This window comes from Paenibacillus tianjinensis (assembly GCF_017086365.1).
Classification (GTDB): Bacteria; Bacillota; Bacilli; order Paenibacillales; family Paenibacillaceae; genus Paenibacillus_AQ; species Paenibacillus_AQ tianjinensis.
In genome coordinates this window covers 3053905-3169247 of sequence record NZ_CP070969.1, presented here as the reverse complement: position 1 = coordinate 3169247, position 115343 = coordinate 3053905, and the positions used below count along the sequence as shown (strand labels likewise).

Below are 115343 nucleotides of genomic sequence, written 5' to 3'. Positions count from 1 at the left end.
AATTTCAACGTAAATAGACTCAAATAAAATGGGCACGGCATACGTTACATTATACTAACGATCTGGAGGAAATGCTGATGTATCAGATGGGTTATCAAGATGGATTTAGAGCTATGGGGGGACAAATGGGGCAAGGAGGTATGGGCGGAGAAATGGGCATGCATGGAGGAATGGCTTTTAGAAATACAATTCTTATTCCTGATATCTCCAAAGCCATTATCGGGGAGGCACATGCCTATTGGTTTTATGAAAAGCTGGCCGAATTAGCACCGAATGAACAGACCAAACAGACCATTCTGCATATTCAAAGGGACGAAGCTAAGCATTATCGTTGGTTCACCATGATACTGAGCTGACTGGGAGGACAACCGCCGCAAATCCCCGCCGGTAAAATGCCAAGGACGTTCCAAGAAGGTGTCAGAACTGCAATTCAGGATGAATTAGAAGCGGCCGCGTTCTACCAAGACATTGCCTACAGAGCTACCGATCGCCCGATTCAAATGCATTTTATGCATGCCATGCATGACGAGCAGCCTCACGCTTCAATGTTTCAGTTGATGCTTAGCAATTTATGAACTGTCAGCATCATGCTATGAGTAAGGACATGAATTGAACCAGGAATGGTACTTCGTCCTACCACCTAGCATAATAGGCGGAGCATTTATATATGTATAATGTCCGTTTCGTAAGAAGAACTTTTTCAAAGATGAAATATTTAAACTTTGGACCTGACCCGCTTCAAGTTGGTCCATCGCTTTTTTTGTTTTCATGATTGGCATTGGACATGCCAGTCCTTTGCAATCCAGTGATTGATCTGCTTTAATCATTGGCAATTTTAGTACTTCCTTGAAGTAATTCAACTATTAAATATACCCGTATGGGTATTGGTGTGGACTTATCATAAATGTGATAAACTCGTTTGTCAATAGTGTTTGTAAGCAACTGATTTTTTATTAATTTGGATAATGCAGAATAGAAACACGAATAATCTTGCTCATAGATGAAGCAATGGATTAGAAAATTAACTACTTTGACCCATGCACACAACCTGCCATATATTCGACACAATGGATGGATTGTATTTTATATCTCTATATCATAATATTACGATATAACGTTTTAATGAATCGAGGTGATCTCTCAGTCAATGGAAAAACAATTTGAAGCCTATGCTCAGGCGGCTGAATTATTAAAGGCCCTAGCCCATCCGGTTAGATTATGTATTGTAAAAGGAATCATCGATAATGGAAGTTGCAATGTGACCTACATGCAGGAATGTTTGGAACTTCCACAATCAACAGTTTCCCAACATCTCCAGAAGCTTAGATCTTTAGGTATTGTGGAGACAGAGAAAAATGGACTGAAGATCATTTATTCCGTTAAAGACGAAAGAATAAAACATCTGATACAAATATTAGGAGGAGAATAAACATGAATAAAAAAGTATTGATCGTAGGCGGAGTAGCAGGAGGCGCTTCAGCGGCAGCTCGTTTGCGCAGATTGGATGAAGAAGCACATATTGTAATGTTTGAACGGGACCCGTATATTTCTTTTGCCAACTGCGGTCTTCCCTACTATATTGGAGGTTCTATACAGGATCGTTCCAAATTGCTAGTACAAACGCCTGAAGCCATGCATAAGCGCTTCAATATTGATGTTCGCATCCAGAGTGAAGTGATCTCTATTGACCCTGTTGGTAAGAAAGTTATTGTACAAAGTAAAGAACGAGGCTCTTACGAGGAGAACTATGATGCTCTGATTCTGTCACCAGGTGCAAAACCAATCCGACCTTCTCTGCCCGGGATAGAGAGTTCCAAAATTCACACATTACGGAACATTCCCGATACAGACAAAATCAAAACTAAGGTTAGTGAAGAAGGAACACGTTCAGCAGTGGTAATCGGCGGCGGATTTATCGGAGTAGAAATGGCGGAAAATCTGAAGGAAGCCGGGTTAGAAGTAACACTAATCGAGGCTGGCCCTCAACTGTTGGCTCCCTTCGATTCCGAAATGTCAGCCATATTGTCCAAAGAGCTGGAAGATCATGGAGTAAATCTAATTTTCTCCGACATGGTGCAGAGCTTCGAGGAGTCTGGAGAGCAAATACAGGTCCATCTTGCAAGCGGTACGGTTCTACGAAGCGAGATAGTCCTGCTGGCCATCGGTGTTGCGCCGGATACGTCTTTCCTGAAAGATAGCGGCCTTGAATTCGGACCTAGAGGGCATATTTTGGTTAACGAAAGAATGGAAACGAATCTAAATGATGTTTACGCAGTAGGAGATGCTGTTGAGATCGTGGATTTTGTTAACGGACATAAGGCAGCCGTTCCATTGGCAGGACCTGCCAATAAACAAGGACGCATTGCTGCGGACAATGTCAGCGGATTAGGTACCACTTATAAAGGGACCCAAGGCACATCCATTATTAAGGTCTTCGGTCTGACTGGTGCATCCACCGGGAATAACGAGAAAACTTTGCAGCGGCTCGGCATCCCGTATCGTGTTGTCTATGTACATCCAAACTCCCATGCTTCCTATTATCCAGGAGCCACTCCGCTATCCTTAAAACTTCTTTTTAACGAGGATGGCAAAGTTTTGGGTGCACAAGCTGTTGGTTATGACGGGGTGGATAAACGAATCGACGATATTGCCACTGTGATCCGCTTTAAGGGTACGGTTACGGATTTAACTGAACTGGAGCTCTCTTATGCTCCCCCATATTCCTCAGCCAAAGATCCGGTTAACATGGCCGGTTACACGGCTGAGAATGTAATTAATGGAATGACTGAAGTATTTGTACCAGGGGATTTGGCCGGCCGGAATTTGGACAGTACCATGTTGGTGGATGTTCGAAGCGAACTTGAGCATGCGAACGGACATATTGAGGGTTCTATAAACCTTCCTGTCGACGAGCTGCGTAATCGTCTGGATGAACTTGATCCCAGCAAGGAAATATGGGTCTATTGCCAGGTTGGCTTGAGAGGCTACACTGCTTCCCGGATCTTATTACAAAAGGGTTTCAATGTGAAGAATCTGACAGGTGGTTACAAAACATATCAGATCAGCAAATATGTTCCGCAAAATAAAAATACGGCTTCAAATGAAAAATTATCTGTAGCTGACAATTTGAATGCTGATGCAGTCATTGACGCCTGTGGCCTTTGCTGTCCAGGTCCGATCGTTCAAGTAAAAAAGAGTATCGACCGACTGCAAGACGGGCAACTCTTAAAGGTAACAGCTTCTGACCAAGGATTTTTCGAAGATATCAAGTCATGGGCAAAGCTGTCCCGCAACAGTCTTGTTCAGTTGACGAAGCTTGCCGACGGTACCATCGAAGCTTACCTCCGCAAAGGAAACATCAATGATGCGAGCATAAGTAAGTCCTAGCAGACGACTTAAAAAGAATCATTTACAAAGAAAGAATCTGCCACTTCTGTAGCAGATTCTTTCTTTGTGATATGCTTTAAAGATTAAATAGATACGCTGAATTGAGACAATCTGATTAAGTACAGCTCCTTTCCGTCTGTTCGATCTTATTTGTAAATGTAACACGCTTAATGGCCCAATAAAAAACAGCTACGGATGCTGTCCCCGTAATGATGATAAACATTTCAGGCTTCTCATAATCCATACATACAACACAATACGTTTCACCGCTGATCAAATGAATATTTACAGGCATCCGGTTTAGAATTGCTTGATGGATAAGATTCTTTCTGAGCAAATATTTCTCGTCTCCTCAAAAGATGATCTTTTTAGAATTATAAACAACCAGGAGGGGGATGAATCAAATGAGGTATTAAATAAGGCAAGCTAGAATCATAAATAACAAAAGAGCCGTTCACAGAGTGAAGGGCTCCTTGTTCTTTTGCCATATCTCCATTAAGGTTTTCAATCCCGCAAAATGCTCTTCATCCGGTAATATTCTTCCTGCGTGATTTCACCTCTTGCAAAGCGTTCATCCAAGATTCTCTCAGGAGTATTGTCAATAAATCGTGAATTTCCATCTCCCCTAACCCATTTTATCACCAAATAGATTACACCCAAGATCAACAGAAAATTGATGACCAATCCAAACATACCGAAGCCAAAACCATACCCCATCATCATTTTGTATCTTCCTTTCATCGAATTAATGGAAGACGGACTCGGACAGTTGTCCCGTTATTGATCTCACTTTCAACATGTATAGATCCGGCATGAGCCTTCACAATCGCTTGTACAACGGCAAGTCCGATTCCGGCTCCGCCAGTCTTCCGGTTCCTTGATTTCTCTCCGCGGTAAAAACGTTCAAAGATATAGGGAAGTTCATCTTCAGGTATTCCCATTCCGGTATCGGATACGATGACTACACCCTCTGTTTTCTCTTTTAACACTTCAATATGAATACTTCCTGAACTCGTATATTTGAATGCATTGCTTATCAGATTTACGAATACCTGAACGAGCCGCGAACGGTCCCCTGTGATCCAAACGTCATTTGTACTTATCAGGTCACCTGAAAGTCCTTTATCCCTAAACTGGCTGGATACTGTATTTAACGACTTCTCTACAATATCGTTAAGAGATACGATCTCCGTCTTCAGCTGAACCATTGGATTCTCTACGGCAGCCAGATTTTCCAAATCACTGATGAGCCGGACCAGTCGCAGGACTTGATCATGGCACACTTGTAGTTTATCCGGTGTCGGTTCCCAAATGCCATCCTGAAAAGCTTCCAAATGACTTTGTATCGTAGTCAAGGGCGTTCGCAGCTCATGCGCCACATCAGCAGTCAGTGATTTCCTTAACTGATCTTGCTTCTCCAACCCGTCAGCCAAATGATTGAGCGCATGCCCCACGTCATCGATCTCTGTATTTTGATTGATAACTACAACCCGGGAAGTGAGATCTCCCTCCCTCATTCGTGAAGCGATATCTTTGATCTCTAAAAGAGGCTGGCTAATGCTTTTAGCCATATACCCGCTAAACAGATACGTCCCGGCAATAACAAGAATCATTGCGGCCCATAACAATGTATTAAACATTCGCAGAAACTGCTGATTTAGGCTTTGAGATGTTTCGTTCACTGGTTGAAATTCCAATGTCCCGACCTGCTGATTGCCTTTTACGATTGTTTTGGTAATGGTGTTTTGTAGAGGCTTGGAATCAACTTGTCTTTGCATCCCCATTTGGCTAGTGTCCCAAATCAATTGGTGGTCTTTGTCATATACACGAACGATATAGTCACTTACCATCGCCTGGTGCGAAATGATCATCCATACGTTTGTATTCCATTGGCCGGTAGACTCATGATAAGCGTCTTTTAGATCGTCCAGTAAACTTTGTATTTCCACCTGCTGCTGGTTTTTCTGATATTGGTTGAACGAAACGTTCATTTCTAAGTTGACAAGCAGAACAATAGACAGAAGCGCAGCAAGTGCTACACCGGCATGGGATATAAGAAGCTTTCTGCTCAATCCGCCTCTATTTATCATCCGAACTCACCAAGAATTTATACCCCACTCCAAACACTGTACCAATAAAAACAGGGTGTTTTGGATCATCGCCAATTTTTTGTCTAATATTCTTGATATGAACATCGATGGTTCGCTCGAATCCTTCATAGGTATCACCTTGGGTAAGGTTAACCAGCTCTAGTCGTGAGAACACTCTCTTCGGATGCTTCGCTAAAATTTCCAGCAGCTTAAACTCCATAGGGATGAGGGATACGGGTTCCTCGTGAATTCTCACCTCATAACGTTCCAAATCTATTGTTAAACAGCCTTGGGCATATGACAGCAGTGATATATTCCCTTGTTCCCGCTGATTGGTTCTTCTTAAAAGACTAATCACCCGAGCGAGCAGCTCTCTTGGGCTGAATGGTTTGGTTATATAATCATCGGCCCCAATCATGAGACCATTTACCATATCGTCCTCACTGCTTTTTGCAGTCAGCATGAGAATCGGAACGTTCGATGATTTACGTACCATTCTGCATACTTCCTCTCCGGTCATATCCGGAAGCATCAAATCCAGTATGATCAGATCGGGCTGTAAGGTTTCAAATAGATGAATCGCGCCTATTCCTGTATCGGCTTCGTACACAATATAATTATTCTTTTCCAAATAAGCCTTAATGACCTGCAGGATATTCTCTTCATCATCCACCACTAAAATTTTCACGAACTTCATCACCAACTTTGTTGTTAAAAATGAGACAGACCTCATTTCTATGAGGTCTTATCTTATCATGATCGGATTAGAAGTTCATCATACCCCTGCGATATTGGGAATTTTGCATCATTCCTGACATTCCATTCCCGCTTGATGTACTGCAATTTTCATGCATTTGCTTGATTTGTTCCTCTGACAGGTTGGGGTGCATTTGTTTGGCAAAGGGCAGCATTTTTTCGAAAAAGCCGCTGTTGTTCTTATCATTGTTTGCTGTTGCAGCGTAAGCGCCAGCGGTGCCAATCCCCATAACCAGTACCAATGCCGATAATCCAATCCAAAGTTTCTTCATTTGTATCTCCTCCTTATAGTTACACTATATAAGAGAGTTATGAAGAACCAATTTGCAGCTTGTGAAGAAGTTATGAAGATAGCAAAAGGAAACCGGGGGCCATAGGCAATATTATCATAAATCGACATGGGGAACGGGTTCGGCAATTGGAACACCATGCCCACACGCTTACGCAGCATTTCTGTTCGTATCCCTTTTTCATATATGGAGTACCCTGAAATCTGAATATCCCCTTCCACTCTCATATCCTGAATTTGGTCATTCATTCGATTAATGGTTCGCAGCAAGGTATAGGATTATATCAGAAAATGGGATACCGGCAGGTTGGTGTTTTTGAGAAGGAAGGTATTATGGATGGGGAATTCATTGATGTGATGATTATGGAGAAACTGCTTTAAATTGAAAAAAAAACGTGGAGGAAACCGATTCTTTCCACGTTTTTTTATATTACAAGTACTGGATATTTTAGGTAATCGGACACTGGATCCGTTTAAGGATCATGTACGTTACCGATAATACAGTCCCTATAAACATCAGGAAGGTTAGAGCAAGATATATCTCTTCGAAAGTATTTAACTAACAGAACAATAGATCCAGAATTTTTTCATCTGCCTTTCTATTCTTCCCGATATATGGGTAACAGTGAATGTGAATTGCTGGATTGAAGTTTAGTTCAATTATGCTGTAATTGGTATCGTTCGCTGCTTCTTCTATAGAATCAATCATCATATCTACACCACATATGGTCGCTCCTGCAGCTTTAGCTGATTGAATGGCAAGATCTTTATAGCTGTTCGGTATTTCATCAGTAAAATCGATACTGTCTCCTCCCGTACTAATATTCGAGTTCTCTCTCAGATAGATGATTTCTCCTAATTGGGGTATATCGTTCCAACTCATAGCATGGTTCTTTAAAAACATTTCTTCTGCTTCGCCTAACTGAATTTTTTCCAAAGGAGTCTTATATCCTTTACCTCTAAGCGGGTTTTTATTCTTCTCGTGAACAAGCTGTTCGATCGTGTGGATTCCGTCTCCAATGACATTTGCAGGGACACGATGTAGAACTCCTACGACCTGGTCTCCCATGATCAGAAAGCGATATTCCTTACCTGTTATGAATTCCTCAAGAAGGACCGTCTTATCGTGTGTGAAAGCTATTTTAAACGCTTTTTCCATATCTTCTCTTGAGTAATCTCGATTGAAGATCGTAATGCCTAACCCAAAATTAGTTGATTTAGGCTTAATTACAATTGGAGTGCTACGATACGTATCGTAACTGGACATTGCTTCATCTAAATTCTGAAAGGTTTCTCCAGAGGGTACACGGATTCCATGCTGATTAAGAATGTCTTTTGTAACAACCTTATTTTCCATAATTAGCACAGTACTATAGGAGTCCAAGGCAGTTTTCGTAGCCTGCTTCACATACTCTTTATGATCTCCTTGTGAAAGCAGTACGAAATTCTCCTCCCGATCCATCAGTTCAAATCGTATTCCTCGCTTCACTGCTGCCTTTAAGAGTAGTTGAGTTGATAATTCGAGATCCTCATATCCTGTAAATCGGTAACCATTATGAATACTTTCTTCAGCGTATTTTTTTGCTTTATCCAGATGGTACGTCAAAAAGGACGATTCTTGTATTTCTTTCTTCACTATAGATGCCGCATTTAGCTCGGAATGGAGAATCTTTTGCTTTTCACCATCTATTATTTTACGATAATCCTCGTTTCCAGGAAACAAAAGCTCCACCATTTCTTTCATCTCATTGATAAAAGAAAGCGCCATTTCCTCCATGGTGAGCTGACAATATTCGGACTCGTTTAAAAACCCCTTTATTCCTTCCATTATCACTTGATCTTGGTTAACAGCAGCAATCCTTTGATCTTCCTTGTTATAGGATTCATCTACTTTAAGCAGCATAAAGAGAATAAACAAATGGATAAAGGACATCATTTCCATGCTTATTCCTATCTTGTGAAGTGGATTGATATCGATAAATCGAAGTTCTAAATATGCCACTCCCTCTTCTACAAGGTCTTGAACTGGATTAGTTCCCTTTGAGGTTTTAATACGGACAGGGCTGTAATATTCTTTTACACTTAATAGTTCATTTTGTTGAATCAATCTGTTTAAATCATGAACATACTCTGTGGCTGAATTAAAAGAGACATAATACAATTTTTCATTTCGATAGCCACACATACTGTTCCGAAGTGAATTCATCATTGGGAAATAATAACTTTTTTTATCAAGTGAGTCCGCTAAGTTAACACATTTCTCAATATACGTATTATCAAAAACAGGGCTTGCCCCTGTTAGGTAAATGAGCAACCACCGGTATCTTAACAAATTACGGGCTACTTTAAAATAAACCGTATCTTTGAACTCCTTGAAGTCTTTGTAGTGTCCCTGAGTTTCGTATAACCTCACAAGGAGTTTCTCATCAAATGAGAAATTATAATGTATTCCGCTTAACAATTGTCTTTTACGACCATATTTATCCGCCAATTCCTTTCGATAATCGTCCGCAACAGGATCGCTCATTTTGGCAATAGGAATTTCTTCTTCTTCGGGTAGCATAGGAGGGTTACTGCTTGGCCACAAAAACTCCCCTTCCAATTCTAAAGAAACAATGTCTTGCAAGGCTTCCATGAAATGATACGTCTCCTCAATCGAGTCTAAGGCAGGAGTGATCATTTCAATTTGACTCTCTGAGAAATCCGTTTGAATATAAGGATTTTCTGTTTTACTCCCAAAAGCTTTAGGGTGGGGCGTAAGGGCAAGTTTCCCCTCTTGGTCGACCCGTACATTTTCTTTTTCTAAACCAAATCGACCTCGAATTAGATCATCTTGAAGTGCATTGTCTATAACAATCTGTACAAGTTCACGATTCAACCAGTTCATATTTATGACCGTCCTTTTTCTATGTTTATTCAGAAACTGCAAGCGATTTATGAATGCTACGCAAAGACTTTCTAAACCAGATGACCAAAATAATACCCTTAAAAACACTACTTAGCGCAATCGACATCCACACCCCATTTAATCCAAACGGTTCCGATAAGAGCAAAGCCACGGGTATTCTTAATACAGTAAATAAAATGCTGAATATTGGCGGAATATATGTTTTACCAATACCGTTAAATGCTCCAACTGTCATCAGTTCCATGCACATAAACAACTGAGAAAAACCGATAATTCGCATGTAATCTGTTCCGAGCTTCATGCTCGTTTCATCAGTTAGAAATACCGAGAAGAGCTGCTGAGGAAATAAGATAAATATGAACGAAATGAAAGCACCGAATATTGTGGTCATCAGCAACGCCTTTCGATAGCCCTGCTGTATTCGATCCAATCGACGTGCTCCATAATTTTGTCCAAAAAAAGCTGCAATAGCCCCTTGCAGACCACCGATCGTCATATAGGAGATTGATTCTATTTGAATACCTACCTTTTGAACAGCAATGGCCTCAGCCCCCCAACCGACTATGATCTTGGCCATAATGATCGATATGATCGTAAAGGTGATCCGTTGAATCGAAATCGGAATTCCCAATCGAATGACTTCTATCATGAGACGGCTATTCCTTACCGACTGTTTAGAGATAAGGTCTAATTTTTTTGTTTTTATGATAAACAGCAAGGTCACTAATAAATTGGCCGTTAGTGTAGCAATAGCTGCACCTGCAACTCCCCAACCTTCTAAACTGCCTACTCCATATATTAACAATGGATCAAGAATGATATTTAAAATGAGACCCATTGAAAAAATATAAAATGGTTGCTTACTGTTCCCCATCGCATTCATAACGGTTGCATATAAGGTATTAAGTATTGAAAAGACGGCCCCCACGATCGAAATCATTAGAAATTGCTTCGCCATTAACTCAACTTCATTTCCAAGATCGAAGAAGCCTATAAGCTGGTCCTGGGTCGAAATAATAAAAACCATATAGAGCAGTCCTAATACAACAGACATTACAAATCCGTTCTTTACATATGAATAAGCTTGTTCTATCTTACCGGATCCCATACAATGTGAAACCTTGATTCCTGTACCAATTGTTATCATGGTCGATAAAGCAATCGCTAAATTAATAAAGAAGCTTGCTGTACCAATTGCAGCAACCGGACCACTTCCTAGCCCTCCAACCCAGATCATATCGACAAGACCATAGGTTGTAGATATGAAATTGGTAGCAATGATGGGGAGTGTCAATTTCATTAAAGTAGACATTATTGGACCTTGGGTTAAATCATTTGTGCCCTTCATCTGCTACTCCTTCTTGCTCCTAATGTAATATGAAAACCGACCACAAGTGTCGTTCGAATAAAAAGTGATGTCTTTTTTAGTCAAAATCAATACATTCATAAGCATAAACTTATATATTATCCAGAATATGTGACTGATTTTGTATAAGCGGCATCTTCTTCTAAAAACTTTCCGCTGTCTAGAGCAGCCATACACCCTGTACCTGCTGCAGTAATCGCCTGACGGTACTTCGGATCTTGTACGTCTCCGCAAGCAAATACGCCAGGGATGTTCGTTTCGGTTGTTCCGGGTTTCACACGAATATATCCAACAGGATCGAGATCGATCTGTCATGAACTTCGAAGCTCGCAGTTCATCCGCCGGTGAACAATCGTCACTTTGGAAGCGAACTTGGTAAGAAAATTTGCTTCTTCCATTGCGGAATCTCCCCCACCCACAACAACTACTTCTTTGTTACGGAAAAAGAACCCATCGCACGTTGCACACGTACTTACACCACGGCCAATATTCTCTTTTTCGCCAGGTATGCCACCGAGCAAATTCGCCGACGCACCTGTAGAGAGAATACTGGATTCAGCTTGCAATTGACCAAGGCCTTCTACCTTCACTACAAATGGACGAGACGAAAAATCAACATCATTGACCCAGCCATTCATAAACTCGGCACCGAACCGCTTGTTTTCTCATGTTATCCATGAGTTCGGGACCCATTATTCCATCAACAAATCCTGGGAAATTATCTACTTCTGTAGTTAATGTTAATTGGCCCCCCGGTTGTGGTCCTTCAGTAACAAGCGGATTCAGGTTAGCTCTAGCTAAATAAATAGCTGCAGTCAACCCTGCGGGACCTGTTCCTATAATTATTGACTTGTACATGACTTCTCACTCCTTCGTTTGATTTAAAGGCGGAAACTGGATTCTACCTTCTCAAATCATTAATTACACTGATGAGATCGGCATGCAGCAATCGTTTATATTGGGTGCACTGCTAATGCTACATACACCCGTCTCTGGCAACTCTAATTCAACCTTCAGCGCGGCTTCTAGATCGCCATCCAGGTAGGCTACAATTGATCTGCCCTGTTCGTATCCAGTAGCCATAAGAAATGTTGGTGCCCGACCATAACTCTTCATTCCAACGAGGTAAAAGTTTGGTTCTAGGAGTTTGAATCAGACTTAAAGATATTCAGCTTTTTTGTATAGTTCTGTTCTATACTCGTTCGAGATCATCGCTTCTAGCAGGTAGGCGATGATCAGGATGCCCGGAATATCAATCAGAAGCCGGGTAATGGCAAAAGTCGTTCCCAAAGCGGACATTTCGAACAGGAGCATTGGAATCTTCGTAGTGGACCATGCCCCGATGAAGATTAGAATATTGCTGAATTTGACGCCCTTTTTCATCAAAACTGCGGCAACCGGAAAAGCTCCATACAGGGGACCTGCAGCCGCTGAACCAATCAGAAAGGCGAGCACGATTCCCTTCCATCCCGATTTTTCCCCCATGTATTTCATCATGACCTCCTTGGGTACCCAAGTATCCAGAATCCCCAACAGAATAAAGATGGGGGGAATGACAAGAAGCATCTCTTTCAGGCTGAATGCTGATATTTGCATAGCATTCGTACCGGCATTTAGGTTCAACAAATACAAAATGGTCATTACTACGACATGATGGATTTTTTTCACCCTGTCAATTTTGACAATTTATTGCCTCGTAATCAATTACTCCTGATGACACTTCCTATTATGAATTTTGTGAAATATAAAGGTCTAAATTCTTATCATGAACAATGGAAAAAATGGTGAATTTTTTTTCCTTTCTCGATTGGATAACGCCTCCACGCTCCAGGATCTGCAAGTGATGCGTCAATGTAGAAGCTGGAATGACTAATCCAGATACTAATTCACAAAGACATGAGTCCTGAACTTTCAATATGCCGATAATTCTCAATCTGGTTTCATCACCCAATGCTTTTAATAAAAGAGCTTTATTTCGCAGTCCCTCTTCATTGTTTAATACCGGGAGAACAGTAAGCGATTGTTTGATAACATCATTCATTTCATTGTCGTTTTTGGGTAGCCAATCGGTTTTTACGTGATTCATTAAGAGTACCTCCATTTGAGTTTGTTTACTTATAATTATTATATAACTAATTTTATAGTTTTGAAATACGTGATATCCATGTTGCCTGACGATAATGTGAACTTATTTTATCCCAAACAAAGTATTTCACCATCATAAACAGACTCATACCAGGAAAATATCACTGGTAGATACCTAGTCCTAAGTAACCACGAGTACATACTGTATAGGTGTTTCCAATATAACTAGCCTTACGTGCCTTCTCTGCCTGCACACCACCCCGAATGAATGTGTGATGATCGTTTCAATCAGCTTAACTTCCAAGTAATATCCACTTCAGCAACGTTCCCACGTAGCCAGCACCTGGGAGCCCTAACCCTTGAAATACTTACTCCTGTGCTGAAAAAATTTGTTTTCCTGACTTCTTTCCGGGAAGGGGGGGATCTCTTTGAATTATCTTGATTAGGACATGACTATAATAATTCTCGGTTAACGGAACACATTCTTGGCCTAATTCGGAAGTCGGTACAGATTCTTGTCATTAGCTTTTGACAAGAATCTGTACCGTGAAAAAAGAAAAACCCGCAATTTATGCGGGTTCCATGCGGAACACATTCTTGTCATCCGACAAGTGACACAAAGTTGCCTACATAAAGGACACAAACTTACATACATTGTTATTATCATTAAAGATCTTTGGCGAAAAGGATCAATTTCAACAATAAAACTGATCCTCACTCTAGATCGAACAGTCTTCAACTAAATGGTAAAAGCTCGCTTTACCGACTGGTACTAAGCAGTAGTTAATATGAAATCCACTCCATTCAATCGGAGCATACTAACTAAAGTGGAAACATATTTGTGGTTCAGATCAATATTGGAATCCCACTCGGATTCAATTTTAATCTCATCCATACTTCCTCCAACAACCTCTCACTTGTATCCACTGCTCATTTACTTGGCACCCTGTAGCCCCCCTATAAGCAACCTTTGTATAATTTAACCGAAACTCAGAATTAATCACACACTAGGCTCATGTGCATATAATTGAGAGTGAAATTACTTACATTAACGGAGGGCTACGCTCATGAATATGGTTTATCCCTATTGGATCAGATCACAATTCGTTCCCATTTGGGCAACTTCAACTCAAGACGCGCTTGAATTAATGAGGACTTCAGTCCAAGGGGAACGGAATGATGAACTTTTTTATGACCAACTCATTCATCTTACTCCTAGCCAGAAACAAGCTGAAGTTATTACCTCTATTCGGAATGATGAACGAGGGCATAATCAAATGTTCCGACAAATGTACAGAGAATTAACTGGACATGAAGTGACAGGAGTTAGTAACGAAGTTCCTGAACATGTTAATTCGTATATTGCCGGGTTGCAAAAAGCCTTCCAAGGTGAATTGTCAGCAGTTGAAAAGTATCGAAAGATATGGTTCGGCCTTCCTTATGGCGTTTATAAGGATACTTTGTATGGCATTATTCTCGATGAGCAAAAACATGCGGCAAAGTATAATAATTTATTGATACAGAACTTACCTGGAAATTAGTAGTAATTACTTGGACTGCCATCTGCCATTCATAAATACACACGAATCTAGTCCGAGCTTTTGCATGAGGCTTAGTACCTTCTTATAGTTCATCCAATTGCCGTCATTCTGCCACAAGAACAATTGAACTACCGGTGCCCGTACTTTCCTTCGTAACGTTTATAGTTCTTTACGAATTTGTTGTTTGGCTTTGGCGTCACGCCGTTTCCCCTCACCTTTCGCTTCAGATAGGCGTAGTAACCGCTTCTGGACATGTTAAAGGCAATGTTCCTATGTAGTCAGCATGACCCATTTTTGGACCCTATAGTTCCAAGGTTGTTTTAAGTGTTTCATTATTAACTTCTCTCCGCTCTACAATTGAGCAAAAAAAGAGACTCCTACCAGGGAAATGTAACCTCTCTGGTAGGAGTCATCAGCCTTTCGGCAGTTAAAGCGAACTTTATCGATTTAATATATTGGTAAATTATTCCTTGAATGTAGGGATTAACTCCAAAAATCAGACTGAATAATCAGCTTTACTAAATATAGTACTCAATGAACTCCTCGCTGTACTTATGCCATGATTTCTTCTGGAAAAGCGCTATAAATAGTGCAGCAGCGCTTAATAATCCAATAAGCACAAAAGAAATTCTATACGCCGTAATATTGGATGGTTTGCTTGTAGCTGGTAGTAACCTAAGCGACATTTGGTATAACATCCCACTTAGTGTAACACCCATCCCCATGCCACTTCTGTAGCAGATTCTTTCTTTGTGATATGCTTTAAAGATTAAATAGATACGCTGAATTGAGACAATCTGATTAAGTACAGCTCCTTTCCGTCTGTTCGATCTTATTTGTAAATGTAACACGCTTAATGGCCCAATAAAAAACAGCTACGGATGCTGTCCCCATAATGATGATAAACATTTCAGGCTTCTCATGCTCCTTACATACACCACAATAAGTTTCACCACTGATCAAATGAACATTTACAGGTATCCGGTTTAGAATTGCTTGATGGATAAGTTTCTTTCTGAGCAAATATTTCTCGTCTCCTCAAAAGATGATCTTTTTAGAATTATAAACAAACCAGGAAGGGGATGAATCAAATGAGGTATTAAATAAGGCAAGCTAGAATCATAAATAACAAAAGAGCCGTTCACAGAGTGAAGGGCTCCTTGTTTCCGTATCTCCATTAAGATTTTTAATCCCGCAAAATGCTCTTCATCCGGTAATATTCTTCTTCCGTGATTTCACCTCTTGCAAAGCGTTCATCCAAGATTCTCTCTGGAGTATTGTCAATAAATCGTGAATTCCCATCTCCCCTAACCCATTTTATCACCAAATAGATTACACCTACGATCAGTAAAAAATTGATGACTAATCCAAATATTCCAAATCCAGAGCCATAACCCATCATCATTTTCTCTCATCCTTTCATCGAATTAATGGAAGACGAACAAGAACGGTAGTTCCTTTCTCTATCTCACTTTCAACATGAATAGATCCGGCATGAGCATCCACTATGACTTTAACAACCGCAAGTCCTATTCCGGCTCCGCCAGTTTTCCGGTTCCTTGATTTCTCTCCGCGGTAAAAACGTTCAAAGATATAGGGGAGTTCATCTTTAGATATTCCCATTCCGGTATCGGAAACGATAACGACGCCTTCTGCTTTCTCTTTTAACACTTCAATATGAACACTTCCAGAACTCGTGTATTTGAAAGCATTGCTTATCAGATTTACAAAAACCTGAAGGAGCCGCGAACGGTCCCCTGTGATCCAAACGTCACTTTTACTTATCAGGTCAGCTGAAAGTCTTTCCTGCCCAAACTGGCTGGATACCATATTTAAAGACTCACCAACGATTTCGTTAAGTGAGACGATCTCCGTCATAAGCTGAACCATTGGATTCTCTACAGCAGCCAGATTTTCCAAATCACTGAAGAGCCTGACAAGTCGCAGGACTTGATCATGGCACACTTGTAGTTTATCCGGCGTCGGTTCCCAAATGCCATCCTGAAAGGCTTCCAAATGGCTTTGAATTGTTGTTAAGGGTGTTCGCAACTCATGTGCCACATCAGTGGTCAGTGATTTCCTTAATTGATCTTGCTTCTCCAATCCATCAGCCAAATGATTGAGTGTACGCCCCACGTCATCAATTTCTGTATTCTGATTTAACATTTCAACCCGGGAGCTGAGATCCCCCTCCCTCATTTTCGAAGCGATATCTTTAATCTCTAGGAGAGGTTGGCTAATGCTTTTGGCCATGTACCGGCTGAACAGATACGTCCCGACAATTACGAGTATCATTGCGGCCCATAATAAGGTATTAAACATTCTCAGAAATTTCTGATTCAGACTTTGCGTCGTTTCTTTCACTGGTAGAAATTCCAATGTTCCTACCTGCTGATTTCCTTTTACGATTGTTTTTTTAATGGTGTCTTGCGCAGACTGGGAATTCACTTGTATCTGCCTGCCCATTTGACTAGTATCCCAAATCAAGCGACGGTCTTGATCATAAACACGAACCATATAATCACTAATCATCGCTTGGTGCGAAATGGTCATCCAAACGTTTGTATTCCAGTGGCCGGTAGACACATTATAAGCGTCTTCTAAATCGTCCAGTAAACTTTGTATTTCTGTCTGCTGCTGGTTCTTCTGATATTGGTTAAACGAGATGTTCATTACCAAGTTCACAAGCAAGACAATAGATAGAAGCGCAGCAAGGGCCACACCGACATGGGAAATAAGAAGCTTTCTGCTCAATCCGCCTCTAATAGACATCATGACTCACCAAGAATTTATACCCCACTCCAAATACAGTGCCAATAAAAACAGGGTGTTTAGGATCATCGCCAATTTTTTGTCTAATATTCTTAATATGAACATCGATGGTCCGCTCGAATCCTTCATAGGTATCACCCTGAGTAAGGTTAACAAGTTCAAGTCGTGAGAACACTCTCTTCGGATGCTTCGCTAAAATTTCAAGTAGCTTGAACTCCATAAGGGTAAAAGATACTGGCTCCTCGTGAATTCTTACCTCATAACGTTCCAAATCCATAGTTAAATCGCCTTGGGCATAAGACAGCAGTGACATATTCCCCAATTGCGGCTGAATGGTTCTTCTTAATAGGCTAATCACCCGAGCGAGCAGCTCTCTTGGGCTGAATGGTTTAGTAATATAATCATCGGCTCCAATCATGAGCCCATTCACCATATCGTCTTCACTGCTTTTTGCAGTCAGCATGAGGATCGGAACGTTCGATGATTTGCGTACCATTCTGCATACTTCCTCTCCAGTCATGTCTGGAAGCATCAAATCCAGCACGATCAGATCGGGCTTTAAGGTTTCAAAAAGATGAATCGCGCCTCGTCCTGTATCGGCTTCGTACACAATATATTTATTCTTTTCCAAATAAGCCTTAATAACCTGCAAGATATTTTCTTCATCATCCACCACTAAAATTTTCACGAACTTCATCACCTACTTTGTTGTTAAAATGAGACAGACCTCATATCAATGAGGTCCTATCTTATCATGATCGGATTAGAAGTTCATCATACCCCTGCTATATTGAGAATTTTGCATCATTCCTGACATTCCCTTACCGTTTGAAGTGTTGCAATTGTCATACATTTGCTTGATTTGTTCCTCTGACAGGTTGGGGTGTATTTGTTTGGCAAAGGGTAGCATTTTTTCGAAAAAACTGCTGCCATTATTATCATTGTTAGCTGTCGTAGCGTAAGCCCCAGAGGTGCCAATCCCCATAACCAGTACCAATGCCGATAATCCAATCCAAAGTTTCTTCATTTGTATCTCCTCCTTATAGTTACACTATATAAGAGAGTTATGAAGAACCAATTTGCAGCTTGTGAAGAAGTTATGAAGATAGCAAAAGGATATGAACACGAGAAAGAAGCCTTTCACTCAACTTTGTCCGGTGAAAGGCTCATTTAAGTAAGATGAGACTAATGTTGGCACATTGCGTACATGTTTGACAATTTGGTTTCTTCAAATAAGTTGCTCTATTCGATAATTGTGAATCGGCAATAGTACCATGTTCTTGTCCATATTCGGCAATAGATACATGTTCTTGTCCTTTGCTTGGGACAAGAACATGTATCCTTAAATCAAAAAAACCGCGACCAGCGCGGGGTTCAATGAATATATGTTCTTGTCCTCTTACATTTGTTGTCGGAGGACAAGAACATAGTCCCTTGTAGGACAAGAACTTGGTCCCATTGCCGATTAATCCCCTATTTCGGCCACAAAAAAACAACTCACTCGAGTTGTTTTAATAATCATGCTTCTTTATATATGAACTAACGTAATTAATCAGTTCATAATTTTTGGGATATTCGATGGATATCCGTGCCGGTACGTAGGATTTCATTTTTGAAATAGCTCTCTTTTTTCTTAAGCTATGATTCGGGCAATGATGTTCAACGATTTTTGTGTCGATTGTATTCTCATAATACATCATAAGGTTTATTCTTTTAGCACTCATAACATTAACCTCTTGATATTTAAATGCAATTTTGAAGTTAGCTTTTGTGTCCATGAGTATCTTATCCCAGTTGGTATTTTTCTTATCATTAACTAAAATATCTCCTGAATATTTTAGACACTCGTAAAAAAACATTAGACTAAATCGATATGTCCAATGTTCTTGGATCCACTCCAATGTATCCTTATTTATCTTTTCCCCATTATTCTTTAGTACATATTCTTCCAATAATAATTTTATGTCATCAGTTATTGCTCTTGTAAGCAGCTCATAACCAAATCGTCCTCCACTTCGGGCTACATCATTTATTCGAATATCTGAACGATAAAAACGTTCAGTTTTTAAAAGGGTTTTACGCCAGTTGACATAGGCATAAGCGTATGGACAAATATCGGGGAAGTCTTCCCCATCATTTTTTAGTAACTGCCAAAATTGTTTTATGCAATTAGAGTGTTTCCATAATACGTTCTTTCTTATGTGTCGATCAACTGTCTGGAAGGTATCAACATTATTATAGTAAAGCTCTTTATTAAATTGAGTTGAATAATAAAAATCATCAATAGATATTTTATTATTGTCTTTTGTGAAAGATTTTTTAGCTATATAAGGATGAAAAACAGATAGTATATTTAGATTCCCGAATTCAGGTAGAATTAAAATTCTTCCGTCCTCCTGATTGGTGTTTGATAACGATAACCAATGTAATGTTGCAGAATCCACTATCTTAAATTTTGTGTCCCAATTTTCCCAGAGTGTACTAGAAAAATCAGCGAATTCAAAGCCGCATTTACAGGAAAAAGCGTTTCCGAAAAATCTGTTGGAAAATACAAACGGTATATTTTTTTTACACCGTGCACAGTTATCTTCTAATTTTACTTTGTGAAAAGGACAATGTTCCAAGAGTTTAAATTGATGTAACCAACTATGATGTCCGTAAGATATGCATTGGTTACACCAGCGTAAGTGTTTCGAAAACCAGGATGTATTTGGGAATCTATTACTGTGAAGAGGTTTAGTTAGTGATTGTATTGATTGTTGAGTAAACTTAACTAAATTTAGTCCAAAAATCATTTCTAAGATCGACTCGTCAAAACTGAGTCTGTAAAATATATTGTGTAAACTCTCAAACCCATTAAAATGGAAGTAAGAGAAAGGTTGGGGAGAACACATGGGACTTTGGACAAAACAACAGTTACGGGAATTTATTAAGGAAAACAACTTGGTAAGCGCACAGGATGCGCAGAATGCTCTAAAAGAGCTATTTGCGGAGACGATTCAGGAGATGCTGGAAGCCGAAATGGACACTCATTTAGGCTACGGAAAGCATGAAGTGAAGGCGAAGCTCACGCCAAACAGCCGTAACGGAAAGAGCCGTAAAACGGTTGTCAGTGAGTACGGGGAACAGGAAATCGCTATCCCTCGTGACCGTCTGGGTGAGTTTGAGCCACTTGTCGTCAAGAAGCATCAGTCGAACGTAACCGGCATCGAAGAGCAAATCATCGCTCTGTACGCCAAAGGGATTAGTACCCGAGAAATTCAGGATCACCTGGGGCAGATGTATGGCATTGAGGTGTCGCCTACGCTCATTTCCAATGTCACAAATAAGATTGTTCCTCTCATTAAAGAATGGCAGAATCGGCCTCTGCAAGGCGTTTACGCTGTTGTCTATCTGGATGCGATCCACTTCAAAGTCAAGCAAGACGGGGCCATTATCAACAAGGCTGCCTACATGGTCATTGGCATTGATCTGGACGGAAACAAAGACGTGCTGGGCATGTGGATTGGTGAGAACGAGTCCTCCAAGTTCTGGCTCAGCGTGCTGAATGAACTCAAGAATCGTGGAGTGGGGGACATTCTCATTATCTGTGTGGATAACCTGTCCGGGTTCTCTCAAGCGATTGCGGCCTGCTATCCCCAAACTGAAATCCAGAAGTGTATTATTCACCAAATCCGCAGCTCTACACGGTACGTGTCTTACAAGGATATTAAGAAGGTGACCGCCGACTTAAAGCCTATATACAAGGCAGCTACCGAGGAAGGTGCCTTGCTTGAACTCGACCGTTTTGAGGAAGTCTGGGGGGCGAAATATCCCCTCATTATCCGTTCGTGGCGGACGAATTGGGACGAACTTGCTACTTTTTTCAAGTACCCGCCTGAGATACGTAAACTGATTTACACCACCAATATGATTGAGAGTTACCACCGTCAGCTTCGTAAAGTAACCAAAGGAAAGAGCATCTTTCCTACCGATGAAGCTCTGCTAAAAATGCTCTATCTGGCCACCGTCGATGTCACTCGAAAATGGACTGGACGTGTCCAAAACTGGGGCCAAATGCTGCTCCAGCTTTCGGTATTTTTCCCAGACCGGGTCGGTCAACACTTGCGTTAGATTCGCGACTTCCCCCTCGGGGGAATCTGTGCTTAAAAGAGTTTACACAAAATTATTGACAGACCCTCAAAACTTCTAAGAGAAAATAGATCAATTTTTCGATCCCCTTTTTTAGGGTTGATTTTATTCCTCTCAATACTATTACCGGAAAGTTTAAAGATATCGTCTCTACTTACGCGATTTGCGAATGACAATTTCTCGAATATAGACCATGGAGTCTCGTATTCATGAACCCATTCATTTCTCCAGATTGCTTGCATTCACAACTCCCCCATTCAAATTAAACAAGGGCCATGTAGATTTCTGACTCTACATATCCCGACATTTCAATTGCTTCCCTCCACTGTGCTTTGTTAATCCAGTAGTGTTGATCTCCATGTACCCCATACTTTTTTAGTGCATTCTCAATTGTGAATGAGAAATATTCCATGGGTATTTCCAACGTTGCTGAAACCCCATGTTCCTTTCGTAAATCTGCGAATAGCTCAAATAACATTTTTGCTTCGTTCTCTAATCGTTCCTTCTTTTGATAACCTTCTGGAAAGAAGTATTGACTGAAGCTCCACCCGCTTCCTTCTGGATAACAAGAGATTTCGGGAGAATCATAACCACCTAGAATCAGCTGCATATCTTCCCAGGTTCTTATTCCATGAAAATCATGTTCATGTGTCATAAATCGACCAATAATTTGAGATCTTTTTTGCTCCAGAAAAAAAGTTCTTCTTGCAAGGAGTTCTTCTTGGCCAACGGATATTACAGTCATTGATATTTTTTTCTGAACAAGCGCATTGTAGATATCCATCAGCCAATTGTAATGAGCCTCTGTGAGCCGGTGTGCTTCGTCAATGATGAGTACTAAACGCCGTAGTTTTGATTTTTCCGCTTTTTCAAGCATAAAGTTTACAATCTGTCTTCGTAATTCCGGTGGATTTCGTTTTGATGTAAAAGGAAACTTGAAGTCACTAAGGAGATCTGAATAGAACTTCTCCTCACTTGGTACACGGTAAGAATTACAATTGGCTAAGAGAATAGGCAAGGGTGCGCCAAAATTTGTAGGTAAATGTTCAATAGCAAAACGTAAAGCCCATGTCTTCCCTATTCTCGGCCTACCATATACAATCATCCCTGGGAGACGATTATTCACGATTCTCATCATACTGCCCATTAGGCGTAAAACTTCTTTTGTCGGAATGATGTAGTCACCTGTTTCAATTGGATGTGTTCCTATCTGTACATGAGGTATTTCCATAACAATCCCCTTACTTATAGTTTCGTTTTATACAACTTCATTAAATCTTTATATTCAGCATATTCCTTAGTAGCTTGTTCTTTCTTTGTATGCTCTCTGGCTCTTTCAAGAGCAGCATTTCGCTCTTCAGCTTTCTCTAATGCGTCTGTCTGGCCTTCAGGTTCATTGACCGTTTTTCTTTTTTGGGCTGATTCTTTTACCTGCGTAAACTTGTTTGCAGCTCCCCTCTTTCCATTTGTCGCATTCGTTCTTAGGTACTCAGTATAAATAAATATCGGGTCATCCCAAGTAGTAAGATAAATTAAACGCCGTCGAACTAAAGAGTTTATTGCTTTACGTGTCTGTAACGAATGAGGAGTAATAGACCACTTTCCGACTGCAGTGAGATAATCAAATTCACTTCCATCTGGAAGAAATGTCCTAATCGTTCGTAAATCATCCACATTCATATGTATGATGAGCTCTGTATTAAGCAGATGCGCTGATTGGCTAAGCTTATCGCTTCTGTACTCTACTCCCTGATATTGGATGTATGGTTTCTTACCGGATTTTAATGAACCTCTGATCGTTGCTGATTTTGTTACTTGCATAAATAACACCTCCTTGCGTAATTCTTCTTCTAATTGTCTCGGTAGTAATCCGGCGTTCAAACGTTTTCCAAGAAGTTCAAGGGGCGTTTGATGATATATTCCTCCATGGGGCTTACCGTTGTAATCAGATATAAGGATATCAATGAGTTGTTTAAGATGATCAAAGGTCATTTTGTATTTAAGAGCTTTCTCTTCCGGATCAGTTCTCCGCGGATCATGGGGATTACTACCCGTTGTATTGGGAAGCCGGTGAAAACCTGTTTCTTCCAAGATTTTAAAAAATCGTTCAATAATCCCTCTTCTCATTGGTAATGCTACAGGTCCTAAATTAATATCACATCCAATCAGATGTTTAAGCCGATCTTGTACTAAATTGGCTAAGTGAGATTTTGCATTATCAAAGCAAATTACATCCCAAACAGCCCAGGCTGTAGAAGATGGATAAACCTCAGAAGGGAATCCACCGGTTTCATTATATTTGAGGCCATCCATAGCGATCGTAACTTTTTCATGTGGAATAACAGCATTTCGAAAGCAATGCATTACGTCAATTGCGCTATATTCTTTGTTTAAGCTAATGGCATATCCTAGAACAGCTCTTGTAGCCACATCAATCAATGTTAATATCCAAAAGCGTTCAAGCACGACTAGAACCAGGTCACCTTCTGGGGTCATAACTTCAATTATAAAAAAGCCATCAATACGATGAGCATCAAATTGTACTTTTTGATATGGGTGCAATGTAGAAGGGTGGTTCTGTTCCCCTTCGCCAGTATGTTTAGCCTTTGTAATGGCATCTTGTCCATATCGAGACTTGCCCTTCCCGAAATAAAGGCAGCTTAATTTGCTTAAGTACCTTTGCAGTGCCTTAAAACCCAAATGATCAGTATTAAAAGGATATTGGTTTAAGGGAATACCTAAACTTCTGCATTCTTCTATAAATTTTTTATGAATATGATGGGGTTTCATAGCTGGTTCTAAGGTGCGGCGGTGGTTCCCGAGGAACAAATCTTTAATTAATTCTTGGAGAGTTGGGAAAGTTTCCAGTAGAAGCTTAAATTCACCTGTTTTTCTGCTTGGATTTTTCTTCTTACTTGTTAAACTGAGCTGATAGGATTTGACCTTCTTTTGAGGAATTAGTGCTCTGAAACCCCAAACGAGTCTGTAAAATATATTGTGTAAACTCTCAAACCCATTAAAATGGAAGTAAGAGAAAGGTTGGGGAGAACACATGGGACTTTGGACAAAACAACAGTTACGGGAATTTATTAAGGAAAACAACTTGGTAAGCGCACAGGATGCGCAGAATGCTCTAAAAGAGCTATTTGCGGAGACGATTCAGGAGATGCTGGAAGCCGAAATGGACACTCATTTAGGCTACGGAAAGCATGAAGTGAAGGCGAAGCTCACGCCAAACAGCCGTAACGGAAAGAGCCGTAAAACGGTTGTCAGTGAGTACGGGGAACAGGAAATCGCTATCCCTCGTGACCGTCTGGGTGAGTTTGAGCCACTTGTCGTCAAGAAGCATCAGTCGAACGTAACCGGCATCGAAGAGCAAATCATCGCTCTGTACGCCAAAGGGATTAGTACCCGAGAAATTCAGGATCACCTGGGGCAGATGTATGGCATTGAGGTGTCGCCTACGCTCATTTCCAATGTCACAAATAAGATTGTTCCTCTCATTAAAGAATGGCAGAATCGGCCTCTGCAAGGCGTTTACGCTGTTGTCTATCTGGATGCGATCCACTTCAAAGTCAAGCAAGACGGGGCCATTATCAACAAGGCTGCCTACATGGTCATTGGCATTGATCTGGACGGAAACAAAGACGTGCTGGGCATGTGGATTGGTGAGAACGAGTCCTCCAAGTTCTGGCTCAGCGTGCTGAATGAACTCAAGAATCGTGGAGTGGGGGACATTCTCATTATCTGTGTGGATAACCTGTCCGGGTTCTCTCAAGCGATTGCGGCCTGCTATCCCCAAACTGAAATCCAGAAGTGTATTATTCACCAAATCCGCAGCTCTACACGGTACGTGTCTTACAAGGATATTAAGAAGGTGACCGCCGACTTAAAGCCTATATACAAGGCAGCTACCGAGGAAGGTGCCTTGCTTGAACTCGACCGTTTTGAGGAAGTCTGGGGGGCGAAATATCCCCTCATTATCCGTTCGTGGCGGACGAATTGGGACGAACTTGCTACTTTTTTCAAGTACCCGCCTGAGATACGTAAACTGATTTACACCACCAATATGATTGAGAGTTACCACCGTCAGCTTCGTAAAGTAACCAAAGGAAAGAGCATCTTTCCTACCGATGAAGCTCTGCTAAAAATGCTCTATCTGGCCACCGTCGATGTCACTCGAAAATGGACTGGACGTGTCCAAAACTGGGGCCAAATGCTGCTCCAGCTTTCGGTATTTTTCCCAGACCGGGTCGGTCAACACTTGCGTTAGATTCGCGACTTCCCCCTCGGGGGAATCTGTGCTTAAAAGAGTTTACACAAAATTATTGACAGACCCCCCCAAACGAGACCATCATCTGAAACAGAAATGCACCGCTGTACGAGTCTTCGCAGATTCTTGGGGTGAACTCCTGTCTGTACTTGAATATTTTTTAGCTCATACCCCTTGAAATAAAGTACAACAGCATTTTTGCGCATTGTATAAATCTCTCTCTCCTCTTTAGACAAGAGCAGTTCATCCACTATTGGCCATAAATCAGGATTCGTTTGCTCTGGAAGTAGATGTGGGTTTTCAATGATTCTTGTTCGGCTCAACCTTCCACACCTCCATATCCAGATTCCAAATTGCTGAGTCTAAGTCAGCGTTGATTGTCCCTATATAATAAAGCCAATAACAAGCCAAAAACACATCGTATGAACCTAAGCTCATCAAATTTTTACCGAGATTTCTGATACTTATCTTGTGGTTACCAATACTATCGGAGACATCCTGAAGAAAATGCGGTACTTTTTGATTTGTTATACTCTTTAAAATTTTCAACCGGTTTTCTATTGCATATGGGCCTGTCCTGATGTATTTCTCTGTTCTTACTTCGTGTAGTACGTCATTAAGGCGGCACCATTCCCTCTGTGCTTCAATCTGCCGCATGGTAACATCGTACTTCCGGCTTGTTGGTTTCAGGTCTTTCTCATATTTCACTTCAATAAAAATCCGAATACCATTCTTATGAAGCGCACACATATCAAATATCGTTTTATGTCGTTTTTCATTTAGAACATAATTGATTTCTAATGGTTGTTCACAATATTCGATCACATCTGGAGTAGTCTCCATTCTCACCCAATGGTCATATTCAAGATCACTATAGAGAATTACATCTCTGTCTACTTTAAGTCCCCTACTGTTCCAGTAATTGCTTCCATACTTCTTACTTCTAGGCATGACAATAGGGATATAGGGTAACTGTCGATTTTTCATTTAATGTTTCATTCCTAAACCTTTTTGATTTTATACATCTGTATTTCCTATTTGTATAACTTTTAATCATAGGCTTTAAAGTTGAAAATAATGTTCTATTTCTCTTGTAATCCGGCAATACTAGGGTTAATAGATTACGAGAGGAGCTTTTATGTATGAATAGTAGTTCGTGTTATAGAGAGATTGGTGATTTAATACGCATAAACAGAGAAAAGCTTGGATTAACTCAAGAAGCTCTATCACTAATGATTCAACTCTCCAGACCTACCATTACAAACATCGAGGCTGGTCGCCAACCAGTGAGAATTCATTACTTGTATCGAATTGCTGATGCCCTCAAAATTTCTATACATGACTTAATGCCCTAAGTAGGTTAACTCTACTCTTTGCTGTCTCCCTTCAGCCTGGTTTTCAATAATTGAACCGCTTCAAAATATAACTTTTGGATATCTGAATTAATCTTTTGATCGCTCAAATTTATTGCGGAAGCATTTATTACTTGATATAGATGTAATATATATATTTCTGAAACATCTATAGGGTCGTAAATAATGGGGACCTTCCACTCCCCTTTTTTTAGTGCTCTTTCAAACCAACCAAGCTGAATCATCTTCCCGTTTGTATAGTATAAATCATTAAATTTAATTCCTTTAGCAGTTATATAAGCTACACTAACTTCCAAACGCTCTGTTATTTGCACGTCCATCACCTCATTAATACTATCGCCAAATCCGAAATAAATGATACTTATACATATTATTTATATCAAATGACTTATATACATACATGTATCGCTTCTTCCCCATTGTTTACACTTACATCAAGAGGTGTAACAATGGAAACTTCCGTAATGAAGAAGATAGGACAGCGTGTCCGTGATATCCGTAAATCAAAAGGGTTGTCACAAGAACAGCTGGGTGAAAAGTCCGGCTTTCATTTTTCCTACATAGGCGGCGTCGAGAGAGCAGAAAAAAATATTACCCTAATCAATTTAATTAAAATTGCTGACGCATTAGAGGTACCTATTATCGATCTGTTCTCCTATACAAGACATCAAAAATCAGTACTAAATGAAAAAGACATCATGTTAAATCAATTGGTTGATATCCTGATGAGTTTAAAGAAAAGCGATCTTCGCAAAGTCCAACTATTCTTAGATGAGTTTTTCGAAAAATAGAAGTATGCCGCAGCCTCGCCCTGGGTTGCGGTTTATTTGTTTATAAATATGGGAATGAATTCCTAATAAATGTTAGGAGGGATTTTCTATGCATACCATATGGAAGGGTGCCATCAGCTTTGGGCTCGTACATGTACCCGTCAAACTCTATGCAGCAACCGAAGAGAAAGAGATTGCTCTTCAGTTGCTTCATCGTAATTGCCATGGATCAATTAAAAATCAGAGGTTTTGTCCCTCTTGTGGCACTTCCGTAGAACAGGAGGCAATTATCAAGGGATATCCAATTGATACAAATCAGTATGTAACTTTTGAAAAAGAAGAATTGGATAAAATTCAAGAAGAATCCAGCAAAAGAATTAACATCATTGATTTTATCAAAGAGGATCAGATTGACCTGATGTTTACTCAGAAAGCTTATTTCCTTGGTCCGGATACCCATGGAAGTAATGCGTACTTCTTATTTCTAAAGGCTCTTGAGACTTCTAAACGATTGGCAATAGGCAAACTTACTCTTCGCTCAAATACGAAACTATGTGTAATGAAACCTCTTAATGGGAATTGCATTCAACTGGCCACCATGCACTATGCTAATGAGATTAGACCGATCACTAATGTCCCAAACTTATCAAACAGTACTTCTATTGATGAAAACCAACTGAAGCTGGCCTTGCAGATAGTTAAGGGGATGTCAGGTAAATCGGATATAGCCTCTCTCTCCAATCCTGAACAAGAAAGACTACAAGCAGCCATACAATCTAAGATTGCTGGTCAACAGATCATCTCTAAACCAACACAAGAAGCTGAGGTAGTTATTGACTTACTGGAGGCGCTTCAGAAAAGTGTTAAAATGAGTAAGAGCAAATCAAAGCCAAGGCAAGTTGCTCAGAATAGTGAAGAAAAGTTGGGATAAAACGAAAAGAGCTCCTTAGCTGAAGGCGCTCTTTTTTGATTGCTTTACCAGTAATATGTGTTGAAAGGAAATAAAGTATTAGACTCGACGCCGCGATCAGCAGCTCCGGTTACACCGGCCAGCGGCAGCGCATGCTTCAGCTCGCGCTCCTGGTTCTCCGGAAGTTCCTCGCGCCGTGATCACCAGCTTTGGTTCGCCGGCCAGCGGCAGCGCATGCTTCAGCTTGTGCTCCTGCTTCTTCGGAAGCGCCGGGCGCCGGGGGATCGTCAGCTCCAGTTACACCGGCCAGCTGCTTCACATGCTTCAGCTCGTACTCCTAGTTTTTTCGGAAGCGCCCGGGCTCAGCAATTGGCAACCGGCTACATCGGCCAGTAGCAGTGCATTCTTCAGTCTAATACTTTCTGGTCTGATTCTTTTTGGACACCCTCTTGATGTCTCAGTCTACTTTTTATTTTTTGTGCCTGACAATTTTCATTAAGAAGGCCTCATAGAATCAACAACTCCGGTCTTATACTTTATTTTCTTCGCACAATAAGAAAAACACGGTTTTCTGATTTTTTAAATACCTCCACATAGTTTACACACTATTTTCAGATACTATGAGACTATCTGTTAAGCTGGAGATGAACAAGATGATGAAGAAAATTGGCATTAAGAAAGCGGATTTAATTCTTATCACATGTATTTTGCTAATAGCCCTGACTCTTTTAGGAGTAGAGTTGCTTAGAAAGGACCAGCCCAATACCGGTACTTATGCAAGTATACGTATAGATAATAAACTATATAAAGAGGTAGAACTCACGGATGAGCCCCAAATTATCAAGATTCAAACAAAAAGAGGATACGATATACTCAAAGTTCATGATAGAGGGATCGAAGTAATTGAATCGGACTGCCCGCAAAAAATCTGTTTTAGCTTTGGTTTAATATCAAGACCAAGACAATCTATCATTTGCCTACCTCTGCGAATGATTGTTGAAGTAAAGCCTAATTCAACTGATGATATAGATGCGATCCTATAACTTTCTTAAATAAAAAACGAACTATTCCATAAGCACATATATTGGGCTAAACGTAGAATCAGAGATCTATGTTTAGCTTTTTATTTACCTGTTATAATGAGCTCAGGTTATCTCAAATAAAAAAGGAAAGGATTTTGTATGACTACGCACATCGTTGAATTGTTAGGTGAAAGTGGTTATTTCGCCATTATCTTAAGTCTGGTTTTAAATATATTAATAAGCATTTTTGCATTCATCCCTAGTGTATTTCTCACAGGAGCTAACATCACCTTTTTCGGTTTTCTCAACGGAATGATGATTTCCTTTTTCGGAGAAGTGCTTGGGGCAATTGTTAGCTTTGTTCTCTATCGCAGGGGGTTCTTGTCCTTAATACGAGGTATAAAAAATGAGAATAAATATTTGAAGAGACTTCAACAAACTTCTGGTTATGAAGCATTCTTTCTTATTCTTGCTTTAAGAATACTCCCGTTTATCCCTTCAGGATTGGTTAATATATCGAGTTCCGTTAGTCGTGTTAGCTGGGTCACTTTTGGATTAGCAACTATGCTTGGAAAGCTGCCAGCTCTGATTATAGAGGCTTATTCTATTCAGCAATTGCTGATTCTCAGCAAGGAATATCTCAGTGTGGCTTTGATTTTAATAAGTATCGTACTCATTCTAATCATTTTCACGGTTAGTAAAAGAAGACACTACTAAGTACAGGGAATAAAAATTTATTAGTTAACAACGCTGAGACAGCCCTTTCTATACTTATCATGAGAATCCATCGCATGTACCTTACCCTACTTCTCAATAAGAACAATCCTCAAACAAGCTTACGGAATAAGAATAGCCTATTCAAATCAGGACCACCCGTCCAACGGGTGGTTTGCTCTAGGGGTATAACCCCTTGTTGCCAAACTGCGCCTAAAGACGCTAGCCTGACCACACATTGTTTAGGCTCAGTGTTATTTGTCATCTTCACTCACCCGTTAAACGGGCTTACTTCTTTTTGTTCCTTTTGTCACTGAATGGATCTTCGTATTCTTTTACACTCAGTTTATCTATCGCTTGGTCATGTGCTTCTTGTTCACGGATATATTTGGCTACCGTGGCTTCATTTAGTCCCACTGTGCTCACGTAGTATCCTTCCGCCCAAAACTTCCGATTCCCATACTTGTACTTTAACCCCGCATGCTTCTCAAAGATCATGAGCGAACTTTTTCCCTTCAGATATCCCATGAACGTGGACACAGCGATCTTCGGCGGTATCGCTACCAGCATGTGCACATGATCCGGCATCATATGTCCCTCTATGATTTCTACTCCTTTGTATTTACATAAACGCTTGAAGATTTCGATCAGATCTTTCCTCACTTGATTATATATTTCTTTCCGTCTATACTTCGGGGTGAACACGATATGATATTTGCACATCCACTTCGTGTGAGCTAGACTATAGCTCTTGTTTGCCATCTTTGACCATTCCTTCCTTTGAGCCTGAACATCTCAATTCTATCGGAATGGTCTTAGTGGTCAAACCCTCAGTCCCTCCACCCGCATAGCGGGTGGTTTTTTGTTTCGCGCGTTTCACGCACTCAACTGGCTAAAGCCATAATAAAAAGATCGCCTCTCTAGTTAGAGGCGATCTTCATTACTCCACATGCAGAAAACTTTCAATTAACGGCTCACCATTTCAGAATAGCTGTTTTCACTGACTACACGGCGAGCTGTTACATATCGCTCCTTATAATACGCCTCTGACAAGCTGCTGATTCTTACGCCCTTACTGCTGGAAGAGTGAGCGAACTTGTTATCACCTACGTAAATGCCCGCATGCGAAATTCCAGAACCAAATGTGTTAAAAAAGACGAGGTCACCCTCACGTAAATCATCTTTGGCTACAGGAATGCCAGTTTTAGCCTGCGATTGAGAAGTGCGCGGAAGGTCATCTACATTGAACTTCTTAAGTACATATAGAATAAATCCGGAACAATCAAAGCCTGAAGTTGTGGTTCCTCCATAAAGATAAGGGGTTCCTACGACCCGATTCACAACACTGTCCAAGGTTACCTCGCTAGCATATGTACCTGGTGCTGCAGAAGCAAATATAAATGAGGCTGCCAACATGGATACGATGACTTTCTTCAGAAACTTGTTCTCCCTTCAATGCCTACGGAGTTAGCTGAGGATTCGGTTAAAGGTTCCCTATATTCCCTTTTATGCAAGAATAATTCACCCAAAAAATGGTTCCCCCGTTTTCAACGCTGAAATTCGGCAACTTATTAATATTTTGTAACTATTAACACTTTAATAGATAGTAGGCCCCCCTGTCAATCCTTCTAAAAATTTAACTATTAACGTATTTTCTACATACTTTCTTCATTGTTTCTCCATATTTTTGCTTTATAATAACCACTCAATATCATTCTTTGTCTGAAACAATAGTAACGTTTTTGTAATATATTCCAATATCTTTGGTGTATATAAAAAGACGAGTAGTTACTTCCTCCTCGTCTTCTAATCCCGTATATGTCGTTTAATTGATATTACGTTTTCGATTACGATACCTGTGTTTGTTCCAAAGCCGATCCCAGAGATTCTTCAATTCCCATCATCATTTTATAATGGGCATGATGATGTGTAACCACGAATATCTTTTCAAATACCCGTAAGTACTTACTGACTGTATCCATCGGGTGCTCGATATACAAATCATCTCCTGCAAAGTGAGAACCATCATTGGCCCAGGAGATTAAGGATTTACATATGACCTTCTCATCCTCCTCGAATTTATCAATAATGTCCTGATCGCTGTAATTACCATAGATTTTAAAATAATTTTCAATGATTCTACGAATCAAATTCTGAACGGTGATGGAAGAGCTGTGATTGGCTGACTTTAATTCCTGCCACATTAACTCATACGAGCTTTTAATCGGGTTGCTGTTATACGGGGTTGATTCGGTTACATCATTCCATTTTCGGATAATCCAAAATGTCTCATCCGCCATCCTAGCGCCATTTTTGGGCCGGTTTTTTGAAAACGTAATTTCCTTGTGAAAATAGACATTATGCGTTAGAAGAAACAACTGAATGATATTACTTTCTTCGTTGCGTACATCTTCTATAAGTTTGGAAATCAGATTGCTTACGATAAACAATACGTTACTGTCCAAGCTTGAAATTGGGTCATCAATCACAACAACTTTATTCTCAGTAATTAAATCACTGTTATTGCTACCGTTTAATAAGTGCATAAAATAAAGAAAGGTAACAAACGTTTTCTCGCCTTCACTTAATGTTTGATTAACGTCCTCACCATTTGAGCGGATTAACCGATAATTCCCTTGATTTTGTGTATGAGCGAATTTGAAATTAGTAAAATGATAGGCCCTCAGTAACCGATTCATTTCGTTTACAGAGGGGATTACACTCGTAATCTGAGCCTCCAGCCTGTGAATTTCGGATTCCAATGCGACTCTTTCATTCTTCTTTTGGGCTAATGTTACAGAAAGGTTGTCGATTGCTCGTCCTGTTCTATAATCTATACGAACATATTTCTCATGATTTTGCTGATTCTCACTCCAGATAAAATCCCAAATCTGGGTTATCAATTTATTCCCTTCATCCACTCGGTTCTCTATAAAAGTATTATGCTGCTGAATTTGTTCATTCGCTCGGACGATTTCTTCATTGATCACATCGACGAAAGCCGCAATAGTTAACAGTTCGATTGGATGACTGGGATGAGTTTGCTTTTGCTGGAACAAGTCCAAATTATGTGCATTTTTCGAAAGGATCAGTTCATATTGTTGCGAAATGAGATCGAGATTCAAATATGTATTTTTCTTGTCGGTCAATAATAACTCTTGCACTTGATTTTCAAGATAATGATAATACCGTTTATACTGTTCAACTTGATCTTGGAGTTCAATCATCTCTTTTTCGTAATGTTCATTAAAGTAATCATTGAGTTTTTCGGTAAATCCCTCAGGGAGTTGTTGTTGGCAAAAGGGGCATACTCCTTCCGCTTCAGAAACATGTGTATGTCCTTGTTTAACCCAGTCACTAATCGCTAGCTTGGATATAAGCACAGCAATATCGACTTCCTGTTTACCAATGATAGGGGTCTGAAAAATCCGGTGATTGCATACCGCAGACAGATGCTCTATTTTAATCTTTTCAAGAAAGGGTAGCTTCTCATTTGAACCATTAAACAATTTCTGTACTCGCGCTTGGAGGTCTGCTAGAGCACATATTAGTCCGCCTGTCGGTGCTTGCTTACATCTTTTCATAAAGTTTATTCTATTGTTTCTTAAACCCGAAAAGGCCACTGAAAAGATATCGTCATATTTCCGCTTTAATTTCCAACAATCGTCGGTAAACTCATCCTCGTTTTGTTTAGACTCTTTTTGTTTGACCTCTAGATTAGAACTTAACCGACGAATTTCCTCAACTACTTTATCAACTAAGTCTTTTTTGTCCCGGATGGTTTTTTTAATTTCTGTTGATTCTCTTCCCAAAGTAAAGATACCTTTGATATCTGAATCTTGGTGGAAATTTTCCTCGACAAACTTTTGGTTATACACCACTGTTTTTAATGGCTGGGAAACCCAGGATATCCTACTATCAGCATAAAGTTCAATTTGTTTAAGAACATTAGATAAGGTTGTTTTCCCACTGCCATTCGAGCCGTAAAAATAGTTAATTTTTTTCAGGTCACTGTAAAGTACACCCTCACTACTATAGGTAGCCACATTTTTAACGGCAATCTCCCTAATCATACTTTGATCCCCCTTGTAATGCTATTCCCCTGTATTCCTCATGTATTTTTTCGAAAATCCAATATTATTATATCATTCATCCACTGATTCCATCGGTAATTTCCGTCAATTTTTGCAAAGATATTCCTCTATTTATTAAAAAAAAGCAGCCTCCAGGGGCTGCTTTTTTTCATCTTCGTTTACTTCGCTTTTAACTCATCACCGGTTACCCATTTGTGATTTCTTACTGGCTCTCCGCCTGTTGTCGGGGTATAGTCAACCATGTATACGGTTGTTTGCTCACCTGTATCTACAGTTGCGGTAGCCCCCTTCATACCAGGCATATGATCAACGTTAAGCACCACTTCTGTGCCAGGCGCATAAAGCTGGTCTCCTGCATCTTTTAAATCTTGCTGAATAACCCATTTATGATTAGTAACCGGATCTCCTCCGGTAGTGGGTGTATACGATACCGCGTAGACATTAGTGTCATAAGCCCCTACAATGGTTGCGGTAGCTCCCTTCATCCCGGCCATGTGTCCCTCGGTAATAATGACTTGATCGCCGACCTTATACTCCGGATTAGCGGCTTCTTTTAATCCTTCAGGCACTTCACTTGTCATATTCTCATGTTCCATCTCTGAATGATTCATGCTGGATGCAGCGTTATTGGGTGTATTGGACGCTTCATTTCCGTTATTTGCGGTATTTCCACAGCCACTGATGACGACCACCAGCGCTGTAGCTAAAATGAACAAACCTTTTTTCATATTAATAACACTCCTTCATAGGTGAATTGTGAAATTTATGCAGACTAACGCGTATGCATTATCGTCTCCAACGAAACAGATTTCATACCATTGACGTGGGAAGTCGGCTGATTACGGTCTCAAGAGCAATCGTCTTACAATGGTTGTACATAAAGGCTCGCTTTTTTGTATGATCAAGCCGGCTGATTCCACATTCTTTAACGTATACCGGTTAATGTTGGCCCCGCTGATACGAACTGTAAGGGGATTAAGCAGATCCATTAGCTTCCCAACCATTGGATGCTCACTCCTCATGTGTTCTAACAGCCTGATCTCCCCTTCTTTATTACACACTCGCTTCATTTCTCTCATGCCCTGAACCGGATCGGGGACAGAACAAAACACACAAGTCGCTACTATGTAGTCGAATGTCTGATCTTCAAAAGTTAAATTTTGAGCATCCATCTCCATTAAAGTAACGTCGATATTCAGTTCCTTTGCACGTTGTTCGGCATATTGTAGCATCTTTGGGCTAAAATCAATCCCGGTTAAGCGAACAGTGGGTGGATAATAGGAAAGATTAGCACCTGTTCCTATGCCTACCTCTAGTACATTCCCCCGTAGGCCGCTTAACAGTTCTTTGCGCCAACTCCTCATCATTTTTCCATCCACACGATGAAAAAGCGGAGCTATTCGGTCATATCGTCTCTTAATCGTTTGAGTGTCCCTACCCATCCATACTCTCCTTATACCCTTTCCTGTTCCTTTTGACATCAGATGAGCAAGGGAAACATAACTACCTTGCTCATCTGATTCATTTAAAGTCAAACGTTAAGTTAAGCGATCATCTTACGGCAAACCTCCGCACATCGGAAACAGGCCTCAGCACATTTCTGACAATGAGCCGAATGATGGTGTTTACTGCATTCATTACCACATCGTTCACAAGCGTCAGCACACAGTCTGCACAGCTCCGTGGAGTAGGTGCTGTGTTGAGACAAGGCCTGAGCAGTAAAGGCACAGATATCCGCACACTCTCGGTCGAGACGGATGCAATCCTTCATCATATCAACGGATTCTTCCCCCAAACAAGATTTGTAGCAGTAATTGCAAGCCTGCATACAACGTAGACATTCATCAATGCACTCCTGTAACTGTTCTTGTGTCATGAAATAAACTTCTCCTTTCGGTGTTTGAATGAGGTGTAGCTATCTTTAATTAACCTGAAAGTATGAAGATTTAATGTGGTTTTTGTGAAAAAATTGAGTTTTACAATTTAGCGAATAAACAGTCTTTGTCTCAATGTTTTTTTCGAGCTTTATAAATCCTTAAAGAAACGAAACTCAATAACCCGATAAAAACAAAACATGTTACCAATTTTATGATCCCACTTGCTTGTATTATGGGACTTTGAAAGGATACCGCGGATATCGTCATGCAACTTATACCCATTCCGATCAAAAGAACAGCAATTAGCCATTCCACTTTTTTCATTAGCCTGCCTCCTAACGTCATGGCTGCTGGTAAAACTGAATTTCAAACCGTGTGCCTTTGTCTACTACACTTGTTACTGTAATTTGCCCGCCCTGCAGTTCAACCAGTTTTTTCACTATGGACAGTCCTAAGCCCGTTCCTCCATATTGGCGTGATCTAGACTTTTCTACACGATAAAAGCGTTCAAAAATGTATGGGATTTCGTCTTTTGGAATACCAATCCCTGAATCCTCCACGACCAGGAGAAAAGCACTGCTGGTATATGAGAGAGAGACGTTAATTTCGCCTTTTTCGGTATAACGGACTGCATTCTCCAAAAGATTAAGGATTATTTGCTCCATCCGCTTTTTATCTCCGCGAATCTTTTTCATCATACCGTTTTCCTTGTATTTCAGGCTAAGGCTTTTTTCTCTTGCCTTGAGCTCCACTTTTCGCACCGCCTGCTGCGTTAAATCAGACATATTCACCCAGTCTAGCTCAAGATTAATCTTCCCTTCTTCCATTTTCGATAAATCAAAAAGGTCCTCAACTAAGTGCTGCAAACGTAACGCTTCGTCATGAATGATTCCCAGATACTTGTTTTTCTCCTCTACGGTTTCATAAAGTTCCTGTTGGAGAACCTGAGAGTAGCCTTCCAAATAGGTGATCGGTGTCCGGAGTTCATGAGAAATATTAGCGAAAAACTCTTGCCTTGTATCCCGATATCGCTGAAGATCCACAGCAAGATCGTTGATTGCATGCGCCAAGCTGCCCATTTCATCATTGCTGTTAATATCAAGACGTGTTTCCAAGTCCCCTGCAGCGATCTTCCGTGTGGCCTGTTGCATTTTAAGTAAAGGCCGGGATAAATACTGGGCTATTATCCATGTAATACCGAGAGCCAATAAAAAAGCGCCAATCCCTGACAAGATCAAAAGATTACGGACCGCAAGTAATGACTGTTCCATTTTCTCGGTGGAAGACATGACATAAAGGGCGGAGGCCGCTACGTCTTTCACATAGATTGGTTGTCCGGAAACAAAGTAACGAATTCCGGAAGGTTCGGTATATAAGAAATTGACTTTCTTTCCTGCAAAGATTCTTTCCAGATCCGAGCTTCGAATTATCTTTCGATCGGAAGAGTCATGCGTTCCTGAGTGTAGAATTACCTCACTATTGGCATTGACGTTAAAAATACTGACGTTCGAGAATTCTGCAAAAGTTTTCATCATTTCACCAGAAGTACTATCCGATTGGGCCATGACCGCAAAATGAGAACCCAATTCCTCATTCTCCGTACGCATCCGATCGATATAAAAACTTGTGAATAAACGGTCTATAGTAAAGCCCAGAAACACCAATACGATTAGAAACACCGTGATAATAACAAATCCTAATTTTAAGCCGATACGGTTATTTTTCATTGGCATCTCCCGGAACATAAAACTTATAGCCAACCCCCCATACCGTTTGGATCGGGTTATATTTCAAGCCGGCCAAATGCATCTTTTCTCTGATGTTTTTGATATGCGTATCGACGACTCTGAACTCCCCTTCAAAATCATAGCCCCATAGCCGTTCCACTAATTCTTCTCTTGTAAATGCTTTTTGGATATTCTGCGCAAAAGACACCAATAAATCGAATTCCTTTTGAGTAAATTCTACATATTCATCACAAATCCGGACTTCACGGGCTTCAGGTATGATTACAAAGTCTGGATATTGAAGCATGCGCGACGGTTGAGGAATTACCTCCTGGTTCATCACTGATCTACGAATCAGCGAGAAAATTCGAGCCAGTAATTCTTCTGAATCGAATGGCTTGGTCAAGTAATCATCCGCTCCGATACCCAAACCTTTTATCTTATCTTTAGTCTCAGTTCGCGCTGACAGGAATAAAACCGGCGTTTTCACAAGTTCTCTGATACGCTTACAGATTTGCCAACCATCCATATCGGGCAACATAACATCTAGAATAATGACATCAAAGGAATGGGCTTGGACCAGCGCCAAGGCTTCTTGCCCCGTGGATGCTTCTTTAATCGCAAAACCTTCTTTCATTAAATAAATCCGCAGCAAATTTCTCATATTCCATTCATCATCTACAATTAATACCTGGAGTTTCGACACTGAACATTCACCTCAAATTTATCTGTTTTTTTAATATTACAAAATTAATGTGTTGAAAATGTGTAGATGAGTGAACGGTTCTACATTAGAATGCCGTAAGCGACACTCGCTTACGGCATATTCTGTCCATCTATTTTTTAAAACTCTGCAGTTCTTTGCTAATTCGCTCATTTTCAGCTTTCAGATCGACCAACTGGTCATGCAGGCTTTCAGCTGCAACACGATGATTTGGGGAGCCGTGAGAGTGTCCCCCTTTCATTGTAAACATCATAACAATCATCATGACAGGACATACCAGCACGAGTAATGTAGACCATTCCATTTGAAATCCTCCTATGAAAGTTCCTTAAATTTATATTTTTATTTTAAAGTTTGAGTATGTGGAATGTATGTTGAAAGCATGCGTGAATCGTGAACTTTTCTATTTTACAGAAAAAACAATAAGCAATTGAAGAAGTGAAATCTTCTTCATATCTACATCATTTCAACATATTTTTATGGCATAATTTACCTAAATCTGATAAAAACTTGTGCCAAAGGGAGTGAGTTATATGCTGATGGTTAAACGGATCGTACTAAAGGAGATGGTCATTTGAACTTGAACGTCTTTTTTTCGGAACTCCTTCTTCTGTGTCTCCTTTTGCTCATTCTATTGACAGCTATTGTGGTATTCATGGGAATAGCCCGATTATTTACATTAACCGCTTTCTTCACAACTTCACCTATTTTAACTGAAGACCAGCCCATTCAACCACAGCAACACTCCAATGAGGGACTAAAAGACAATCCTATTACTCAAGCGTATGTAAAGCGTCATTTTTTTAATGATCAAAACGATTTGAAAACCAATCGCTAAAGGTACATAAGGAGGAAAACAACGATGGTTATCCGGCAAGCAGCAGTGGATATCGGCAATGACTCATTAAAAGCTTACTTCGAGAAATTAGAGAACGAGCTCCTTATTCCGAACGTTATCGCCGAAATCGGTCTTTCCCGAAACATAGTGGAGCTTGAGAAACACCCATTGGATGGGCTTCATGTTGAGATCATTTCTGACGCATTGAAACGGGGACAAGGTGTTTATGCGGTAGGTCATCTCGCCGGCGGATATGATCATAACGACGAATTGACTACGATTAGTGATAAATCAGAAGCCGACCAGCCCATTGTAATGTTGTTAACCGCGTTAGCTTATGATGCTGCAATGGCTTCTCCAAATCAAAATGGCGTTACTGAAGTGACTTATTATTTATCCACGGGACTTCCACTAAGTGAAGCAAAACGTGGTAAACGCAAGCTTTTCAAACAAAAACTGAAATCGGGTACTCATGAGGTCCGTTTCCATATTACGCCGACCATTGGTGGTAGAACAATACGCATTCATTTTGAAGAAGTACTGGTCAATATTGAAGGACATGTTGCTTTGATTGATTTAACGACTCATGATGACGGTTCGGTTCGCAATGAAGAACTCACTCATATGAACGTATTAATTAACGATATTGGCGGACTATCGACTGATGCGGCAATCATTTTAGAGGATGGAGCAGTAGACAATATCCATTCGGACGGAATCAAAGAAGGAGTCTCTCCTTATTTGGATGAAATCATGGATCGCGTATACACAGAAACGGGGTACCGTTTCATAAATCGTCAGCAGCTCATTGAAGTCATAACCACTGAGAATGAAGAAGAACGGTATCACGTTTGGTTTCGAGGTAAACGTACCGGTATTCAGTCCATTGTCGATGAAGGGCTGATGAAAATCGCTCGTGAGGAGTATAAACTGATCCGGAGCACGTGGAACAAGGTCCCCAGTATTCGAGTTTCGTATCAAATTGGCGGTGGATCTTTGCTTTTAAGACCGTACATCGAGAGAATCAACGAGCTTGAGGAAGATTATCCGCTGCGGTTTGTCAGTACAAAAGATTCAATTTGGATGATCGCTAGAGCGTATTTCAAATTACTGAAAGTGTACCTGAAAGTTAAGAATGAGCAATACACCGCCAATTAGGGAACAAGACATGGAGATTTCCAGATCGCAGGCAGTGGAGCGCAAGCTAACGATTCATCTACCCGAACACACTTCCCAGAGCGTTATTGACTTTCTTGTTGACCTGGAGCATTTGGATAAGTCCCTTTTTCAAAGTAAAATCGCAGCTATATTCATCGAATCCATTGAACGATCCATAGCTGTGACAAAGCCGAGTGTGACGATTCCACTACCGGAGTATCTTGGAAAAGACCACCTGGAATGGATTCAACATCCCTTCACCAAGCAGCTATTAACCAGTTGGTTGCTACAGCTTATCAAAGATGTTCCTGATGCTGTAACTCGAAGTCATTCCAGCTGCAATATAACAAATGAAGTGACGGTAAACCAGGGTGCACACCCCCCATCCAGTGATTCTTCTGTACTAGAATGTGCAGAACTAGAATTTGCAGAAAAAACCGCCCCTGATAAAAGCGGCACGAATACACCCCCTTTTCAGATCACAAATCCGTATCATGCCAAGTTAGTGGGGTTCTTTTTAGATGGTGAATGAAGCAGAGGGTGCAAGAACTTACTAAAGTTCTTACACCCTCTTCACTTTTTATGGGGGAATATTTAAGAATCACTCTTTTATTCAGGTTTATTCCCTTCAGAGGAACCTGGCGTGTAGGCGGACTTGTAATCCGTATAGATCAATTTCTGAACCATTCCTCCCGCTGCATGATGAAGCTCATGACAGTGAATCAACCAGTTACCAGGATTGTCTGCTTTGAAGACCAAAACAACCTTTTCCCCTGGTTTGACCAGCACGGTATCTTTCATAATCGTACCCCTAACCAGTTCCCCATTTCGCTCGATCACTTGAGCAAAATGGCCATGGATATGAATGGGATGGTCTACTGTATCATCATTTTGAAGCGTCAATTTAACATAATCCCCCGTCTTGACCTGAAGAGCAGGAAGATCCTTGAACACCTGATCATTGATCGTGTACTGTTGCTCATTCCCATTCATTTTAGAATTCAAAATGGCGGTATACTCCACTGCAAAGGAACTTACTGTTCGCAGATCCGTATTTACCTGTTTTCCATATTGAAGCAAATTGAAAACCGGTATATTTTCATGCTGTATCTTGCTGGTTACTCCATTACTTCCGGCAACTTTGACCGGAATCACCAACTGATCGTTATACAAATTATTGTCATGTGCATCCAGCGTAAAGTCTTCTTTAGTCTTGATGGTCATTTCTATATCGTAACGTTCTCCTGGCGCCACCGTAACCATTTGGTTATTCAGTACTCCTGGTTCAGCTATATCCTGACCATCTGAGCTGACCACTTTAAATTCTCCGGGAATATGAATGGCGTGCGAGCGATACCCGGCATTTATCAAACGTAAGCGAACCGTATCCCCTACCTTGGTCGTCAAGGGATCGATTAAAGAACCCGATTTCCCATTAACCGTGTAAATGTTATACATCGTGGCCATCATCTCTTCTTCGCTCATCGCTTGAGATGAAGAGCCATGAGCGCTGTGGCTGGAGGTTTCCTGCTCTTCCATCCATTCGTCTAAGAGGAGAGTCACATCTTGATCCGGTTTAGGCTCTGATTTGGGTTCCACGATCAGTGCGCCGTAAAGTCCTTTGTCTACTTGCTTGGAGCTTTCCTGATGAGAATGATACCAGTAGGTTCCCGGTATATCGGCCGAGAAGCGGTATGTGAAGGTTTCTCCAGGGTTCACTGCCTCCTGTGTCACCCCGGGAACGCCATCCGCCTCTGAGGTGACCGGGTACCCATGCCAGTGAATGGATACCGGCTCCTCCAGTTCATTCTTCAAGGTAACAACCACAAAATCCCCTTGTGTGACTCTAATTTCCTGCCCTGGAACGGTGCCATTAAATGTCCATAGAGGCAGCGTTATCCCTTCAGCAATGGTCAAAGTACGGTTCATGGCTGTAAGAGAAAACCCTTTTACCGGCTGGCCCTCTTTTGGTTCCAGCGCCGTAGGCTCACTTGAAGGGGCAGTCGTGTTTTCTGGCCCTGGAGTAACGGGCGATGTCGGTGCAGGTACGATAGCAGTCGGAGTGGAACTTGGTACAGGTGTTTCCTCCTCCGTTACATTTGTAGATGTGCCATGCGCACTATGATCCATGGATGACATATCATCCGTAGCTTGGGGAGCCATGCCGGTTGAGCTCTGACCAGCTGCAGAGGTTCCATTCATATAAAGGCCGGCTGCCGTTCCACCAAGAATCAATGCAATGAAAAGCAACCATACCAAACTTCTGTTGCTCAATCTGTCTTCCTCCTATTCAAAGATAGATGATTTAAAAAAGCAGCGTTCGGTCAATAAAGACGAACGCTGCTCCGTTCCCGCTTAAATTACATCATGCCCATGCCGCCGCTGCTGCTGCTTCCGCTACTGCCGCCCATGTTCATATCCATATCATCATCCATCATACCTCCAGAACCGCTCATACCGCCGGACGACCCCATATTCATGTTGGATTGTGACTGCATACCGTTCATATATTGCTGCTGCATCATCATCATATCTTGCTGAAGCTGATTCATGCGCTGCATCACTTCATTCATCTGGTCCATGTTGACCGTCCCGTTGACCGTTCCATTCACCGTCCCGCTCATATTCCCCATCGTACCTGTCGCGTTTGCAGTACCGTTTACGTGCAGACTATGTTGATCATTTGTAGAAGATGCTGCAGTCGGATTTGTTACATTGAGCAGTACTACAGAAATGATAAGTCCGAAAAACGAAAATACCGCTAATTTTAACCAACCACTACTTTTCATTATTGTCATTCCTCCAAATTTGCTAGAAGTTGTAGTTCCTTTTTGCCCCCGGCTCTCGCTGATATAGCCAACTGTTTTTTTTACCATCTCATAGACAGTAAAAATGAGCCCGGCTGAAAGCAAGATCAGTAAAATGGCCATGTACAGATTGCCAAATGAACCTAGAACATTCATTTCCTCTTCCTCCCGTTTAACGGCTTCGGCCATACGATCGCTAGAAATACTGCTCCGGCAATAATCATTGGCATTGTTAGAAGAAGCAACGCAGTGGTAACGATATGGATGGTATACAGTTTTCCCTGTTGATCATGGTGGCCCTCATGCTGGCTGTTCCCATTCCCCGCGCCTGCTGCAATCCCTTCGTATGTAAACAGATCAGGGATCGTAGCGTTGGATAAACTTTCGCTCTTCATCATATCGGCCATAGATGTGTCCATTTGAGCTGCATTCTCCGTGCGGTTTCCCCAGGATAGGGCAACCACGAGCACCGAAATGACAGCAAAAACGGCGGTGAGTTGCCAGAACGGCATTTTCTGCTTTTTAAACATGGTTTTACACCTTTCTTCTGCACCGTACGTACACTCCAGCCGCTATACTTATAGACAATAACGGAAAGGCAAAAGCGATGCTCTGGTTCATTAGACTGTGTATGTTTGTGTCCTCTTTCACTTGCATCGACAGCCCCATCAGAGAGGAATCCATGGCCTTCATCATGCCCATCATAAACTGCATCACCTCTTGTTCTGTTGGTCCAAACCTGAACATGGAAATGAGTATGGCGGCAAGAGCGAAGAAGAACGAGGTGGTTACAAACCAGATGAATAGCTTGAACCACTTTTTTTGCATCCACATGATAAAGGCCCTCTCTCCCTTGAGCAATCATTATTTAGGTTTTGCAGCCCTTTTTTTAGGCCATGTTAGCGCATGGGTTTTCATGTAAATGTGCCATATCACGCTTGCTACAGCCAGATAAGTCAGTTTTTCATGAATCCAAAGTGAAAACGCGGTAGCTGCATGATTGCTGTCCATAAAGAGCCAAATCATCGCACCGGTAATGATGAAGATGAGTGTTGTGATGAAGGTGAACAGTCCATACCCGGATGGTCCGAACACAAGCCAAGGCTTTTTGGTTTTATCCCGGCGAAGAATGCGGATGATCTCGTACATCATCACAATGAAAGTGAGCAGTACATACACGATAGCCGCTATCCGGTGTACGATATCCGCCATCGCGATATCATATTGCATCAACCAGCCATACTTGGCTCCAGCCATAGCGATTCCACTAAGGGCCAGTACCGAGAATACCAGCGCCCAGAGCCAATGGAGGATAAAATCAAACTTCATAAACGATCACCTGCGATTCATTTAGTCTTTTTTCGTTTCGCCTTCCGGCGTTACATCTGTCCGATTCGTTTTTGGTTCCACACCTGCTGTGAGAACCGCACCATTCGTTGCATTGATTGTAGACTGGCTTACATTTTGCTTAACATAGTTATATAGGAAGGCAATCAAAGCGATCACAAACAGAATAGTCAGCAGTTTTACAAAAAACGTTAATATGCCGGCTACACTCCAAGAACCTACAATGCCCATTCCACCAGCATTAAATCCGCCATTCAGTACGATGCCCAGCAGATACAGCACAACTATGACACCAATAAGCGTAGTTGCCAGAACGAAAATGGTCTTAAGCATAGGATCATTTCCGACTACGGTCTTCGCTCTACTATAGGATTCCTTAAAGTACTTGTTTTTCACCCAAATGGCGAGTCCAACCACCAGACTGAGAATCAGAGCCACTAAAAGCAGTTGGGTCACCGTTCCCAGAATGCCGGAAATGATGCTTCCCGTACTTGAAACGCCTTCCATTTCCATCCCTTGATAATTTCCGATGTAGTTCAGCGTTCCTTGCGTTCCTCCGGACATATTCATATCCATCATTTTACTTCCTCCTTAAGTTAAAGGTGATTTTCGGCACTGGCCGTTTCCGGACGGGGGGTTAGTATACTGCCGATCACGCCAACGAGAGCGACTACCAACAAAATTGTAAAGATACCCACGATTAGGATCATGAGACTTGGGGTTCCAAGTCTATTGAAGATGCTGCTGTCTTGATTGGAGGTACTCGCGGCCAACACATTCTGGGCTTGTGAGACGGTTTGTTGAATCTGCTGCTCCACCCACTGATTCAAACTAGTTATACCCATCACCGTCTGCGCCATATCATAGATGGCTTTACTCGTTTCCTGCATATTATGGCTACCCATCATTCCTGTTCCGTTTAAGAGAATACCATTCTTAGCTTCATTGAGCTTTGTATTCACCTCGCTAAGCGTTTTTTGGCTTTGTAGCAGCAGGTTATAACGGAACTGATACGTTTCATACGTCGGGTTTGACGATTCAGTAAACCCCATTCCATTATCCAGTGTTTGCTCCAGCTGTGCTAATAAATACACACTTTCTGATAAGGAGTAGATGCCCTTTTGAACTTGAATCGATCCAGGCACCGCTTGTTGTGAGGCATTTCCTCCTGTTTCACCGTCGTTAACAGAAGACCCATTTAATACGGCTTCTGACGGATACGCCATCATATTGGTAGCCATTTGTTTCATCGATTGCTGGGCTGCAGATACTCTTTCCCTCAGCGTGGTGACTGGGTTAGTGGATGTTCCTTCGGGTGCAGCGGATACCGAATGCTGATTATGGACATTCGAATTTGTTGTCGAGGTACTTTGCCTGTTCCACGAGATTAACCCTTTATCGTTGGCATACCAACCGATATAACCTAAACTTGCTACAATGATGACAAGGAGAAGGAAGCCAATCGTGCTGCGTAATGCTTTCAACCTTTTTCACCTCCTTTAATATTAATGTTATTTGTTTTCTTTGATGTAGCCTAAGGATACCAACTGACTTTGGGGAAAGTATGTAGAATTGATGGGCATAACATGTTTTTATAACGAACAAATCGCACAGCAACTCTGTTAAATCGACATTATAATCCTAGATATGATTTGAATATGGGGGCGACTTCGACATGAACCGAGAGTTACAGCAGCTTATTTTGGATTATAAATCGGATCAGGAATCGGTATACCACACCTGGTTTTTAAACAACAGCGATCGGTTAAAGGCTTTTCGGACCATTAAAACCGGTGTGAACGATGTTATAAAAGCGATTGAGGCACGAGTTTTTGGAAACGACTTTAAGGGCTCTCCACTGGAGGATGTTCTTGCGGCGATTTGTGAACAAAAACAAGTTTTTGAAGGTGCTGCACACGCGTTTTACTGGAAACCTAAACTGCGTATTCCCGACATTTATGAAAATGAAGAGAACCAGCTGGCTTTTGGCCGTTTTTTGAAGGCCGTGTTACAAGCCTCTGACGAAAAACAATTGTTGACTGAGATCGTGAAACTGGATCAATACCATATCAAAGGCCTTGGTCCTGCAGTAGCTAATATTATGTATTTTTTGCATCCTACGCTTTTCCCCCCATTCAATACAGCTATCGTGAATGGGTTTAACTCCCTGCTGGATCGTAAGATAAAGCTCGGCTCCTGGCCGGCTTACTTGGAGATGCGTGAGACATTGCTGGATATCAACACTGCCTACCGCTCATCCTTATCCAAGGACCTGGGTGCCATTTCCGGCTTGCTGTTTGAAATAGGCACCGGGCGCTTGATTGTTAGCGGGAATGCGGAGGCTTTTCTTCAAGAAGAGGAAAAGAAACGCGAGAAGGGGCGGTATAAGCGACATCTGGAGGTGCTGAATGATACTAACGAAGAAAGTGAACATTCCGAAATGCAGCTGTATTTGGCGAGACTGGGTCAGTCCTTTGGCTATAACGTCTGGATCGCCCAGAACGATCATCAGAGACAATGGCAGGACGAGCCTCTAGGGCGGTATTCTCTTTCTGTATTTCCAGCCATGGATCTCCCTAAATCTATTGCGGATACAATCGCTTTTATCGATGTTCTTTGGCTCAATGAACATAATGAGATTGTATCGGGATTTGAAGTTGAAAAGAGCACCTCCATCTACTCCGGCATTCTCAGACTGCATGACTTATCATTATCCGTAGGAAATGCAACGTCCAGGTTGTATCTGATTTGCCCGGATAAACGGGAAAAAGAAGTGCGTGCACAACTGCTTCGTCCTTCTTTGCAACGAACGCAGTGCGGCCCTATCTCATAAATTCGTTTTTCGGATTTACGAAATGACTGTAACGCCATGTGCAAATACGGAAAATCGGTTGAAGCGCTCGACGCCATTTCGAACATCTGTACTTGTTAAAGCAAAAAGGAACTGATGGGATCAGTTCCTTTTTTCATAATGATCATTTTATAAAACTTAGCGTAAGCTGGAAAGTTCTCGTTTTAATTGTTCATTCTGTACCGCTGCCTCGAAATAGTCTGCGTGAATGGTCCAATCCGTTTCTATTTGTTTAGAGATTACTTTATTCACTGTCTTTTCCCCAAACAAAACCGATCCTATACTTAACGGCACTATATATACCCGATTCCATGACCATGCCATTGCCTTATTCCTCCTCTGAATTCTTAAATGTGTAATCTTTGATTGACTTTATTTTAAGAGATTAATATGTAAGATTCGTGTTCTTTATTTGAGTTTTGTGTGTGATTTTGCTCATAAGGGAGAAAACACCCTCCAACTGCTTAAATAAAATCCGATGCACACCAATACACCTAACCTAAAAAAGCAGGGTATCTCTTGAATTCGAGATACTCCTGCTCGATGTTTCATTGCACTCGTTACGCTCTTGCCATCTGCCGGCAAGCTTCTGCACATTCGCGGCAGAATTTTGCGCATTCTTGACAATGGGCATCTTTAAACGCTTCACAATCTTTGGCGCATGCTTCGCAAACCATGGCACACAGCTCGCAACTTGCCTTCGCAAACATACTGTCTCTGCTCATTAATTGAGCTGCCTGAAGGCAGATTTCTGCGCAATCGTTCAGCATCTTGATCATTGAGGTTCTTGCTTGAACATCAGTCTCTTTTAGGCATGCTGAAAAACATTCTTCGCAAGCCTGTGCACATTTTAGGCAGGCTTCAATACAATGCGTATAGTGCTTTGGAGTAGCGGAGTTGGCAAGTAACATTTTCATTCCCTCTCTTTTCATTATTTGAATGTTGTTTGATCGTTAGTTATTATCTAAATAAAGACCAAATATATACACGTACACGTCCGGAGACTCCGCTTTCTAATAATGCGATTGAATTGCTCTATGATCCAGAGTTATACGTACTCAGATTAACGAATCCAAGCATTACCTTTGATTTACTACGAACTTGAGCTATCTAGGGGATAATAGCTTAAAATCTCATCGGTAAGATGCTAAAGACATTCCTAAAAGGTGTTAGAATCGCAGATAACGATGAATTAGTAAAAACAGCTTATTAGCTTACAGGGCAAATGATTCCCTGATTGAAATACACTTTATGAATGCCATGCACGACAAACAGCGCCATGCCTCGTCATTCTATTTTATGTATAGTGGTTTCTGACCGCAGACCTCAGTATCGGCCAGCAACATATGAGAATGTGCTCATTGACAACTAGCATTTTTTCGCTTATGCCGAACAGTTAACCATGGGCCACCTCAACGGGAAATATCTCAGAAAGAGGGAAACTGGGATTGGCCTCTCTTTAAAATCAAAAGTGATTTGATTTCGATCCCAGAGGGGTAATCCTAACGTAATCCGAAGGGGCACTGCCATATTCCTCGTAAGGTGTTGAACCCATAGAAAAACCGTTCGATTTATTTTTTTCAAAGGACTCTCGCTAAATATAACGGGTCTCCATAGGGTATGTTTGCGTAAACAACCGGACTTTCGTTTTGAAATAGTGCTCCAAATTACGGTGATAATACAAATACTCATGCTGCTTGTATGAGAATATTTTTGAGAACAGTTTGAAGATTTATACGTACTTACTCCTGATCGTGTTGTTTGAACGTACAATGTACGGTGACCAATGTAGTGAGGATGGTTATAGAATAGATTTACCCTTCGTTAGATTCGAAAAAAGCAATACGTTAGGTAGATCACACCACATTACAACCTCAAAGTGTAGTTGTTAAAAAATGATAAGGGGAGACGATTGAAAGGGCATGATCCATTATTGGATTATACCCTTCTTCTCTTCTCCCCAATATAATACAATAAGTTTACAATTTAACACGCTGCAACCGAAGCGCATTCAGAACCACAGAAACTGAACTTAATGCCATAGCTGCTCCAGCAACCCAAGGTGCAAGCAAACCAATCGCCGCTATCGGGATACCGATAGAATTATACGCAAGCGCCCAGAACAGGTTTTGCCGAATATTCCCCATCGTTTTTCGACTCATATAGATCGCATCCGGAATACTATTGAGATCTCCTCGCATGAGAGTTACGTCAGCAGCTTCCATCGCTACATCTGTTCCTGTACCCATCGCCATTCCAATATCCGCCATGGCAAGGGCGGGAGCATCATTGATGCCGTCTCCGACCATTGCGACTTTTTTCCCTTGAGCCTGTAATTTCTTTACTTCATCTGCTTTACCTTCGGGGAGAACTTCAGCCAATACACGCGTAATTCCAACCTGCTTGGCAATTGCTTCAGCTGTTCGATGGTTATCACCCGTAATCATAATGACTTCGATCCCCATGTCATTAAGCCGTTTAACAGCCTGTGCCGAGGTTTCCTTAATGGTATCTGCAACCGCTACTATACCGGCATACTGCCGATCTACAGCAATCAGCATGGCTGTTTTGCCTGCCTGCTCCAGTTGGTCCATCTGATCTTGCGCATGATTGATGGACACTTGAAACTGAGCCATGAGTTTTCTCGTACCCACGAGAATTTCCTTGCCCATCACATTTGCCTTAATACCATGCCCAGGTATCGCTTCAAACGTGTCCGTTCTCGGCAATTGGATACCCTTAGCGATAATCCCAGCAACTATAGCTTCAGCCAGAGGATGCTCGGAGTTCTTCTCTGCCGCGCCGACAAGGGCCAGCAGATCTGTTTCCATCCAGCCGGAAACCACGACGTCAGTCAGTTCCGGTTTGCCTTTTGTCACCGTTCCGGTTTTATCTAAGATGATGGTATTAATGCGGTGGGTAGCTTCTAGGTGTTCACCGCCTTTAAACAGGATTCCCGACTCTGCGGCTCTTCCTGAACCTGCCATAATGGAAGTCGGTGTCGCAAGTCCCAGGGCACAAGGACAAGCAATGACGAGTATCGCAATCGCAATCTCCAGTGCGTTTGCAAACTCTCCTGGCGTAATCCAAACAAACCAAGCGATAAACGCAAGAACCGAGATCGCTACGACGATCGGAACAAATATACCTGAAATGGCATCTGCTACACGTTGAATAGGAGCTTTGGAACCTTGGGCCTCTTCAACCACTTTAATAATCTGAGCCAGGGCCGTTTCTTTTCCGACTTTGGTCGCTTGAATTCGAAGTACTCCGTTCTTGTTAATCGTTGCACCAATGACAGGATCTCCCGTTCTTTTCTCAACCGGCAGGCTTTCTCCAGTTAACATAGCCTCATCTACGGAAGAAGCCCCCTCCACCACCTCGCCGTCAACCGGGATTTTCTCCCCTGGTTTTACGATTACGATGTCACCGGCCACGACTTCTTCGACAGGGATAGTCATTTCCTGTCCATCGCGAACAACCAATGCCGTCTTGGCTTGAAGACCCATCAGTGTTTTAATCGCTTCAGACGTTCTTCCTTTGGCAAGAGCCTCGAACAATTTCCCGAGGATGACCAGTGTAATCAAGATAGAGCTGGTCTCATAGTACATTTCCGGTCCATGAGCCCCCGCACCGGCTTGAACCCATTCGAGCGTCAAATAGAGGCTATAGAAGTATGCTGCCGAAGTCCCGAGGGCTACCAGAACGTCCATATTGGCACTTTTATTACGCAGCGCTTTATACGCACCAACATAGAAATGGCCACCGATATAAAATTGAACTGGTGTAGCCAAAATCAGTTGGAACCAAGGGTCCATGAAAATCATAGGCATCCAAATCCAAGATAGGAACGAGAAGTGGCTGATCATGGACCATAGTAATGGTAAAGAGAGAAGGGCTGAAATGATAAACCGTCTTTTTTGTTTAGAGATTTCTTTTTGTTTATGTGCGGAGGCGTCCTGCTGCCCTTCCTTCGGCATGGCCTTATACCCGAGTTGCTCCACCTTTTTTTGCATGTCTTCCAAAGTAACAGTCGCTGGGTCGTACTCGACCCGGGCTGTTTCAAGGGCAAGATTAACATTTGCCGTTACAACACCGGGCATTTTGTTTAATCCCTTTTCAATCCGATTGGCGCAAGCGGCGCATGTCATCCCAGTGATTTGGAAATCCGTGGTTTGCTTTACAGTGCCGTAGCCTAAATGTTCAATCTGTTCTTGCATTTGCGGAATGGTTGCACGTTTGGGATCAAACGTCAAAGTCGCCCGTTCCAAGGCGAAATTCACATTTGCTTCCGTCACCCCATCCATTTTTCTTAATCCTTTCTCGATCCGGTTGGCACAAGCAGCACAAGTCATTCCTGTGATCTGTAAGGTTGTTTGCTCCTCACTTTTAGATATCGTTGAACTCATTATCTATCCCTCCCTCATACCCCCAGGGGGTACATTGTGTTGAAAAAAAGGAGCCATCTTGACGATGGCTGCTTACGGACTTAGACGACATCGTAACCTTGCTCTTCGATGGCATTCTTTATGGCTTCCAAGGATACACTAGATTCATCAAAAACGACCTCAACTGTCTTTTTCTCCAGGTTCACTTTTGCATCAGCCCCAATGTTTTTAACGGCTCCTTCAACACTTTTTACACAATGTCCGCAAGACATTCCTTCTACATGTAATGTTTCGTTCTTCATCTTTCATTCCTCCATATCGTTTGTTTATTTCATTAATTTATTCATGGTAACCAGAATCTCATCAATCACTTCATGTTCGCCGGATTGGATTCGTTCAATCACGCAGCTTTTCATATGACCTTCCAGAACCATTTTCCCTACGCTATTGAGAGCCGACTGAATCGCCGCAATTTGATTTAGAACGTCATCGCAATAGGTATCTTTTTCTATCATCCCTTTAACCCCACGAATTTGACCCTCAATCCGGTTTAACCGGGTCATTAGATTGGCCTTCGTTTGATCAGAATGATGACTTTTTCGATGATGTCCATGAGATGCAGTCTGTTCCACTGATTGTTCCATGTGCCTCACCTCTCACCATCAATATACCATACCCCCCTACCGTATGTAAACAGGGGATTAGGAAGTACTTCATCTCCTTTTTTAGTCTGTTCATTTAACCTCTTTGTTTATGCACCTGTATATAACCTCTGCCTTTTGTAATTTTTGCAGAAACTGTGGTTAATTACAGCCCACAATGATCCTCAGTTTGATCACGATAGACGAAGTCACGGTCTTCGGAAACCCTTGAAATCATGTAAATGATAATTGGCTTTTAGCTGAGATAATTATAGTGTGCCTCATATTGATAAGCTTCGCTTGATCGTCTTTCTAATGGGATAGGAATTTGACTTCCTGAACGGCACCATCAAATAAAGACTGTCAAGCCCGTGGTATATATCAACGGGCTTGTTCTATATATCATTAAGGTAAGTCTAGTGATTGGCCGTACATGATGCTACAGTTTGAAGATACGGATAGACTTTAGCAATTGGTCAACCGATTGGGACATGTTTTCAAGAGCCCCTGATATCTGGTTAACCATTTGACTTTGCATATCCGAAGTTTGGACCACACCTTGAATACGAGAAGAAGTGTGTTCGGCAATCGTAGTCACATCCGCAACAGAATCAGAAATGTAGTGAGAATCTGTTGACATTTGTCTTGTTGCTTGATATACATTTTGATTCTGAGAAGCTACATGTTGAGAGGAGATAATGATCTGTTCGAAGGATTTCCCTGCAGAGATTAGGTGCTGGTTCCCCGCTGTTAATTGAACTAAACTTGTGTTCATCCCTTCGGCTGCTTCACTGGTGATATGTTGAACCTTTTCAATGAGTATTCTTATTTCTTGGGCTGAGTTTTCAGACTGCTCAGCTAGTTTTTTCACTTCATCTGCAACCACAGAAAATCCTCTCCCAGCTTCTCCTGCACGCGCAGCCTCAATGGAAGCATTCAACGACAGCAAATGGGTCTGTGAGGATAAATCGGTAATAACGGTCGCAATGTTCCCGATACTGCCTGAGCTATCCGATAATTGTTGTATTTTACTAGCTACATGTGTGATGGATGCGTTCAAATGGTTGATTACAGAAATGATGCTTAGAAGCCAATCGTTGCCTTGATCCGCATGCACAACCATATTTTCCGATGCACTGGCGACTTGTGATGACCTTTGAACGATTTCTTGTATGCTAATTTGGATATGTTCAACGGCCTCCATACTTTGATTCATGCCCTCAACCTGTTTGGATGCACCTTGGAGTATGGATTGCAAGGTACGATCGATCTCAAGTGATGAATCTCCTACGCCATTGATATGCATTTGAACAACACCAGAAACTTTATGTACCTCATCCGCGGCCTGCTGAGCCTTAGACACTAGTGTATGTAAGTTATGAGTCATTAGATTAAATGCTCTCGAAAGGATACCCAACTCATCCTTAGAAGTGACGGGGATATCTGTGATACTAAGATCGCCATTTGCAACTCGTTCCGCCATGATAGTGACTTGTCTTAAGGGTGCGGTTAATTTTCTTGTGAAAAGAGCGGTGAGGAATAAAGCGATAAGGAGTCCGATCATCGTAAATACAATCATTTTTACTTTAAAACGACTAATTGCCTGATTATACATTTCCTTGCCCATACTAATATGGAACGCCCCAATTACAGTTCCGTCTGAGGATCTAATGGGTTCATAGACCGCCATTTCAGTTCCATCATGCGCTTCACCTACATACGACTTTCCACCTAAGACGATGGATTTTACGTTCGACTCAAGTATTATTTCTGTGATGTTCATATTATGGCTACCCTTAGACGATGCAGCTACACCCTTCTCGCCTTTAAAAATTACAATATCATCACCAGTTAATGCGCCAACGAACAAAGCAACGTCATGATTTCCCTCTATAGAGACCTCGCCTTTAAACAACTTCCCATCCTTCAGCGTCCATTCTCCGGGAAATTTAACATCTAGCAGTGCAGTCGCTAACTTTGTGTTAGACACCATCTTTTGTTCTGCGAGGTGGGTAACCTGGGCATTCATATTCGCGATGGCATAAGTACTGAAGGAAACGATGAGTATTAAAATGAAAAGGCTTATATATAGAATCAGTTTGCTGGATAACTTCATTTCGTTCCTCCACCTTTGTTATTCACATGAAGATAGCTCTAATAAGGCTAGTTAAAAAAGGAGACCGCCACCCCAACTTAGGAGTGCGCGATCTCTCAGACTGACAGTTATTGATCAGAATAAATCGGTAAAATCTCACTTGATGCAGTACAATTAGTGTTTTTTGTTTCGCATCATTAAAGGCATAAGTACGAGATGTGAAAGCGGGCATAACAACAATACACTATAGGCAAGCATATTACTTGTTGAACCACTTACATTATTAGCAATGATTAAAATAACGAACAGCACGATCGGAAGTATACAACACATCATCATCATCAGACGATGGGCTGGGCCTTTTTTATGATGATTGTTATGACTGTCATGCTGGTTATGGTTTCCGCAACAGCTCATGAAATAACCTCCTTAAACTTTAATCATATAGTCTATTAAATACTTACGCTCTGCCCAGGGATATCTGTCCTATGGTTTCTTTGCATCATTTCATCCATATTGGAATCCCGCATCATCTCATCCATTGTGGTACCTTCCATCATGTCCACCATATCCGGTTTTTTCATCATTTCACTCATGTCTTTATCTTCCATCATTTTTTCCATATCAAGTCCATTCATCATTTCGTCCATGCCTGGCTGCTTCATCATTTCAGACATATCGGTATTGCTCATCATATCCGTCATAACTTCATCGTTCATTGTATCGTTCATGTTCGCCATATGGTGAAAATACGTCTCCTGCTGAGCTACCTCTTGCTTGGAAGAAACATCCCCTTTGGAGATGTCGGAATCAACTCCTGTAGCGTATACTGCGGAACCGATTCCCAACGTCAATATAAAAGCACCCAAGCCAGTTAATAATTTCGCATTCATTTTTCTTTTCGCCTCCTGTAACTCCATGGTACAAGAGATCCTTGTGGAATTTATGTAGCATTTATGGGCTTTTAATGGAGAATACATTTTAATCCTTTCTCATATCACTGTTTGTAGGTAGAGGACACGCTTTACAAGTAGCTTATTCAACCAAACTCACATTAAAAGGAGGGATTAAAGTGTCATCCTTAGGACTTGCAGTTGTTTTTTATATCTTCATTTTGGTCTGGTCTTTTGTCATTATCCTGCGATTTAAGGCGACAGTTACAGAATCGATTCGAATGGTTTCGCCTATGGTAGTCGGGATGATTGTTGGTTTTGGAGGCGGTACTTTGAGCGGCCTCTATATTGCCGGCCCTGTTCAATCTTTGGTGTTAGGTGTCCTTCTAGGGATCTTTTCTGGAAGCATAATAGGAGGACTGATGGGTTTGGGGGCGTTCTTAAACGGAGCATCGTCTGGGATGATGGCCGGATTAATGGGGGTTATGCTGATACAAATGTTTCCTCAATCAGAATGGAAAGATGTTCTATTCTTTTTTATGGTCGTATCCGGATTCTTGCAATTTGCCCACACTTTATTGTTGCAGCGCTTATCTAGCGAGAACGTAATCGAAGGTACTTTTAAGGTCTTGAGTTCACCGCTATTCATGTTCCTCTTCATTTCAACAGTCCTTATGGTATATGTCACCGTTGCAAATCATAACGATCCTGAACAAGCGAAGCCGCTAAGTTTACAAAAAACGATTCAGAATACGAACCATACAAATCATTAATCTTTGAGGATCGGGTTCAATGTTCACATAAGATAGCTACCAGACAGTTTTAAAGTGGTAATATGAAGAGTTGGCCTTATATAAAAAAAAGCCACCATGGCGTTCCCATGGTGGCAGATACAACTGTACTCCGCCATAACTGAAGAACACGGCAGAGCCGGTTTTAATCCATTCACCCCAGGCAAATGACTACTAGTTACTTGCGGAGCTATATCAATGATATCAACACTACCTATATGGTAGATCCAAAATAGCTATGCGATAAGCACAAAGGATGTTCTCTTCCACTCATGCACCTTACACCCTATGTACTGTCTCTTTCACCTGGTTCCTTGTGAAGAAATAAAGGAACACAGACAGAGAAATAACAAGAATACTCATACTCGTCCACTGACCTGCTGTCCAGCCTAACGCATAACGCGGTGAATCTCCACGCAGAAATTCCATAGAAAACCGGACCAGGGCATACATAATATTATAACTTAAAAATTGTCCACCTTTAGGCAACTTTATATTCTTCAAGACTAGAAGAATACCAAAGACGATTAAGTCAAGCTGACCTTCCCATATTTCAGCAGGCCATAACGGAACTGAACCATAGCGCTCGAAAGCTATAGTCCCTTCTGGATAAACAATTCCGAAGCCAGTCCCGGTCGGGGCCCCAAATGCATCTCCATTTAAAAAGCAGGCAATTCGGCCGACAGCTTGTCCAAATATGATTGCCGGCGCTAGAATATCCGCAAGTCCCCAAAAAGAAATCTTCTCTTTCCGCGCATAATAAGCTGCCGCAATAAAACCACCTATTAACGCTCCCTGGATTGAAATGCCACCATTCCAAATCGCGAATATTTCCCCCAAATGTTTTGAATAATAACCCCACTGAAAAAAGAATACATGCCATATTCTTGCGCCGATTATTGCACTAAATATTACGTAGAAGACTAGATTCAATATATGTTTTTGATAGTTGGTCCCTCGAGCTAAATAATATGCAACACCTATCGCAAGTAGCACTGCCAACCCTACTATTACGCCATAGGATCTAATCGAAAGTCCTGCAACTTCGAATAAGATTACTCTCAAATCATTTCCTCCTTAGCCTCGTTATGGAGTAATACTGATACCATTCGGAGTCGCGCCTACGTTGATTGTTGTAATTACTTGATTTGTTTCATTATCGATCACTGTTACGGTGTTATCGAACATATTCGTCACAAAGATCTTGCTGCCATCCGGGTTGATGACTACACCATGCGCCCCTGTGCCTGTCTCTGTCGTTGCTGTTACTTGTTTTGTCACGAGATCAATTTTTGAAATGCTATGTGACGGATTTTCTTCTGTACCTTGGTTCGCTATTACGGCATATTTATTATCAGCAGAAATGTATACCTGAGCAGGGCCATTACCGACAGGCACTTTTGTAATGTTAGAAGAATCCAAATCTACTACAGCGGCTGCATTTTCTGCGTTTAATGGAACGACAAGGATTTTTCCATCACTCGTGATTCCCGTCGTTACAGGTGTATTACCTACACTGATTTTTTGTTTTTCATTCATAGCATCCAAGTCCAACACACTTACCGTGTCTTCGGCCATATTTGCTATATAGGCATATTTGCTGTCTGTGGATATTCTAAATCCATGCGGTCCCGTTCCGGTTGGAATGGAATTTACTATTTTTAAGGACTTGGCATCAATTACAGATGCATCGTTTCCTTCATTATTCGTAACCAATACATACTTCCCATCATTTGTGAACACAATATGAGCCGGATGAGCCCCGACCTCAACTTTTTGAATTAGTTCGTCTGATGATGTGCTAAAAAAATAAGCATACCCATTCATTTCATGTTCACTTTGCTCGTTCTCTGCTCCCTCTTCCATCTCCCCCATAGTAGGAACCACTGTAACTCCTACCGTTTTCCCATCGGGTGAAATTTGTACGTTATGAACCGAACCGTCAATATCGATCGACTTAATGACTTTGTATGTGGTTGCATCAATTTTAGTAATACTACCACCTTCATCAGCAGTATATAAAATCACTGGTGAGCTATTTTGGGAATTCGAGGTACCGGTAGTAGGTTTAGCATTTGTTGCAGTAGTTGCAGATGGAGTCGGATCTGAACTATTCTTTTGCGCCGATCCACAGGCAGTAATGCTAACACTTAAAAAGGCTACGGTGAGGACATTCATCCACTTTTTTCTCATATTGTTCATCTCCATGAAGTTTACTTGTTAAGACTTCCCTAAAAATATAGCTAAATGTACATGCTATTTCTCTAAGTGTTTTTAATTTTAACTATCATTTATGTGTTAAGTATGTGCTTTTTGTGGGAAAACATCTTAATTAACATTCCAAATATTACGCCTAAACAAGTCTTTGAATCCTGTGATAGGATGACGTCAGTTTCACAAAAAACAAACGAAGGGAAGTCTATCATGAAAAAGAATTTTGCCATTTTATTGCTTTCTACCTCTCTGGCAATCAGTATATTCGGTGTGCAATCGACGACGTCATCCGCAGCTAGTTATACTTCGCAAGAGTCTATAAGTACTGTAAGGAATAGTATCATCTCCAAAGGAATGACATACTTAGGTACCCCGTATGAATTTGGATCCAGTAGAAGTAATACTAGAACCTTTGATTGCTCTGATTTCGTTAGACAAGCCTATCTTGAAGGGGCAGGAATCACTTTACCCTCTAATTCGAGAACTCAAGGTGCCTACATCAAGAGCAAAGGGTCTTATACAACAAATTGGAAAAGCCTAAAGCCTGGAGATATTATGTTCTTTATGTCTTACCGTGGAAATAAAGCTTCAGATTATCAAGGAATTAATAGAAATACAGCACGAATTACTCATAATGGAATCTATCTGGGAAACGGAAAAATCCTACAAACCTACTCAAAAAAATCGGGTGGAGTTCGAATCGATACGATAGAGGGCACTCAATGGGAAAAACGCTTTCTTTTCGGAGGAAGTGTTTTAAGAAAGTAAGGCTACACTTAACTAAAGGTTGCCGATTAGAGTTTTTGTGATTTACGGAATTTTAAAGCAGCGTCAGAACAAGACTTGACAAATAAGATCTTAGATTAGTGTGTTTCTGTTCAACTAACGTTTCCCGTTGGAGATTAATGAAGTATCTTCAGTCTAGAACTTTATTTTCTTTTGACACATGTGTTATTTGATATTTATCAAATCGGCAATAGTATCAAGTTCTTGTCCATTTTCGGCAAAGGGACCAAGTTCTTGTCCTGCGAAAAGGACAAGAACTTGGTCCCTTAAATAAAAAAAACCGCGCTTGGCGCGGGCTGTTATGGGACTATGTTCTTGTCCTCCTACAGGACAAGAACATATATCGTTAAAGGACAAGAACATGTATCTATTCCCTCTTAGGATAACAAAAAAAGCTGATCTTCAACAAGATCAACCCTAGGTTTCTTACTTATCCATTTTTCTGAATCATTCGTGCATAAACCATTGGCATCTCAGATGTGACATTAGCAATCAATTGATGGATTTGACCCATATTCAAGCCAGCTTTCATCAACTTCATACCATATCGATGTTTAAACCCATTGGCTGTGAAATGAAAAATTTCCCCAGGTTCGTCTTTTATATTTGCTTTTTCGGCAAATCTATCTAGATTCCTTAAAAAAGACAATTGTAAAATTTGCCGACCGACACCTTTCTTTCCTTCATATCTTATAAAAATTAAGTTGTCAGGATTTTTTTCTCCAGGAAAATACTCTTCGACTTTACTTATATAAGTATTTATCAAATCAGATAGTTCTTTTGATATGGGCACCATTGGAAATTCATATCTGGAGTTAGTTTTCTCAAATCTAATCCAATAGTCACCAGTTATATGAATAATTGAATCTTTCTTCAGATTTAATATATCGATTAATCTCTTACCTGTTGCTTCCAACAAGAGCAATATTGTGGCATATTGATGGTTGAGTTTATCCAGATTACTTAATATTTGTTCCCACACAGTATCAGAGACCGGTTTGTAATCTTCGTCTTTTTTTGGGTTTAACTTAGGTCTATCTTCTTGATATATAAGTTTCCTAATTGGTAATTCAGGTGCTTCAGTCCACTCATATCGTTGTATAAAATACAAGAAATTTTCTAGACCACCTATCATTCGCCAGATATAATAATCAGTCGCTTCCTTTCCCCTATAATTAGTTGATTTATTTCCCCGTATCGGTGTGTTTTTTAAACTTTTCAGGTACTCATCCATATCGTAGCGGTTGAGTTTCGTTAACTCCGTCCAATCTGGCCATTTAAGCACAATGAATTTCAGAAAAGGTACAAGTGTATTAACTTCACTTCTTGCTGTTGAAAATTTTATTGAATCCTGTACAAACAACCGATGCTGTATATATTTTTTGATGAGTGGTTTGTATATGTCAGGGATTTTTTCAAAACTAAGATAATAATCTGCCCTAGTCGTATTATAAGGAATCCCTAACCTCCTGACTGAAGTGCACCCCTTAGAATAGACATTGGAAAAACCCCAGGGTAAATCCGATGTAATTCTAGGGGGTGCATTTTTATGCCAGCTAAGAAAGGTCAGAAGTTTAAGCATTATCCTGAGTCTGTGAAAGTAGAAGCTGTTCGACTGTTTATGGAGGAAGGATGGTGCTGCAGAAAGATTACAGAACACCTGGATATTAATGACAGGAAGCGTGTCAGTGTCTGGGTGAGGAAGTATCGGGCAAAGGGAAAAGACTCTTTTCAGGATAGACGTGGAGATCCGCACAGGTCTGAAACAGAGCAAGAGCGAGAACTACGTCGTTTACAGTTGGAGGTAGACGTTCTAAAAAAGTGGTTACAAATCTTGAATCGGGAGGGTTGAAGGATAGATATGTTGTCATCGACGAACTGAAGCATAAGCAGACCGTAAAGGAACTCTGTGGATATTTAGGGGTCCACAGAAGCGGTTACTATGCTTATCTGAAGCGCAAGGAAAAGGATCCAGACCAAGAGTTGAAACGTAAGATCAAAGCCATATACGAGCAACGGGACAAGACGGTAGGATACCGTCGGATACAGGATGAGTTATACCGCCAATATCACCTTGTCGTGAATCACAAGAAGGTTTTACGACTCATGCAGGAGCTTCGTATTAAGGCGATTATACGCCGTAAGTACGTCCATAGAACAACCTATGAGGCAGCAGTTTCGGATGGAAGAGTCGCAGAGAATCTACTGAAAAGAAATTTCAAAGCGGATAAACCCAACCAGAAATGGGTAACGGATGTTACACAATATCGGGTATTCGATGAGAAAATTTACTTATCAGCCATCAAGGATTTGTGGAATAACGAGATCGTCGGATACCACATTAGCAGATGTAACGACAATCCACTTGTATTAGAGACGTTTAGAAAGGCCTTTGAAACACATAAAGACGTGACTGGACTGATCGTTCACAGCGACCAGGGATGCCAGTACACGTCCCATGCATACCACGACATGCTGCCACAGGTTGGCGCCCAAATCAGCATGTCACGCCGAGGAAATTGTTATGACAATGCCTCCATCGAGAGCTTCTTCTCTCATCTTAAAGTCGAAGCACTCTATCCTTATGATATACGAAGTATCGCTGAGGCACAAAGAAGAATTGAGGAGTATATACGTTTTTACAATGAAGATAGAGCACAACGAAAACTAAACAAGCTGACTCCTGTTGAGTACAGGAATCAGCTTGTAGCCTAGGTCTTTTTTCAATGTCTACTAAATGGGGTCTTGACCAGACATCCCATCTATCTTTTAATATTTCAGACTGATACATTTCCAAATTTGTGTTCTCTTTGTTGTGGCCGTACCTGTTAATAGACGCTAATATTTTGTTTCTCTTCATTTAACTCACCTCATCTTGTTGCTTCCTTATAAATTTAGTTTCGTCACATATTGATCCACATATACCTGCAGCTCTTTGTGTTTTTGGTCAATCATCATTGAAACAGCCAGAGGTGAAAAAGACCGCATCGACTTCCCTTTATTTTTCCATCTTCTGCAATCGATAGTACTTATATTTATTTTCCTATTCTTGTTAATACGAGTACAAATAAATCGTAATAGGATTCGTTCATTTTCTCTCTTGAGAACGAATAAAAAAAACATATTTGAATGTATGATCTTTTCGTACTCATTCCCCTTTGGTTTAGACAGTTCTTTGGAATTTAACAAAGCAAAATCTAACCAATTTATAAACATTTGATAAAGTTGATAAGCTGTAGTTTTGTTAATAATCCATCTCAGTGCATCTCCATCCACGCTTCCGAAATAACTTAACGTTTTATTGGCTGCTCTAAAAAGATGGCTTAATCTTTCTTTATAAAGCAAGCAAACGACATTAAATTGTCTCTTTTCCTTCCCTCTATTTGGCACTCCTTGCAAAGGACCGTAGAAATTCGGCAAACTTAGTGAACTCTGTTTCCAAAAAACATAAGCATAGGCAATTGGGCATATTGGTGGAAAGTCATCCTGTTCTTCCTTTAAAAGCAATTGAAGTCGTTTGATACAATCTAAATGGAGACGATATGTTTTTTTTATGTGCTTGTCTATCGTTTTAAATATTTGTCGATTATCCATAAATATTTCTTCATATAGGCTTTCCAAGACTTTATCTTTAAGGGCATCTCCGGATGGATCGATCTTATATGTAAAAAATGACGATTCGATAAACGGATTGCCTTTTCCTTTTTCTGTGACTTGATTAAGCATGTTGAAGTTTAAATTTTCTGGAACATATATAAAACGCTCGTTCGAAGTCTTTAGATGTTCGGGAGCAATCCATTTCGCTATATCTGTATTAATAAATTTTGAAGTATCAACTTCCCATTTAAGCCATCGAGTTGATAGATCCGCATACTGATATCCACATTTACACGTAAATGCGGAGCTCATATATGTATCACTAAGGATATATGGAGTTTTTTGTCTACAGGCAGGACACTCATCTTTTAAGGGTTCATTATGAAATGGACAAATCTCAAACAGAGTGAATTGATGCATTAGACTGTGATATCCATTTAATATACATTTAGGACACCAGCGTATATGTAATGAAAACCATTCTTCTTTACGCGCTGTATTTCCCAAAGGATGCAACAGGTTTTGGATCACTCCTCTTGTTAGGGAGTGTACATTCACTTGAAATTGCTTAGTAACCTTTAGTTCATCCAAGCCATTTAAAGTAAGTAGATCTCTTACATGATTACCTAGATGATTATTCTTAATAGAGAGTACATCCTCAGTCCCAAAGGTTCTTAGAATAAGGGATTTATTGATTATATTTGCATAACTAAACTTTTCAAAAACGGACCATGCCGATTCATATGGCCTGATCCATTCTTTTCTCCATATTGCACCCATTGTATTCCCCCCTCTCACCTTATCCTTGGGCAAGGGCCATATATATTTCAGATTCAATATACCCTGAAGATTCAATTGCCTCTCTCCACAATGGCTCGGTTAGCCAATATTGACTATCACCATGAGAACCGTTTTTCTTTAATGCATTTTCAACCGTAAAAGCAAAATATTCCATAGGGATCTCAAATACAGAACGAACTCCATGCTCTTTACGTATTTTCTCAAAGAGATTAAACAAATTCTTGCCTTCCTTTTCTAAACGCTCCCCATTATTATAAGCATCGGAAAAAAAGTATTTTGTAAAACTCCAATCACTATTCTGAGGGTAACATGAAATTTCTGCTGAATCGTAGCACTTTAAAACTAACATCATTTCTTCTACAGAGCGAATGCCGTAAAAATGATGTTCATGTGTCATAAACCGACCGATGATTTGGGATTTTTTTTGTTCTAAAAAAAACGTGCGCCGAGAAAGTAGTTCTTCTTGTCCTACAGAAATAACGGACATACTCACATTCTCTCTGTCTAGTTGGTTATAAATATCCATTAACCAATTATAATGAAACTCAGTTAAGCGATGTGCCTCATCCATAATGAGAATTATTCTTCGCATTTTGGACTTCTCCGCTTTTTCAAGCATGAGATTTACAATTTGGCGTCTCATTTCAGCAGGCTTTCTTACCGCTGGAAATGGAAATTTAAAATCCGACAAGAGGTCATAATAAAATTTTTCCTCATTCGGAACCTTATAAGAGTTGCTGTTAGCCATTAAAATGGGCAAAGGTACCCCTATACTTGTAGGTAAATTCTCAATAGCAAATCGTAAAGCATACGTCTTTCCTAATCTTGGTCTTCCATAAACAATCATCCCTGGCAATCTGCTATCAACAATATTGGTTATTTTCACCATTAGTCTTAGGACTTCTTTTGTTGGCATCAGATAATGCCCCTGCTCTATTGGGTGAGTTCCTATTGGGACATTTGGTCTATCCATAAATTTTGCTCCTTTCTATCCTAAAGACTCGTTTTGTACATTTTTTGCAACTGTTCGTACACTTCTATCTCATCAGATAATTGTTTCTTTTTAGAAAAATCTCTTGCATCCTCGAGGGCTTGGTTGTATTTTTCTGCTTGTTCCAGTGCTTTGGTTTGTTCAGCAGGTTCATTTACTCGTTTCCCCTTTTTATTAGAAGCCTCTCTTACCTGTGTCACTTTATTGGCTGCTCCTCTTTTTCCTTCAGTTGCATTTTTCATCAAATAATCCGTGTAAATAAATACTGGATCGTCCCATGTTGTATAATGAATGAGTTTTCGCTGAACCAATGAGTTTATAGCCTTTCGCGTCTGTAAAGAATGTGGTGTTAATGACCACTTTCCTGCAGCAGTAAGATAGTCAAACTCACTACCATCTTCCAGATAAGCTTTAACAGTACGTAGGTCATCGACATTAACATGGAGATGAAGCTCCTTGTTTATCAAATGTGCTGAATGGGCCAGTTTATCACTTCGATATTCAACACCTACATACTGGATATATGGCTTTTTACCAGATGAGTGAGATCCGCGCACGGTCCGGGTAATAGTAGTTTGCATAAAAAGCACCTCTGAACGTTTCTCTTCTTCTAATTGTCTTGGGAGTAAACCATTGTTCAAACGCTTACCAAGTAGTTCTAATGGGGATTGGTGATAAATCCCTCCATGTGGTGTTCCATTGTAATCAGAAATCATAACATCAATGAGTTGCTTCAAATGTTCGAAGGTCATATGATATCTAATTGCGTTCTTCTCAGGGTTCTTTCTTCTTGGATCATCAGGATTGCTTCCAGTTGTGTTCGGCAGCCGGTGAAAGCCTGTCTCCTCAAGTGTTTTGAAAAAACGCTCAATAATTCCTCTTCTCATTGGGAGTGCAACTGGTCCAAGATTAGTAGCGCACCCAATCAGATTCTTTAAACGGTCCTTTACCAAATTTGCAAGATGAGACTTAGCGTTATCAAAACAAATCACATCCCACACAGCCCAGGAAGTATAGTGTGGGTAAACTTCGGATGGGAATCCACCAACCTCTGAGTATTTCATTCCATCGATTGTGATTTTTATTTTTTCATGAGGTATGACCGAATTGCGAAAACATACCATAACATCACTCGCACTGTACTCCTTGCTTAAACTTATCGAATACCCCAAAACATTACGAGTGGCAACATCAATTAATGTAAGTATCCAAAATCGATCCAGAGTTACTGATACTAAATCACCTTCTGGGGTTATTAATTCAACAATGAAAAAACCATCTATGCGATGAGCATCAAATTGTACTTTCTGGTAGGGGTGTAAAGTTGAAGGATGATTCTGTTCACCTTCACCGGTATGTTTGGCTCGAGTCTGAGCCTCTTGTCCATAGCGTCTATTTTCCTTGCCAAAGTGAAGATATCCAAGGCGATTTAGGAAACGTTGTAAAGCTTTTCTACCCATGTTTTTAGTATTAAAAGGATATTGCGTTAAAGGAATTCCCTTATTCCGGCATTGATCAATAAATTTTTTGTGAATATTCAAAGGTTTCATGGCAGGTTCAAGCGTTCGACGATGGGTTCCCAAATATAAGTCTGTTATTAAATCTTCGAGATCAGGATGAGTCTCTAACAGCAGATTGAATTCCCCTGTTTTTCTCGATTCATTTCTATCTTCCTTCAGAACATCAAGCCGGTATACCTTAACTTTTTTGTACGGAATCAATGCACGAAATCCCCATACGACCCCATTTTCATCTAGGTCTATGCATCGTTTTACTAACCTTCTTAGATTCTGAGGGCTTATATTAGTAGATAGTCGGATTTCTTCCATATCGATTCGTTTAAAATACATAACGATTGCATTTCTTCGATTTATGTACCTTTGCTTCTCTATTTCAGATAATTTGGAATGATCTACACTTGGCCAAAGATCAGGATTGATTTGTTCCTGCAAGTAACCGTCTTTCTCAAACAATCGACATCTGCTCAAGCTTCCAGACCTCCATTTCATAGTTCCAAATTTTAGAATCAATATCGGCAGTGATTATCCCTTTGTAGTACAACCAATGACAAGAAAGAAAAACCTCATATGAACTACATGTTTCAGATAATTCATAGCAAATGTCTTTCATCGTTCTTTTCGTGTAGTCGAGAGATTTGGATACTTGTTCAATAAATTTTGGAGATTTGTGATTAATTACACTAGCTAAGATTTTGATTCTATTTTCAATGGAATATCTACCAGAACGAATGGCTTTCTCTGTCCTCACTTCATGGAGTTTTCCATTAAGCCTACACCATTCTTTTTGAGCTTCAATTTGCCTCATAACACGGTCGTAGTTCCGATTACTCGGATGAAGTTCTTTCTCATATTTAACTTCCACAAAAAGCTCAGATCCATCTTTATGAAGGTTCATATCAAAAATAGTTCGATGACGTTTGCCATTCAAAACATAAGTAATCTCCAGTGGTTGTTCACAATATGTTTTTACCTTAGGATCTGTTTCAACGGTCACCCAGTGATCAAATTCTAAGTCGCTATATAAGGTAACATCCCGGTCGCCAACTTTGGGGCCTATCATACCCCAGTAATTGTTACCGTATCTCTTGCTTCTTGGCATGACGATTGGAGAATATGGAATCAAGATATTATCCATACAGAATCACATCCACTCAATTCTTTTTGAAAATAATCAACTATTAGAGTCCCTTTGCTTCTTGGCATTCTTTATTTCCGAATGTTCAGATTATAAACAACATTTTATTCTTCGCTTCAAAAATACTAATTTACTCTCTTATTGGTAATACTATTCTTAATAGATTAAGAGAGGAGTAATTTCATGAACGAGTTTATATATTATAAAATCATAGGTGAACGTATTAAAAAGAAAAGAGAAGAACGATGCATGACTCAAGAAGATCTAGCTGTACTTGTTCATATCTCAAGGCCTTCTATAACCAATATAGAAGCCGGGCGCCATCTTATTCGAATCCATTATCTATATCAGATCGCAGAATCACTAGATGTTTCTGTTCATGATCTAATACCATAGGTTTTTTATAATTTGTTTTTGTTTTGTCGTATTCGTTTCTTCAAAGACTCAATAGCTGAAAAATAGAGTTCCTTCATCTCTGGGTCTATCTTTCGGCTCACAACTTCTATTGGGAAAGCACTCCTTATAGAATCAATATCAATTAACATGATTCTAGATACATCCTTAGGATCGTAAAATATTGGAATTTGCCATCCCTCATCTTGCTCTGCCAGCTCAAACCATCCATGTTTTATCATGTTTGTGTTCGAGTAAAATTGTTCCTTAAATTTCAAACCAAATGGCGTAACAGTAGCAAGTCCTAAAGAGTATGGATACTCAGTATTTGCCAATTCAATCACCTCAATAATCACTATTACCATTTATTTAAAAATGATACGTATACATATCAAATAACTAAAATGATATTTATACATACATGTATCGCCTTTGCTCCATTGTTTACACTTACAATTAGAGGTGTGATAATGGAAATTTCAGCACTAAAAAAAATAGGTCAAAGAATCCGCGATCTTAGAAAGCAAAAAGGATTGTCTCAAGAGCAACTCGCTGAGAAAGCTGGCTTTCATTTTTCTTATATTGGTGGCGTTGAGCGAGCAGAGAAAAACATTACGTTAGTGAATCTACTGAAGATCGCCGATGCTCTTGATGTTCAGATTATGGATTTGTTTATGTATACGAAATATCAACAGTCCGCTTTGAATGAAAAGGACGAATTGTTGAATCAAATCTTCCAAACCTTAGTTTCCTTAAAAAAAAGAGATCTTCGAAAGGTCCAAATCATGCTAGATGAGTTTTTCGAAAAATAAACCGATCGCATGTCATAAATAAACCGCACTCCATTTGCTTGGAGGTGCGGTTTATTTATGTTTGATATGGGAATGACTTTTTAGTATAAACTTTAGGAGGTGTTCCCATGCATACCATATGGAAAGGCGCTATCAGTTTTGGATTAGTTCACATCCCGGTGAAACTTTACGCCGCCACAGAGGAGAAAGAAATCTCTCTCAACCTACTCCATAAAAGCTGCCATGGTACAATTAAAAACCAGCGATATTGCCCAACTTGTCAACGATCCGTCGAGTCTGAAGAACTCATTAAAGGCTACCCACTGGATACGAATCAATATGTAACCTTTGAAAAAGAGGAACTCGATCAGATTCAAGAAGACGCTAGCAAGCAGATACGGATTATTGATTTCATGAAGGAAGAACAAGTCGATTTAATGTTCACGCAGAAGGTATATTTTCTCGGACCCGATCAACTTGGGAGTAATGCCTACTATTTACTGCTCAAAGCGCTTGAGACATCGAAGAGACTCGCAATCGCCAAGTTTACGTTTCGCGCGAACACGAAATTATGTATTCTGAAGCCGATAAATGGAACTTGCATTCAACTGGCCACCATGCACTACGCGAATGAAATTCGGCCCGCAGAGAACGTCCCCAACCTCTCTAGCACCATTTCTGTAGATCCCAATCAGCTGAAGTTAGCCTTACAAATCGTCAAAGGGCTGACAGGAACCTCGGATTTAACTTCATATACCAATCCAGAGCAAGAACGATTGCTGGCGGCTATTCAATCTAAAATTGCTGGCCAGAACATTGTATTAAAGCCCACGCAAGAATCAGATGTTGTTGTTGATCTTTTAGAGGCGCTTCAGGAGAGTGTCAGAATGAATAAAGGAAAAAATAAGGTGGCAGCCCCGAAGGAAAGTAAACGCGGGACCCCTAATGAAAAACTGGGATAGTCTCTTGCAAGCAAATGGATGAAGTAGCTAAGGATCCAAGTAAGGTGGTTCTTAGCTATTTTCATGTCCTTCCTGGACTTCTCCAAACGATTACCCTCTGCCAGTTTTTCTTTATAGTCCCCCACTGAATGTACGAGCAAAACTCTAGTTTATTTTTATATAAGCTAATGCTAATATATCTATATGATAGAATATAAGGAGGACTTAAATTGAAGATTATTATTGTAGGCTCTGTAGCTGCAGGAACCTCTGTGGCTGCCAAAGCCCGGCGGAATGATGAATCAGCCGAAATTATTGTATATGAAAAAGGTCCGGATATTTCTTACTCCATCTGCGGGATACCTTATTATTTAGGGAATGAAGTCGAAGACCTGTCAGAGTTGATTCCTCGAGATAAAAAGTGGTTTGAAGCTCGCTACAACGTCAAGATGAACATCAACCACGAGGTCACTGCAATCGATCCGGTGAACCAGACCATCCGTGTGACCGATTTAAGCAATGGTGCCGAGGTTGAAGAAACCTTCGATAAGCTTGTACTGGCTACAGGGGCCAATGTTACGATCCCCGGCTATGTCGATTCGCAAATGAAGAATATCTTCCCGGTGCGGACCATGGAAGATACCCGGCATATCGATGCGTTCATTCAAGAAGCCGATCCGAAGCAAGCGGTTATTATCGGTGGAGGCTATATCGGGATGGAGATTGCGGAGCAATTCACCCATAGGGGTATTAAATCGATCATTATACAGCGTGGAAGTCATATCATGTCGTCCTTCGATCCGGAGATTTCATTCCGTGTCCAGGAACATTTACAGTTAAACGGGGTCGAGGTCTATACGAACGAAGAAGTCACAGCTATTCACCAAGATGACAGCCATCTTGTCCATGCCGTTGAAACGAAAAGTGGACATCGCTTTAATGCGGATATTGTCATCCTGGCAACGGGGGTTCGTCCGAACGTTACACTCGCTCAACAAGCCGGCTTACAGCTAGGGCCAACCGGTGCTATTCAGGTAGATAAACATATGCGCACCAGCCATGAGAACATTTATGCTGTTGGTGATGTTGCAGAAAGTTACTCGTCCATTACCAGAAAGCCTTTCTACCATCCGTTAGGCTCTACGGCCAATAAAATGGGCCGGATCGCCGGAGACGTGATCACAGGGGGAGAACTGGAATTCCACGGTGTTCTGGGTACCGGCATTTTCCGTGTGTTCGAATTGGCTGTTGGCACTACGGGGCTAACCGAACAAGCAGCACGGAATGAAGGCTTTGACGTTGAGGTCCTCTACAACTTGAAGCCGGCCAGAGCTGAATATTTAAACGGAAAGGAACTACTCATAAAGGCCATAGCGGACCGTAAGAGTGGTCGTCTATTAGGCGCTCAGGCTATCGGTACAGAAGGCGTGGATAAACGACTGGATGTCCTGGCTACGGCTCTGCATTTCAAAGCGAACGTCGAGGACCTCTTTCATCTGGATCTGGCCTATGCGCCTCCTTTCTCTACCACGAAAGACCCTGTTATGTACACAGGGATGGCCCTTCATAACGCGATCAGCCGCAATCTTCCTCTCCTTTCCCCGGCAGAGCTGGTGGGTAAAGAAGATGATTATCAAATTATCGACACGCGTTCGAGAAAGCAATATGAAGCCAGTCATGTCCAAGGAGCACAGCATATTTCGCTTAAAGACCTGCGTGAGAAGGCTTCTACCTTGGATCCTAAGAAACGTACTGTCACCTACTGCAACAAAGGAACAACCGGGAATGCAGCCCAGAATATTCTGATTAACTTGGGCTTTGAGAAGGTTTATAACCTGTCTGGAGGCAACAAGAATTATCAAGTATATCGTCGTTACCTGAATTCATCTAATACGTAAAGAACGGATTATCAAGCTCCAATTCCAAGTTTATAGGACTGTACTTTTGTCGCACAGTCCTATAAATCGGGAGTTATTTTATACCTTCTACGCGCTCAAAGCACCTCGTCTATCGTATCTTCAGTACCTGCAGCTACTAATTCCTTACTGGCCTGCACAGCAACCATCTCCTCTAACTGAGCAATGCTTGTCCATTCAAGCGCACCTTCAGGCGGAACTTTACTATGATCCAGAAGAGCATCCAGCAGTTGTTCCACCTTTTCGAATCGTTGCTCATCGTGTTGCAAATGAATAATTGCGTTGTAGGGTTTCTCACTACTTACTTCCTCCCCAAAATACGCTTTCTCAAAATTCCCCAGTGAGGCTAGTAGTCGAACATTTGAAGTATGTGGTCGATCCTGTATCGCTGCATATATTTTTTCGTTATGTGCCCATGCCGGATTTTTTATCGTTTTTCCCTTTCTAAGGGTTGTCGGCGTATCACTATCATGCAGGACAGAGTAACGAGAACCGAAATGATTAAGTATTTTGACTAATGAAACAATGGTCGCTTTTCCTCTTGCTCTAATAATATGTACATCCTTATATATTCCCGGCTTTGTTGCCATGATGTGCTTAAACGCCGTATACTCCGTGTCGCCTTCAACGATAATGCAGCGTCCCCCAAAGAAAAATTCGGCAACATAAGGATCAAAAATGTTCATTAGCTTTAATAGGGAGCGGTCTTCATCATCTAATTTGACTCTTTCCGGACGAAATACCGTTGTCCCGGAAATGTGTCCATTAATCTGTTCTACTCTTATAATGGTTGTGTTATCGCGAGAGACATCAATAAAAGCAGGAGAGTGTGTCGTGACAATCACTTGCCAATTTCCCGTATTCGGTAAATCGTATAATACCCGGCAAGCCTCTCTTACGGCGTTTGGATGAAGGCATAGCTCCGGCTCGTCCAAAAGAAGAACATGAGGCCGATTCTCCTCACCTTCTATTGCTTCTTTTTTCGCCCCTTTCTTAGCCCCTTTATTCACATTCGTCTCTGCAATCATTCGTAAGGCACTCCACAATAAGGTACGTCTTGCACCGCTTCCTTGACGATCCAGTGTGGTTAAATGACCATTTTCACCATGTCCCATCTTTAGCTGTGCGTTATTTACTTTTTGAAATAGATTAAGGTCACTCTCCGCTTCCTCTTCTGCCCGAGGATCAAATTTAACAACGTATCCGGGGAATACTTCACTGAGTAGCTCCGAAACCTGTAGTTCAATTTTTTCGATATGCCCGATGGATTCACTGATTACTTGCTGTCTTAATGTTGCGATCGTACGAAGCAAATGTTTGTATTGAGATTCCCCCGCCTCTTCTTGAACATCTTTTACTCTCTCTTTAATGACATTGCTCAGCAGTTTGACGATGACATCCGCTTGCACTTTAGGATCTGAAAAAGCATCGACTCGATGTGGCTTTGGTCGATTATAGTTGGCGACATTGGGTGCACCCCATGGAACCGCATCTTCTGCCCAAATGTTTTTTTCTACATCGAAGCCTTGACGCTTGGGTGCACCTGGAGCAGCCCACGTCCATCTCTCCTTGACCACCTTCTCTTGGGTAAGTGAATCCGTATGTATCCATCTCGCTCCAGGAGCATGATCCTGAATAACCGTATGAAGCTCGATCATGGGGAGAGACTCGTGATGTACCACACCACCTGGAAAGTCATCCTGCAGCAGAATTGCTTCATTGGAGCCCTCGGACATTGCTACCTCATAGGCCCGAAGAATGGAGCTTTTACCAACATTGTTTGGCCCTACTAAAACGACAATCTTATCCAGTTCAATTGTGACTGGATGATTGCCTATTCCGCGAAAATTCTGAATGATCAATTGCTTCAGTCGAGGACGCCCTTGATTCAACGGTTCTATCGTACGCTGCTGCTCGCTCATTTCTATTCCTCCCATACATTCGTTCTCCACCTCAACAGTAAACTACCTAATTTTGGATTTCAATCTTTTTTTAGATCGGTCTTCAACTTCCTTCAATGATCATTTCAACTACGAATAGCGACATGCAAAAAAGGGATTATTTCCCTCTTAGGAAACAATCCCTTCATTAACGTGATGCATATTAAATCCTAGTTAAAGGATAAAACTCCTTCAGCATATCGCGCATTTCCTGCTTGATATTGATATCTGGACGCTTCTCTTTGGCCAATGCTTCAGCCTCATCCACCGTAGAAGCCAAGCCCAGTTCCATCAAAAGCCCTGTGGCTACGGTGCCTGTACGGTTACGGCCGCCAGCGCAATGGAAATACACTGTCTTCCCGCTATTTACTGCTGCTGTGACCGCCTGAATGGCTGCTTGAACTGAACCTTCCTGGCCGCTCTCATCTTCCACAATCGGGAAATGATGGCGGGTTACTTCCGCAGGAAAACCTTCAGCTTTAGTACCGGTATCTCTCAAGTCAAACACATCGGATATCTCTTGCTCCTTAAGGGCTTCCAGTAGTGCATTTTCCCCACCGATATATACTTTGCCTGGAATCAGTTCATGATAATTTGCCATTATAGTTCTCCCCTATCTCTCTAGCAGCAGTTGCTTCCGCCACTTATAGTTAGTCCAGCACCATGTTCGTCTTGTACAAAATCCAGTGTAAGTCCGCCTATCTGGTCAGTCACCCGGGAATCAACAGCGACCTCAACTTCATTAACCATAGTCACGGTATCGTCTGGTTGCGGTTTCTCGAGCGACAATTCGTAACCGGGTCCGCAGCAGCCTGCATCACTATAACCAAATCGCAAGGTGGAGACTCCGGCTTCCTTCATCATGTTCTCAATAAATGTTTTTGCTTCATCTGTAATGATCATTGATCTCACTCTTTCTATTTCAAAATACTTGCTGAAAGCCGTTTGAGTTGCTCATATCCCGTCACTTCAACCGGCTCCCAAGGAATAATTATGGCATGCCCTTCAGCCTTATGAAGTACCTTTTGAATCCATTCTAGTTCGGCATGAGCTCGCCCGCTAAGCACTGGATCAGTTGTTCCTGCCGCAGCAAAGCTCTGATTGATTGCCCACCATTTCGTAGGAATCCCTGCACGCTTCAGATCCTTTTCCAGGCGAGATGCTTCATAAACTGGAGTAGCCTCCGCTAACGTGACAATGACGACGCTCGTCTCTTTCGGATCACGTAGTCTAGGCAATAAATGCTGTACAGAATCTGGAACGGTGCCGGAGGAACGGGCGATTTCTTTATGATATTCCTGAGTTGCATCCAGCAATAGCAAGGTATGTCCAGTCGGCGCCGTATCAATAACGACAATCTCTTCTTCAGATCGTTCTACCAAATCAGCAAAAGCACGAAAAACGGCAATTTCCTCGGTACATGGTGATCTTAAATCCTCTTCCAAAAAGGCAAGGCCTTCATCATCGAGGGAATCCGCATTTTGGCTGATCACTTCTTGCTGATATTTTTCAAGCTCCACCTTCGGGTCAACTCGGCTAACGGTAATCTGATCACAATTGTCACCAATAACATACTCCAGATGAGCTGCAGGATCTGTTGTACTGAGATGGACCCGGTGTCCTCGTTCGGCCAGCCCAACAGCAATAGCGGAGGCTACGGTAGTTTTGCCCACGCCACCTTTACCCATGGTGAAAATCACTCGAATCCCATCGGTCTCTACATCCGAAATTAAAGATTCAAGTGATGGAATAGCAGCGTCCACTTCTACTGGGTGTAAATGATCAGCATTCGCTCGAACGGGAACGAAAAATGCACGCAAGTTTTCTAATCCCGTCACATTAAAGGGAGCTAAGGGGATATGGTAGCTTTCCAAAGACTGAAGTTCGGCTGGCATTTGCGTTAACGCCTTCTGCTGGCGATCAACAAAACCCTTGGCAACTGCATCCTCGATAAAATAGGAACTAAGAATCCCATTAATCACGAGTAGTTGATTTTCAACCCCAGTACCTTTCAGTTCAGAAGATGCGCGCGCGGCTTCTAATAAGGGCGATTGCTCCGGACGAGAGACCAGAATCAGCGTCGTTTGAGTACCATCTGATAAGGATTGAACCGCCTCATGGTATAGTGATTTTTTGGCTTCTAGCCCCGCCAAGGGGCCCAGACACGAAGCTCCATGCGTACTATCGTCCAGGAAACCACTCCAAGCCGAAGGGAGCTGTAAGAGGCGTAGGGTGTGTCCTGTTGGCGCGGTGTCAAACAGAATATGATCAAATTGAGACTTCAATTGGTCATTGGTCAGAAGAGTCGTAAATTCATCAAATGCTGCAATCTCTACCGTACACGCCCCAGATAACTGTTCTTCCATGGAAGCGAGCACTGAATCCGGCAAGACTCCCCGGTAAGGTGCTACCACTTTCACCTTATACTCTTCGGCGGCGGTCTCCGGATCCAAGTTGGCTGCAAATAGATTAGGAACACCTTCAATCGGCGTTGGATGATTGGAAAGCTGGGTACTAAAAACATCCTGCAAATTGGAGGCTGGATCGGTGCTTACAAGCAGAACTCGTTTTCCTGAGTCGGCCAGTACTACTGCCGCTGCACAGGCCGTTGAGGTTTTACCTACTCCGCCTTTGCCTGTAAAGAACAGGTAGGGTGTACGCAACATTGTAAGTGGATCAAACAGAGTGGACATGTTACGCCTTCTTTCCTTTATTGTGACTTCGTCTTAATTTCAAGGCGAATTCGAGGCTTGGCAATCAGTTCAGATGCAGCTATTCCTGTCCACTGCTCTAACTCTTCATTGGTGGGGTAGCCCTGTTTCTTAGCCACTTTCCCATCCACAAAAATAATGGGCAACACTTCCGGTCCTTCATCAGTCAGCAATTGTCTGACTGCAGCATTCGATACAAAAGCATCCGGCTCACTGGTCAGGTTATATCTGGAGACATTCACTTCTTGTTTCTTCAGATTATGAACCACAGCGGACATACGGATTAATTCAGGATCAACGACAGGTCCGCAAACTCCTGTGGAGCAGCACATCGCCGGATCGTAAATTTCAATGGTTTTCATGAACTGGGGTCTCCTTTACTGAGAAATACAGCCGGGAAGAGATCCCGGCTGTTAAGCTTCATTATTCGCCAGTTTCAGCAAATTGTTGGATACGTTCGCCTACTTGATCACGAACCCGCTGGAATACAGCCCATTTTTCTTCATCGGTTCCTTGCGCTTTGGCTGGATCATCAAATCCCCAATGTTCACGTTTTACTTGTGGTGGAGTAATGGGACATTTATCTGCAGCATCTCCACATAATGTAATGACGAGGTCTGCATTATTCAACAGCTGCGGATCGATAATATCCGAGGTTTGTCCCGAAATATCAATGCCTACTTCATTCATCGCTTGAACGGCCTTTGGATTTAAACCGTGAGCCTCAATACCAGCGCTGTAAACATTCCACTCGTCACTTAGATATTTCTTCGCCCAGCCCTCAGCCATCTGGCTCCGGCAGGAGTTTCCTGTACACAAAAAGTAAATGATTTTCTTATCCATGTGTCTTAATCTCCTTTGAGTTTAAAATAGAGACAACCGTATATATAGGCCCAATAATGTAATAAACAGCGTAGGGATCGTCAAAATAATGCCTGTTTTAAAATACGTTCCCCATGATATCTTAACACCTTTGGTTGAAAGTACATGCAGCCACAACAGCGTAGCCAGTGAACCGATTGGTGTGATCTTTGGTCCCAAATCAGAACCGATGACATTCGCATAAATTAAGGCTTCCTTAATCAGTCCTGAGGTATGCGTAGCATCAATGGCCAGCGCATCAATCATGACGGTAGGCATGTTATTCATGATCGAAGAGATCACTGCGGCTATAAAGCCCATCCCCATTGTAGCGGCGAACAGCCCCTGATCGGCCACAGCCTGTATGGCATCGGCAAGGACATCCGTCAGACCTGCATTGCGCAGACCATACACGACCACATACATTCCAATGGAAAAGAATACAATCGCCCAAGGCGCACCCTTCACGACTTCCATCGTGGGAACGTTAGGGCTTCTTCTTGCCATGAGAAGGAAATAGATTGCGATAACACCGGCAACCACTGACACCGGAATGTTAAGGAACTCACTAACGAAGTATCCGACCAGCAGAACCGCTAGTACCCACCAGGATAGTTTGAACATTTTCATATCTTTGATCGCTTCTTGCGGATTTTTTAGCTGGGAGCTGTCAAACGTTCTCGGGATGCTCTTTCGGAAAAATAGGTACAGAACCAGGATACTTGCTCCCAATGAAAATAAGGTAGGCATAATCATATGCCCTGCGTAATCCATGAACGTAACCCCAAAAAAATCCGCTGATACAATGTTGACGAGATTACTGACAACTAGCGGCAATGAAGTGGTATCTGCAATGAATCCGCTGGCAATGATGAATGGGAAAACCTTTTTTTCATCAAAATTGAGTGCCCGGACCATAGCTAGCACAATTGGAGTCAGAATGAGCGCAGCACCATCGTTTGCAAAAAACGCTGCCACCACTGCTCCAAGAATAGTGACATAGATAAACATCCGGATTCCATTCCCGCGGGCAGCTCTGGCCATATGTAAGGCAGCCCATTCGAAGAAACCAATTTTATCGAGGATTAAGGAAATCAGAATGATCGCAACAAATGCCAGTGTGGCATTCCATACAATCAAGGTAACATCAAGAACATCGTTAAAACTGACTACGCCTACAAGCAAAGCAAGAATCGCTCCGCCGCAGGCCGACCATCCAATAGACAGATTTTTGGGCTGCCAAATCACAAATATTAAGGTTACGAGAAAAATAAAACTTGCTAAAAGTACCGAAACCAATCCGCTAACCTCCATTTAATCACATGAGATTCTTAAGCCTTTCTTATCGAGCTCTTCCAGTTCATGATCTTGTGAAGGAACGAAGGCAATCAGATTCTGAATCAATTCATGCTGAATGCTGTTTGGATTGACCGAGTAAAAAATCCACTGCCCTTTCCGGTTCTCTTTGACTAGGCCTGCATCTTTCAATTTCCGCAGATGCTGGCTCACTGATGGCTGACTCGTCTTGAAAATTTCAACAAGCTCGCACACACAGCATTCTTGCTTTTCCAGAAGCTTCATCATCGTCAGCCTGGTTTTATCTCCCAAAAGCTTTAATGTCTGCGACACTTCATCCAACTCATCCAAAGCAAAGCTCATCTTCACTCCCCCTTTCACTTTATTATTATATAACTATACACTTATATATTCAAGTGAGAATACGCCTTTGCTCTCTGCTGTTCGATCCTCAATCACAAGCACAAGCACATTCTGTATAATCTCCCTTTATCAGGGATAATAGCGTTTGGGTATCCGGTAATGCATTCAGAATAGTTTGAATATAGGGTTTACCCTCAATATCCAAGGAGTAATAAACCCACTGCGCACGTCGTGTTTCCTTGACCAGTCCTTGTGCCTTTAATTTTCTTAAATGTTGGCTCACATTAGGTTGTGACATATCCAGGATTTCCACTAAATCGCAGACGCACCATTCTTTATCTTTTAAAAGTCCCATTATCGTAAGTCTGGTTTTGTCACCTAATAATTTCAGCTTTTCAGCCATTTCACTGTTGAACATATGCACTGTCCTCTCAAGAGTACAAACCAAATGATACATAAATATATAATCATATATTAAAGTTCATTTCGTTTAAAATCAAGAAAGGCTATTTCTATAGTGTTGTGATTTTATAAAAGGATGTCTTTAAATTCAAGATGATCATTCTTTGACAATCCTTCGATGAACCATTTCATCTTGATATTAATTAAATCTCGAACCTCACGAAATTGATTCATTATTTCTTCTTCAGTCCCGGTGGCTTTTGCTGGATCATCAAATCCCCAATGAACCTTTTTCACTCTTGGAGGCAAAGTCGGACAATGCTCATCTGCATGCCCGCATAAGGTTACGATGATGTCGGATCGAGCGATGAGAGAAAGAGAAACAATATCGGAGGTTTGATGTAAAATACTTACACCAGCTTCCTCCATTACTTTTACGGCTCGCGGATTTAGTCCATGTGCTTCAAGGCCTGCACTGTAAATCTCGAAATTCCCATGATAAAGCGTACTGTAATATTGAGCGAATCCTTCAGCCATCTGGCTTCTGCAAGAATTACCTGTACAAAGAAATAATATTACGAAGGGCACTTCCATCATTATTCCTCCTGTAAACAATGTATATGACCAATAAGCAATGCCAATAAATATGTAGTTACATTTATAGTAATTGAGCATACTCTGAGTCCAAACCTGGTATCCATGCAAGGAGTCTTTATTCGATAACGGGTACGTCTAATTCCTTCAATAACTCAATCACGCGCAGCTGAATTTCGTCACGAGCAGCCCTCACGTCTTCCAGACGGCCCTCATGGGTCAATGGGTCCGTAACATCCCACTGTACATTCTTGATGGCAAAGGGTACAATCGGGCACTTTTCATTGACTTGTTCACATAATTTAATAATGACTTTCGATTGCATAAATTTTTTCATATCAATCGTTTTTGAGCTTTTGCCTGAAATATCAATCCCTACTTCTTTCATAACTTCAATGGTATAAGGATGAATCTCTCCGGATTCAAGTCCAGCACTTTCAGCGATCACATGGTCACCACCGTAATGTCTGGCAAAAGCCTCGGCAATCTGACTGCGGCAACGATTCTGGATACAGAGGAAATACAGACGAATAGGTTTTTCCATCTTCTCAGGCCCCTTTCTATTTATATATCATCTTATAATTAGATCATTATATACAAATCACACTTTATGTTATCGCTTTGTAAAATTGCGATAACCTCATTTTCTTAAGTGTTTGATCTCCATTACTCCGTGAAAACTCTTAGCTTCTTGTGCAGTTTAAAAAGATGCTCCCAAATGGTGAGACTTGAAATCTGCAAATCAAAATACAAATATTCTCCAGATAATCTAGAGAAACGTATCTGGATTTATGCTGCAGAAGTTTGGTGAATATATTGAGTTCAGTTTTTTCTAGGGATAACACCGTATTTTTCTTTCAATATCGAACTGATCGATGTAGACTTCCACATCCATAATTTTAAAAGGTTTTGTCTGTAAAGATACATGCAGTTTAGACGTACTGCCTGCATTTCTACTTAAGATTAACCTTAATGATCACTATGATTGGAGGACTGCCTACGCTTCTAGTATCGAATCTACTAAAAGTAAATCACAAATCGGCAATGTTAGACCAGAAGTAGGATAAGCTCCGGTGTTAACGATATAGCCGTGGTTATTAGTCCAAAGCTTAATAGATCGCTAAATAATCGCTTGGAATGAATGTATTTTTAGGTGAAAATAATGGAAACTCCACGAGAATTATTCCAAATCATGACCCGGCGTTTAGGTTTGCTCAATAAGGATTGCTGCAGCATAGGTGGATGTGATCTCTCTGCGACCCAAAGCCATCTCCTGTATGAAATTGATCGAAGCCACAATCCCTCCATGCAACAGGTCGCTGACGCACTTGGGACCGATATTACTACCTTTAGCAGATTCGATTGCTTCCTCGCCTCCCGCCAAGTAGGACCGAGCGTGGTTCGATGACAATCGCTGTATTCCGCGAGATCCGTTACTTTTCCGCGAAATCCTTTGTCGGTTGCTACCTTCAAATAGGTTTCCAGATGCGCTAAAACCGGTTTAGAAAAGAAAAATAACCCAATCAAGCGAAGGCATGATATCCTAGGGTTCCTACACCAAAAAGGAGATCAATCGCTGAAAGGGTTACATCCTGTAGTTAACCCGATTCCTTTGCGATTCGCCATACCATGCCAAAAACTATCGATTCTCTTTTGCATTCTTTTCGTCCTTGTTTCACCAGAGGAGCCGCTTACCACTGGTTTGTTGTGATCATCATGGGCTTCATGTTGCGTTCGGATCATCTAGGCGTGACTTCCATCATCCGGGATTTGTCTTTACCTGCCCGTTGCTACGAGAGCCTGATTCATTTCTTTCGCTCTTCCGCATGGTCGCTGGAATCCCTTCGGTTGACGTGGATTCAGATCGTGAAACAAACAGCCCCACTTTCTTACGTCAACGGGATGGTCGTGCTTATCGGCGATGGGATGAAGCAGACCAAGGAAGCCCGCCGGATGCCCGGTGTCAAGAAACTTCATCAGGAGTCCGAAAATCCCTCCAAGGCGGAGTACATCTTCGGGCATCTGTTTGGCGCCATTGGCATTCTCATGGGAACGCCGCAGAAATGGTTTTACCTGCCCTTGTTCATGAATCTGAAGGATGGCGTGAAAACCATTTTGGGCTGGAGCGCCAGTACTGAAGGGCAGGATTCCCATGTGGTTCAGAGGGTGGATCAGGGCTTCACGGCTGCCAAGACATTCGGGAAAGCCTTAATCCTGCTGGATCGTTACTTTCTGTCCGTTCCTGCACTGCAACGCTTGAACGAGTTAAACGCGTCATGGACAACGAGGTTGCACATCGTTTCGAAGGCCAAGTCTAACGTAGTGGCATATGAGCCTCCTTCCCAGACAAAGAAGGGACGCGGCCGTCCACGAAAAAAGGGGATGGCTGTCAAACTGAAATCCCTGTTTCAAAGCCGCGCGGCAGCGTTTCAAACGGCGCAGGTGGCGCTTTACGGTAAGGAAGAAACCGTCCAGTATCTGCGCCTGGACTTGCTGTGGGGACAAGGGTTGTACCAGGAGCTGCGTTTTGTCCTAGTTCGGTTTGGTGGCCAGCTGTCCATTCTGGTGAGCACCGACCCGACGCTAGAAGCAACGGACATCATCCGCTTGTATGGGTACCGCTTCAAGATCGAATGCACCTTCCGCGAAATGAAACAGGTGATCGGTGGATTCAGCTACCAATTCTGGAGCAATCCATGCCGAAGCTGAAGCGTTATTTGAAGAAGGGAGAACCCCATCCACTGGAGCACGTAACCGATGAGAAGGACAAGGAAAACATCCGGTTGACGGTCAAGGCCATTGAAGGCTACGTCATGTGCAGTTGCATCGCCATGGGCCTGTTGCAACTGGTCGCCGTGCGTTATTCGTCCCTTGTTCCCGGCCTGTTTTTCCGATACCTGAGAACCCCTTCCAAGGCCATTGTTTCCGAAGCGACGGCTATGGCTTATTTACGCAAATCTATTTTTCGCTTGTTTGCTCGTAACCCGCATTTATCCATAACCAAAATAATTCAAGCCAAGTAGGAATTCGCTGATTACCATGCTGATTCCCTGGCTTCTTAGTGATTAGAACTTTTCACTGTCCAGTAAAATATCAAAAAGTATCTTGGAACCTTTCTTGTATATCTCTCATACTCATCACCAAACATAGAAAACAGATGCTTTTCCTCTTGCAATATTAATAAGTGAAAGGCAAGTAGATTGATAACCAATACAATTAAGGTAAAGAGGTTAGCATAGGTAGCGAATAGACCAATAAACATCAAGTTAAAACCTACAAAAGCAGGATTTCTGCTGAAATTGTAGATACCATCAGTTACAAGCGTTGTCTTTGTGGTTTTATCTATACCTACTCTCCAAGAGCTTTTCATAACAATGGTTGCCAAAATAAATATCCCTACTCCTACAGCTGTTATCATTATGCCTATATATGCTGTATAGATATTATTAAACAAGAAACCAATAACAGAGGATATTTGATGATGAAATATAATCTCTGATACCCAGGCCAGCAGCCACAATGAACTGGATACTCTAACAAACATTTCAGCACTATAAATTGAAAAATCCTTAGTTCCTTTTGCCAATACATTAGCATTAATTTTCTCTCTTTGCTTCAACAATACCAGTTTGAGAATGTATCCTGTGCCAAAAATAATTAGTAATACCATAGAAATAATATCAGTTATCTGCATATTGATCCCTCCTATAAAGTGAACACATGAGCAACCATTCATATATTATATAGTACATTATGTGTTGGAAAAAACCAAGAAAAACTTACCAACGGATTTCAGCTCAATCCATAAAAAAATATAAATCTGAAAAAAGAAATCGGTAAGCCATGCTGCTCATTTGGGAAATATCTCCTTTCCGTGAATTTATTTTTACCTTAAAAAAGATTAGAATAGACGTGAACGGACTACATACTATTTCTATTTATTCGATGAGGAGAGATCACTTGAAAATTCTTATTTATGGTGCAGGCACAATCGGGAGTATTTTTGCTGGGAGACTTGCGTTGTCAGGATATGATATCACTGTCCTTGCAAGGGGGACAAGACTTGTTGAACTGAAACAAAACGGCGTGATTCTCGTGAATCCAGGCAACAACCGAGAAGAAATTGCAAAGGTAAATTTGATTGAACATCTGTTGCCAGACAATATTTTCGATTACATAATCGTAGTAATGCAAAAAACACAGATAGGCAGTGTATTGCCGATACTTTCTCAAAATATATCAAAAAATATTGTCTTTGTAGTCAATACGGCATCTGGTTATGACGAATGGGTTCATGCAGTGGGTAGTGACCGCCTGATGCTAGGATTTCCGTCCGCAGGAGGAGAACGTGTAGACGGCCGGGTACATTACTTTATCGGCAAGGGATTCATGCGGGCTTTTCAGTCCACTACTTTTTCAGAATACAGTGGCCAAAAAACCGAAAGGCTACAAAAAATAGTAGATATTTTTAACAGTGCCGGTATTTCATCAGTTGTAACTAGTAACATGGATATGTGGCAGAAAACGCATGTGGCAATGGTTACAAGTATCGGTAACGCCCTTTATAAACATAATAGTAATAATTTTGCTTTGGCAAAATCATATGCAGATATTAAATTGATGGTTCTGGGGATAAAAGAAGGCTTTGCTGTGTTGACTAAATTAGGCATTAAAATCACACCTTCAAAACTTCACTATTTAAAACTTCCCGTTTTTATGATTGCCCCTATTTTTAAAATTATCATGGGCACAAAGTTTGCTGAAACAGCCATGGCAAAGCATACAGCCGCAGCAAAACCCGAGATGATCTGCCTTCAGGAAGAATTTGATATGCTAATCAAAAAGAGTAATGTGGCTACCCCTTCTATTGATAAGTTACGAAAAAATCTTTTAAAAGATGATTCTCCTATTGTGTAAGGGGACATGAAAACTGGCTTTCAGTAATTTACCGAGAGGTCACAGTATGAAGTATGAGATTATTACGATAATTAACCTACTCAAAAAAAGTTCCCGGTGGGCGCTTCTACGACCGGCCAGCGATCATAATCAGACGTCCACGGGTAACGGTCAGCGTTCGCATAGACGCGCATCGAGGTTTCGATAGCGTTATTGACCCAGAAGATCGTCGCGTGTGTAAGTATATCATCCTTCGAAAAGACATTCTACGATCAAGCTTCAGGATCTGGGTTCGTATGCTCTCAGGGAGGTCGTCAGTGTAAATTGAACCGATCACGTGCTATTTCTATTAATTCGTCTACCTGTTTTATTGTTTTCACGTAACTATTCAGGTGCCCATCTTAAAGTCAACGAAAATAAGGGGTGCAGCGCACCCCTTAGGGAAAAAAATTAAATGGGAAGTGCAACATTCCCTTTAAACACGGACTGAATACTTTCGGACACTGGAAGGGAATGTTTTTTAGGGTGGATAGGAAGCCTCGTAGGTATTTCGCTGTTGCGCCTGTAGACAGAATCAGGGTATCTGTAGTCAGCTCGCCCATGCCTTAAACGGGCGTTGTCCCAGCTCCACACTGTTCACCCAGCCTGTAACAAACTTGGCGCCAAAACGTTCCCCTGCTTGCGCATATTGTCCATCAGGTCAGGACCCATAATACCTTCGGGAAAGCCAGGGAAATTCTCGACTTCCGTTGTAGTGGTAAGCTGCCCACCCGGCTGTGGCCTTCGATGACGAGCGGATTCAGATTGGCGCGGGCCAAGTAGATGGCTGCAGTCAATCCGGCAGGTCCGGTACCAATAATAATTGATTTATACATGACTATATCCTCCTTGAGATGGACGGTTAAGACGTCAGCTCTTACGGATCTTAATTAAAATAATTATAATCTAGTATTAATTATGCTCATCTCAAGGGAATATGTCAATATGCCAGACACGTTGTAATCGCACTCATTTTGTGAACAATTCAATTTCAAGAAATCAAATTTTCGAAAGGACTGAGAAATGAGCTGCTTTAGCTTTTTTTAGCGTAAAAGTCTCAGTCCATTGAGGATAACGAGTATCGTACTGCCCTCATGGCTAATGACACCAAAAGGAAGAGCAATCCCTTGCATAAAGTTGCTGAGAATCATAGTCGCTATTACCGTTACGGCAAAAACCATATTCTGCTTCACGATACGCTGCGAACGCCGGGCCAATGCAATAGTTGAAGCGATCTCTTCAATATTGTCATTCATCAGCACAACGTCGGCAATCTCCAGTGCTGCACCGCTGCCCTTCATACCCATGCCCATACCGACTGTTGCCGTGGCCAGCGCCGGCGCATCATTCACGCCATCCCCCACCATAATCACATTCCCGTACTGCTCGCGCAGCGCTTTGATATGCGTCACTTTATCCTCGGGCAAAAGACCTGCAAATACAAGGTCAACGCCGGTTCTCCCGGCAATCACTTCCGCCGTTGCCGCGCGGTCGCCGGTCAGCATCGCCACCTTGATGCCCAGCTCCTGCAGCTTACGCACCGCTGCTTCCGCCTGCGGACGCACCGTATCCTGCAGTGCAATCATTCCGGCAATACGTTCACCAGCAAGAATAAGCGATACAGTTTTCCCCTCTCCCTCAAATTGTTGACGCAGCGAAATCCACTGCTCATCCCCGTCCTCAGCTACGGTGTTATTCTGTTCATCCAGCAGATTGGATTTGCCAATTCTCCATAGCTGTCCGTCAATCAGCCCTTCAATCCCCCAGCCGGTCACGGACTTGCTCTCCTGAATAACTGGCAGCTCAAGGTGTTCATCCTCAGCCAGGCGGACAATTGCTTCCGCCAGCGGATGGCGGGACAATTTCTCAATCGAAGCACTAACCGCCAGCAGCTCATTCCGGTCATACCCTTCTCCGGCGATGAAATCAGTCACTTGCGGAATACCCTCAGTCAACGTTCCTGTCTTGTCAAAAGCAACCACTGAGGTCTTCGCCATATTCTCCAAATGGACGCCGCCCTTGAACAGGATGCCTTTGCGCGCGCTTTTGGATATTGCCGACAGCATCGCCGGCATAATGGAAGAGACCAGTGCGCACGGGGATGCCACGACAAGAAATACCATGGCTTTATAGAATGTGGCACTCCAGCTCCAGTCCAGCAAGAACGGAGGCAGAGCAATCAGTGCTACCGTAGCGGCTACCACTACCCGGGCATAAATCGACTCCAGCCGCTTAATGAACCGCTGCGACTCCGGCACTTCAGTTTCCGCCTCTTCGACCATTTTGATGATCTTGGCAAAAAGCGTGTTCCCCGCAGACTTGGTTACTTCTATATAAAGCGGGCCTTCACCATTAATTGTTCCGGCAAACACTTCACTGCCGACCGTTTTCTCGACAGGCAAAGATTCACCCGTGATGGATGCTTGATTGACAGCTGATTCCCCCTGGTAGATTGTGCCATCTGCAGGGATCAGCTCGCCGGGACGCACAAGCAGCAGGTCTCCCACTGCCAAAAGGTCAATCGCAACCTCGCTCATAATGCCCTTTTCAATGCGGACAGCGGTGGCCGGCTTAAGGGCCATCAGCGATGAAATATCCTTTTTGCTGCGTTCCATTGTATAGCTTTCCAGCGCTCCACTCAGTGCAAAAATAAAGATCAACATTGCTCCTTCATTCCAATAGCCGATCGATGCTGCACCCAGTGCGGCGGCAATCATCAGTAGGTTCACGTCAAGGTCATGCTCTTTGACCAGCGTCTCCACGCCCTCTTTCGCCGTGATCCAGCCGCCTAGCGCGTAGGAAATGACATATAGGATGATGGAGAACACTTCCGACCAGCCGCTGACAACCCAGGCAATAAGCATAAGTAATCCGCTGCCGAGAACGGCCTGCATTTCAGGATTGCCAAGCATGGCCATCGGATCGAAACGGCGTGGCTTCGGAGCCCGCGGCTGCTGCGCGCTGCCCTGGTGCGCCATTTGTTTAGGCATTTGTTTAGGCATTTGTTTAGGCATTTGTTTAGGCATTTGTTCTAATTTTGCTTGCATTGTAAATCACTCTCCTGATTAGTTTGTGGGGGATATTTGGCACCCTCCCCAGTGAGGTTATATGTGCTGCTGAGAATGAGAGCCATTATTAAGGCCCTTAAAATGACACATGCTATCCCGTCTCAGCCGGGATAGCATGGTAAATGAGAATGATAATCGTTGTTGCCATTGCACAAAATTATTTCCTTAGTGCAACTTATACTATTAATATAACATGTTCTCCGGGAAAGTAAAGCTAACGACACGGCTGATTTCACGGTTACAAGCTTAAGACAAACTGTGAATTTTCTCTGGCTTGTCCTATCCCACTAACGCCAAACACTAATCATTTGATGCCTAACAGGTGATAACTGAGGGGGAGGGTGCGTACCAAAAGCCATGGAGAGTACGGATGAATAGCGGTTATGTATCCAAGTGTGCATCCTGGGCAAATCTCAGGCATCAGAGAAGCAGGTTTGCGAAGAACTACCCTTTGGTCATAAAGAACAAACAGACCATCAGCGCTCCCACAACGGTATTTCTGCCAGTGTTTCTGAATAAATTCGCCCTTCGGACGATGTACACCTTTTCTACAAGAACAAAACGGCTGCACCGTCCTAAACTGGACAGAGTAGCCGTTTTAGGTTTTTCAGTGCTGAGGGGTACTTTGAGTTCCTAGCTCAGCCAACCTATACTTCTCCAGTAATTCCAGGCCGCCTTGGCTGTGGGGCAAGCCCAAGTGGAAAAAGTGTATTTATCCACTTACGCCCCCATTGCAAGGGATATTATGTTAAGGGGTTCTACCGATGAATCGGAACACGTGATTCGATTTACCTACCAAAGAGCATTACTAGCGGCAAAACAAGAATAGTGGAATGATATGGACAACGACCATCAACTGTGATGGTCATTTTGCTTCCAGATGGATATTATGAGAAAACAGCCGATTGTCTATGATCCGACAGTCGGCTGTACTTATTCAATCTGCAGCATTCGAACAAAATTTATTCAAAATCCTTGATCCGCTTTTTGCCTTTCGTTATAATAAACGACATTAATACACATTATTGACCTGATTCTTAGTCTCTGTGACGTCACCTTATCGTATGTCTCCGGTGCTTCCTGAAAAGCGTCTTATATTTGATCTACTAGTTTGCGGCAATTGTCATCCGCTGCATGAACTTGACCTGGAATGATCACATCATTAGCATAATGACTGCCAAACCAGTTCGCCAAAATCCACCTTGCAACCGAAGCCTCCCCTACTGTTGAACTGTACAAGCAATACTTTCATCATACGAAATGATAATGATTCTCATAATCAACCTTTTGCTTTAATGTACTGAATAATGCGTCATAAATATGTGATATTTGTCATCCTTGGTTGCTTTTTCAGTCTGTTTGTAGTTAGTTTGAGCATAAAGAAAAGAGTGTTCCAAGAACCGTTGTCGGCGTTTAGAACACTCCATGTTTCTATCCAGCTATTTAACTCGTGTACTTCTACATTTGCTACCCCTGCGAACAATATCCACACTCTCTAGGTTGCCCTTGTTTACCTATGTCCTTTACTTTGACCTTGCAAATTGACTAAGACTTACTCACGTTTAATACTCGCATGGCATTCAGGACCGCAATCATGGTCACGCCGACATCTGAAAATACTGCTTCCCACATAGTGGCGATACCAAACGCGCCTAAAATTAAGAATACAGCCTTTACACTCAGAGCAAAGATGATATTCTGCCAAACAATCCGACGCGTTCTCTTAGCAATTCGAATAGCTGTCGAGATTTTCGAAGGTTCATCTGTCATAATGACGATGTCAGCTGCTTCAATAGCTGCATCCGACCCTAATCCCCCCATCGCTATACCCACATCTGCCCGGGCCAACACTGGAGTATCATTAATACCGTCACCAACAAAAATTATTTTTTCTTTAGGCGATTTACTCTGCATTAACTTCTCAATTTCTTCTACTTTATGCTGTGGAAGTAGCTCTGCATGCACTTCATCTATACCTAGCTGCTTACCAACTGAATCGCCAACCGCCTTTGCGTCCCCTGTCAGCATAACGATTTTCTTAATGCCCAATTCTTTCAACGAACGTACGGCCTTTGCGGAATCATCCTTTATTTCATCTGAAATGATAATAAAGCCAGCATATTTTTTTTCAATTGCAACATGAATAACCGTTCCTGACTCATTGGGCGCTTCAATGCCGTACTTGTTCATCAGCTTGATGTTACCTGCTAAGACCTCTTTACCTTGAACATTTACTTGTATCCCATGTCCGGAGATTTCATTATATCCGTCCAGTTGATCTTCCTTGATCTCCTTACCATAGGCCACCTTTATGGATTCAGCGATAGGATGAGTAGAATGCAGTTCTGCGAAAGCAGCATATTCAAGAAGTTCATCTTCGGATAATTCTGCGGCAGGGTTAATACTAGTAACTTTAAATGCTCCCTTAGTGAGTGTTCCTGTCTTGTCAAATACAACATATTTAACATTGTTTAAGGCTTCCAAGTAATTGCTGCCCTTGACCAGTATTCCTGTCTTGGATGCTGCTCCAATTCCTCCAAAAAAGCCCAGTGGAATGGAAACCACAAGCGCACAAGGACAAGATATGACCAAGAAGACAAGCGCCCGGTAGATCCAATCAGAAAAGGTGGCTCCACTTAAAACCAGGGGAGGTACAACCGCCAGAAGTAACGCGACGATAACAACAACCGGTGTATAGTAACGCGCAAATTTAGAGATAAATTTTTCAGTCGGCGCTTTCTTACTGCTTGCATTTTCGACAAGTTCCAATATTTTGGATACCGTCGATTCCCCAAACAGCTTAGTCACTTCCACTGTTATAACTCCGTTTTTGTTAATGAAACCGCCCAGAACCTCACTCTTTACTTCCACTTCCCGAGGCATAGACTCACCGGTTAGTGCTGATGTATCTACCGCTGAGCTTCCTTCAATGACTACTCCATCCAATGGTATCTTTTCACCGGGTTTAACAACAATATGATCTCCTATGTTAACCTCTTCCGGCGAAACCCGTTTGGTATCATTTCCTGTTTTTAGGTTCGCATAATCGGGTCTGATATCCAATAGCGCACTGATTGATTTACGGGATCGATTAATGGCAATACTCTGAAATAGCTCTCCTACTTGATAAAAGAGCATTACGGCTACACCTTCAGGGTATTGTTGAATAGCAAATGCGCCAATGGTAGCTACGGACATTAAGAAGTATTCATCAAATACTTGGCCACGAAGAATGTTCTTAACAGCTTGAAGCACAATATCGCCGCCGATGAGGAGATAGGCTACCAAAAATATAGTTAGTTCTAACCAACCTGAAAATGAACCTAACATTCCGACTCCAGCAACTACTGCGCCCACTGCCAAACGAATTAACATTATTCTGATTTTTTCCTTACCAACATCATGCGAATGGCCTTCATGCCCGTCACTATCATGCGAATGACCTTCATGTCCGCCACTGCCATGCGAATGACCTGCATGCCCATCGCTAGCATGCTTATGTCCTGCTTGTTCTTTGGCACGCATTTGCCCAGAGCCGCCTTTCATCTTAATACTCACTTCAATATGCGGCTCGAGTTTATTAACTAATTTAGTTGCCGCAGATACAATTTCCTCATTCTGATCTTTATCTGCCTCAAAACTCAACGTCTTATTTACGAAATTGACAGAACAATCTGAGACTCCTTGGATTTTTTTTACGCCATTTTCGATTTTCAATGCACAGTTTGCACAATCTAATCCTTCTAATAATAACTCACGTTTTACCGTATCTTTGGATTGACCTAATTGTCCCAAATAAATTATCCCCTTTCACAAAAGTAATGTATGAGCATATGTTCATGTGATATTCTTATTATATGCTTATTTATTTATTCAAGTCAACGATCATTCAGCATGTTGCTAATACTAAAGTTTAAAATACAGAACACTAAATGATTGGAGGGCTCTCAACGGATCGGCTTGTTTTTTTATAAATATTAGGTTCATTTAACAAGCATGTTATAATTTTAAAAACTATGTTTTTTTGGTATAGGAAGGTGAACCATGGAAAGACCAGCAAATGAGGTAGACAAAGTTACTACTTTGGCTTTTGAGAAAGATCTTAATTCTGTAAAATCAGAAATGATGAATACAACTACAGTATCTCAGATGGCTGATTGGTTTAAAGCTTTCAGTGACCCCACAAGAATTAAAATTGTAGATGCTTTACTTCAAAGGGAGTTATGTGTGAATGATTTGAGCGTAATAATAGATATGGGACAATCTGCTGTCTCCCATCAGCTAAGACTTTTAAGAAACATGCGAATTGTAAAACGTCGAAAAGAAGGTAAGACCGTCTTTTATTCGCTGCATGACACACATGTTGAACAGATTTTCCAACAGACTCTGCAACATTTAAGACATGAATAATTACACAAATAAGGCCGGCAAACACGATAGCTCTAGCAATCTTTTTAATGAAACGTTTCTTGTTTCCTACTCCACCTAGGTTTGAGGGAACAAGAAGCTTAATTCAAACGGTGAATAATGTTTGCTTAGCCTAATTTAAAATAGTGTAGCTTACGAGGGGTTACTTTATACCCTAAAGCCTCAATGACTTGAAAACCTTCTTTAATTCCTTGAATCATAAGCTGAATATCCTTAGTGGATTTGGATAGCGCATAATTGTTTGATTTATGTATATATAGGGCATTTGCAATACTGGTAACTAATGCAACATGAGTTTTTTGCCAAGCATCCATATTAGAACTTGTTACAGTGGGGATATGACTTCTATTAAAGGCTTTGACAAGAGCAGTTAATCTAGATGTTGTTTTGCCGTCTAACTCTCCAAAGGTTGTAGTTTGAAAAGCACGGGCAATGCCTCTTCCAATAAAATAATTCACAACCCCATTTTTGAGTTCTCCTCCAGCTGCTGGAAATCCGATCATCAATCTTTTCTGCCCAATGCATTTTAACCATTCATCATATCCAAGTGGGTTATTGACGACAAAAACAATATTTTCACTTTGGTTTTTTGCTAGATAAGGTAAAACAGAATTGACCTGCGTCTTTTGCATAATGACTAGGATATAATCGTAGACATCACTCGGTTCAAGATGATCAATAACCCTGACCTTCGATACTTCTTTACGATCAGAGTAAGCATTCTGCAGGATAATACCATTTGCAGTCATATCTTCATATCTTTGATTTCGAGCAAGAACAGTGACATTATACCCCACGCTTGCCAGTTTACCAGCAAAAATACTGCCAATTACCCCTGCTCCATATATCAAAAATTTCATTTTCTATTCACCTCGACATAATCTTAACCACACTTAAAATTCAAAATTACAAATAAGGCATCGGGTTTACCGGCTTACCGTCAATACGAACTTCAAAATGCAAGTGTGGTCCTGTTGAGTTACCTGTGCTGCCGACCTCAGCGATTTTCTCTCCACGCTTAACCATTTGTCCTTTTTTTACTTTTATTCCGTTGTTACGGATATGAGGGTAAAGGGTCCAGAGGTTATTCCCATGGTCAATAATGACTGTGTTTCCATATCCTCCCCACCATTCCGCAACGATAACTACACCGTCTTCCGCCGCTTTAATATCTGTTCCTTCGGGAGCTGCCATGTCAACACCATTGTGCTTCTTCAATACACCTGTAATCGGATGTACCCTGGTGCCAAAGTTTGAAGATATACGAGCACCGGAAACCGGGAGCGCCATGGATCCACTATTCCCTTTAGAATCAACAGAAAACGTATAAACCATATTTGCTTTCAGCTTATTTTTTTCTTTCTCTAATGCCGCTCGTTTCGTTGCAATTCCTACTACCACTGCTTCCTGCTCTTCGGAGATAACCTCTGACTCCTCTAGATTAGCATTATATTTTACAATCAGCTGCTGCTTTTCTTCTTCTTTCTGTTCCAAAATATTCTTACGTGATTCAGCATTGGCATACAGTCCCTTTACTTTAGCATAGTCTGCTTCCAGTTGTTGCTGTTGCTGCTCAATCAACTCTTTGTCCTTCTTCTCTTCAGCCAACATCATGCGATCTTGATTTGCAATCGCCTGTAACGCATCGACTCGCTCCAGAAAATTCCTTAGGCTAGTTGACGATAACAGTACATCCAAATAAGAAACTCCCCCCTGTATGTACATGAGACGAATCCGCGATTCCAGCCAATCTTGTCGCTCCTCAATTCGCGCCTTGGTTTCATCTAATTCTTTCGAACTGTCACGTAAATCCTCTTCCGTTTTATCGATATCCGCAGATATGCGAGTCAGTTCCAATCCCACAGTCTCCATGTCGGCCAACACCTGCCGCAAATATTCTTGATTTTTATTTACATAATGCTGAGCTTCCTGTTTCTGTTTCTCCGATTCTTCTTGCCTTTCTTCAGCATTTTCGGCTTGCTGTTGAAGCTGAGCCAACTCTTTGTCGATTTGGTTTATCGACTTAGCATAGCTATGAGCAGGTTGAATAATGAGAGCCATTAAAGCGACAACTGTAATTGTAGATATCCATTTCTTCATTTCCATTTCTCCGTTCCAATCCATATATTGTAGCCCTCGACAATTCGCTTTTCTATCAATTTCCAGACCCCTATGAGAATTAACCCGATAATTAGTCCTAAACCAAGCCCTAGTAAAACACGAACGCCGGAAATATAGAGAGGCGTATGTAAGTGGGCAAACGTATCAATAATTGAAAGCTGTCCTATCGTACCTATAATGATCAATACTCTCGCAGCCCGATACCTTATACTCAAAAAGAATCCAAGCAGTAATAATGGATGCGCAATTAAAAACTCTTTGGTTCTTGGGCGAACGCCGAAAAACTGTTCCATCGTTCCGCGCAGCAGCATTTCGAGCGAAGAGGCTGTTCCACCATTTCCAGTGCGGGATAAATAATAATAGCCAACTGCTCCAATTGCTAATGCCGCCAGAACCCATACAACCGTAATTGGTGATCGCAGTATCTTTTGAAAATTCATTATCGATGACCGACTCATAAAAAAAACTGTATAAAGCGAAACGAGTGCAATTGGAGCAGTATGGAGCACACTTACTCCTCTAAACTGCTGGAGACGCAGATTATACGTAATATCACTCAGCAATCCGAATACAAAGGGAGTCGAAAGTAAAGTAATCAAAGTTGTCACAAAAAACAAAAAAACAGATATTTCAAGACGTCTTTTTATGCTAAAACCTTGCGGAAGCTTCCCATATTTCCTTGAGTATATATCAACACGCTTCATCGACCAAATCATTGCCAATGTTGAAGTGCTAATTCCTACGCCAAGTGCCAGTCCTTGCTCAACGAGTGCAGAAGAATACAAATAAAGCGCAACACTTCCAAAAAGCACGAGAAAAAAAGCTGGCAAAAGCAAAACAGGAAAAAAGGTACCTATAAGTAATGCAATGATTGCCACTGCCCCCAAAGCTATAACTGCTCTCAGTAGTTTATTCCCAGGAGGACTGGATCTTTCAAACTCCTTTGCTTCACCTGTTGAAAAACCCACAGATGATATTTTATCCTTGGCACCATTCGGAGACGCAATCGCTTTATATACATTATCCAGCGAATTTGTAATTTCAGATTTATCCTGGTTACGAACTACCGAACCGTTTAGATAAAACATTCTAACATTCCGGTCTTTTGCAGCAAGTAGAAACCTGTCCGCGATCACATCCGGTTTTAAGGCTGCGGCATCATTTTCCGACAGCGAATATAATCGCACTACGTTATATTCTACTAAATTAGCAAGCGTTTCAAATCCTGATTGCGGATTTTTCAGATTTTCAATAGCAGCCAATCCAATGTTGTATTTATTCAATAAATCCCCAAATGAGTATAACGTTCTCTTTTCTATCTGATCGCCAAACCCTTTTACAGCATTTCCATCGAACAGAATTCGCTTTACCCCAAGCTTTTGAAAATTAGCCAACATTCTCTCCGTAGCCTCTTGATCAAAAGGACGGTCCTGATCGGATATTCGAGGTATGATCCTAAATCCTTCATCATGAATCAGTTGTAATGACAATGGATCTGGTTCCATGGTTTTAATCAAAGCATTTTCAATAGACGTTTCTAATATTAACCCAGAACGTCCACCGAAGGTCCAGTTGCTTACATTAATATTATCTTTATTAAATCTTTTCTTAATAATTGGCCTCAGTGTGTTTTCTTCTTTTTCACCAGCAAACAGTACATATGTAAAGTTCCTATTTGAAATAGGGATGTTCTGCTGCAGTAAAGCAACTTGTGATTCATTATAAATATTAAGCCTTCCCGCCAGTAACAGATCATTTAAAGTTGACTCGTATACAGACATTGTGGTGATGCCTGCTTCTTGCATCGATACCAGTTGCATCTGTACAAACGTTTCTGGGTTAGGCTGGTATGAAGCTATTTGCAACAAATCACGGAAATCAAAAATAAATTCAATTTGTTTGGAGGTCTTCTCCATCATCCATCTAGAGTATCCCAAAGGCATTGCCGCAATTACACCCAAAAATACTGCAATCCACAATAACCGTTTAATGTAGCCATTCCATTTTTTAATCAAATCGATTTGCCACTCCTCCATACTTTCTCGGCGCAGATTGTAGTCTGTGCAATGTATTCACCTTTATATCCTGTTGAATATTATACTACATATAGTAGTTTAATGAATATGAAGTACAACTGTCAAATATCGAGTCCATTAAACAATATTCATTAAAGTAACTCAACTTTCGCAGGGGGAATATAAAAAGATAGAATTATTGTCATGAATTAGGACAATAAAGTTTTTAAAAAGACACTTTTGCGTATGATGAAGTGAACGTGTAGACGATCACTAAAACATGCGAGAAGTGTCTTTTTCAAACAAAAACAAATATTTATACGCAGCTGTAAATAAAGATTGATAGCATTACCTGTAGCATAAATAAAGATGCAGTCAACTTTTTCCAATTGAATAACGGTATGTTGATTTTTTTATTTGGTTCAATTAGCTGCATAAGTCGATAGTTTATTGCTTCATTGGCAAAATGAACTCCAAGAGCCTGATTTTTTAATTGTTCATTTTTCAACACCGCAAGTAATACATGAGAGATGGGAACCTCGCTTCCCATCCGTTTGATTGAATAGCGATCAGCAAGAAGTTCCATCCAGACCTTATAATGTTGGACCAATTCTTTTACTACAGGCAGAAAAGCAAGACAATCAGCCACAACGTTTAATATAAACAACTGTAAGGGATGGCGTGACTTATAATGATATAATTCGTGATAAATGATTGCTTCAAGTTCATTTTCATCAAATCGTTCTAAAACATAGGAAGAAAGAACAATTTTCGGCTTTAGGAACCCAATCGTCATGGCTATCATTTTGGTTTCATTTAAAATGACAAAGCGAATCTTCTCCAGCTTAAATTTTGCAACTACAGAATTAAACATTTCCAAGTCTCTGTAAGCATTTACGTATCGATTCCAGCTCCTATATAACCTCATTTGCTGTATAATATTCTTCCCGAATGCCGTCAATGAGAATATGACTAAGGCATTTAATACAAGTTCCCAAACAATATGATTAGTAAACGTATCTGCAACTAGTGCACTTATCATTTTCAAGAGATTAGACTTTATCGGCACGTCCTGTATTTGATGTAAAACATTATATCCAAGCAAAACGATAACTAATACACCGGTGATTCCCAAGGTGATTAATGCAAGCTTTGTTTGGCGAGGTAATCTCAGAGTTAAATATTTCATGGTTGGTTTTTCATCTCATCCAGCTTCTGAACCAATTTATCAATTAACTCTGGATCAGCTTTATCCAAATTATCGACAAGATGGCTTACCATTAAGGAACCGAAGTCTTCTATCAAGCCGTCCGTGACCACTTTGGTCTGTTCAATAATAAATTGCTCTCTATTTTGCGTCGGGGAGAAATAGGTGACTTTATTCCTCCCCTTTCCACTCGAATCTTTATGCAGGTGACCTTTGTCCGATAGCCGTACCATCACCGTCATGACTGCATTTAGTGATATAGGACTTTCATTATTAATGATCTCATGGACCTGTTTAATGGTAAGCTTTCCTTTCACCCAAAGAATCTCCATAATCTTTGTTTCCAGAGTGCCAAAGAACCGGTGCAGGCCCTCTTCATTTAAGTTAATTTTTTTCACTTGCACAAATTCAACCTCCATTCTTGATTACATTTTACCATGATTATGAGGAGGACATAACCCGAAAGTAATATCGACAGATAGATCATTCTGATAAATAGATTCTTCTAATAATATCCCCAAATAAGGGTTAGAAGCGTACCAAAGACTGTTACTAGGGCGACAAAGGCCCCATAGTATAACCCCGTATAAACTGCTTTCTTATCTTCACCTTCTCCAACATGCATAAAAACGCTCAATTGAATAATAGCTTGTAAAAATGCTGTGATTAGAAGGATCGTTGAACCCACTGCGAATGAGAGATCAAAGAAATAAACGGTTAAAGCCGCTGCTGTAAGAGTCAGTGAAAATACTAAACCCATTATTTGCTTCCGAGGAAAGAGTTCCCTCATCATTACATCATCCCCTTTAAAAAGACGAAGCTGAAAATGAAAATCCAGACAACATCAAGAAAATGCCAATAAAGAGAGAAAATAAAGGTTTTATTCGTTGTTTCAGGTGTTAACCCGCGCTTCATAATTTGAATAATTATCAACAGTCCCCAAACCAAACCAAAAGCAACATGCGCGCCATGGGTCCCTAATAGCGTAAATAAAATAGCTGTAAATCCACTTGTTTGAAGCTTCGCACCTTCATGCATATATACAATAAAGTCATAAATCTCAACGCCGATAAATCCTAAGCCAAGTAATAGAGTGATGATTATAAAAACAACACTTGCCTTTTGCCTTCCTAAACGCATGGCGTGAATTCCCAAACCGATTGTAAAACTACTTACTAAAAGCAAAACGGTTTCAGTCATTACAGGAATGATTTCAAAGATATCCGCTCCAGTAGGTCCATTACCCGTTCGATTAACTAATGTAAAGTAAGAGGCGAATAATGTCCCAAAAAGTGCAATTTCAGCTCCCAGAAAAATCCAAAAACCCATAATATTCAAACGATTTTGTTCTGTACTATATTCCAGCGGGAGCGACTGATCAATTTTCATATTCCGACTCCTCCCCGATTGCGTTCAGTTTTTTCAATTTCTTCAACTGTGATATATCGACCATGGTCTTGTTCAAATGATCGGTAGGCTAAACAAATGAAGATTCCGACGGTGGCAATAGTTGCAAAAATCCACAACCCAAATACAAATGCAAAGCCCCAGATAAAAAATATACCTCCAATAATAAATGGCAGCCCACTATTATTAGGCATGTGAATTTTTTCTAATGTACCATTGAAAAGATTATGGCCCTTTTTCTTGTAATCCCAAAATGCTTCACCAGAATTAACTGTTGGAATGATGGCAAAATTATATTCCGGCACTGGAGTGGAAGAGGCCCATTCGAGAGAACGAGCATCCCACGGATCTCCAGGTATATCTCTGGATGCGTAACGAGTGCTGTAATAGATGTTATATACGATTAAAACGAACCCTATTAACAGCCCAATTGCTCCGATAAATGAGATCATGTTCCATATACCAAATCCTGTAGATTCCGAATAGGTATACATCCGGCGCGCTTGGCCATTTAATCCAGAGATGAACATTGGAAAGAATGTCACACAAACACCGATTGAGATAAACCAAAACGCCCATTTTCCAATTCTTTCATTCAACATGAATCCGAACATTTTAGGCCACCAATAAGTGAGCCCAGCAATCATTGCAAATACTACGCCTGGAATAATAACGAGATGGAAGTGAGCCACCAAGAACATGGTATTGTGATACTGATAGTCAGCACTTGCCATTGCCAACATAACCCCTGTCACACCACCAATTGTGAATATAGGGATAAACCCCAAGGAATATAGCATAGGCACAGTAAATACAATTTTTCCTTTTCGCAATGTGAACAACCAGTTGAATATTTTAATTCCGGTAGGAACAGCGATTGCCATTGTCGTTACGGAGAAAATACTGTTGACTAATGCTCCTTGACCCATTGTGAAGAAATGATGAACCCAGACTAAAAAGGAAAGGATCGAAATAGCAACCATAGAGATGACCATTGATTTGTAGCCGTATAAGTTTCGTCGTGCAAATGTTGAAATAATCTCACTGTAAATACCAAATGCCGGTAAAATTAAAATGTATACTTCAGGATGTCCCCAAACCCAGAACAAGTTAGCCCAAAGCATATCCATACCGCCATTGGTCGTTGTGAAAAAGTTTGTTCCAAAAAGTCGGTCCATCGTTCCCATGGCAAGTGCCACGGTTAATACAGGAAAAGCAAAAACAATGATTAAATTTGTAATCAAGGCTGACCAAGTAAACATTGGCATTTTCATTAAGGTCATGCCGGGTGCTCTCATTTTTAGAATAGTTGTGATAAAATTTATCCCTGTGATTAACGTCCCTATCCCAGAGATTTGAAGCGCGAGCATATAATAATTTGTTCCTACAGATGCACTAAATTCAGTGCCCGCAAGCGGAAAATAAGAAGACCATCCCGAATCCGGAGAACCTCCAATGACAAAAGAGATGTTAAATAACATAGCCCCAAAGAAATATAACCAATAACTCAGTGCATTGAGTCGTGGAAAGGCAACGTCTCGAGCTCCGATCTGCAATGGCACAGCAAAGTTCATTAAAGCCATAATAAACGCCATAGCCATAAATATAATCATCACAACGCCGTGTGTTGTAAAGATTTCGTTATATTCTTTTGCACCAAGTAGCGTATTATCAGGCACAGCCGTCTGGGCACGCATCATAATGGCATCAGCTCCACCACGAAATAACATGATTAATGCAGATATAAGATACATAATCCCTATCCGCTTATGGTCCACTGTAGTTATCCATTCTCTCCATAAGTATCCCCATTTTTTAAAATAGGTTAAGCTTACAATGATTGCGATTATAGCAAGAGCGATAGCTACCATTGAGGCATAAATTGTAGGGCTTGGATTGGGTACAGCAAATCGATTGAAAAAATCCATACTCTTCGGCTCCTCTCAAGATTAAACATTTACACCAGGATTCTTACTGCCCCATTATTGAATCCCCATGATTCATTCCCTCCATGTTCGTATTGATTGGATTACTATCATTTGTGCCCTGAGTTGACTCATTTGAGCTTTCATTAGCAGTGTTAGACTCCTCACTATGGTGGCTTCCCGGAGGCGGCGAAAAACCTAAATGGGTTCCGGTGAATGTTGATTGTCCTAGATGGCCAGGTTCTAATAACTCATCAAATTTTGCTTCAGTGATTGGTTTTGCTGTCTCTTTCACTTCATCTACCCACTCGTCATATTCTTCCGGTGGAACTGCATTAACACTAAACGTCTGCTCCGCGAACCCTTCACCGGTAAAGTTTGCATTACGGCCAGTGTACTCTCCGGGAATGTCAGCGGCTAAATTTAATGTATTGACCATATCTGCCATCGCATACTTTTGCCCACCAAGTTGAGGAATCCAGAAGCTTGATATTGGCCCATAAGAATATAACTTGAATTGAATAGGTCTGTTTGTTGGAATATACAAATAATTGACGGTTTCAATATCCTCTTCCGGGTAACTGAAATGCCACTTCCAATTAGAAGATGATGCATAGATCACTAATGGTTCTTTGGAATACCCCTTGGGTACTGCTTCAACCTTAAAAGTAGAGACAATAGTAACAACTGACAAAAAAGCTACGATTAAAACAGGGATCGCTGTCCAAAGAATTTCAAGTTTTAGACTACCTTCAATATAGGGTGGTTCGTAGTCCTCATTCTGATTTGAGGCACGATACTTCCTTATAATGAACGCATACAATATGATTACAACAATAACAACCAAAGCCATTGTTCCAATTGAAACCCATATTACATTCGCTGTAGTTCGAGCTTGGGGCCCTTTAGGATCTAGTACTTTTAGTGGTTGACAACCCGTTAACAAAGCTGAAAAGACGAGTAGAATAGCCATAATTGTCCAGCGAAGCTTCATTTGAGCACACCTTTCTCTTGATTTTTTAAATACGTTACACAAAAGTCGCTTAGTTACTTCAGTTGATTAACTCTCTTGTCATTGCCTTTATACAAAACTTTCGTGACTCAATAATTGTACATAATTAAAACTACGATTTGTAGTATTAAAATTCATTCGTCACACGTTTTACACATAAACACTATTCAAAAGACACAAATTAGACATTTAATGCGAATTATCCAAATTAAATTAGTGATTTATCTCATATCCTTTAACGTGAAAAGATAAATAAATCGTTCTTATTAAGTTTTCTGTTAGCGAAACACAAAAAAGGACTGTCATCGAGGTTAGATGATAATCCTTGGCCATCATATTATGCTTAATCTCCAATTGCATCCTCCTTCTGTTTTTCAAATCATTTTCAGTAATCAGTTAAGAAATATCCTGTTACGATAATATCTAAAAAAGCTACCTCTGTAAAAGATCGAGGCAGCTCTCAGCTGAAATTAAGATAAAGAACACAATTCCATTTTACATATAAACTTACTATCCCCTGAATAAATTAATGTATCTCGCTAGTGACCTTATCAAATATGGATTTGCCCAGCACTCTTCGTGCTGTCACATATCTATTCTTGTAATATCCTTCAGATAAACTGCTTATAGTTACTCCCTTACTACTTGAAGAGTGAGCAAATTTATTTTCCCCCATATAAATACCCGCATGTGAAATTCCTCTACCATTTGTATTAAAGAAAACCAGATCCCCAATGCGCAGATTTTCTTTTGCCACGTAGCTACCAGATTTAGCTTGTGTTTGTGAAGTCCGCGGTAAATCCAGCTTATAATTATCCATAATATGTAATATGAAGCCTGAGCAATCAAAACCCGTAGTAGTAGATCCACCATACTTATATGGGGTTCCAATTACCTCGCTTACCTGACTCTCAATCATAGTTTGATTAGCATATGTGCTAGTAGCAATGGCACCAAACAATACCGTTGCGCCTAAAAAGGATAGTAACATTCTTTTCAAAAAATATCCCTCCCTAAGTTCGTATCCAATATTCTGAAACACCTTCTAACAACATTCTCGATGGTGTGACATCTTACGTTTATGACATTAAGTTGTTAATATTTTGTCACCTTACACATTGTAGTATATTCCTTTTTGTTTTGTCAACGTCTATTCAACCACATGATTATCTGAATTCCACCAGTAGGTTAAATGTATTAGCATTGTCCCGTGAATAAAAACAATCAATTATACCCACAATATCTTTGTATTTAAATTCACCGAAAGGAATGAAAAGTAATGTCAGATCACGAATGGCAACATATTCATATCCCAGAGCATTATGAATTTGTAGCCCACGGAGCCCATGTTGACCTTGGCGAACATGAACAAGCTCACATTGGTTTTATCAAGGCAGGGGAAGGCGAAGTTTATCCACCAGGATTTCCACCCACACTGGAAGTTCCTCATGGACTCCATTGGGTAGGCATCCCTGGCCATTACGACAAACATGAAGATCACGGACACTTTCAAGCACCCCATTGGGGACTACACGGAAAACATTAAAAAAGTAAGAGGGGATATTTGAACTGTAACCCATAAGATGTACACTTTAAAAAAGTGTCCAACTTACGGGTTACTTGTGTTTTAACTAGATTAATCAATGAGCGGGGAAAGAGAAATGGAGAAAAATAGAAATATGTAAACTTAACAATGAATATGCCGGTTGGAAGCCCTTCCAAACATCCTTCATGTATCGGAAAAGAACCATATTTACTCTCCCACCTTTAAGCACGCAGCCTTAAGGCTTACCAAGCTTTATACTACCCATGGTAATCTTCTAGCAGGCTGCATTTACCGGATAATTTAGGCAAAAAAAATGAACTCTCCACCGAGGAAAAACTCCGACGTACATAGGTTCAGATGAAGATGAACCGAAGAAAGCCGCAACGCCGGAAGGCTTCAGACGAAAATCGCTATTTACTCATTAAAAAGCACTACGCAGCTCATGGGACTTGTCCATTCTGTGGATGCGCCAAATTAAAGCGGGAGCCTGGAAAAAATCCTCTTGTCGGGTCCAGCAAATCCATGTCGCGAAAGGGAACCTCGAACAAGGACTGCCAAGCTGTAAACAAACTTCGGCTCGTTGTTACCTCGTTAATATATTTCATTGGAGACATCACCGGGATGTGCTCATTCTTAAGATTCGCATGGCATTCAAGACCGCAATCACGGTCACGCCTACATCTGAAAATACTGCTTCCCACATAGTAGCAAAACCAAAAGCGCCTAAGAGTAAAAATATCGCTTTTACGCTTAATGCAAAGATGATATTCTGCCAAACAATCCGTCTGGTTCTCTTAGCAATTCGTATAGCTGTCGAGATTTTCGAGGGTTCATCTGTCATAATGACAATGTCAGCTGCTTCTATAGCGGCATCCGACCCTAATCCACCCATGGCTATACCCACATCTGCCCGAGCTAACACTGGAGTATCATTAATACCGTCACCAACAAAAATTATTTTTTCTTTAGGCGATTTACTCTGCATCAACTTCTCAATCTCTTCCACTTTATGCTGTGGCAGTAACTCTGCATGCACTTCATCTATACCTAGCTGCTGTCCAACCGAATCGCCAACGGCTTTGGCGTCCCCTGTCAACATCACGATTTTCTTTATGCCTAGTTCTTTTAACGAACGAATGGCCTTTGCGGAATCGTCTTTTATTTCATCCGAGATGACAATATACCCCGCATACTTTTTTTCAATTGCAACATGAATAACCGTTCCTGCCTCATTGGGCGTTTCAAAAGATATACTGTACTTGTTCATTAGCTTGATGTTACCGGCTAAGACCTCTTTCCCCTGAACCTTTACTTGTATGCCATGTCCCGAGATTTCATTATAACCCTCCAGTTGATCTTCCCTGATCTCCTTCCCGTAGGCGACCCGTATGGACTCAGCGATAGGGTGAGTTGAATGCAGCTCCGCAAATGCCGCGTATTCAAGAAGTTCGTCTTTTGATAATTCTCCGGCAGGATTAATACCAGTAACTTTAAAGGCTCCCTTAGTGAGTGTTCCTGTCTTGTCAAATACAACATACTTAACATTGTTTAAGGCTTCCAAGTAGTTGCTGCCCTTGACAAGAATACCTGTCTTGGATGCTGCTCCAATCCCTCCAAAAAAACCCAGCGGTATAGAAACAACAAGCGCACAAGGACAAGATATGACCAAAAAGACAAGCGCCCGGTAGATCCAATCTGAAAAGGTAGCCCCACTTAAAACCAGGGGAGGTACAACCGCCAGAAGTAAAGCGACGATGACAACAACCGGTGTATAGTAACGTGCAAACTTAGAAATGAATTTCTCAGTCGGCGCTTTCTTACTGCTTGCATTTTCGACTAGTTCCAGTATTTTGGATACTGTCGATTCACCAAACAGCTTGGTCACTTCCACAGTTAAAACTCCGTTTTTGTTAATGAAACCGCCCAGGACTTCACTCTTCACTTCAACTTCCCGAGGCATAGATTCACCGGTTAGTGCGGATGTATCTACCGCTGAGCTCCCATCAATAACTACTCCATCCAATGGTACCTTTTCACCGGGCTTGACAACAATGTGATCTCCTATGTTAACCTCTTCTGGCGTCACCCGTTTCGTTTCGTTTCCTATTTTTAAGTTTGCATAATCGGGCCTGATATCCAACAATGCACTAATGGATTTACGGGATCGATTAATGGCAATACTCTGAAATAACTCCCCTACTTGGTAAAAGAGCATTACAGCTACACCTTCAGGATATTGCTGGATAGCAAACGCGCCAATTGTAGCCACTGACATTAAAAAGTATTCATCAAACACTTGACCACGAAGGATATTTTTAATCGCCTGCAGGACAATATTACCACCGATGACGAGATATGCTATTGAAAATAATACTACTTCCCACCAACCAGATAATGGGAATATTATTCCAATTGCGGCGAGTACTGCACCGACGGTCAAACGAATTATCATAATCTTATTTTTTCCTTTACCACTCATATGCGAATGACCTTCATGTCCATCGCCATCGTGCTTTTTTTTATGTTCCTCTTTTTTTTGATCCACTCGTTCATTCCCCCTTCTCATTAATATCAATGTTACACTTTAAACTTCGAACTTTTTGAGTCATGTGATTGCTTCCGAAGTCTGAACCTTAGGTCTTTTTACACCATTTTCGATTTTCATGGCACAATTGACGCAATCTGGTTCCACAAATAACAACACACCCGTCACGCCCCTTTAGATTGATACAATTAAATTAACCCTTTTCGCAAGAAAAATTCATGATTACATGCTCATGCATCAACTCGGGTAAAAATAGCATTCTGATTAATTAAACAAGCATGTTATACTAGAAATTATGTTATTTAGCAAAGAAAATTGGAATATTGAAACACCCAGCAAATGAGTGAACAGAGCTTTCTTGTTGGGTTCAGAAAAGGAAGTAGTCATTGCTCTGTCCTGGCAGGCTTAATAAATCTCTCCATGATGACAATGGCTGCCGCTATCTTTTATCAAACAGGGAACTCTCAAGTAGCGAATATAGAATCTGCCTTTTAGATCTTAACTCCATTACTCGGATCTGCAGCCGCTAGCGCGTTTTTGATTTTAAATTACTCGCCTCTGGCATTTCAAGCTCCACAAGTGGACAATGTCCGGTAAAGTCATCATGCACGGTTTTGTGCGATTTACCATCCCCGGTTGGCTACGTCGTGTTATTTCCATGTTACCTGCAGTTATTATTGTTTCGCTGGGACTTGATCCAACACGAACTTTAGTCATTAGCCAAGTCGCCTTAAGTCTTATCCTGACAACACCCGTTATTACTTTGATTTACTTCACGAGACGCAAAGATCTCATTGGCATCTAAGTTAATAAACCTATTGTTAATGTAACAGCATTCCTTTGTGCGGCAATTATATTATTTCTTAACCTCATTCTCATTTACCAAACACTCGGTGAGACACTGCCCTCGTAAAAAAACATTCTCCCAAAGCTCTCATTATCAATGATTTTTCTAACTGTTAAGATTTGTACAAATTTCTATACGAAAACAATATTTTCCGGATTAATGCCGAGTGATCCTTATAATAAGCAACAAGAAGGCGATATTCACTGAAAGTGAATATCGCCTTCTCGTTGAGTATATTTTTCTAAAGTTTAAGCATTCCGAGCATACAGCAAAAGTGACTACAATTGTTTCGGCTTCATCCAATTTCTAGCCGAGAAGATAATTCTCTCGACTTCCTCATATTCGTTGGATAAGAGTCAGACGGGATCACGTAGACGCGCTCCTTTCGAAGACGCCGAGAACTCAAAACGCAATTACTGGAGAAGCGCAAAGGCATAGCTAAAAAAGTGATTCTGAAGCTTCGCAAATATCTACTAAGTCCAAAATGCAATGCGGAATAACACAAAAAATTGGAAGTAACACTTAAGAAGAATTTTTTGGAACGCGTACGGAAGGAGGAAACAAAGCTATAGCACAGAGAAAATTGAGCCAGTGGAGGAATATAAATTCACAAAACTGCATTTAAGTGTTTTCTGAATTACATTCTGCAAAACCATCTATTATAGAAGGATAATATGTTATTGAGCTAGACAATACGCGTACCCAACAAGCTGATTAAATTCAGCGATATGGCAAAAAAGTGGAATGGTCAGATAAATTCATTTCCCAATCCTGTTAAAATCATATTCAACTTCGTTTATACTTTTATAGATTTTTTCGAGTCTCAGCGAAAAAATGTTCTCGTGCTTCCGTAAGATAAAGCTCAATATACCATTGCTGGCTTTTTCCATATCTCCTTTTAAAGGATGAATAATGAAGGTATAATAAAAAAAGAAATACTTTTGTTTGAAACTCATTTGAAACACCACTATTCTTATTTAGATCCAAGAGTCAGGTTCCAGACGGAATTGGACTGATCAAAAACCTAATTGTAAACATTCATCAAATTTGTTGATTCGTTCATTTTGGATCAATTGGTAACTCAACTGAAGGCTTAGGTACTCACGGCCATCTCTCAGATAGGTTTTAGCATTCTGAGTATTCACCTGCAGAATATCACTGATTTCCGCCAATGATAAATTCATGACATACTTCAAAATCACAACAGTCTTATGGATTATTGGCATTCCATGTATGGAATGGGCCAGCTTTGATTTTAAATCCGGCATATCTATATTCAAGGTTATTTCTGGCAATGGAAGTTGATTTTCTTGCACCTTTTCCAGTTTTCCTTCGGATTTTATTTTTTCCATACATAACTTAATGCAAAATTGATAGATGACAGTAGAAGGCTTTGCCTCAACAGGAAGATTATTTAATTGGCTGTGTAACAAGAGAAAGGTGCGGATCACGATTTTTTCTGCTTCAATGGGATCGTTCATTAGCTGATGAACCAACGTAAAGGCGGAATCCTTATACATATCAATCAAGTCGCCAAAGGCTTTTCGATTTCCTTTCTTTGCAAGTTTAAATATATAACTCTCCATCTTCTGAGTCAGCATCATGTGAAACCTCCTTTCCTCCCCCCATGATTAGTGTAGAGCACCTGCTAGCATATACTCATTTCCTTTTACCTCTCGTCTCGGTTTACTTGTGCATTTACTACCTACAACGTTTCCCCGTTTCTCCAAACTGCATCAAAATCACAAGTGATCATCTATTCATATATTATCCCCACTATATTCGTTTTGATACATGAATGTCAATTATTGAAGGACATAAGTACGGCAAGTGCTTACGAAAATAAAAGGACAAATATAAGTAATGGTTAATGCCGAATTACCTTCTAGAGCAAATGAGAAAGGGAAATCATCTTCTTCGTACCCAGCGCAAAAACCAATTGCCAAATTTACGGTCCAACAGAATTGCCAGAATCGCTACCAGGATAAGTACTCCTAAATCCCTTTGCACATGCCAAAAAGACATCTCTTTTTTTCGATAATAATCTGAAGGATCTACACTCGAAGAGTTTGACGGTAATAGAACGTTCGATGTTGTTGTGTTGCCTGCTGGGATTCCCAACAAAGGAATTCCAGATGTTGGGGCTCCTTGAATTCGGTAACCGAGAAAATCTTTATGAAATGGGATATTGCCATAAGAAATACTAACTACTAAAGGAACCAAAAAAAACACAACAAAAACGATGATCATGGACATTACAAGTTTCCCGAAAAGCAATCTTCTCACGACACAATCCCCCATCTATACCATCTACAAATATATTTATTTAAAAAATTACCACTTTAACATTCGGGCTACAAAATTCCGTTGATTTGTAGGAAGCAGAATTTATCCAGATAGGATTGAAGATGCTTGGATTAGAGAACATGAAACATACTACCAATTAAAACCTTTGCTTAGAGAATCATCGTGTGTAACTACTTCAGTATGTTCAGGATTCCCCTTGACCTTTGGCTGAAGGATATTTCATTTCAGCTAGATCCGTAGTAGAAACGGTAGGGTATCAGAACAGCTGTTGGTTGCACCAAGAAGGAAACTTAATGCGGACATTTGAGGCAGTTAAAATCCAAATTCAAAATATTATATACATTTCACTAAACAAACGTTTAGTTAGTTGATCCACGAGATATTTTGATGTTCAGAATATATTTATGTTTGTTGCTCCGTTGGTATAACTCACCTCAGTTACGATATTTTTATTAACTTTAGTGAAGCTGAATCTATATAGATTGAACTAATGAATTAATTCAAGGTCAAAGTAACGGAGGGGAATTTTTGGAACTGGAAGAGCGAAAGCGTCCGCCTCCCTCCGGATTTCATCCGCTAGATGCGGTATGAATCAGGAAATCCGGAGACAACAGCTGCTGGAAGTCCAAACATTTACCGTAGTTACGGCGACACTCCCAAAAGAGTATATCTTAAGTTCAATCTATATAGATCCCCTAGGATCTTACCTACTCCACGAAGCAATATGGTTAAATGTCCACACATTGTATCGATCTTCAAAGCCAACAGCTAAAGGCAATTTGTCCAACAGCAGCTTGCAGATCATTAACAGTAAATTCATACATGCCAATAAACATTCATAAAATAGTTTGATTAAATTGGATTGCAGAGGGGTGATTTGATTGGTAAACAGTTACATAAATACGCTGTCCTGGGGATTGATAGGATTTGGAATCGGCGGATTTGGAATTGGCATTGGGGGCGCCTCAGCATATTTGATCAGGTATGCAAGACATCAACTCATTTCACTCCTGATTATGGCAATGGCAGGCCTCATTATCTCTTTAATCTTTTTCGAAATAATTCCGGGAAGTATTCAGGAAGGCGGACTATTTTTGACCGGAGCTGGCTTCACAATTGGTTACCTACTGGCACGACAAATCGAAAAATTTTTCCAACGAATTGTTATCATCACTAACAGTGCACAAAGAGATATTTTTATACAATCCGGCATTTTATTAGCTTTTGCAGTTGCACTTCATAATTTCCCTTCCGGTATTTCTTTTGGTACCAGCTTGCTGAGTACACCTGAATTGGCCAAAAGTTTGGTTGTTACCATGATACTTCATGCAATTCCTGAGGGCATGGTTTTAGGGCTCCCTTTTGTATTGGCAAGCTTGCCCCCCTGGACGATGCTGCTCACGTCAGTTATAGTTGGTTTCCCAACCGCAATAGGTACCATGCTAGGGTATAAATTCGGAATGATTATCCCAGGCACGCTCTCCGTTATGCTTGGTATTGCAGTTGGAACCATGCTCTACATCACTTGGTTTGAAATTTTAAAACCTGCTTTAAAGGAAGGCGGACAAATAAGAAACTTATTTGGTATATTTGCTGGCATAATATTTGGAGGGGTGTATGCACTTTTTCTTTGAGATTCCTGGTTACAAACATTTAACTTGAACTTTCGACCTTTTGCGCACAACTCTACTTCTATTTATTTTAAATTTTGAGATTAATTAATTATGTTTTTAATAAAAAAGACAACCTGTTTATGATTACAACAGGTTTGTCCTTTTCGCTAATTCAGTTACCACTTTCAGATTGCTTATTCATCCGCTTTTCACAGCATAAAAAGCACTTTTTGCTGGTTTATACACCCCTAAAATAATGGATGCCGCATACAGGATTGTAGGAAGTATTGAAGGAACATCAACTAAAGAGAGAACAAATCCCAAGAGGAGTGTTATTCCGGAAAGAGTGGTCAATAACATACCATCAAAAAACGACTTCGGTTGTAGGGATGGTTGCGCTTTTGAAATGGGAACAGCCCTATAACCGGCTTTTTCAACTTCACGAATGATCGTATCCACATTCGTTTGATGCGCAATCTTCATTTTCCCCGTCGAAAAATTAACGCTAACCTGCTCTACATCCGGCCGTTTCATCAAGTGCTTCTCAATACTGACGGCACATGCTGCGCAGTCCATTCCCTCTACATTAAAGACCTGCATATCTAAAGAAATCAAAGGTTCGATTGAATATCCAAGCTTTTGAACTTGTTTCTCAATCTGCTCTGATATTTCGGTGTCCTCTACTTTAGTCTGCATTTTCGCCGTACTGTAGTTAACCCGAACCGATTGTACGCCGCTCATTTTTTCAATGCTTTTTTCAATCGTAGCTGCACAGGCTGGGCAATCCATACCTTCAATACGAAATTCGAGATCTTGTGTTTTTTTGAATCTGAGACATGATCAATGGATTCTTGATGTGATGAACACGAATCGTCTGTACAGCAATCCTTATCTACTGGCACCGCCGATGATTGGCAACAGGAATCGGCAACAACAGGGTCAACCGTAGAACAGCAGTTATCCTTAACAATGGTTTTAGGAGCTTGCTTTACTGAAAGAGTTAATTCTTTTTTGAACTTTGGCTTTTGTGAAGTAGCGCATGAATCATCTGTGCAGCAGTCATCCTTTTTTATTTTCGCAGCAGACGTTTGGCAACAGTCATCTACTGAGGAGTTATCCGCAGAGCAACAGCTATCCTTTACAACTACTTTAGGAACTTGCTTGATTGACACAGCTAATTCCTTCTTAAACTTTGGTTTTTGTGAAGAAGAGTATGTTTTATCTAAGCTGCATTCTTCCTTCTCCACAGACATTGCCGAAGACTGGCAGCAGGAATCTCCTGCAGATTCAACCTTTGAGCAGCAATCATCATTCGCAGTGCCTATCGTTGTTTCCTTTTTGTACTCCATTAGACCTCAACCTCTTCCTTCTGCTGAAAAGCAAGCTTGATCAACTGTTTAAGGTGTTCATCCTGTAATGAATAAAAAACTAACTTCCCCTCTTTTCGATAATTGGCAAGTTTCATATTTCTTAGCAAACGTAAGTGATGCGAAGCAGTAGCCATCGAGCAACCGATAATATTCGCCACATCACATACACAAAGCTCTCCTTCTTCGCATAAACAGAATACGATCTTAAGCCTTGCATCATCAGCTAGCGCTTTAAATATTTGAGAAATGGTTTGCGTCTCAAACTGCTCAACACGCTGTTTTACACGGTTTTCCTTTTTTTCGTCATAACAATAAATGTCACACATATCTAGCTTTTGTTCATTAATAGTCATTTCTCACACCACCTTAACCCAATAATCAAACTGTCGTTTGATTGTATTTTATGCTATATTATATAAATAGTTGTTAAATTGGGTTTTCAAGCAACACCTAACGATGAAATTCACGGCCAAGATGTGTAAAAACGATTACATAATAAATGTACGGCGTTAGCAATACCAAATATACTCCTACCAAAATAAGCGATGACTGCGGAAACACTGTGTTAATAACCCAACAACAATAGGAACGATAATAAAATTAGAGACCATTAATGCTGCAGCAATCCGCTGACGATTGCAGAATTACAGGCTAGTAAATACGTTCTGGACCTTGGAAGCGGTGAGGGGTTTGATTGCGTACTAGGCTCTCGTCAGGTAGGCGAGCAGGGCCTCATCGGTGTCGATATGACACCTGAGATGATTAGTCTTGTACGAGATAATGCCGTCAAAGGACGGTTTGATAATAAGGAGTTCCGTTTGGGTGAAATTGAGCATCTTCCCCTCGCCGATATTACGGTCCATGTCATTATCTCCAACTGCGTGATTAATCTTTCCCCCGATAAACAACAGGAATTTCGCGAAGCATTCCGGGTACTTCAGCCAGATGGGCGTCTGGTAATCTCGGATATCGTGACTACGGCTGAGGCTTCTATCAGTATCCCGCCCTAGTTGTGAAATTTAATGCGTTTAATAAACATGATTTGTGGAACATGATTATAGCAGTAACATGATACAATTCCCTTAAAGGATGAAGGGGGATAGACGATGATAACGAGAGAGAAACTTGAACATCAACAAATTTGGTTATATGTAATTGCTCTAATTATTGGTGGGGTTTTAGGATTGGTTAGTCCAAAGGTAGGATCTTCGCTTCATATAACTATTTCTCCAATACTTGCGATTCTTCTCTATGGAATGTTTGCGCAAATCCCTTTTCTGCAATTACGAGAATCATTTTCAAATAGAAGATTCATCGGAGCTTTATTGGCTTCTAATTTTGTAATCGCACCTATTGTTGTATGGCTATTAACACAGATTTTCCCGCAGTCTTCGCCTATTTTAGTGGGTGTGTATTTGGTGCTTTTAACTCCATGTATTGACTATGTAATCGTTTTTACACAACTTGGACGCGGAAATGAAAGGCTTATACTCGCAGCGACACCTATATTATTTGTCGTTCAAATGATCTTGCTCCCTGTTTATTTGTGGTTATTTATGGGGGAGGAAACTGCCCGAATTGTAAAGGTTGGGCCATTTGTAGAAGCATTCTTTTTCCTGATTGTAATTCCTCTATTGCTTGCGATCATTACACAGTTATGGGCAAAAGGTAAAGCAAGAGGAAAAACCATATTAAATGCAACTGCTTGGTTACCGGTTCCGTTTATGGCATTAGCTCTTATTATTGTGGTGGCATCTCAAATTGGGAAGGTTTACAACGACTTTGATGTTATTGTATATGTAATTCCGGTTTATATTTTATTTCTTATTCTGATGCCGTTTTTATCGCGAATGGTTGCAGCGTTGTTCCGTTTAGATGTTGGAGCAGGGAGAGCGCTCATTTTTAGTTCAGGAACTAGAAATTCGCTTGTCGTCCTTCCTTTGGCACTCTCATTACCGGATGAATGGGCTACAATAGCCTCTGCGGTAATTGTTACTCAAACCATTGTGGAATTGGTAGGAGAACTCATTTATATACGAATCGTGCCTTCATTCGTATTACGGGATGTACAGCACAAAAATACCCGAAAACAGCAGCATTAGATTAGATGCTGTTTTTCCCGTGTCAAAAAGCATGCTTTTGGGGGACATATATCTCAGCAGAAAACCCAGTCACAACTAATAATTAATATGGGCGACCGAAGTCACCCATTTTTAGACAAGGCTCTCTCGTAGGTCCTGCACTGTTAACCCAAATTTGACTACAAGTGTCGAGGCGTAAATCACATCTCCTGCATTTTCAGCGACAATATGAACGCCGAGCACCAGCTTTATTGCTAAAAGGTGTGTTTGATAAACAAGCCTCTATTCTTTTATATCTAACGGCAACGATTATCAGCGGATACACAACCTTCATTCGCTGTTTGAAAAATGTAGTAAAACGAAAATATAATATTGATACTTTTTAGTGGGTGCCGTATCCATTGGGGAGTGGAAAGAAGCGACGCTCGATGCCATTCTTTTTGGCCTTAATGAGCTGCTTGAAGGATATGGCATGGAAAAAGCCCACAGAATATGGAAGCATTACTGCAGGTTACTCCGAAAGAAGCCATTTCCGTAGCTAAGCGAGTAAAACTAATAATCAAGTTCAACTTTTGTTGCTTTGGTTAGTCTGACGATCTTGATTGAACGGAGCAAGAAAGCTTAATTTAGGTCCAATGAAGATGGGGCAATCGCAGCGAATGCCCCATCTTTTTTAGATCGTTCCGATAGTCCGATACTTCTATAGTACATCCTTATTATTTTCTGTTTTCTCTTCAGATTCAACTAGTCCCTTTGCTCCTCTTTTGAACTCAGATAAGGTTGTGCCGATCGCTCTTCCCAGCTGCGGCAATTTAGAGGGTCCGAAAAGAAGCAGTCCCAAAATGACAAGCAATATCATTCCCGCAACCCCTATATTCATTGGCACATCCATCTCCCCATTCTATCCATTAGAAATTCACTAACAGTGCGGTTACATACATCAACAGGATTCCCAGTGTGAGTCCGCCAAAATTGAGCCACGATACGCTGGGAGCACCTTCCGCTTTGGCATCCCTTACAATCATTTTAGTAATAACATATATAAC

At 41.1% G+C, this 115343-nt stretch carries 112 protein-coding genes, 12 pseudogenes and 1 riboswitch (1 of these 125 running past the window's edge); of the genes and pseudogenes, 36 read left to right on the top strand and 88 right to left on the bottom strand.

The annotated features are described in order from the left end of the window. The first annotated feature begins 77 nt into the window (after window positions 1-77). Window positions 78-356, top strand: a complete 279-nt coding sequence (locus JRJ22_RS14040; RefSeq protein WP_052098476.1) for a ferritin family protein — start codon at window positions 78-80, stop codon at window positions 354-356. 369 nt (window positions 357-725) lie between these two features. Here JRJ22_RS14040 and JRJ22_RS14035 read toward each other — a convergent pair. Continuing rightward, window positions 726-827 (bottom strand): annotated as a pseudogene (locus JRJ22_RS14035) (sulfurtransferase TusA family protein); the annotation flags it as partial. 320 nt (window positions 828-1147) lie between these two features. Between JRJ22_RS14035 and JRJ22_RS14030 the strand changes: the two are divergent. Then, entirely contained in the window at window positions 1148-1429 is a 282-nt protein-coding gene (locus tag JRJ22_RS14030; protein ID WP_038696160.1) for an ArsR/SmtB family transcription factor, read from the top strand. Between the two features lie 2 nt (window positions 1430-1431). Further along, window positions 1432-3354 (top strand): annotated as a pseudogene (locus JRJ22_RS14025) (FAD-dependent oxidoreductase); the annotation flags it as partial. Between the two features lie 537 nt (window positions 3355-3891). Here JRJ22_RS14025 and JRJ22_RS14020 read toward each other — a convergent pair. The 5 genes and pseudogenes from JRJ22_RS14020 to pstB all read right to left on the bottom strand — a co-directional run. Further along, window positions 3892-4110: an SHOCT domain-containing protein gene (locus tag JRJ22_RS14020; RefSeq protein ID WP_206100175.1), complete on the bottom strand. Its 219-nt coding sequence runs from the start codon at window positions 4108-4110 to the stop codon at window positions 3892-3894. Between the two features lie 14 nt (window positions 4111-4124). Further along, the gene (locus JRJ22_RS14015; protein WP_232380838.1) at window positions 4125-5459 is read right to left on the bottom strand and encodes a sensor histidine kinase; all 1335 of its coding nucleotides are present in this window, start codon (window positions 5457-5459) and stop codon (window positions 4125-4127) included. A 7-nt stretch (window positions 5460-5466) separates the two neighbouring features. Then, window positions 5467-6174, bottom strand: a complete 708-nt coding sequence (locus JRJ22_RS14010; RefSeq protein WP_206100174.1) for a response regulator transcription factor — start codon at window positions 6172-6174, stop codon at window positions 5467-5469. Between the two features lie 67 nt (window positions 6175-6241). Next, window positions 6242-6505, bottom strand: coding sequence for a hypothetical protein (locus JRJ22_RS14005; RefSeq protein WP_038696152.1), 264 nt, complete (start codon window positions 6503-6505; stop codon window positions 6242-6244). 92 nt (window positions 6506-6597) lie between these two features. Further along, window positions 6598-6795, bottom strand: a pseudogene (gene pstB / locus JRJ22_RS29750) (phosphate ABC transporter ATP-binding protein); the annotation flags it as partial. On the opposite strand from pstB, the pseudogene JRJ22_RS29265 reads away from it, so the two are divergent. Then, a pseudogene (locus tag JRJ22_RS29265) lies at window positions 6793-6903 on the top strand (N-acetyltransferase family protein); the annotation flags it as partial. The pseudogenes pstB and JRJ22_RS29265 sit on opposite strands and share 3 nt — an antisense overlap. Before the next feature lie 178 nt (window positions 6904-7081). Here JRJ22_RS29265 and gshAB read toward each other — a convergent pair. From gshAB to JRJ22_RS13980, 6 genes and pseudogenes are all read right to left on the bottom strand, one after another. After that, a complete protein-coding gene (gene gshAB / locus JRJ22_RS14000) occupies window positions 7082-9409 on the bottom strand; it encodes a bifunctional glutamate--cysteine ligase GshA/glutathione synthetase GshB (RefSeq protein WP_038696150.1) in 2328 nt (775 codons plus the stop codon). 25 nt (window positions 9410-9434) lie between these two features. Beyond that, window positions 9435-10778 (bottom strand): MATE family efflux transporter, encoded by a 1344-nt coding sequence (locus tag JRJ22_RS13995; RefSeq protein WP_038696148.1) that lies wholly within the window; start codon window positions 10776-10778, stop codon window positions 9435-9437. A gap of 116 nt (window positions 10779-10894) precedes the next feature. Then, window positions 10895-11654 (bottom strand): annotated as a pseudogene (locus JRJ22_RS13990) (NAD(P)/FAD-dependent oxidoreductase). 63 nt (window positions 11655-11717) lie between these two features. After that, window positions 11718-11936 (bottom strand): annotated as a pseudogene (locus JRJ22_RS29260) (glutamate synthase); the annotation flags it as partial. 18 nt (window positions 11937-11954) lie between these two features. Next, window positions 11955-12437, bottom strand: coding sequence for a permease (locus JRJ22_RS13985; protein WP_052099236.1), 483 nt, complete (start codon window positions 12435-12437; stop codon window positions 11955-11957). Window positions 12438-12522: 85 nt separating this feature from the next. After that, window positions 12523-12882 carry an ArsR/SmtB family transcription factor gene (locus tag JRJ22_RS13980; RefSeq protein ID WP_206100173.1) on the bottom strand — a complete coding sequence of 120 codons (360 nt, stop codon included), beginning with the start codon at window positions 12880-12882 and terminating at the stop codon, window positions 12523-12525. A gap of 1066 nt (window positions 12883-13948) precedes the next feature. On the opposite strand from JRJ22_RS13980, the gene JRJ22_RS13975 reads away from it, so the two are divergent. Next, entirely contained in the window at window positions 13949-14422 is a 474-nt protein-coding gene (locus JRJ22_RS13975; RefSeq protein WP_038696142.1) for a ferritin-like domain-containing protein, read from the top strand. Window positions 14423-15608: 1186 nt separating this feature from the next. Here JRJ22_RS13975 and JRJ22_RS13970 read toward each other — a convergent pair. The 5 genes from JRJ22_RS13970 to JRJ22_RS13950 all read right to left on the bottom strand — a co-directional run bounded on the left by JRJ22_RS13970 (window position 15609) and on the right by JRJ22_RS13950 (window position 19638). Then, the gene (locus JRJ22_RS13970; RefSeq protein WP_038696135.1) at window positions 15609-15827 is read right to left on the bottom strand and encodes an SHOCT domain-containing protein; all 219 of its coding nucleotides are present in this window, start codon (window positions 15825-15827) and stop codon (window positions 15609-15611) included. A gap of 14 nt (window positions 15828-15841) precedes the next feature. Continuing rightward, window positions 15842-17176, bottom strand: a complete 1335-nt coding sequence (locus JRJ22_RS13965; RefSeq protein WP_232380837.1) for a sensor histidine kinase — start codon at window positions 17174-17176, stop codon at window positions 15842-15844. 7 nt (window positions 17177-17183) lie between these two features. Continuing rightward, window positions 17184-17891, bottom strand: a complete 708-nt coding sequence (locus JRJ22_RS13960) for a response regulator transcription factor (protein WP_038696133.1) — start codon at window positions 17889-17891, stop codon at window positions 17184-17186. Window positions 17892-17957: 66 nt separating this feature from the next. Further along, window positions 17958-18221, bottom strand: a complete 264-nt coding sequence (locus JRJ22_RS13955) for a hypothetical protein (RefSeq protein WP_038696131.1) — start codon at window positions 18219-18221, stop codon at window positions 17958-17960. A gap of 484 nt (window positions 18222-18705) precedes the next feature. Continuing rightward, the gene (locus tag JRJ22_RS13950) at window positions 18706-19638 is read right to left on the bottom strand and encodes a hypothetical protein (RefSeq protein ID WP_206100172.1); all 933 of its coding nucleotides are present in this window, start codon (window positions 19636-19638) and stop codon (window positions 18706-18708) included. 448 nt (window positions 19639-20086) lie between these two features. Here JRJ22_RS13950 and JRJ22_RS13945 point away from each other — a divergent pair, with 448 nt between their 5' ends. Next, entirely contained in the window at window positions 20087-21307 is a 1221-nt protein-coding gene (locus JRJ22_RS13945; protein ID WP_206100169.1) for an IS256 family transposase, read from the top strand. A gap of 280 nt (window positions 21308-21587) precedes the next feature. Here JRJ22_RS13945 and JRJ22_RS13940 read toward each other — a convergent pair whose 3' ends face one another. Together JRJ22_RS13940 and JRJ22_RS13935 are read right to left on the bottom strand one after the other, a co-directional pair. Further along, a complete protein-coding gene (locus JRJ22_RS13940) occupies window positions 21588-22556 on the bottom strand; it encodes an ATP-binding protein (RefSeq protein WP_206100171.1) in 969 nt (322 codons plus the stop codon). Between the two features lie 14 nt (window positions 22557-22570). Next, window positions 22571-24115: a hypothetical protein gene (locus JRJ22_RS13935; RefSeq protein ID WP_206100170.1), complete on the bottom strand. Its 1545-nt coding sequence runs from the start codon at window positions 24113-24115 to the stop codon at window positions 22571-22573. 262 nt (window positions 24116-24377) lie between these two features. Here JRJ22_RS13935 and JRJ22_RS13930 point away from each other — a divergent pair, with 262 nt between their 5' ends. Further along, entirely contained in the window at window positions 24378-25598 is a 1221-nt protein-coding gene (locus tag JRJ22_RS13930) for an IS256 family transposase (RefSeq protein WP_206100169.1), read from the top strand. Between the two features lie 300 nt (window positions 25599-25898). Here the strand turns inward: JRJ22_RS13930 and JRJ22_RS13925 are convergent, their stop codons facing one another. Further along, entirely contained in the window at window positions 25899-26585 is a 687-nt protein-coding gene (locus tag JRJ22_RS13925; RefSeq protein WP_206100168.1) for a TnsA endonuclease N-terminal domain-containing protein, read from the bottom strand. A 155-nt stretch (window positions 26586-26740) separates the two neighbouring features. Between JRJ22_RS13925 and JRJ22_RS29745 the strand changes: the two genes are divergently transcribed. Further along, window positions 26741-26953, top strand: coding sequence for a helix-turn-helix domain-containing protein (locus JRJ22_RS29745; protein WP_082451823.1), 213 nt, complete (start codon window positions 26741-26743; stop codon window positions 26951-26953). 11 nt (window positions 26954-26964) lie between these two features. Here JRJ22_RS29745 and JRJ22_RS13915 read toward each other — a convergent pair whose 3' ends face one another. Next, window positions 26965-27285, bottom strand: coding sequence for a Mu transposase C-terminal domain-containing protein (locus JRJ22_RS13915; protein ID WP_206100167.1), 321 nt, complete (start codon window positions 27283-27285; stop codon window positions 26965-26967). 135 nt (window positions 27286-27420) lie between these two features. On the opposite strand from JRJ22_RS13915, the gene JRJ22_RS13910 reads away from it, so the two are divergent. From JRJ22_RS13910 to JRJ22_RS13890, 5 genes are all read left to right on the top strand, one after another. Beyond that, complete coding sequence (locus JRJ22_RS13910; RefSeq protein WP_054940744.1) at window positions 27421-27762, top strand: helix-turn-helix domain-containing protein; 342 nt, start codon at window positions 27421-27423, stop codon at window positions 27760-27762. Between the two features lie 88 nt (window positions 27763-27850). Next, a complete protein-coding gene (gene ku / locus JRJ22_RS13905) occupies window positions 27851-28672 on the top strand; it encodes a non-homologous end joining protein Ku (protein WP_206100166.1) in 822 nt (273 codons plus the stop codon). Window positions 28673-28729: 57 nt separating this feature from the next. After that, the gene (locus JRJ22_RS13900) at window positions 28730-29047 is read left to right on the top strand and encodes a hypothetical protein (protein WP_206100165.1); all 318 of its coding nucleotides are present in this window, start codon (window positions 28730-28732) and stop codon (window positions 29045-29047) included. Window positions 29048-29304: 257 nt separating this feature from the next. After that, on the top strand, window positions 29305-29694 hold the full coding sequence (locus JRJ22_RS13895) for a NusG domain II-containing protein (protein ID WP_232380836.1): 390 nt from the start codon (window positions 29305-29307) through the stop codon (window positions 29692-29694). A 138-nt stretch (window positions 29695-29832) separates the two neighbouring features. Then, on the top strand, window positions 29833-30390 hold the full coding sequence (locus JRJ22_RS13890) for a TVP38/TMEM64 family protein (RefSeq protein ID WP_090714456.1): 558 nt from the start codon (window positions 29833-29835) through the stop codon (window positions 30388-30390). Between the two features lie 285 nt (window positions 30391-30675). Here JRJ22_RS13890 and tnpA read toward each other — a convergent pair whose 3' ends face one another. The 9 genes from tnpA to JRJ22_RS13845 form a co-directional block, all read right to left on the bottom strand. Further along, window positions 30676-31149, bottom strand: a complete 474-nt coding sequence (gene tnpA / locus JRJ22_RS13885) for an IS200/IS605 family transposase (protein ID WP_054940740.1) — start codon at window positions 31147-31149, stop codon at window positions 30676-30678. A 204-nt stretch (window positions 31150-31353) separates the two neighbouring features. Next, complete coding sequence (locus JRJ22_RS13880; protein WP_054940739.1) at window positions 31354-31824, bottom strand: C40 family peptidase; 471 nt, start codon at window positions 31822-31824, stop codon at window positions 31354-31356. Between the two features lie 4 nt (window positions 31825-31828). Then, a riboswitch (cyclic di-AMP (ydaO/yuaA leader) is annotated at window positions 31829-31963 on the bottom strand. A gap of 271 nt (window positions 31964-32234) precedes the next feature. Beyond that, complete coding sequence (locus JRJ22_RS13875) at window positions 32235-34460, bottom strand: AAA family ATPase (protein WP_206104916.1); 2226 nt, start codon at window positions 34458-34460, stop codon at window positions 32235-32237. Window positions 34461-34639: 179 nt separating this feature from the next. Beyond that, the gene (locus JRJ22_RS13870) at window positions 34640-35209 is read right to left on the bottom strand and encodes a YdhK family protein (RefSeq protein ID WP_068723287.1); all 570 of its coding nucleotides are present in this window, start codon (window positions 35207-35209) and stop codon (window positions 34640-34642) included. 111 nt (window positions 35210-35320) lie between these two features. Beyond that, entirely contained in the window at window positions 35321-35962 is a 642-nt protein-coding gene (locus tag JRJ22_RS13865; RefSeq protein WP_232381138.1) for a class I SAM-dependent methyltransferase, read from the bottom strand. Between the two features lie 62 nt (window positions 35963-36024). Next, the gene (locus JRJ22_RS13860) at window positions 36025-36357 is read right to left on the bottom strand and encodes a four-helix bundle copper-binding protein (protein WP_206104915.1); all 333 of its coding nucleotides are present in this window, start codon (window positions 36355-36357) and stop codon (window positions 36025-36027) included. 342 nt (window positions 36358-36699) lie between these two features. Continuing rightward, window positions 36700-38085 (bottom strand): sensor histidine kinase, encoded by a 1386-nt coding sequence (locus JRJ22_RS13855; RefSeq protein WP_206104914.1) that lies wholly within the window; start codon window positions 38083-38085, stop codon window positions 36700-36702. Beyond that, entirely contained in the window at window positions 38075-38791 is a 717-nt protein-coding gene (locus JRJ22_RS13850) for a response regulator transcription factor (protein ID WP_206104913.1), read from the bottom strand. Before JRJ22_RS13850 ends, JRJ22_RS13855 begins: the two co-directional genes overlap by 11 nt. A gap of 130 nt (window positions 38792-38921) precedes the next feature. Beyond that, window positions 38922-39113: a DUF2933 domain-containing protein gene (locus JRJ22_RS13845; protein WP_068723298.1), complete on the bottom strand. Its 192-nt coding sequence runs from the start codon at window positions 39111-39113 to the stop codon at window positions 38922-38924. Between the two features lie 270 nt (window positions 39114-39383). Between JRJ22_RS13845 and JRJ22_RS13840 the strand changes: the two genes are divergently transcribed. From JRJ22_RS13840 to JRJ22_RS13830, 3 genes are read left to right on the top strand one after another with little or no spacing between them, the layout of a single operon-like run. Continuing rightward, window positions 39384-39647, top strand: a complete 264-nt coding sequence (locus tag JRJ22_RS13840; RefSeq protein ID WP_206104912.1) for a hypothetical protein — start codon at window positions 39384-39386, stop codon at window positions 39645-39647. 24 nt (window positions 39648-39671) lie between these two features. After that, window positions 39672-40805: a ParM/StbA family protein gene (locus JRJ22_RS13835; protein ID WP_206104911.1), complete on the top strand. Its 1134-nt coding sequence runs from the start codon at window positions 39672-39674 to the stop codon at window positions 40803-40805. Window positions 40806-40839: 34 nt separating this feature from the next. After that, window positions 40840-41337, top strand: coding sequence for a hypothetical protein (locus tag JRJ22_RS13830; protein WP_206104910.1), 498 nt, complete (start codon window positions 40840-40842; stop codon window positions 41335-41337). A gap of 77 nt (window positions 41338-41414) precedes the next feature. Here the strand turns inward: JRJ22_RS13830 and JRJ22_RS13825 are convergent, their stop codons facing one another. From JRJ22_RS13825 to JRJ22_RS13795, 7 genes are all read right to left on the bottom strand, one after another. After that, complete coding sequence (locus JRJ22_RS13825) at window positions 41415-43079, bottom strand: multicopper oxidase domain-containing protein (RefSeq protein WP_206104909.1); 1665 nt, start codon at window positions 43077-43079, stop codon at window positions 41415-41417. 86 nt (window positions 43080-43165) lie between these two features. Further along, a complete protein-coding gene (locus tag JRJ22_RS13820; RefSeq protein ID WP_206104908.1) occupies window positions 43166-43768 on the bottom strand; it encodes a hypothetical protein in 603 nt (200 codons plus the stop codon). Next, the gene (locus JRJ22_RS13815; RefSeq protein ID WP_090714439.1) at window positions 43765-44142 is read right to left on the bottom strand and encodes a hypothetical protein; all 378 of its coding nucleotides are present in this window, start codon (window positions 44140-44142) and stop codon (window positions 43765-43767) included. Before JRJ22_RS13815 ends, JRJ22_RS13820 begins: the two co-directional genes overlap by 4 nt. 4 nt (window positions 44143-44146) lie before the next feature. Then, window positions 44147-44446 (bottom strand): hypothetical protein, encoded by a 300-nt coding sequence (locus JRJ22_RS13810; RefSeq protein WP_068723309.1) that lies wholly within the window; start codon window positions 44444-44446, stop codon window positions 44147-44149. A 30-nt stretch (window positions 44447-44476) separates the two neighbouring features. After that, on the bottom strand, window positions 44477-44941 hold the full coding sequence (locus JRJ22_RS13805; protein ID WP_090714438.1) for a cytochrome b/b6 domain-containing protein: 465 nt from the start codon (window positions 44939-44941) through the stop codon (window positions 44477-44479). Between the two features lie 21 nt (window positions 44942-44962). Beyond that, window positions 44963-45538, bottom strand: coding sequence for a hypothetical protein (locus JRJ22_RS13800; RefSeq protein ID WP_206104907.1), 576 nt, complete (start codon window positions 45536-45538; stop codon window positions 44963-44965). Between the two features lie 17 nt (window positions 45539-45555). Beyond that, on the bottom strand, window positions 45556-46443 hold the full coding sequence (locus JRJ22_RS13795) for a hypothetical protein (protein ID WP_206104906.1): 888 nt from the start codon (window positions 46441-46443) through the stop codon (window positions 45556-45558). A 191-nt stretch (window positions 46444-46634) separates the two neighbouring features. On the opposite strand from JRJ22_RS13795, the gene JRJ22_RS13790 reads away from it, so the two are divergent. Beyond that, complete coding sequence (locus JRJ22_RS13790) at window positions 46635-47792, top strand: hypothetical protein (RefSeq protein ID WP_232381137.1); 1158 nt, start codon at window positions 46635-46637, stop codon at window positions 47790-47792. A gap of 156 nt (window positions 47793-47948) precedes the next feature. Here the strand turns inward: JRJ22_RS13790 and JRJ22_RS13785 are convergent, their stop codons facing one another. The 7 genes from JRJ22_RS13785 to JRJ22_RS13755 all read right to left on the bottom strand — a co-directional run bounded on the left by JRJ22_RS13785 (window position 47949) and on the right by JRJ22_RS13755 (window position 55827). Next, window positions 47949-48134, bottom strand: a complete 186-nt coding sequence (locus tag JRJ22_RS13785; RefSeq protein ID WP_054940736.1) for a hypothetical protein — start codon at window positions 48132-48134, stop codon at window positions 47949-47951. Between the two features lie 236 nt (window positions 48135-48370). Next, complete coding sequence (locus JRJ22_RS13780) at window positions 48371-48721, bottom strand: four-helix bundle copper-binding protein (protein WP_068724072.1); 351 nt, start codon at window positions 48719-48721, stop codon at window positions 48371-48373. Window positions 48722-49789: 1068 nt separating this feature from the next. Then, window positions 49790-52219, bottom strand: coding sequence for a heavy metal translocating P-type ATPase (locus tag JRJ22_RS13775; RefSeq protein ID WP_206104905.1), 2430 nt, complete (start codon window positions 52217-52219; stop codon window positions 49790-49792). A gap of 80 nt (window positions 52220-52299) precedes the next feature. Further along, window positions 52300-52500 carry a copper ion binding protein gene (locus JRJ22_RS13770; RefSeq protein ID WP_054940735.1) on the bottom strand — a complete coding sequence of 67 codons (201 nt, stop codon included), beginning with the start codon at window positions 52498-52500 and terminating at the stop codon, window positions 52300-52302. Between the two features lie 24 nt (window positions 52501-52524). Continuing rightward, window positions 52525-52842 carry a metal-sensitive transcriptional regulator gene (locus tag JRJ22_RS13765; protein WP_054940734.1) on the bottom strand — a complete coding sequence of 106 codons (318 nt, stop codon included), beginning with the start codon at window positions 52840-52842 and terminating at the stop codon, window positions 52525-52527. A 436-nt stretch (window positions 52843-53278) separates the two neighbouring features. Beyond that, window positions 53279-54955 carry a methyl-accepting chemotaxis protein gene (locus JRJ22_RS13760; protein ID WP_206104904.1) on the bottom strand — a complete coding sequence of 559 codons (1677 nt, stop codon included), beginning with the start codon at window positions 54953-54955 and terminating at the stop codon, window positions 53279-53281. Window positions 54956-55386: 431 nt separating this feature from the next. Beyond that, window positions 55387-55827 (bottom strand): hypothetical protein, encoded by a 441-nt coding sequence (locus JRJ22_RS13755; RefSeq protein ID WP_054940732.1) that lies wholly within the window; start codon window positions 55825-55827, stop codon window positions 55387-55389. 179 nt (window positions 55828-56006) lie between these two features. Here JRJ22_RS13755 and JRJ22_RS13750 point away from each other — a divergent pair, with 179 nt between their 5' ends. Beyond that, window positions 56007-56600, top strand: coding sequence for a hypothetical protein (locus JRJ22_RS13750; RefSeq protein WP_054940731.1), 594 nt, complete (start codon window positions 56007-56009; stop codon window positions 56598-56600). 297 nt (window positions 56601-56897) lie between these two features. On the opposite strand, the gene lgt is transcribed toward JRJ22_RS13750, so the two are convergent. Both lgt and JRJ22_RS13740 read right to left on the bottom strand, forming a co-directional pair. After that, on the bottom strand, window positions 56898-57683 hold the full coding sequence (gene lgt / locus JRJ22_RS13745) for a prolipoprotein diacylglyceryl transferase (RefSeq protein WP_068724081.1): 786 nt from the start codon (window positions 57681-57683) through the stop codon (window positions 56898-56900). A gap of 21 nt (window positions 57684-57704) precedes the next feature. Next, window positions 57705-58811, bottom strand: coding sequence for a YVTN family beta-propeller repeat protein (locus tag JRJ22_RS13740; protein ID WP_054940729.1), 1107 nt, complete (start codon window positions 58809-58811; stop codon window positions 57705-57707). Between the two features lie 231 nt (window positions 58812-59042). Between JRJ22_RS13740 and JRJ22_RS13735 the strand changes: the two genes are divergently transcribed. Further along, on the top strand, window positions 59043-59600 hold the full coding sequence (locus JRJ22_RS13735) for a C40 family peptidase (RefSeq protein ID WP_232381136.1): 558 nt from the start codon (window positions 59043-59045) through the stop codon (window positions 59598-59600). Window positions 59601-59783: 183 nt separating this feature from the next. On the opposite strand, the gene JRJ22_RS13730 is transcribed toward JRJ22_RS13735, so the two are convergent. After that, window positions 59784-59981: a hypothetical protein gene (locus JRJ22_RS13730; RefSeq protein ID WP_206104903.1), complete on the bottom strand. Its 198-nt coding sequence runs from the start codon at window positions 59979-59981 to the stop codon at window positions 59784-59786. Window positions 59982-60048: 67 nt separating this feature from the next. After that, window positions 60049-61200, bottom strand: coding sequence for a tyrosine-type recombinase/integrase (locus JRJ22_RS13725; RefSeq protein WP_206104902.1), 1152 nt, complete (start codon window positions 61198-61200; stop codon window positions 60049-60051). Between JRJ22_RS13725 and JRJ22_RS13720 the strand changes: the two genes are divergently transcribed. Further along, a complete protein-coding gene (locus JRJ22_RS13720; protein ID WP_076139116.1) occupies window positions 61168-61470 on the top strand; it encodes a helix-turn-helix domain-containing protein in 303 nt (100 codons plus the stop codon). The genes JRJ22_RS13725 and JRJ22_RS13720 overlap by 33 nt on opposite strands. Continuing rightward, window positions 61467-62333 (top strand): IS3 family transposase, encoded by an 867-nt coding sequence (locus tag JRJ22_RS13715; RefSeq protein WP_179088996.1) that lies wholly within the window; start codon window positions 61467-61469, stop codon window positions 62331-62333. Before JRJ22_RS13720 ends, JRJ22_RS13715 begins: the two co-directional genes overlap by 4 nt. A 171-nt stretch (window positions 62334-62504) precedes the next feature. Here JRJ22_RS13715 and JRJ22_RS13710 read toward each other — a convergent pair whose 3' ends face one another. Genes JRJ22_RS13710 through JRJ22_RS13695 form a run of 4 tightly spaced genes read right to left on the bottom strand, consistent with a single transcriptional unit; the run spans window position 62505 to window position 67662 of the window. After that, window positions 62505-63995 (bottom strand): TniQ family protein, encoded by a 1491-nt coding sequence (locus JRJ22_RS13710; RefSeq protein WP_054940727.1) that lies wholly within the window; start codon window positions 63993-63995, stop codon window positions 62505-62507. A gap of 19 nt (window positions 63996-64014) precedes the next feature. Next, window positions 64015-64989, bottom strand: a complete 975-nt coding sequence (locus JRJ22_RS13705; protein WP_054940726.1) for an ATP-binding protein — start codon at window positions 64987-64989, stop codon at window positions 64015-64017. A gap of 20 nt (window positions 64990-65009) precedes the next feature. Next, window positions 65010-66980 (bottom strand): hypothetical protein, encoded by a 1971-nt coding sequence (locus tag JRJ22_RS13700; RefSeq protein WP_206104901.1) that lies wholly within the window; start codon window positions 66978-66980, stop codon window positions 65010-65012. Continuing rightward, window positions 66973-67662: a TnsA endonuclease N-terminal domain-containing protein gene (locus JRJ22_RS13695; RefSeq protein ID WP_054940725.1), complete on the bottom strand. Its 690-nt coding sequence runs from the start codon at window positions 67660-67662 to the stop codon at window positions 66973-66975. The genes JRJ22_RS13700 and JRJ22_RS13695 overlap by 8 nt, the downstream gene beginning before the upstream one ends. Before the next feature lie 183 nt (window positions 67663-67845). On the opposite strand from JRJ22_RS13695, the gene JRJ22_RS29740 reads away from it, so the two are divergent. Continuing rightward, window positions 67846-68058: a helix-turn-helix domain-containing protein gene (locus JRJ22_RS29740; protein WP_054940724.1), complete on the top strand. Its 213-nt coding sequence runs from the start codon at window positions 67846-67848 to the stop codon at window positions 68056-68058. A 5-nt stretch (window positions 68059-68063) separates the two neighbouring features. Here the strand turns inward: JRJ22_RS29740 and JRJ22_RS13685 are convergent, their stop codons facing one another. Continuing rightward, window positions 68064-68390 (bottom strand): hypothetical protein, encoded by a 327-nt coding sequence (locus JRJ22_RS13685; RefSeq protein WP_054940723.1) that lies wholly within the window; start codon window positions 68388-68390, stop codon window positions 68064-68066. Window positions 68391-68525: 135 nt separating this feature from the next. Between JRJ22_RS13685 and JRJ22_RS13680 the strand changes: the two genes are divergently transcribed. The 3 genes from JRJ22_RS13680 to JRJ22_RS13670 all read left to right on the top strand — a co-directional run bounded on the left by JRJ22_RS13680 (window position 68526) and on the right by JRJ22_RS13670 (window position 71685). Next, window positions 68526-68867 (top strand): helix-turn-helix domain-containing protein, encoded by a 342-nt coding sequence (locus JRJ22_RS13680; RefSeq protein WP_206104900.1) that lies wholly within the window; start codon window positions 68526-68528, stop codon window positions 68865-68867. A 107-nt stretch (window positions 68868-68974) separates the two neighbouring features. Next, window positions 68975-69808: a non-homologous end joining protein Ku gene (ku, locus tag JRJ22_RS13675; RefSeq protein WP_206104899.1), complete on the top strand. Its 834-nt coding sequence runs from the start codon at window positions 68975-68977 to the stop codon at window positions 69806-69808. A gap of 209 nt (window positions 69809-70017) precedes the next feature. After that, window positions 70018-71685 carry an FAD-dependent oxidoreductase gene (locus tag JRJ22_RS13670; RefSeq protein WP_054940721.1) on the top strand — a complete coding sequence of 556 codons (1668 nt, stop codon included), beginning with the start codon at window positions 70018-70020 and terminating at the stop codon, window positions 71683-71685. 95 nt (window positions 71686-71780) lie between these two features. Here JRJ22_RS13670 and JRJ22_RS13665 read toward each other — a convergent pair whose 3' ends face one another. The 11 genes from JRJ22_RS13665 to JRJ22_RS13615 form a co-directional block, all read right to left on the bottom strand. Beyond that, entirely contained in the window at window positions 71781-73625 is a 1845-nt protein-coding gene (locus JRJ22_RS13665) for an ATP-dependent nuclease (RefSeq protein WP_206104898.1), read from the bottom strand. 181 nt (window positions 73626-73806) lie between these two features. Then, window positions 73807-74244 (bottom strand): protein-tyrosine phosphatase family protein, encoded by a 438-nt coding sequence (locus JRJ22_RS13660; protein WP_054940720.1) that lies wholly within the window; start codon window positions 74242-74244, stop codon window positions 73807-73809. Between the two features lie 20 nt (window positions 74245-74264). Then, entirely contained in the window at window positions 74265-74546 is a 282-nt protein-coding gene (locus JRJ22_RS13655; protein ID WP_054940719.1) for a HesB/IscA family protein, read from the bottom strand. A 14-nt stretch (window positions 74547-74560) separates the two neighbouring features. Continuing rightward, window positions 74561-76336: an arsenical pump-driving ATPase gene (gene arsA, locus JRJ22_RS13650; RefSeq protein ID WP_054940718.1), complete on the bottom strand. Its 1776-nt coding sequence runs from the start codon at window positions 76334-76336 to the stop codon at window positions 74561-74563. A gap of 17 nt (window positions 76337-76353) precedes the next feature. Next, window positions 76354-76716, bottom strand: coding sequence for an arsenite efflux transporter metallochaperone ArsD (arsD, locus tag JRJ22_RS13645; protein WP_054940717.1), 363 nt, complete (start codon window positions 76714-76716; stop codon window positions 76354-76356). 61 nt (window positions 76717-76777) lie between these two features. Beyond that, the gene (gene arsC / locus JRJ22_RS13640; RefSeq protein WP_054940716.1) at window positions 76778-77197 is read right to left on the bottom strand and encodes an arsenate reductase (thioredoxin); all 420 of its coding nucleotides are present in this window, start codon (window positions 77195-77197) and stop codon (window positions 76778-76780) included. Window positions 77198-77218: 21 nt separating this feature from the next. Beyond that, window positions 77219-78529, bottom strand: a complete 1311-nt coding sequence (locus JRJ22_RS13635; protein ID WP_054940715.1) for an arsenical efflux pump membrane protein ArsB — start codon at window positions 78527-78529, stop codon at window positions 77219-77221. Beyond that, entirely contained in the window at window positions 78530-78874 is a 345-nt protein-coding gene (locus JRJ22_RS13630; protein WP_054940714.1) for an ArsR/SmtB family transcription factor, read from the bottom strand. It lies immediately after the preceding gene. Window positions 78875-78962: 88 nt separating this feature from the next. Continuing rightward, window positions 78963-79292, bottom strand: a complete 330-nt coding sequence (locus tag JRJ22_RS13625) for an ArsR/SmtB family transcription factor (RefSeq protein WP_054940713.1) — start codon at window positions 79290-79292, stop codon at window positions 78963-78965. A gap of 110 nt (window positions 79293-79402) precedes the next feature. Beyond that, complete coding sequence (arsC, locus tag JRJ22_RS13620; protein WP_054940712.1) at window positions 79403-79870, bottom strand: arsenate reductase (thioredoxin); 468 nt, start codon at window positions 79868-79870, stop codon at window positions 79403-79405. Window positions 79871-79988: 118 nt separating this feature from the next. After that, window positions 79989-80414, bottom strand: coding sequence for an arsenate reductase ArsC (locus tag JRJ22_RS13615; RefSeq protein ID WP_054940711.1), 426 nt, complete (start codon window positions 80412-80414; stop codon window positions 79989-79991). A 618-nt stretch (window positions 80415-81032) separates the two neighbouring features. Here JRJ22_RS13615 and JRJ22_RS29255 point away from each other — a divergent pair. Continuing rightward, window positions 81033-81227, top strand: a pseudogene (locus tag JRJ22_RS29255) (MarR family winged helix-turn-helix transcriptional regulator); the annotation flags it as partial. 32 nt (window positions 81228-81259) lie between these two features. Here JRJ22_RS29255 and JRJ22_RS29845 read toward each other — a convergent pair. Further along, window positions 81260-81382 (bottom strand): annotated as a pseudogene (locus tag JRJ22_RS29845) (IS701 family transposase); the annotation flags it as partial. 204 nt (window positions 81383-81586) lie between these two features. Here JRJ22_RS29845 and JRJ22_RS13610 point away from each other — a divergent pair. Next, entirely contained in the window at window positions 81587-82579 is a 993-nt protein-coding gene (locus JRJ22_RS13610; RefSeq protein ID WP_232381191.1) for a transposase, read from the top strand. Then, window positions 82567-82893 (top strand): hypothetical protein, encoded by a 327-nt coding sequence (locus JRJ22_RS29250; RefSeq protein WP_232381135.1) that lies wholly within the window; start codon window positions 82567-82569, stop codon window positions 82891-82893. Before JRJ22_RS13610 ends, JRJ22_RS29250 begins: the two co-directional genes overlap by 13 nt. 35 nt (window positions 82894-82928) lie before the next feature. Here JRJ22_RS29250 and JRJ22_RS13605 read toward each other — a convergent pair whose 3' ends face one another. Further along, window positions 82929-83564, bottom strand: coding sequence for a methyltransferase family protein (locus JRJ22_RS13605; RefSeq protein WP_054940710.1), 636 nt, complete (start codon window positions 83562-83564; stop codon window positions 82929-82931). A 266-nt stretch (window positions 83565-83830) separates the two neighbouring features. Between JRJ22_RS13605 and JRJ22_RS13600 the strand changes: the two genes are divergently transcribed. Further along, complete coding sequence (locus JRJ22_RS13600) at window positions 83831-84787, top strand: ketopantoate reductase family protein (protein ID WP_206104897.1); 957 nt, start codon at window positions 83831-83833, stop codon at window positions 84785-84787. A 674-nt stretch (window positions 84788-85461) separates the two neighbouring features. Here JRJ22_RS13600 and JRJ22_RS29555 read toward each other — a convergent pair. The 3 genes from JRJ22_RS29555 to JRJ22_RS13585 form a co-directional block, all read right to left on the bottom strand. Continuing rightward, window positions 85462-85641, bottom strand: a complete 180-nt coding sequence (locus tag JRJ22_RS29555) for an NAD(P)-binding protein (RefSeq protein WP_277467767.1) — start codon at window positions 85639-85641, stop codon at window positions 85462-85464. A gap of 207 nt (window positions 85642-85848) precedes the next feature. Next, entirely contained in the window at window positions 85849-87807 is a 1959-nt protein-coding gene (locus tag JRJ22_RS13590) for a heavy metal translocating P-type ATPase (RefSeq protein ID WP_408637898.1), read from the bottom strand. 1611 nt (window positions 87808-89418) lie between these two features. Next, window positions 89419-91668, bottom strand: a complete 2250-nt coding sequence (locus JRJ22_RS13585) for a heavy metal translocating P-type ATPase (protein ID WP_206104896.1) — start codon at window positions 91666-91668, stop codon at window positions 89419-89421. Window positions 91669-91917: 249 nt separating this feature from the next. Between JRJ22_RS13585 and JRJ22_RS13580 the strand changes: the two genes are divergently transcribed. Next, a complete protein-coding gene (locus JRJ22_RS13580) occupies window positions 91918-92283 on the top strand; it encodes an ArsR/SmtB family transcription factor (RefSeq protein ID WP_054940708.1) in 366 nt (121 codons plus the stop codon). 125 nt (window positions 92284-92408) lie between these two features. Here the strand turns inward: JRJ22_RS13580 and JRJ22_RS13575 are convergent, their stop codons facing one another. From JRJ22_RS13575 to JRJ22_RS13530, 10 genes are all read right to left on the bottom strand, one after another. After that, window positions 92409-93161: a ketopantoate reductase family protein gene (locus tag JRJ22_RS13575; protein ID WP_054940707.1), complete on the bottom strand. Its 753-nt coding sequence runs from the start codon at window positions 93159-93161 to the stop codon at window positions 92409-92411. 46 nt (window positions 93162-93207) lie between these two features. Then, window positions 93208-94401, bottom strand: a complete 1194-nt coding sequence (locus tag JRJ22_RS13570) for a murein hydrolase activator EnvC family protein (RefSeq protein ID WP_054940706.1) — start codon at window positions 94399-94401, stop codon at window positions 93208-93210. Next, on the bottom strand, window positions 94398-96458 hold the full coding sequence (locus JRJ22_RS13565; protein ID WP_206104895.1) for a DUF5693 family protein: 2061 nt from the start codon (window positions 96456-96458) through the stop codon (window positions 94398-94400). The genes JRJ22_RS13570 and JRJ22_RS13565 overlap by 4 nt, the downstream gene beginning before the upstream one ends. A gap of 295 nt (window positions 96459-96753) precedes the next feature. Then, window positions 96754-97626 carry a M56 family metallopeptidase gene (locus JRJ22_RS13560; RefSeq protein WP_054940703.1) on the bottom strand — a complete coding sequence of 291 codons (873 nt, stop codon included), beginning with the start codon at window positions 97624-97626 and terminating at the stop codon, window positions 96754-96756. Next, on the bottom strand, window positions 97623-98048 hold the full coding sequence (locus JRJ22_RS13555) for a BlaI/MecI/CopY family transcriptional regulator (protein WP_054940702.1): 426 nt from the start codon (window positions 98046-98048) through the stop codon (window positions 97623-97625). The genes JRJ22_RS13560 and JRJ22_RS13555 overlap by 4 nt, the downstream gene beginning before the upstream one ends. Before the next feature lie 101 nt (window positions 98049-98149). Continuing rightward, entirely contained in the window at window positions 98150-98434 is a 285-nt protein-coding gene (qoxD, locus tag JRJ22_RS13550) for a cytochrome aa3 quinol oxidase subunit IV (RefSeq protein WP_054942081.1), read from the bottom strand. 2 nt (window positions 98435-98436) lie between these two features. Continuing rightward, window positions 98437-99033, bottom strand: coding sequence for a cytochrome aa3 quinol oxidase subunit III (qoxC, locus tag JRJ22_RS13545; RefSeq protein WP_054940701.1), 597 nt, complete (start codon window positions 99031-99033; stop codon window positions 98437-98439). Next, entirely contained in the window at window positions 99030-100979 is a 1950-nt protein-coding gene (gene qoxB / locus JRJ22_RS13540) for a cytochrome aa3 quinol oxidase subunit I (RefSeq protein ID WP_054940700.1), read from the bottom strand. The genes qoxC and qoxB overlap by 4 nt, the downstream gene beginning before the upstream one ends. A 43-nt stretch (window positions 100980-101022) precedes the next feature. Then, window positions 101023-101970: a cytochrome aa3 quinol oxidase subunit II gene (gene qoxA, locus JRJ22_RS13535; protein ID WP_054940699.1), complete on the bottom strand. Its 948-nt coding sequence runs from the start codon at window positions 101968-101970 to the stop codon at window positions 101023-101025. A gap of 544 nt (window positions 101971-102514) precedes the next feature. Continuing rightward, on the bottom strand, window positions 102515-102988 hold the full coding sequence (locus tag JRJ22_RS13530; RefSeq protein WP_054940698.1) for a C40 family peptidase: 474 nt from the start codon (window positions 102986-102988) through the stop codon (window positions 102515-102517). 279 nt (window positions 102989-103267) lie between these two features. Here JRJ22_RS13530 and JRJ22_RS13525 point away from each other — a divergent pair, with 279 nt between their 5' ends. Further along, a complete protein-coding gene (locus JRJ22_RS13525; RefSeq protein WP_148449090.1) occupies window positions 103268-103534 on the top strand; it encodes a hypothetical protein in 267 nt (88 codons plus the stop codon). A 613-nt stretch (window positions 103535-104147) separates the two neighbouring features. Here the strand turns inward: JRJ22_RS13525 and JRJ22_RS13520 are convergent. Further along, window positions 104148-106025: pseudogene (locus tag JRJ22_RS13520) on the bottom strand (heavy metal translocating P-type ATPase); the annotation flags it as partial. Window positions 106026-106665: 640 nt separating this feature from the next. Between JRJ22_RS13520 and JRJ22_RS29245 the strand changes: the two are divergent. Then, the gene (locus JRJ22_RS29245) at window positions 106666-106884 is read left to right on the top strand and encodes a divalent metal cation transporter (protein WP_245237352.1); all 219 of its coding nucleotides are present in this window, start codon (window positions 106666-106668) and stop codon (window positions 106882-106884) included. A gap of 1058 nt (window positions 106885-107942) precedes the next feature. Here JRJ22_RS29245 and JRJ22_RS13510 read toward each other — a convergent pair. Together JRJ22_RS13510 and JRJ22_RS13505 are read right to left on the bottom strand one after the other, a co-directional pair. Beyond that, the gene (locus JRJ22_RS13510; RefSeq protein ID WP_054940695.1) at window positions 107943-108530 is read right to left on the bottom strand and encodes a sigma factor-like helix-turn-helix DNA-binding protein; all 588 of its coding nucleotides are present in this window, start codon (window positions 108528-108530) and stop codon (window positions 107943-107945) included. A gap of 304 nt (window positions 108531-108834) precedes the next feature. Then, entirely contained in the window at window positions 108835-109212 is a 378-nt protein-coding gene (locus JRJ22_RS13505) for a hypothetical protein (RefSeq protein ID WP_206104894.1), read from the bottom strand. A 1037-nt stretch (window positions 109213-110249) separates the two neighbouring features. Between JRJ22_RS13505 and JRJ22_RS13500 the strand changes: the two genes are divergently transcribed. After that, entirely contained in the window at window positions 110250-110867 is a 618-nt protein-coding gene (locus JRJ22_RS13500; protein WP_206104893.1) for a ZIP family metal transporter, read from the top strand. Between the two features lie 177 nt (window positions 110868-111044). Here the strand turns inward: JRJ22_RS13500 and JRJ22_RS13495 are convergent, their stop codons facing one another. The 3 genes from JRJ22_RS13495 to JRJ22_RS13485 are packed head-to-tail and all read right to left on the bottom strand — an operon-like array spanning window position 111045 to window position 112569. Beyond that, entirely contained in the window at window positions 111045-111635 is a 591-nt protein-coding gene (locus JRJ22_RS13495) for a cation transporter (RefSeq protein ID WP_054940693.1), read from the bottom strand. After that, window positions 111584-112195, bottom strand: a complete 612-nt coding sequence (locus JRJ22_RS13490) for a hypothetical protein (RefSeq protein WP_206104892.1) — start codon at window positions 112193-112195, stop codon at window positions 111584-111586. The genes JRJ22_RS13495 and JRJ22_RS13490 overlap by 52 nt, the downstream gene beginning before the upstream one ends. Continuing rightward, window positions 112195-112569, bottom strand: coding sequence for an ArsR/SmtB family transcription factor (locus tag JRJ22_RS13485; RefSeq protein ID WP_054940692.1), 375 nt, complete (start codon window positions 112567-112569; stop codon window positions 112195-112197). The genes JRJ22_RS13490 and JRJ22_RS13485 overlap by 1 nt, the downstream gene beginning before the upstream one ends. A 264-nt stretch (window positions 112570-112833) precedes the next feature. Between JRJ22_RS13485 and JRJ22_RS13480 the strand changes: the two are divergent. Next, a pseudogene (locus JRJ22_RS13480) lies at window positions 112834-113202 on the top strand (methyltransferase domain-containing protein); the annotation flags it as partial. A 120-nt stretch (window positions 113203-113322) separates the two neighbouring features. Beyond that, window positions 113323-114318, top strand: a complete 996-nt coding sequence (locus tag JRJ22_RS13475) for an arsenic resistance protein (protein WP_054940691.1) — start codon at window positions 113323-113325, stop codon at window positions 114316-114318. A 117-nt stretch (window positions 114319-114435) separates the two neighbouring features. Here the strand turns inward: JRJ22_RS13475 and JRJ22_RS13470 are convergent. Beyond that, window positions 114436-114540: pseudogene (locus JRJ22_RS13470) on the bottom strand (hypothetical protein); the annotation flags it as partial. An 8-nt stretch (window positions 114541-114548) separates the two neighbouring features. Between JRJ22_RS13470 and JRJ22_RS29240 the strand changes: the two are divergent. Beyond that, window positions 114549-114825: pseudogene (locus JRJ22_RS29240) on the top strand (cation-transporting P-type ATPase); the annotation flags it as partial. 172 nt (window positions 114826-114997) lie between these two features. Here JRJ22_RS29240 and JRJ22_RS13465 read toward each other — a convergent pair. After that, a complete protein-coding gene (locus JRJ22_RS13465; RefSeq protein WP_269751883.1) occupies window positions 114998-115177 on the bottom strand; it encodes a twin-arginine translocase TatA/TatE family subunit in 180 nt (59 codons plus the stop codon). A gap of 28 nt (window positions 115178-115205) precedes the next feature. Continuing rightward, a protein-coding gene (locus JRJ22_RS13460) for a ZIP family metal transporter (protein ID WP_054940689.1) crosses the window boundary here: on the bottom strand, window positions 115206-115343 show its end. The gene runs 1062 nt beyond the window's last position; 138 of the gene's 1200 nt are visible here — the last part of the coding sequence; its start codon lies off the right edge, out of view; the stop codon is at window positions 115206-115208.

Excerpts from the sequence above, each read along its gene's own strand:
- JRJ22_RS13605 (WP_054940710.1), bottom strand. The coding sequence starts at position 83,564 with ATGCAGATAACTGATATTATTTCTATGGTATTACTAATTATTTTTGGC.
- JRJ22_RS13945 (WP_206100169.1), top strand. The coding sequence starts at position 20,087 with ATGGGACTTTGGACAAAACAACAGTTACGGGAATTTATTAAGGAAAAC.
- ku (WP_206100166.1), top strand. The coding sequence starts at position 27,851 with ATGCATACCATATGGAAGGGTGCCATCAGCTTTGGGCTCGTACATGTA.
- JRJ22_RS13800 (WP_206104907.1), bottom strand. The coding sequence starts at position 45,538 with ATGATGGATATGAATATGTCCGGAGGAACGCAAGGAACGCTGAACTAC.
- JRJ22_RS13735 (WP_232381136.1), top strand. The coding sequence starts at position 59,043 with ATGAAAAAGAATTTTGCCATTTTATTGCTTTCTACCTCTCTGGCAATC.
- JRJ22_RS13755 (WP_054940732.1), bottom strand. The coding sequence starts at position 55,827 with ATGAATGCGAAATTATTAACTGGCTTGGGTGCTTTTATATTGACGTTG.
- arsC (WP_054940716.1), bottom strand. The coding sequence starts at position 77,197 with ATGGATAAGAAAATCATTTACTTTTTGTGTACAGGAAACTCCTGCCGG.
- JRJ22_RS14005 (WP_038696152.1), bottom strand. The coding sequence starts at position 6,505 with ATGAAGAAACTTTGGATTGGATTATCGGCATTGGTACTGGTTATGGGG.
- JRJ22_RS13680 (WP_206104900.1), top strand. The coding sequence starts at position 68,526 with ATGGAAATTTCAGCACTAAAAAAAATAGGTCAAAGAATCCGCGATCTT.
- JRJ22_RS13710 (WP_054940727.1), bottom strand. The coding sequence starts at position 63,995 with ATGGGTGCAATATGGAGAAAAGAATGGATCAGGCCATATGAATCGGCA.
- JRJ22_RS13790 (WP_232381137.1), top strand. The coding sequence starts at position 46,635 with ATGAACCGAGAGTTACAGCAGCTTATTTTGGATTATAAATCGGATCAG.
- JRJ22_RS13955 (WP_038696131.1), bottom strand. The coding sequence starts at position 18,221 with ATGAAGAAACTTTGGATTGGATTATCGGCATTGGTACTGGTTATGGGG.
- JRJ22_RS13760 (WP_206104904.1), bottom strand. The coding sequence starts at position 54,955 with ATGAAGTTATCCAGCAAACTGATTCTATATATAAGCCTTTTCATTTTA.
- JRJ22_RS29740 (WP_054940724.1), top strand. The coding sequence starts at position 67,846 with ATGAACGAGTTTATATATTATAAAATCATAGGTGAACGTATTAAAAAG.
- JRJ22_RS13565 (WP_206104895.1), bottom strand. The coding sequence starts at position 96,458 with ATGGAGGAGTGGCAAATCGATTTGATTAAAAAATGGAATGGCTACATT.
- JRJ22_RS13510 (WP_054940695.1), bottom strand. The coding sequence starts at position 108,530 with ATGATGCTGACTCAGAAGATGGAGAGTTATATATTTAAACTTGCAAAG.
- JRJ22_RS13895 (WP_232380836.1), top strand. The coding sequence starts at position 29,305 with ATGATGAAGAAAATTGGCATTAAGAAAGCGGATTTAATTCTTATCACA.
- gshAB (WP_038696150.1), bottom strand. The coding sequence starts at position 9,409 with ATGAACTGGTTGAATCGTGAACTTGTACAGATTGTTATAGACAATGCA.
- JRJ22_RS13665 (WP_206104898.1), bottom strand. The coding sequence starts at position 73,625 with ATGAGCGAGCAGCAGCGTACGATAGAACCGTTGAATCAAGGGCGTCCT.
- JRJ22_RS13725 (WP_206104902.1), bottom strand. The coding sequence starts at position 61,200 with ATGCTTAAACTTCTGACCTTTCTTAGCTGGCATAAAAATGCACCCCCT.
- JRJ22_RS13740 (WP_054940729.1), bottom strand. The coding sequence starts at position 58,811 with ATGAGAAAAAAGTGGATGAATGTCCTCACCGTAGCCTTTTTAAGTGTT.
- JRJ22_RS13975 (WP_038696142.1), top strand. The coding sequence starts at position 13,949 with ATGAATATGGTTTATCCCTATTGGATCAGATCACAATTCGTTCCCATT.
- JRJ22_RS13910 (WP_054940744.1), top strand. The coding sequence starts at position 27,421 with ATGGAAACTTCCGTAATGAAGAAGATAGGACAGCGTGTCCGTGATATC.
- JRJ22_RS14030 (WP_038696160.1), top strand. The coding sequence starts at position 1,148 with ATGGAAAAACAATTTGAAGCCTATGCTCAGGCGGCTGAATTATTAAAG.
- qoxB (WP_054940700.1), bottom strand. The coding sequence starts at position 100,979 with ATGGATTTTTTCAATCGATTTGCTGTACCCAATCCAAGCCCTACAATT.
- JRJ22_RS14020 (WP_206100175.1), bottom strand. The coding sequence starts at position 4,110 with ATGATGATGGGGTATGGTTTTGGCTTCGGTATGTTTGGATTGGTCATC.
- JRJ22_RS13610 (WP_232381191.1), top strand. The coding sequence starts at position 81,587 with ATGGGCTTCATGTTGCGTTCGGATCATCTAGGCGTGACTTCCATCATC.
- JRJ22_RS13775 (WP_206104905.1), bottom strand. The coding sequence starts at position 52,219 with ATGAGTTCAACGATATCTAAAAGTGAGGAGCAAACAACCTTACAGATC.
- JRJ22_RS13485 (WP_054940692.1), bottom strand. The coding sequence starts at position 112,569 with ATGACTATTAATGAACAAAAGCTAGATATGTGTGACATTTATTGTTAT.
- JRJ22_RS13865 (WP_232381138.1), bottom strand. The coding sequence starts at position 35,962 with ATGTCAAAAGGAACAGGAAAGGGTATAAGGAGAGTATGGATGGGTAGG.
- JRJ22_RS29745 (WP_082451823.1), top strand. The coding sequence starts at position 26,741 with ATGAATAGTAGTTCGTGTTATAGAGAGATTGGTGATTTAATACGCATA.
- JRJ22_RS13695 (WP_054940725.1), bottom strand. The coding sequence starts at position 67,662 with ATGGATAATATCTTGATTCCATATTCTCCAATCGTCATGCCAAGAAGC.
- JRJ22_RS13960 (WP_038696133.1), bottom strand. The coding sequence starts at position 17,891 with ATGAAGTTCGTGAAAATTTTAGTGGTGGATGATGAAGAAAATATCTTG.
- JRJ22_RS13820 (WP_206104908.1), bottom strand. The coding sequence starts at position 43,768 with ATGAATGTTCTAGGTTCATTTGGCAATCTGTACATGGCCATTTTACTG.
- JRJ22_RS14040 (WP_052098476.1), top strand. The coding sequence starts at position 78 with ATGTATCAGATGGGTTATCAAGATGGATTTAGAGCTATGGGGGGACAA.
- JRJ22_RS29250 (WP_232381135.1), top strand. The coding sequence starts at position 82,567 with ATGCCGAAGCTGAAGCGTTATTTGAAGAAGGGAGAACCCCATCCACTG.
- JRJ22_RS13785 (WP_054940736.1), bottom strand. The coding sequence starts at position 48,134 with ATGGCATGGTCATGGAATCGGGTATATATAGTGCCGTTAAGTATAGGA.
- JRJ22_RS13635 (WP_054940715.1), bottom strand. The coding sequence starts at position 78,529 with ATGGAGGTTAGCGGATTGGTTTCGGTACTTTTAGCAAGTTTTATTTTT.
- JRJ22_RS13940 (WP_206100171.1), bottom strand. The coding sequence starts at position 22,556 with ATGGAAATACCTCATGTACAGATAGGAACACATCCAATTGAAACAGGT.
- JRJ22_RS13580 (WP_054940708.1), top strand. The coding sequence starts at position 91,918 with ATGGAAAGACCAGCAAATGAGGTAGACAAAGTTACTACTTTGGCTTTT.
- JRJ22_RS13570 (WP_054940706.1), bottom strand. The coding sequence starts at position 94,401 with ATGAAGAAATGGATATCTACAATTACAGTTGTCGCTTTAATGGCTCTC.
- JRJ22_RS13575 (WP_054940707.1), bottom strand. The coding sequence starts at position 93,161 with ATGAAATTTTTGATATATGGAGCAGGGGTAATTGGCAGTATTTTTGCT.
- JRJ22_RS13970 (WP_038696135.1), bottom strand. The coding sequence starts at position 15,827 with ATGATGATGGGTTATGGCTCTGGATTTGGAATATTTGGATTAGTCATC.
- JRJ22_RS13660 (WP_054940720.1), bottom strand. The coding sequence starts at position 74,244 with ATGGCAAATTATCATGAACTGATTCCAGGCAAAGTATATATCGGTGGG.
- qoxA (WP_054940699.1), bottom strand. The coding sequence starts at position 101,970 with ATGAAGCTTCGCTGGACAATTATGGCTATTCTACTCGTCTTTTCAGCT.
- JRJ22_RS13475 (WP_054940691.1), top strand. The coding sequence starts at position 113,323 with ATGATAACGAGAGAGAAACTTGAACATCAACAAATTTGGTTATATGTA.
- JRJ22_RS13875 (WP_206104916.1), bottom strand. The coding sequence starts at position 34,460 with ATGATTAGGGAGATTGCCGTTAAAAATGTGGCTACCTATAGTAGTGAG.
- JRJ22_RS13845 (WP_068723298.1), bottom strand. The coding sequence starts at position 39,113 with ATGGAATGGTCTACATTACTCGTGCTGGTATGTCCTGTCATGATGATT.
- JRJ22_RS13765 (WP_054940734.1), bottom strand. The coding sequence starts at position 52,842 with ATGGAACAATCAGTGGAACAGACTGCATCTCATGGACATCATCGAAAA.
- JRJ22_RS13490 (WP_206104892.1), bottom strand. The coding sequence starts at position 112,195 with ATGGAGTACAAAAAGGAAACAACGATAGGCACTGCGAATGATGATTGC.
- ku (WP_206104899.1), top strand. The coding sequence starts at position 68,975 with ATGCATACCATATGGAAAGGCGCTATCAGTTTTGGATTAGTTCACATC.
- JRJ22_RS13935 (WP_206100170.1), bottom strand. The coding sequence starts at position 24,115 with ATGAAACCCCATCATATTCATAAAAAATTTATAGAAGAATGCAGAAGT.
- JRJ22_RS13590 (WP_408637898.1), bottom strand. The coding sequence starts at position 87,807 with ATGCCTAAACAAATGCCTAAACAAATGGCGCACCAGGGCAGCGCGCAG.
- JRJ22_RS13630 (WP_054940714.1), bottom strand. The coding sequence starts at position 78,874 with ATGAGCTTTGCTTTGGATGAGTTGGATGAAGTGTCGCAGACATTAAAG.
- JRJ22_RS13860 (WP_206104915.1), bottom strand. The coding sequence starts at position 36,357 with ATGACACAAGAACAGTTACAGGAGTGCATTGATGAATGTCTACGTTGT.
- JRJ22_RS13625 (WP_054940713.1), bottom strand. The coding sequence starts at position 79,292 with ATGTTCAACAGTGAAATGGCTGAAAAGCTGAAATTATTAGGTGACAAA.
- qoxC (WP_054940701.1), bottom strand. The coding sequence starts at position 99,033 with ATGAAAATTGATCAGTCGCTCCCGCTGGAATATAGTACAGAACAAAAT.
- JRJ22_RS13925 (WP_206100168.1), bottom strand. The coding sequence starts at position 26,585 with ATGAAAAATCGACAGTTACCCTATATCCCTATTGTCATGCCTAGAAGT.
- arsC (WP_054940712.1), bottom strand. The coding sequence starts at position 79,870 with ATGGAAGTGCCCTTCGTAATATTATTTCTTTGTACAGGTAATTCTTGC.
- JRJ22_RS13495 (WP_054940693.1), bottom strand. The coding sequence starts at position 111,635 with ATGGATTGCCCAGCCTGTGCAGCTACGATTGAAAAAAGCATTGAAAAA.
- JRJ22_RS13930 (WP_206100169.1), top strand. The coding sequence starts at position 24,378 with ATGGGACTTTGGACAAAACAACAGTTACGGGAATTTATTAAGGAAAAC.
- JRJ22_RS13465 (WP_269751883.1), bottom strand. The coding sequence starts at position 115,177 with ATGAATATAGGGGTTGCGGGAATGATATTGCTTGTCATTTTGGGACTG.
- JRJ22_RS14010 (WP_206100174.1), bottom strand. The coding sequence starts at position 6,174 with ATGAAGTTCGTGAAAATTTTAGTGGTGGATGATGAAGAGAATATCCTG.
- tnpA (WP_054940740.1), bottom strand. The coding sequence starts at position 31,149 with ATGGCAAACAAGAGCTATAGTCTAGCTCACACGAAGTGGATGTGCAAA.
- JRJ22_RS13705 (WP_054940726.1), bottom strand. The coding sequence starts at position 64,989 with ATGGATAGACCAAATGTCCCAATAGGAACTCACCCAATAGAGCAGGGG.
- JRJ22_RS13730 (WP_206104903.1), bottom strand. The coding sequence starts at position 59,981 with ATGTTCTTGTCCTTTAACGATATATGTTCTTGTCCTGTAGGAGGACAA.
- JRJ22_RS13835 (WP_206104911.1), top strand. The coding sequence starts at position 39,672 with ATGGTTATCCGGCAAGCAGCAGTGGATATCGGCAATGACTCATTAAAA.
- JRJ22_RS13720 (WP_076139116.1), top strand. The coding sequence starts at position 61,168 with ATGCCAGCTAAGAAAGGTCAGAAGTTTAAGCATTATCCTGAGTCTGTG.
- JRJ22_RS13770 (WP_054940735.1), bottom strand. The coding sequence starts at position 52,500 with ATGAAGAACGAAACATTACATGTAGAAGGAATGTCTTGCGGACATTGT.
- JRJ22_RS13985 (WP_052099236.1), bottom strand. The coding sequence starts at position 12,437 with ATGACCATTTTGTATTTGTTGAACCTAAATGCCGGTACGAATGCTATG.
- JRJ22_RS29245 (WP_245237352.1), top strand. The coding sequence starts at position 106,666 with ATGTCCGGTAAAGTCATCATGCACGGTTTTGTGCGATTTACCATCCCC.
- JRJ22_RS13560 (WP_054940703.1), bottom strand. The coding sequence starts at position 97,626 with ATGAAATATTTAACTCTGAGATTACCTCGCCAAACAAAGCTTGCATTA.
- JRJ22_RS29555 (WP_277467767.1), bottom strand. The coding sequence starts at position 85,641 with ATGTATAAATCAATTATTATTGGTACCGGACCTGCCGGATTGACTGCA.
- JRJ22_RS13980 (WP_206100173.1), bottom strand. The coding sequence starts at position 12,882 with ATGAATCACGTAAAAACCGATTGGCTACCCAAAAACGACAATGAAATG.
- JRJ22_RS13780 (WP_068724072.1), bottom strand. The coding sequence starts at position 48,721 with ATGTTACTTGCCAACTCCGCTACTCCAAAGCACTATACGCATTGTATT.
- JRJ22_RS13890 (WP_090714456.1), top strand. The coding sequence starts at position 29,833 with ATGACTACGCACATCGTTGAATTGTTAGGTGAAAGTGGTTATTTCGCC.
- JRJ22_RS13815 (WP_090714439.1), bottom strand. The coding sequence starts at position 44,142 with ATGTTTAAAAAGCAGAAAATGCCGTTCTGGCAACTCACCGCCGTTTTT.
- arsD (WP_054940717.1), bottom strand. The coding sequence starts at position 76,716 with ATGAAAACCATTGAAATTTACGATCCGGCGATGTGCTGCTCCACAGGA.
- JRJ22_RS13870 (WP_068723287.1), bottom strand. The coding sequence starts at position 35,209 with ATGAAAAAAGGTTTGTTCATTTTAGCTACAGCGCTGGTGGTCGTCATC.
- JRJ22_RS13655 (WP_054940719.1), bottom strand. The coding sequence starts at position 74,546 with ATGATCATTACAGATGAAGCAAAAACATTTATTGAGAACATGATGAAG.
- JRJ22_RS13810 (WP_068723309.1), bottom strand. The coding sequence starts at position 44,446 with ATGTGGATGCAAAAAAAGTGGTTCAAGCTATTCATCTGGTTTGTAACC.
- JRJ22_RS13615 (WP_054940711.1), bottom strand. The coding sequence starts at position 80,414 with ATGGAAAAACCTATTCGTCTGTATTTCCTCTGTATCCAGAATCGTTGC.
- JRJ22_RS13995 (WP_038696148.1), bottom strand. The coding sequence starts at position 10,778 with ATGAAGGGCACAAATGATTTAACCCAAGGTCCAATAATGTCTACTTTA.
- JRJ22_RS13805 (WP_090714438.1), bottom strand. The coding sequence starts at position 44,941 with ATGAAGTTTGATTTTATCCTCCATTGGCTCTGGGCGCTGGTATTCTCG.
- JRJ22_RS13855 (WP_206104914.1), bottom strand. The coding sequence starts at position 38,085 with ATGAAAAATAACCGTATCGGCTTAAAATTAGGATTTGTTATTATCACG.
- JRJ22_RS13500 (WP_206104893.1), top strand. The coding sequence starts at position 110,250 with ATGGCAATGGCAGGCCTCATTATCTCTTTAATCTTTTTCGAAATAATT.
- JRJ22_RS13525 (WP_148449090.1), top strand. The coding sequence starts at position 103,268 with ATGTCAGATCACGAATGGCAACATATTCATATCCCAGAGCATTATGAA.
- arsA (WP_054940718.1), bottom strand. The coding sequence starts at position 76,336 with ATGTCCACTCTGTTTGATCCACTTACAATGTTGCGTACACCCTACCTG.
- qoxD (WP_054942081.1), bottom strand. The coding sequence starts at position 98,434 with ATGAGGGAACTCTTTCCTCGGAAGCAAATAATGGGTTTAGTATTTTCA.